Here is a 114,535-nt window from a genome sequence, read left to right on the forward strand (position 1 = left end):
ACGACCAGGCTCTGCTGCGGGCCACCTTCCGCATCCTCATCGACTCGACCGACGACCTGACGGTGATCGCCGAGGCCGCCGACGGGCGGGAGGCCGTCGAGCTCACCGAGGCGCACCGGCCCGACGTGGTCGTCATGGACCTCCGGATGCCGGACACCGACGGCGTCGCGGCCACCGCCGAGATCTGCTCACGGACCGAGCTGACGGACACCCACATCCTCGTCCTGACCACCTTCGAGAACGACGAGAACGTCGCCAAGGCCCTGCGCGCCGGCGCGAGCGGTTTCCTCGGCAAGGGCGTCAGCCCCGATGTCCTGCTGTCGGCCATCCGTACCGTCGCCGCCGGCGAGGCCCTCCTCTCGCCCCACGCCACCCGAGCCCTCATCACCCGCTTCCTCGCCACCCCGGCCACCGACGACCTGCTCGTCCTCCCCGACGCCGTCAAGGCCCTGACCGACCGCGAACGCGAGGTCGTCACCCTGGCCGCGCACGGCCGGTCCAACACCCAGATCGCCGACCACCTCGTCCTGAGCCCGCTGACCGTACGCAGCCACATCCAGCGCGCCATGACCAAGCTGCACGCCCGCGACCGCGCCCAGCTCGTGGTGATCGCGTACCAGAGCGGACTGGTGAAACCGCAGCCCCCGGCGGCGGGCGCGACGGACACCCACTGACCGGCGGCAGTCCGGCGGGAACCCGGGGCCCGCCCACCGGCCCGGCGCGGCGCGGGTACGTCCTGCGCCCCGTGCACGGGAGGACCTTGTCGGCCCGCCCTCGGGTCCGGTCGGCCCCTTGGACGCCCGGGTGCCCCGGAGAAGGCTGAACGCGAGAGGGGTTGAAGGGGGGACAGGCATGCTTCGGTCCCGTACCAGGCCGCTACGGCACACCCGTCCGGCCCGTGGCAGAACAGCCACCGACACCGTGCCGCTGGTCCCGCCCACGGCGGCGCGTTCGGCCATGGGGGAGGAGGGCTCCGATCCCGTCTTCGTCGACTCCAGCGGACGCCGGGGCCGCCGCATCCGGCGCGTCGCCTACGCCGCGGGCACGCTGTGCGCCGGGTACACCACGGTGCTGGTGCTCAGCTTCATGGGGGCGACGCCGTTCGCCCCGAGCGCCGTGCTGCCCGTGCCCGGTGTGCCCACCCAGGAGCCGGGCAGCGTCCGGGAGACCACGCCCGAGGAGCTGCCGGGTGCGTCCGTGGCCCCCTCGACCGGACCCCCGTCCGCTTCTCCGTCGCAGATCCCGGGCGGCTCCGCCACGCCGACCGGTTCGTCGCCGGCCGGCGGGAGGCATTCCGTCCCGGCGACGAACCCGGGAACGACGTCCTCGCCCACGGGCGGCTCCACGCCCACGGGCAGCACGACGCCCACGGGCAGCCCGTCACCGACGAGCAGCCCCTCACCCACCGGCAGTCCCACACCCACTCCGTCGTACTCCGGCACCAGCCCCTCCGGTGACGCGTCGAGCACGGCCGTGGACGGCTCCGACGGCACGCCGGTCACCGCGACCGGCACCTCCTTGGGGTCCTGACGATGTCCGCGCAGCCGGCGAGGACCCGCGCCGCGTCCCGCCCCAGAATCCTCTCCCTGCTCCTCGTCCTCGCCGTCGTGGCCGGAGTCCTGCTCCTGCACGGCTATGTGCACGGGGAGTTCGCCGCCGACCACCGCGTCCACCCGCCCGTCGGCAACGACCGCGTACCCCGGGAGGTGCTGCACGGCGGCCCGGTCGTCGACACCACCGCGTCCCGCACCCGCAGCCACACCCTGCCGGCCCGCACCGTCGCCCTGACCTTCGACGACGGCCCGGACCCCACCTGGACGCCGAAGATCCTCGACGTACTGGACCGCTACCACGCCAAGGCCACGTTCTTCGTGACCGGCGCGGCCACCGCGCGCGAACCCCGCCTGGTACGGCGGGCGGTGGCGGCCGGGCACGAGATCGGCGTGCACACCTTCACCCATCCCGACCTGGGGTACCAGTCCGCGGCGCGGACCGACCGCGAACTGGCGCAGACCCAGCTCGCCCTGGCCGGGGCGGCGGGCATCCACAGCCCGCTCGTGCGCCCGCCCTACTCCTCGCACGCCGCGGACCTGGACGACGTCTCCTGGCCGACGGTCCAACGGCTGGGCGAGAAGGGCTACATCACCGTGCTCGTCGACCTCGACACGGAGGACTGGCGGCGGCCGGGCGCCGACGCCATCGCCGACCGGGTCACGGGGCGGCTGACCGGCCAGGGGGCCGTGGTGCTGCTGCACGACTCCGGCGGCGACCGCGCCCAGACCGTGCGCGCGCTGGAGACCTTCATCCCCCGACTCCGCGACCGCGGCTACCGGTTCACCACGGTCAGCGAAGCGCTGGGTGCCGACAGCGCCCACCAGTCCGTCTCCGGCGCCGAGTTGTGGAGCGGACGGGTCTTCGTGGCGGCCGTGGTGGTGGGGGACCGGCTGGTGCCCGCGCTGGCCGTGCTCCTGGTGCTGGTGGGCGCGCTGATGCTGGCGCGGTTCGCGGCCATGCTGGTGCTCGCCCGCCGCCACGTGCGGCGGCGCCGTGATCCGGGCTTCTCCTGGGGGCCGGAGGTCACCGAGCCCGTCAGTGTGGTGATCCCCGCCTACAACGAGCGGGCCTGCATCGCCCAGACCGTGCAGTCCGTCGTCAAGAGCGAACACCCGGTCGAGGTCGTGGTGGTGGACGACGGCTCCACCGACGGCACCGCCGAGGTCGTCCACGCGCTGGCCCTGCCCGGCGTCACCGTCGTACGCCGGCCCAACCAGGGCAAGGCCGCCGCGCTCAACACCGGGGTGGCGTACGCCTCGCACCGGCTGGTCGTGATGATGGACGGCGACACCGTCTTCGAACCGGAGACCGTCCACCACCTCGTGCAGCCGTTCGCCGACCGGCGGGTCGGAGCGGTCGCCGGCAACACCAAGGTGGGCAACCGCGGTCGTCTGCTGGGCCGTTGGCAGCACCTCGAATACGTCATGGGGCTCAACCTGGACCGTCGGATGTACGACGTGATCGGCTGCATCCCCACCGTGCCCGGTGCCGTCGGCGCGTTCCGGCGCACCGCCCTGCGGCACGTCGGCGGACTGAGCGACGACACCCTCGCCGAGGACACCGATCTGACCATGGCCCTGCACCGGGCGGGCTGGCGCGTGGTCTACGAGGAGCGGGCCCGCGGCTGGACCGAGGCGCCGGCGACCGTCGGCCAGCTCTGGCGGCAGCGCTACCGGTGGAGCTACGGCACCTTGCAGTCGATGTGGAAACACCGCCACGCGGTCGTCGAACGCGGCCACGCCGGACACTTCGGCCGCTACGGACTGGCCCTGGTGGTGCTGTTCACCGTCCTCACCCCGCTGCTGGCCCCGCTCATCGACCTGTTCCTGGTGTACGGGCTGCTCTTCCAGGACCCGGCCCGCACGGCTGCCGCCTGGGGCGCGCTCCTCGGCGTCCAACTCCTCTGCGCCGCCTACGCGTTGCGCATCGACGGCGAGAAGCCGGGCGCCCTGTGGACGCTGCCGCTCCAGCAGCTCTTCTACCGTCAGTTGCTCTACGCGGTGCTCCTCCAGTCGTGCACCACCGCGCTCACCGGCGCCCGCCTGCACTGGCACAAGCTGCGGCGGACGGGCCAGGTGACGGCGCCGCCCGCCCTGGAACCGCGACCGGCGCCCCGACCCGTACCGCAGCCATCGCCCCGACCCGTACCGCAGCCGGTGGTGCCGGCCATCGATCAGGCAGCCACCGTCACGCAGCCTGCCCCTGCCCCTGCCCCTGCCCCTGCCCTTGCCGCGCAGCCCGCGCTGCCCGCTCCGCCCGCGCCCCGCCGGAAGGGCGGCCGGAACCTGTATCTGGACTTCCTGCGGGCCGTCGCGCTGGTCCGGGTGGTCACGTACCACACCTTCAACTGGGCCTGGCTGACGCTCGCCTTCCCCGCCATGGGCGTGATGTTCGCGTTGGCCGGTTCGCTGATGGCCCGTTCCCTCGACCGCGGCGACCGTTCCGCGGTGGCGGTCGTACGGGCCCGGATGCGCCGGCTCCTGCCGCCCGTGTGGCTCTTCGGCCTCGTCATCGTCGTCACGATGCTGCTGAAGGGCTGGCGTCCGGACCAGGCTGGCGGCGGAGAGGCGGCCGCGTGGGCCCGGATGGTGTTCTGGATCGTGCCGGTGAGCGAGCCGCCGTTCGCCGACACCGACTGGGCGACACAGGTCGTCGCACCCCTGTGGTACATCCGCGCGTACCTGCTGTTCGTCCTGCTCTCACCACTGCTGCTGCGAGGCTTCCGCCGGGCACCACGAACGGCGGTGGCGGCCTTCCTGGGGCTGGTGGTGGTCGCGCAGGCAGAGCTGTTGCCGCTGCCCGGCCGGCTCGCCGAGCCGTTCACCGACCTGGTCACGTTCGGGGCCTGCTGGTTGCTGGGCTTCGCCCACCACGACGGCCTCGTGCGCCGGCTGCCGGGGGCCCGGGTGGTGGCGATGGCGGCGGCCGTGATGGCGGCGGGTGGCTGGTACGCGCTGACGCACCGGACCGAGGAGGGCTACGACCTCGGCTCGATCCCCCTCGGCCAGGCCTTCTGGTCCGTCGGCTTCGTCCTGCTCCTGCTGCGGTTCGGACCGACCGGGGACCGCTGGGTGACCCGGCACCGGCCCCTGCACGCAACGGTCGTGCTGCTCAACGCCCGCGCCGTGACCGTCTATCTCTGGCACGAGGTGGCGCTGGTCCTGGGGGTCCTCCTCATCGACCAGATGTGGCGGGTGCCCGCGCTGGAGAACCGGCTGCCGCTCGACGCCGGATGGTTCCTCTATCTCCTCGCCTGGCCGCTCATCGCCCTGGCGGTCCTGCTGGTCGGCTGGTGCGAGGACCGCGCGGCGAAACGTCCGCTGCGGCTGTGGCCGCGACCGGCCGGCGGACCCGACCGGGCCGCGGCAGGTACGGGCCCAACCGGCCGACAAAGGTCCGTACGGCCGGGTGGCAGCGGCTGATCGGCCCTCTTCCGGCCGGGCGGGACGTGAGACGGTGCAAGGGGAGGGAACGGGACCGCCGGCCAAGTGCGCAAGGGGGTGCCGAACGATGGCGACGACACATCCCACCCGGGTGACGAAGGTGTGGTTCTGGCGGTGGCGGCGCAATCCCCTCCGCCGTCGCAGCGACCGCCTGGAGGCCTGGATCGTGGTGGCCACCTGGGTCATCGCCCTCGCGGGCGCCTTGTTCGCGGGCCGGGCGACGGAGGCGGGGATGCAGCACAGCTTCGCCGAGCGGCGTGCGCAGGTGCACCCGGTGGCGGCCGTGCTCACGCAGAACGCCCCCAAGACCCCGACCGTGACGACCTCGGGCGGTGACACCAGGGTGTGGGCGAAGGCGCGCTGGACGGACTCCGACGGCGTCACCCGCACGAGCCTGGTCAAGGTCGAGCCGGGCAGTGCGGCGGGCACCTCGGTCGAGGTGTGGACGGACCGCGCCGGCAACCCGGTGACCACACCCGTCACCGCGGCGGACGCCCGCGTGCAGTCCGTGCTGGTGGGCGTGTCGGTCGCGCTGGTGGCCGGGACCACGGTCATCGGGTGCGGACGGCTCGCACGCTTCCGTCTGGACCGCGCCCGGATGCGGGAGTGGGAGACGGAGTGGGCACGGGTGGGTCCCCAGTGGCGCAAACACATGAGCGGCTGAGCGGCTGGGCTGGGCCCGACCGAACCCCACCGAACCCCACCGAACCCCACCGGACCCCACCGGGCCAAGGCGCGGGCACGAGGACGAAGACGTCCGCGAGACGGCTCTGACCGGGGCCGCCGCTGACAGGGCCGGGCGGGGCAGCACGACGGGACCGTTCGGCCCAGTGCCCGTGCCGCGTCCCGGGCGGATGGTGGGAACAGGCCCGATGGGAAGGGGGCTGAGATGCCCTGGGAGACGATCCGGAAGGGTACCGCGCCTCTGGTGCCGCCCAATCTCGACGACTACGAGAAGGTGTGTGAGGGCTTCTCCTGGGCGAGCGCCCGTGACCAGCTCCGCGGGCTGCCCGGCGGCCGGGGACTGAACATCGCCTACGAGGCGGTGGACCGGCACGTCGAGGACGGCCACGGCACGGCAGTCGCCTTGCGCTGCGTGGGCCGCGACGACTCCGTGACCTCCGTGACGTACGAGGAACTGGCCCGCTCCACCGACCGCTTCGCCAACGTGCTGCGCTCGCTCGGCATCGGCCCCGGAGAGCGGGTGGTGACGCTGCTGGGGCGGTGCCCCGCGCTGTACACCGTGGTCCTGGGCACGCTGAAGAACACCAGCGTGCTGTGCCCGCTGTTCTCCGCCTTCGGGCCGGACCCCGTGGCACAGCGGCTGCGCCTGAGCGACGCCCGGGTGCTCGTCACCACGGCCGAGCTGTACCGCAGGAAGGTCGCCGGGCAGCGCGCCCGGCTGCCCGGACTGGACCACGTGCTGATCGTCGGCGGGGGCGCCGCAGATCTGCCCGACACGGTCTCCTACGAGGCGCTGATGGCCGACGCGCCCGACACCTTCACCATCCCGGCGACCTCACCCGACGACATGGCGCTGCTGCACTTCACCAGCGGCACCACAGGTACCCCCAAGGGCGCCGTGCACGTCCACGAGGCGGCCGTCGCGCACTACACGACCGCGCGGTACGCCCTCGACCTGCACCCGGACGACGTGTACTGGTGCACCGCCGACCCGGGCTGGGTCACCGGCATGTCGTACGGGATCGCCGCACCGCTCATGCACGGCGTGACGGTCGTCGTCGACGAGGGCGACTACGACGCCCGCCGCTGGTACCGGATCCTCGCCGAACAGCGGGTCACCGTCTGGTACACCGCGCCGACGGCGCTGCGCATGCTGATGCGGACGACACCGCGGACCGGACCGTACGACCTGCCCGCCTCCTTCGACCTGAGCGCGCTGCGCTTCATCGCCTCGGTCGGCGAGCCGCTCAACCCGGAGGCCGTGGTCTGGGGGCGCGACGTCCTGGGGTTGCCGGTGCACGACAACTGGTGGCAGACCGAGACCGGCGCCATCATGATCGCCAACTTCGCGGCCTGCGACATCCGCCCCGGCTCCATGGGCCGCCCGCTGCCCGGCGTGGAGGCGGCGGTGCTGCGCCGCGGGGAGGACGGCCGCGCGGCGGTCGTCGACGGCCGGGTCGGCGTGCTCCAGGAACCCGACGTGGAGGGCGAGCTGGCGCTGCGGCCGGGCTGGCCGTCCATGTTCCGCGGCTATCTCCACGACGAGGAACGCTCCGCGGCGGCGTTCGCCGGCGGCTGGTACCTCACCGGCGACCTGGTGCGGCGCGACGCGGACGGCTGGTACTGGTTCGTCGGCCGCGCGGACGACGTCATCAAGTCGGCCGGACACCTCGTCGGACCGTTCGAGGTGGAGAGCGCGCTGATGGAGCACCGGGCGGTCGCCGAGGCCGGAGTGATCGGTCGGCCCGACCCGGTCGCCGGGAACATCGTCAAGGCGTTCGTGTCCCTGCGGCCCGGCTACGAGGCGACCACCGCGATGCGGCAGGAACTGCTGGCGTTCGCCCGCCGCCGGCTCGGCCCCGCTGTCGCGCCCCGCGAGATCGCCTTCGACCAGCACCTGCCGCACACCCGCAGCGGCAAGGTCATGCGGCGCCTACTGCGGGCCCGCGAACTCGGCCTGCCCGAAGGCGACATCTCCACCCTGGAGGGAACGGAGGGGCCCGCATGAGCACCACCCGCACCCCGCGCAAGCCCAAGACCAAGGCCACGGGTAAGGGCAAGGCGCAGCCGAAACAGCTGACGGCACATCAACTGGCGCTGCTCGCCTCCATGCTGCGCGTCCGGCGCTTCGAGGAACGCTGCGTCGAGCTGTACAGCGCCGCGCGCATCCGCGGCTTCATGCACCTCTGCATCGGCGAGGAGGCCGTCGCCGTCGGCGTCAACGAGGCGCTCACCGAGGACGACGCGGTCGTGTCCACATATCGCGAGCACGGCCACGCGCTCGCCCGCGGCGTCCCCGCCGACGCGGTCATGGCGGAGATGTTCGGCAAGGTCACCGGCTGCAGCCGGGGCCGCGGCGGCTCCATGCACCTCTTCGACGCCGAACGCCGCTTCTACGGCGGCAACGCCATCGTCGGCGGCGGACTGCCGCTCGCCGCCGGACTGGCCCTGGCCGACCGCATGACCGGCCGCTCCCGCGTCACCTGCTGCTTCTTCGGCGACGGAGCCTTCGCCGAGGGCGAGTTCCACGAGACGGCCAACCTCGCCGCCCTGTGGGGACTGCCGCTGCTGTTCGTCTGCGAGAACAACCTCTACGCGATGGGCACCGCCCTGGACCGGGCACAGGCCCAGACGGATCTGGCGATGCGGGCCGCCTCTTACGGCATGGTCTCCTGGGCCGTCGACGGCATGGACGTGCTCGCCGTCGAGGACGCCGCCCGGCGGGCCGCCGAAGGCATCCGCGCGGGCACCGGGCCGCACTTCCTGGAGATGCGCACCTACCGCTTCCGCGCCCACTCCATGTACGACCCCGACCGCTACCGCGACAAGGCCGAGATCGAGCAGTGGAAGGAACGCGACCCGATCGACCGCCTCGTCCGGCGGCTGCGGGAGCAGGCCGGACTGACCGACCGGACGCTCACCGACCTGGAGAGCCGGACGGGCGCCGAGATCGACGCCGCCGTGGAGCGCGCCGACCGGGCCGCCGAGGAACCCGTCGCGGACCTGCTGCGGTACGTCACCAGCCCCGCGGAGGAGGCGAGTTGACCATGGTGGCCACCAGTGACCCCGCCGAACGCAAGACGACCTATCGCGAGGCGATGCGCGAGGCCCTGCGGGACGCGTTGCGCGCCGACGACCGGGTGTTCCTGATGGGCGAGGACGTGGGCCGCTACGGCGGCTGCTTCGGCGTCAGCCTCGGCCTGCTGGAGGAGTTCGGCCCGGACCGCGTCCGCGACGCCCCGCTGTCGGAGTCCGCGTTCGTCGGCGCCGGCATCGGCGCCGCCCTGGCCGGGATGCGCCCGATCGTCGAGATCATGACGGTCAACTTCAGCCTGCTCGCGCTCGACCAGATCCTCAACAACGCCGCGACCCTGCTGCACATGTCCGGCGGCCAGCTGGCGGTCCCGATCGTCATCCGTATGACCACCGGCGCCGGACGGCAGCTCGCGGCCCAGCACTCGCACAGCCTGGAGGGCTGGTACGCGCACATCCCCGGCCTCCGGGTCCTGGCCCCGGCGACCATCGCCGACGCCCGCCACATGCTGGCCCCGGCGCTCGCCGACCCCGACCCCGTGCTGATCTTCGAGCACGGCGGGCTGTACAACACCTCCGGCGACCTCCCGGCCGACGCGGGTCCCGTCGACCTCGACCACGCGAGCATCCGCAGGCCCGGGACCGACATCTCCGTGATCACGTACGGCGGTTCGCTGCCGAAGGCACTGGCCGCGGCCGACGAACTGGCGAGCGGTGGCATCAGCGCGGAGGTCATCGACCTGCGTACTCTGCGCCCCCTCGACGATGCCACGATCACCGGCTCCGTCGCCCGCACCCACCGCGCCGTCGTCGTCGACGAGGGCTGGCGCACCGGGAGCCTGGCCGCCGAGATCTCCGCCCGCATCACCGAGCAGAACTTCTACGACCTCGACGCCCCTGTCGAGCGCGTGTGCAGCGCCGAAGTGCCCATGCCGTACGCGCGCCGGCTGGAGGAGGCCGCGCTGCCGCAGGTCGCCGGGATCGTCGCGGCCGCTCGTCGTGCGGTCGGGCCCGCCCCGTTCACCGTCGACGAGGAGCGGGCGCCGAACGGCAGGAGGGCCGGCTGATGGCCGAGTTCACGATGCCCTCGCTCGGCGCCGACATGGACGAAGGGCTGCTGCTGGAATGGCTCGTCGGCCCCGGCGACCACGTCGGCAAGGGGGACGTGGTCGCGGTCGTGGAGACCGACAAGGCGGCCATCGAGGTGGAGTGCTTCGAGTCGGGGACGGTGGGGCGGCTCCTCGTCGAGCCCGGGACGCGGGTGCCGGTGGGGACGGCGTTGGCGGTGATCGAGGAGGGGGCGGAGAGCGTTTCCGGGGCTGGAGAGGCGGAGCAGGAGGTCGCCGCTGTGGAGACGCCGCCGCTGGAGCCTGCCATCCGGGCGGAGGAGGCACCCCGGGGGGAGGCGGTGACCCGCACGACCGTGGCGCCGGAGCCCGAGCCTGCTGCCGCTGAGCCCGCTGCCGTCCCCGCGGCGGCCGCCGCTCCCGCTGTGACGTCGCGTCCCGAGCGGCCCGGCGTGGACAGGCCGGTCGCCGGGGTGGGGCCGCTGGTGCGGCACCTCGCGGTGGAGCGGGGCGTCGATCTGACGTCCGTGCACGGCACCGGACGCGGCGGCCGGATCACCCGTGCGGACGTCGAGCACGCGGTGCCGGGGCAGGGGCCGGTGCCGAGGCCGGGGCAGGGGCCACGGGTGCGGGCCACCCCGTACGCCCGGCGGCTCGCCCGCGAACTGGGCGTGGACCTGACGGCGTTGCACGGCACCGCGGACGGTGGAGCGGTGCGCGCCGCGGACGTGCACGCGGCCGTGCGCGCACGCGGCGGCCCGAAGACACCCGAGCCGCAGCGGACCGAGGACCGTCGGCAGCGACCGGAAACCGCGCCCACGGCCGGGCCCGTGCCCGCAGCTGCACCGGTGTCGCCGGAGGGGCGCAAGGACCAGCGCGCGGCCGCCATGCGCCGCGCCATCGGCGAGCTCATGAGCCGCTCGAAGAAAGAGATCCCGCACTACTACCTCTCCTCCACCATCGACCTCACCCCGGCCGTGGAGTGGCTGCACCGCCACAACCGCGGCCGTCCACCCACCGAACGGCTCGTCCCCGCGGCCCTGTTGCTGAAGGCCGCGGCGGTGGCGGCGCGGGAGGTACCGCAGCTCAACGGCTTCTGGCAGAACGGCGAGTTCACACCCGGCACCGGCGTCCACCTGGGCATCGCCGTGTCCCTGCGGGACGGAGGCCTGCTCGCACCGGTGATCCACGACGCCGACACGCTCGCCCCGGACGCCCTCATGGCCGCGCTCAAGGACCTCGTCCGGCGTGCCCGCCTGGGCCGGCTGCGCGGCAGCGAGCTGTCCGGAGCCACGCTCACCGTCACGAACCTCGGGGACCAGGGCGTGGAGTCCGTGTTCGGTGTCATCTACCCGCCGCAGGTGGCCCTGGTCGGCTTCGGCGCGGTCGTCGAACGGCCCTGGGCCACCGGCGGGATGCTCGGCGTGCGCCCCGTGGTGACCGCCACCCTGTCCGCCGACCACCGGGCCAGTGACGGAGCGGTCGGGGCGCGCTACCTCACGGCGGTCGACCGACTGCTGCGCAAACCGGAGGAGTTGTGAACCAGATGAAGGCCCTGAACAGCACGGAGGCACTGACCGTCGTCAAGGAGTCCATCACGCAGATCATCCCGGACGCCGACTTCACCGACGTCCGGCCCGACGACAAGATGCGGGACGTGCTGGAACTCGACTCGCTCGATTTCCTGAGCCTGGTGGAGATCCTGTCGGAGCGCACCGGCGTGCGCATCGACGAGGACGACTACCCCGAACTCACCACCCTGGCCGACACGGCACGGTTCCTGGTCGCCCGCACCGCCTCGCCACCACTCGACACCTGAGACCGAGCGGCCCACGGCAACAGGGCCTTCCTGACGGCCAGAAGAATCTGCGGGAAGCTGCCCATTTCGACTGGCCCGGAGGCGATCCATGACCATGGAAGCAGAGCAGCCGACCCGCAGGATCTCGCCGGACACGCTTGCAGAATGCGAAGACAGCGCACGATTCTGGGGTGACGAACTCGGCCCTTACGGAGCGCAATTGCAACGGAGGGCCGACTATTTCGCCGTGGCCTCCACCATGCTGAGTACCCTCGTCGGACTCAGCGTCTGGCCTCTTCTGACGGCCTCCACGGCTTGGTGGGCGCAGGCCATCGTCTCGCTCGTCGCGCTGAGCGCCGCGTTTGCTTCGGCAGTGCCGAAGTACAGGAACTACGCCGAGTGCGCATCCGAGATCCGCATCCTCGTCAGGGAGTTCCAGCACGAGAAGGGCCTGTTCCGAGACGCGCTGCGTGCGATTGAGGAAGAGCGCACGGAGAAAGGTCAGGCTCTTGCCGTCACGGCGCACGACCTGTTCGAGATCACGCACGCCAGGAAAGGTGAATTGCACCCGTTCCCCGAGGAGTTGCAGGAGCGCCGCGGCCTGGAGAGGAAGGCGAAAGCCGAAGTGCGCGCGGGATTGCACCCGGCGGCCGAGCACCACCCGATCTCTCCTTGAGGAGCTGTCAGCGGCCGGCGCACGGCGGAGGGGCGCGAAGATCCGTGCCCCTCCGGTTCCGCTCGCCGTGAGGGCGGCGGCAGGCCGCATCAGCCTCAGGCGACCCTGCGCAGGTGCTGCTCCTCCTCCAGCACCTTGGCCTCGTCGGTGAACTTACGGGCCACACCGGCGAGGAAGTGGAGCACCTCGTGCCAGAAGTACGCCGTGCCCGCGACGAGGAATCCGGTGAGTGTGGTGGCGATGGTGTCGTTGCGCACGGCGAGGTTCCAGGCTCCGAAGAGGTCGAAGTCGGCGAGCCACGCGGTGCCCATGCCGAGAGCCACCAGGGTGAACGCCCAGAGCTCCGGCAGCCGTTGCACATAGCGGTGCCCGACCCTTGCGACGATCAGCACAGCCAGTCCGAGCAGCGCCAGCATCCCGAACGCATACATGAGATCCGCCGCCTTCCTGAGAGGAACGTATGCCGACGGGAGGGGACGACGTGGAAGCCGCCTGTCGTTCCCTTCTGGTGTCAGCGTCGCGCGTCGCTCAGGCCGGTGCCAGGGCCGGTGGGCCTCGGGCGGGGCCGCAAAGGGCCCGCTGCGGGGAAAGGACCGGGGACGGTCGGGGCATTGCGCGACCCTGCGCCGTTCACCTCGGGCGGGCCGGGGACCACTCGGGGCGGCCTTTCCCCCGCCCTGCGGACGGGGCCGTTCGGCCCGGGTGCGGACCTTTCGGACTCTGGCCCGGCGGCTGCCGCCGGCGGATGGTGGGAGACGGACCGGCAATTGCGCCGTAAACGCTCTCATGAGGGCGCGTTGCCGCCGTACGCATCCGGAACGCGCCGTGACCGGGCGCCCGGCACTGTGAGAAGCAAGGAGGACCAGCGATGACTCTTCCCGAGCGACGCGACAGGGGCGCGGCATGGGGCCCCTTCCACTTCCATGAGCTGCAGGAACTCCGGAATCGGATGGACCAGCTCATGCACGCCACCTTCCCCTTCCCCGGGGTCGACTTCCCCGAGTCCGCGATCGAGGCATGGGCGCCCCTGGCCGATGTCGAGGACACCGAGGACGCCTACCTGGTGGAGCTGGAACTGCCCGGTGTGGACAAGGACCAGATCACCGTGGAAGTCACGGACGGGGAGCTCGATGTCCGCGGTGAGATCAAGGAGAAGGCACGCACCGGCGTGGTCCGGCGCCACACCCGCCGCATCGGCCAGTTCGACTACCGCACCAGCCTGCCGCCGAACGCCGACACCGAGCACGTCAGCGCGGACCTGACCAACGGAGTCCTTACCGTGCGCGTCCCGAAGACCGAGCAGGCCAGGCCGCACCGCATCGAGATCACCGGCTGAACCGCGAGGACGGCGTACGGCGTCGGTCGCCGAGGTGTCTCACGTACCGGCGGGGGAGGGCCGGGTGTCGTCGGTCCGGTACGTGAGGTGCTCGGCGACCGACACCACGCCGTCGACGCTCCGGCACAGCCGCTCGATGACGGGGATCAGGCTCTTGTACTCGACGCAACCGCCGAGGGTGACCTGCCCCTCGCGTACCTCGGCCGTCACTTCCGAGGAGGTGAGACCCATGGTCCGGCGCAGCACGTCGCCGGTGATCTCGTCGCGGATGGCGTCGTCCCGGCGCAGGAAGACCCGCAGCAGGTCGCCGCGGCTGACGATGCCCCGGAGCGTGTCCGTGTCGTCGACCACGGGCAGCCGCTTGACGTGGTGGACCTCCATCAGCCGGGCCGCCTCCACCACGTTCCAGTCCGGGCGCGCGCACACGGCGGGCGCCGACATCAGCTCCTCGGCCCTGGTCCCCTCGGCCTTGGCCCGCTCCCACGCCTCCAGGCGCGGAATCGGCGTCCGGTCCGACGGATCGCTCCGGTCCGCGGCCTTGCGCAGCAGGTCGGCCTCGGAGACCACCCCGAGCGGGCGGTCCAGGTCGTCCACCACGGGTACGGCGGTGACTCCGTGCTCCGCCAGCAGTCTGACGATCTCCTTGAACGGAGTGTCGCGGCGGGCCCGGACGACGTCTCGGGACATGAGCTCTGCGACCGTTCGATGGTGCATGGCACCGTTCCCTTCGGATCGTGACACCGGCTCGTCGTGGCCCCCGACCAGGGTCTTCTCGCCCGTGCGGCGGCACGTCGCGCGTGGCACGTTGGGTACAACAGCATTCTGCGGAAACGGCGGCGATCATGCGAGCTCACGTCGGCGACCATCTGGTCGTGGAAAGCCCCGTCACCGGCGCTACCAGGCGCGACGGCGAGATCATCGGACTCCACCACGAGGACGGCACCCCTCCCTACGACGTCCGCTGGTCGGACACGGACGAGGTGACGCTCGTGTTCCCGGGGCCCGACGCGCGGGTCCGGCACGTCGCGCAGGAGGCCGGGAGCCCTGAGGCCCCCCGCCCGGGCGGCACGGACGGCGAGACGGGTGCCGGTACGGAAGCCCCCGCCGGGGCCGGGGCGTCCGGCTCCGGTGACATCGGGCGGCGCGTGGCCACCGAACGGCGTCGGCAGGGCCTGACCCGGGGCGAGACGGCCCGGCGCGCCCGCATGGCGCCGGACTACCTGGCGTATCTCGAGGAACACCCTGCCGACCCGAGTCTGGCGAGCCTGGTCCGGCTGGCGGCGGCATTGGGCACGAGCGTCGCGGCCCTGCGCGGGGGCGGCATCGATCTGCCCCCGGGCCAGGGCCATGCGCTCCTCCACCCCGAGCTGCGGGACCTCGGCCCGCAGGAGTGCCGCGCCCGGCTCTCCACGCACGGCGTGGGGCGCGTCGCGGTGTCCACTCCCGACGGCCCGGCGGTCGTCCCGGTCAACTACGCGGTCGTCGACGACGCGATCGTCTTCCGTACCGCGCCCGGCTCGGTGCCCGCACGGGCCGTGGGAGCGGACGTGGCCTTCGAGGTCGACCATCTCGACGAGGCCATGAGCCAGGGCTGGAGCGTGCTCGCCGTCGGCCCGGCGCGGGCCGTCACGGAACCGGAGGCGGTGCGGCGGCTGGTCGAGCACGCCCATACCGAGCCGTGGGCCGGGGGTGCGCGGGAGATGTGGGTGGCGATCCGGCCCACGCGCCTCACCGGCCGCCGGATCGGTCCGGCCGAACGCTGAGCGGCGCCGGAGCGTCGCTCTCGATCGTCACCTCGGGCGGGACGCACAGGGTGTTGTGGACGGCGCAGCGGCCGACCACGGCGTGCAGGCCCTCGCGGAGCACCCGGCTCAGCGGCGCGGGCAGCAGGATGCGCAGACGGACGGCCGAGACGCGGGGCGCTCCGTCGTCCGTCATCCGGAAGTCCGTCTTGACCCGCAGGTGGTCGTACGGCTGGTCGAGGAGTTGCAGGAAGCGGACGGCGTCCGCGGCGACGCAGGCGGCGAGGGCCGCGACGAACAGCTCCACCGGGGTGGGGCCGTCGTTGTCGCCGCCGGCCTCGACGGGCTGGTCGACGCTGAGCTCGTGCTCGCGGATGAAGAGGGCGAACGCCCGGTCCGCCACGTGTGTGACCTCGATCCGGCCGGGCGGCTCCGCGAGAGCGCGGGCGGATCGAGCCGTGCGCGGGGCACGGGGCGGTGATGCGGTGCTCATGTGCGCCTCCCTCGGGGTGCGCGCGAAGTCCTCGGCGCGCGGTGTCGGGTGGGTCAGGGGCGGGGCCTGGTGGCCGTGTCGAGCCAGGACAGGGCGCGGCTGATGTCGGCCAGGGTGACGATGCCGACCAGCCGGCCGTCGTCGAGGACCAGCGCTCGGCGGTCGCGGCTCGCCTGCAGCCGCGGAAGCAGGTCCACGACGAGGTCGTACGGGGCGGTGGTGAGCACGTCGGGCAGGGGACGCATGACATCCCCGACCGTGGCGGTCGCCCGGGCCGGGAGCGGGGTGTGGTTGACGAGGGCCACCGTCACCAGCCCGGTCGCGGTGCCGTCGGCGGCGAGGACGGGGAAGGCGGAGTGCCGGTAGCGGCCGAACGGGCCCTCGGCCAGGAACGCGGACAGGGGTGTGGTGGCCCTGACGGTGACCGGGTCGCGGGTCATCACCCGGCTGACCGGCAGGTCGTCCAGGACGCCGCGCACGCGTGCGTCCCGCTCCTCGGCGGTCGCGGTGCTGATCAGGAACCAGCCGATCAGCGCGGGCCACAGCCCGGACAGGTCGCCCGCGAAGAGCATCGCCGCGAACCCGGTCACGATCATGAACCAGCCCAGCATGCGGCCTGCCGCGGAGGCCGCCCGGGTGGCCCGCATCCGGTCGCCGGTGCGGTGCCACAGGAAGGCGCGCAGCAGTCGGCCGCCGTCCAGGGGCGCGGCGGGCAGGGCGTTGAAGACCGCCAGCATGACGTTGATCGCGGCGAGCCAGGCGATCGCCTCGACCATGAGCCCGGAGGCGTCGATGGCCTCCAGCCCGAGGGCGAGTCCGGTGAACAGCGCGCCGGCCACCGCGCTGGTCAGCGGCCCCACGCCCGCGATCCGCAGCTCCGCCCGGGGGTTCGGTGCCTCGCTGCGCAGGCGGGCGACGCCGCCCAGCATCCACAGCGTGATGTCGTCCACCTGGACGCCGTTGCGGCGGGCGACGACCGCGTGGGCGAGTTCGTGGGCCAGCAGCGAGGCCAGGAACACCACCGCCGTCAGCAGCGCCGCCGCCCAGTAGGCCCAGCCGGGGTGGCCGGGATGGGCGTCGGGGAGGCGGCCCGCCGCGAGCGTGACGGTCACCAGGGTGACGATGACCAGCACGCTCCAGTGCAGGCCGACGCGCACACCGGCGATCCGCCCCAGGGGCAGCGTCTCCTTCATCGGTTGCCTCGCCTCACGGCGCCCCGACCCGGGAGCCGGGGGTCCCGTCCCTCCCGCTCCATGGCCGAGCGCCCTTCTCCGTATGGCCCGTTCATCGCGCCGATCGCCGATCCGGCCCGCCGTACGACGTCGTACTCGGCCGTGGCGGCAGCGGATCACGGGCGAGGCCGCGGCCCTGACAGCGCGCCGCGAGCCCGTCCGGCCCCGTCTCCTCCATGGTCGGTCGCGGGCGGGTGACGCGGGCTGGGCCGTTCGGTCCCTGCCGGGGGACGACCGGCGGGGTTTGCGGCGCGAACGGACGACGGTGGTCAGTCAGGTGTGTCCAGGCACTGGACGGCCAGCTCCCGCAGCCGGGTCTCCTTGTCCCGTAGCCGCCGTCCCTCGCTGTGCCAGCGGCGGCGGGCCCGCGGGCGCCAGCGGGGCGGCTCGTGGGCCCGCCAGTCCTCCCGGGCGAAGGCGGTGCACGCGTCCTCGACCACGAGCATCATCACGGTCGGCAGCCGGACAGCGGCTTCCACCCCGACCGTGCGGTGGGTGCACGGCAGATCCAGAAGGGTCATCGGCTCCTTGCGCGACCGACGCCACGGAACGGTACTCATCGCGGCCTCCTCCCGTGCCCGATGGAGATGCTCCTTGCCGGGCCCGGGGCCAGAGCCGTACGCGCCGTGCGACCGGGCATGCCGACAGCATGCGCGCCCGCCGGGGGCGGCGACAGAGGCCGACCGGTCCTGTACCGGGCCGACCGGCCCGCGGTGACGCACACCGGCCTGTCCACCGGGCTTTTGACGACCAATCAGCCCACGTCCCGGCCGCGGAACCCGGCCAGACCGGCCGCGGTGAGGACGGCGGCGGCCGCCGTGAGCAGCGTGGGTGCGGTGAGGCTCAGGTCGGTCGCGGGCAGGTGGGGGATGTGTGCGAACGGGGAGGCGTCGCGGGCCCAGTGCGGAAGGTCGAGGGCCTGGCCCAGCAGGCCGATGACGAAGCAGGCGGCGAGGGCGGCCCAGGCGACGGCCGTGCTGCGCGGCACGAGCCCGAACAGCGCGACGGCGAGCCCGGCGAGCAGCCACAGCGCGGGCGCGTAGGCGAGCGCGGCGCCGACCAGGCGGGGCACCTGACCGAGATCGCCGCTGGTGACGCCGTACGCGAGCCCCGTGCCCAGGCCGGCCGCCGTCAGCACGACGACGCTGCCGACCAGGGCGATCGTCAGATGGCTCGCCGCCCACCGGCCGCGGGAGACCGGCGTGGCGAGCATGGGTTCGGCCCGCAGCCCGGTCTCCTCGCCGCGCAGCCGCAGTACGGACTGGACGGCGTATCCGGCGCCGAGCAGGGCCACGACGAGCAGGGACTGCGACAGATAGGCCTCGGTGAGGTCGGCTCCGCCGTACCCGGCGATCAGGTCCTGCATGGTGTCGTTGTCGGCGACGAAGTCCTCGACGTCGTCGGCGACCCAGCCGTAGGCGACGCCGGCCAGGAACACCCCGCAGCTCCAGCCGATGAGACTGCCGCGCTGCAGCCGCAGGGCCAGCCCCAGGGGCCGGCCGAGACCCGGCGCCGCCCGCGGCGGGCCCGGCCGTGGCGGCACCAGGCCCGCACCGAGGTCGCGCCGGTCGGACAGCGCGTGCCCGGCGGCGATCGCGGCGACCGCGAAGGCGGCCGGGACGAGCAGCGGCCACCAGCGTTCGTCCGCGAAGGGCCGGGCCTTCTGCACCCAGCCGATGGGCGACCACCAGGACGCCGTGCCGTTGCCGATGTCCCCGACGGCCCGCACCACGAAGGCCGCGCCCAGGACGGCCCCGGTGCTGCCGTGCACCACGCGCGTGTTCTCCGAGATCTGGGCGACGAGGAGGGTGATCGCGGCGAACACCAGGCCGACGGCGCAGAAGGAGACGCCGAAGAGGACCGATCCCTCGACGGGCAGGTCGAGGCCGAGCAGGCCGAGCGTCACCAGGGTGCCGACGGCGGCGTTCATCGCGGTCACGACCAGCAGGGTCGCGGTGGCGTTGGCGTGCCGGCCGACCGGCAGGGCGCGGATCAGCTCGGCGCGGCCCGCCTCCTCCTCGGCGCGGGTCTGCCGCCCGGTCATGAAGATGCTCATCAGGGCGACCACCACCAGCCCGAGCGTGCCCACCTGGAAGGCCACCTCGCCGCCGAGGGTGTCGAGCCCCTGGGCCGGTCCGTTGAAGGCGATGGCGGCGGCGTTGTCCCGACTGGCCTCGGCCGCCACGTCGAGATCGTGCTGCGTGGGATAGAGCCCCTTGACGCTGGCCGCGGTCAGCAGCACCAGGAGGGGGACGGCCACTGTCCACAGCAGGATGCGCAGCCGTTCGCGGCGCAGGATGTGCCGGGTGAGGACGGCGGTGCCGGTGAGTTCGGCCGACCGGCTCATGACCGTTCCCCGTCGTCCCGGTCGTCGGCGTCGTCACCGTAGTGCCGCAGGAACAGCTCCTCCAGTGTCGGCGGCCGGCTGGTGAGGGTGCGGATCCCGAAGCCGGTCAGGTGGTGCACGGCCGCGTCGAGGCGATCGGTGTCCACGTCGAAGCGCAGCCGGTGGTTCTCCGCGCGCAGATCGTGCACGCCGGACAGCGCACCGAGGCCGGTGGGCGTCCGTACCGTCTCCACGTCGATCGAGGTGCGCGTCAGGTGCCGCAGCTCGGCCAGCGTGCCGCTCTCCACGGTGCGGCCCGCCCGGATGATGCTGACCCGGTCGCACAGGGCTTCCACCTCGGCCAGGATGTGGCTGGACAGCAGCACCGTGCGGCCCTCCGCCTTGACCTCGCGGATGCAGTCCTGGAAGGCGCTCTCCATCAGCGGGTCGAGCCCCGACGTCGGCTCGTCCAGGAGCAGCAGTTCGGCGCGGGAGGCCAGCGCGGCCACCAGACCGACCTTCTGCCGGTTGCCCTTGGAGTAGGTGCGCGCCTTCTTGGTCGGGTCCAGCTCGAACCGTTGCAGCAACTGGTCCCGGCGGGCCGGATCGAGGTCGCCGCGCAGCCGCCCGAAGACGTCGATGATCTCGCCGCCGGTCAGCTTGGGCCACAGGCTGACGTCGCCGGGCACGTAGGCCAGCCGCCGGTGCAGTGCGACGGCGTCGCGCCAGGGGTCGCCGCCCAGCAGCCGGGCCACGCCCGCGTCCGCCCGCAGCAGCCCGAGCAGGACGCGGATCGTGGTGGTCTTGCCCGCGCCGTTGGGGCCGAGGAACCCGTGCACCTCACCAGTGGCGACCGTCAGGTCCAGCCTGTCCAGAGCACGGGTCCGCCCGAAGTTCTTCACCAGCCCCGACACGGACACCGCGGCGCCGCGCCCAGGTTCCGGCACGGTGTGGCGCTGCGGCGCAGAGACAGCGGACATGATGCCTCCCGGGTCGTCCTGCCTCCGACGTTCGCGCACGGCGGGGCGCCCGAGGCAGGGGCCGAAGGTCCCCGACGGGGGTGGCGAACAGCATGTTCCGGATTCCTGGGCCCTTCGGCCCCGGTCGGAACCGTCAAGTCCGCGACAGAATAGGTTAATTGGGGAAGATCAGGACGAGCCGGCAAGGGGCGTCCCGGCCGTGGGTGCTCCGGATCGGGGGCAGTCGTGGAGACGGCGTTCTATTCCGATCTCGATCTGAGGATTCACCGGGACCGGAACAACGACACCTGGGTGCAGGCGGTGGTCAGGCCGGGTAGCCAGGGCGATCTGGTGCAGCTCGAACTGCGGCACCCCGCTCTCGCGGCCCGGGTCGGGCGGTTCGCCCACGGCACCGCCACGGAGGCCGAGGCCGGGGAACTGGGGCAGGAACTCTTCGACGCGCTCTTCCCCGCCGGGCTGCGGGTCGTGTGGGACTGGGCCGTCAACTCCCTCGGCCGGGAGAAGCCGCTGCGGCTGCGGCTGGACATCCGTGATCCCCAGCTCGCCGCCCTGCCGTGGGAGCTGATCCGCCCCCCGGGCCTGGCGACGAATCCCCTGGTGCTGTCGCCGCTGCGGCCGATCGTCCGCTACAGCGACCTGACGCCGGAGCCCGCCAAGAAGGAGTTCCCGCACCCGCTGCGGATCCTGGTCGTGGTCGCGGAACCCCAGGACCAGCCGCGCTACGACGCCCCCAGGACGGTCCGCCGGGTCCAGGAGGTCCTCGGACACCTCAGTCCGCACGTCGAGCTGCACGTCCTTGAGCACGCGACCATCGCCCGGCTGGACGAGGAGATGGGCGGCGGCTGGGACGTCGTCCAGTTCATCGGCCATGGGGGACAGCAGGACGGCGCGGACTGTCTGCTGCTCGAGGACGAGCACGGCGGGACCGACCGCCTGGACGGCCGCGGCCTGGGCACGATCCTGGTGCGGAACCCGAATCTGCGGCTCTTCCTGTCGTGCGCGTGCGGCGGCGACCACGAGGGCGCCTGCTCCCCGAACCGGCTGCTCGGCGTGGCCGAAGCCGCGTTCCGGGCCGACGTCCCGGCGGCCGTCGCCATGCAGAGCGTCGTCACCGACCGCGAAGTGGCGGACTTCTCGTACGCGTTCTACGACGCCCTGGTCGACGGGGAGCGGCTCGAAACGGCGATGACGAGCGCCCGGCACAAGCTCAGCGCGGGTGCCCTGCACGGGACGTCCTGGGCGGCGCCCGTTCTCTACAGCGCCGCCAAGGACGGCCTGCTGTACGCCAACACGCCGGTGCGCAAGCCCGACGAACGCCTGACCGAGGAACCGTCCCGCGGCCCCGTCTCCGCGCGGCGGCGGCCCCTGGACGACAGGCTGCCGTGGCGGGCGTACAAACGGCCGCTGCGCCACAACGGCGCACTCCGGGCCGTGGAGGAGGCCCTGGAGCGGGGCGAGCGGCTCATCGTCGTCCGCGGCCCGGCCGGCTATGGCAGTTCGAACCTGATCCGCGAAGCCGCCCGCCGCTACCTGACCAGCGCCGACGGGGCCGCCCGGACGACGGGCGTGGCCTGGGCGTACCGGCGGTCCTCGCCGCTGTCCGCGCCCTTCCCGAACCGGCAGCACATGGGGTGGACGACCGACGCCCTGTTCCAGCAGATCGCCTCCGGACTGCGCGTACGCGGCCTGCTTCAGGCCTCGCCCGGCGAGCGCTGGAACCTGCTGCGCGGCGCGCTGGCCCAGCAGCGCTGTCTGCTGCTCATCGACGACATCGACGAACTGCGGGGACTCGCGCCCGCCGACCTCCTCGACCTGTTCCCCGCGCCCACCACGGTGCTGGCCACGAGCCATCTGCCGGACGACTACTGCCAGAACGGCATCTGCGACGTCCCGCTCGGCCCCCTTCCGCCCGGCGACGCGTACGCCTTCGTGCGGGACACCGCGGCGGACCTCGGCCTGCCCAGGGAACGCGTGCCCGACCCGGAGCGGATCCAGGAGACCCTGGGCAGCGCGACCGGCGACCCCTTCGCCCTGCGGCTCTTCGTAGGCGCCCTGGCCGACGGCGCACCCCTGGCGGAGTTCGCGCTTCCGCAGAGCCGGGGCAGCGGCGGACTGATCCGCCATGTGATCAGGCACTCGATGAGCAGGCTGACCGAGGTGGAACGGGCGGCGCTGGAGTTCGCCGCGGTCTTCCCCGAACCTCTCGAACTCGCTCACATGGCCGAGCTGTTGCACCAGGGCAGCGCGGAGACCCAGCGGTGTCTGCGCCGCCTGGAGGTGCTCGGACTCCTCGCCGTGGAACCCGGCCCGCAGCGGGTGCACGTGTCGCAGCGGGTACGGCTGGAGTCCCTGTACGGGTGCGGCCAGGACAAGGCGCAGCGACTGATCCAGCAGGCGGTCGCCTACGGCCTGGTCCTGGCCGAGCGGCACGCCTCGCTGGGCGGCGCCCAGCACGGCGTCACGGGGGACACCCTGCTCAACGAGTTCTGGGCGGCCGGACAGGCCCACGGCCTGCGTGACTGGCAGGCCGTGCTCCGCTTCCGTGACGCGCTCCACGCCGTGCTGTACCACCGGCACCTGTACAACCAGGCCTTCGAGCTCGGCTTCAAGGCCTACGACGCCGCCGACCGGATCGACCACGAGGAGGCGCAGGCCTGGTGCGCGCTCTTCCCGCTCGGCCGGGTGCGGCTCATGCAGGGCAGTCTCGAGGAGGCCCGCGAATGGTGCGAGCGCGCGTACGACAAGTTCGAGCGGCTGGACCACCGGCACGGCCGGGCCATCGCCGAGAAGTACCTGGGCCGTGTCTTCGAGCAGATGGGGTTCGTCAACGAGGCTGAACAGCACCGGCGCAACGGCCTGGACCTCGCCTCCCGTGACACTCCGCTGGAGGTCCGCGGCCACCTCGTCTCGGGGCAGGCCGCCGCCGCGGAGGCGCGGGGCGACTACGCGGCGGCCGGGCCCCTGTACCAGGAGGCGCTGGAGATCTACCGGGCGGCGGGGGAGCAGTGGGGCGTGGCCAACATGGAGCACCACCTCGGACGCCTGGCCCTCGCCGGTCCCGACCGGGCCGCCGCCGAGGCACGGCTGCGCACCAGCCTCGCCCTGTACGAGCGGATGGAGCTGCCGGAGCAGCAGGCCGGCGTCCTGCGTACGCTGGCCGAGTCGGCGGAGGCCGATGGCGATCTGGCATGGGCGCACACGTATCTGCTCATGGCCGTCGAGCGGTTGGAGCCGCTGGCCGCCACGGACGGACTGGGCGAGGTCGAGGCCGCGCTGGCACGGGTCACGGCCCGGCAGGAGGCCGGTGTGCCGATGTGGCAGCTGCCCGGCATCCCGGCGCCGCGATGCGAGGTGTGGGTGCGCTGTCCCGAATGCGACCCCGACCAAACCCCGACGCGGTTACTGCACCACCACGAGGTGTACTTCCCAACGTGTGAGCGGCACGGCAGGCGGTACGTGGAGACGGCCCCGCCCGGGGGGACGCGATGATGTGGCAGGGGCTGGCCGGGGTTCTGACCGGCGGACTCAGCAGGTTCCGGGTGGTGGGACTGCTGCCGGCCACCTTCCTCGTCTCCGCCGTCCTGGCCGTGTTCGCGCTGGGGGATCCGCCGCGCTGGGGCAACCTCAAGGACGCGGCCGACGATCTCAGCGGCACCCACCTGCTGCTGCTGGCCCTGGGCGTCGCCTGCCTCGCGCTGCTCACCCACTCCCTCCAACTGCCCCTGGTCCGGCTGCTGGAGGGGTACTGGGCGTGGTGGCCGCACTGTCCCGCCCGGCTGGCGACCCTGCTGGTCTTCCGGCACCGGCGGCGACTGGAGAAGCTGGTGGAGCGCTCGTCCGGAGGCGTCCCGGACGAGTCGCGGCTGCTGGCGGCCCGCAGCCGCCGCGGCATCTGGCGGGAGACCCGGGCGCTCGTCCCGGCATGGCGGCAGCAGCTCGCGACCGCGCGGCTGATGCAGGAGTTCCCCGACCGGGAGAACCTCCTGCCGACCCGCCTCGGCAACGCGCTGCGCGCGGCCGAGCTGGCCCCGTACCGCAGATACCGCCTCGACGCCGTCACGGTGTGGCCCGCCCTGTACGGCGTGCTGGGCCCGCGTGTCCGGGAAGCCGTGGACGACCAGCGGGACCAGCTGGACTTCGCGGTGCGCATCAGCGTGGCCCTGGGACTCCTGGTCCCGCTGACCGCCGTGCGGTTCGCGCTGGCCGGCCGTGAGGGGCTGCCGTGGCTCGCCGTCCCGGCGGTGCTGTGGGCGGGCTCCTTCGTCGCGTACCGCACCGCCGTGTCGGCGGCCGTCGCGTACGGCGTCCTCATCCGGACCGCGTTCGACCTGCACCGCTTCGACCTGTTCCAGGCGTTCCACCTGCGGTTGCCGGACGACTCCGACAGCGAGCTGTGCGCCAACCAGGAGCTCACCGCGTTCCTGAGCGCGGAGCAGAAACCGGTCCGCCTGAACTATGTCCACCCCGACCCGGGCCCGCCCCGGCCGCCCTCCTGACCCGTCCGGCGTGGTGCGTCACCGGCCGTCGCCGAGCAGTGAGCCGCACAACTCGTCGAGCCCGCCGACCACTTGGTCCGGGCGGCAGGTCGCGGTGGCGGCGTCGAACCGGCCCCGGCGGTCCACCAGCACGGCCCTGATGCCCGCCGCCCGCGCGCCACGGATGTCGCGTCCGATGTTGTCGCCCACGTACACCGCCTCCTCGGGGCCGACGCCCAGCCGGTCGAGGGCGAGGACGAAGAGGCGTGGGTCGGGCTTCTGGATGCCGTGTTCCGCGGAGACGATCACGACGTCGAGGAACGGGGCGAGACCGGCGGTCTCGATCTCGGGGTGGATGAAGGGGATCTGGGCGTCGCTCACGACCCCGAGGCGGAACCGGGTGCGCAGCCTGGACAGGCCCGGCAGGACGTCGGGGTAGGTGCCGAAGTGCCGCATGCTCAGCACCCGCAGCAGCGGCGGACACATCGCCGCCAGGCCGTCGGCCCGCCGGAAGCCGAACGCGCGCAGGACGTCGAGGAACACCCGGGTGATGTCGATCTCGGGATGCGGCTCGGAGCTCTGCGTCAACTGGCGTGCGGCCTGGGCGAAGTACTGCCGCGAGAACTCATCGGGGTCGACGCGGACCGTGTCCCAGTAGTCCAGGAACCGCGCCAGCTGCCGCCACACCTCGGGACTCCGCTCGTCCGTGGTGATGTCGATCAGGGTCCGGTAGAGGTCGAAGAGCACCACGCGCGGGGTCACGGGGCCAGGCATGCCGCGGCCTCCCTCACCAGAAAACGCCGGTTGTCCCAGTCCACCCAGGAGTTGCGGGCGATGCGCAGCTCCGAGCAGGCCATGTGGAAGCGGGCCCGGTCCAGGAGCGCGTCGGCCTCGACCGCCGGGGCGGCCGCGGCGAGGTAGGCGGCGTAGAAGTGCCGGATGTGCGGTTCGCCGGCCCACGGGTCGCCGGTGTACAGGCGGAAGAGGTGCTTGAGTTCCCCCGCCATGCGGCCGATGTCCGCCGCCCGGTCGCCGTACTGGAGGCGCTCGAAGTCGACGGCCACCAGCTCCCCGGTCGGCGGGAAGAGGAACTGGGTGGGGGTGGCGTCCCCGTGGATGAGCACCTCGTCCGGCGGGCCCAGCCGTCCCGGCACCTCCCAGGCCCGGCCGACGCTCCGCAGCGCGGCGGCCTCGGCCGACGTGAGGATCCGGAAGTCGGTGAGCTGGGCGACGACCTTCTCCAGATAGGCGAGCGCGCCACGCCCGTCTCCGGGCCGGCCGGTCGCCGACAGGGTGTGCAGGTCCGCGAAGAACTCGGCGGCCTGCCTCAACCGGGCGTCGAGTTCGCCGTTCCCGGACCAGCGGGCCGCCGCCTCGATGTAGTGGAGGAGGTCGGGGCCCAGGACGAGCTCCTCCGCCAGCGTGGCGCCCAGTTCCGCGGCGGCGGCGAACGGCCGCACCACCCTGTGCCGGCCGCGGCCGGCGCCGAGCGGCTGGACGCGCCGCAGGTTGTCGTACTCGCGGCGCATGAGATCGGCCCGCAGCGCGGGGCGGTCCCAGCGGCGGCCGTCGATCCACTTCAGCCCGTACACCTTGAGCATGACCGGAGTCGACGTCGTCACCTCGTCGCACCGCACCATGGCCCCGTTGTCGGACGGCCCCAGCACGAACCGCAGGTCCGCACCCGACATCCCGAGCACCTCGCCGTACACCCGGTCGCGCAGGAACCGGTCCAGCGGGCCGTGCCGCGGCACCGGGCCGGCTCCGAACAACCGCGCCTGCTCCGTGGCCGCGGGCATCTCCACGTCCGAGGGCATCTCCACGACCCGACCGCCTCTCCCGCACCCGATTCCGGGCCTTCGACCGCAGTGTGACGGTGTCCGGCCCGCGCGCGACAGCCGATACCGGGTCAGAAGCCGTCCCGTGCCGCCCGTTCAGCGGGCGGTGAGGTGGTCGTCCACCTCGAACACGTCCGGGATCCGGGCCACTTCGTCGCTCAGCCGCGGGATGAGTTCCTTGTCCAGGGAACCGCTGAGCGTGACGGTGCCGTTGCGCACCCGTATCTCCACCTGCGCGGGATCGATGCCCAGGTGGTCCCGGACCACGTGCTCCACGATCTCGGTGTGGATCGCCGCGTCGTCCCGGACGAGAGCGTGCAGCAGCTCGCTGCGGCTGACGACGCCCACGAGCGTGCCCTTGAGGTCGGTCACGAAGATCTGCCGGATGCGGGAGTGCGCGGCCGTGCGGGCCGCCTCGACCACGGGGGTCCAGGGGTGCACCGTGAGTGCCGGCGCCGACATCAGGGTGGCCGCGGTCCCGCCCCCGTCCGCGGGGTGGCGGCGGCCGAGCAGTTTGGCGAACGTGCCAGGAGCCCCGGCCCCGGAGGCCAGCGAGGCCGCCCGGGCGAGCAGATCGGACTCCGCGATCACACCGACGACGCGCTGGGCGTCGTCCACCACGGGCGCGGCCCCGAGCTGCTGCCGGGCCAGCATCCGGGCGATGTCCAGGAACGGTGTGTCCACGGACACCGTGGCGACGGCCCGCCTCATGATCTGCCGCACCTGAAGGTCCTTGTTCGCGCCGGGCCGGGCAGCCCTGTGCACATGCGGCGCGGCGACTGCGGGTTCCTCGGCGGCGGTCCGCGCCGAGTGCGAGGCCATGGCCTGCAAGTAGCGCACCATCAGATCCTGGCGGAACTCGTCGGCCGGTTTCCCGGCATAGCCAGGAACGGCACGACGTGCCTCCCTCGACGCTGCGCCGGCTTCCCGCGCCTCTCGGTCGTCCATGGCAACCTCCCGCGGTGCGCGCGGACATGACTCCTACGCTCACCATCGCGCCGTCCTGCCGCCAGGTACAGGGCCGCCCGGCCCCTTCCGCAGGTCAAACGGCCCCTGTGGGGTGGGCGGCGGCCTTTTTAGCGTGAAGGAGAGCTCACAAGACCACAGGAAGTCCGCACAAGACCACAGGAAGACCGCAGAAGACCACAGGTGGCGCCAGACAGCCGCCGGGAGGTGTTCATGCCAGGGTTCCGCGAGTTCCTCGCGCGCTTCCGGCCGGCCGGCTCGCCCGGTCCGGCGGTCGGCGGTGCCGTCCCGGCCGACCGGTCCGCCGAGCTCGCGGCCGAGCTGGAGCCCCCGCTGAGCCTGCTGGACGCCACCGAGGCCGAGGCCGCCGCCCTCCGTGAGGCCGCCGACCGGGAGGCCGCCGAGCGCCGCCGGGCCGCGGCCGAACAGGCCGACCGCATCGTGCGGACGGCCCGGCGGCGGGCCGCGGAGGTCAGGAGCGAGACCGCGGCCGGCCTGCGCGCGCAGGCCGTCACCGAAGCCGCGCACGCCGACGCCGCGGCCAGGGACGCCGTACGGGACCTCCAGGACCGCGCCCGGGCGCGCACCCCGCGGCTGGCGGCACGCATCGTGGCCCGCGTGACCCGTGAACTCACCGCGCCTGACGGCACGGAACCGACCGGAGCCCGCCAGGAGGCACCATGAGCGCCGGGTGGGTCGCGGGAGTGACCCGGGCCAGGGCCATGGCCGCCGGGCGCGTCGGCCCCGACACGGCGCGCCGCCTGGCCACCGCACCGAGCCTGCCCGACTCCCTGCGCATGCTGGCCGGCACCCCCTACCGGCGCGGACTCGACGTGACGGCCGGGGCCGCCGAGGCCCAGCGCGCCGTCTCCGACACCCTGGTGTGGCAGCTGCGGGTGCTGGCCGGATGGCAGCCCCGGCCCGGAGCGGGGGCCGTACGCCTGCTCGCCTCCGGGTTCGAGATCGCCAACACCCGGGACCGGCTGCGGACCCTGGCGGGTACGCCGTCGCCGCCGCCGTACCGCCTGGGTGCGCTGTCGACCGCGTGGCCCCGGCTGTCCCGGGCCGCGTCACCTGCCGAGATACGGGCCGCGCTGGCCGCCTCCGTGTGGGGCGACCCCGGCGGCGACACCCCGGCGGCGGTGGTCACCGGGATGCGGCTGTCGGCTGCCGCCCGCACCGCGGCTAACCTGCCCCCGGCCGCGCGCTGGGCGGCGGGCGAGGCCGCCCTGCTGGTCGCCCGCGAGGTCTTCCTGACCGGCCGCCGGCCCACCGGACCGGCCGCGCGGGACGCCGCCCGCCTGCTCGGTACGGCCGCCGTGCGGGCCGGTTCCTTCGCCGGCTTCCGCACCCGGCTGGTGAAGACGGCCCGCTGGGTGCTGGAGGACGTGGAGCGGCCCGCCGACCTGTGGCGCGCCGAGGCCCGCTGGTGGCGCACCGTCGAGCGGGAGGCGCTGTCGCTGCTGAGCGCGGCCCGGTTCGACCTGGCGCCCGTCGTGGGAGCGGTCGGGCTGTTGCGTGCCGACGCGTGGCGGGTCCGCGCGGGGCTGGAATGCGCCGCGCACGGCGGCCGGGCACGGGAGGCCTTCGATGAACTCCTGGGCTGACTCCCTGGCACCGGCCCGCATGCGACGCGTGGCCGTCGTCGCCCCCCGCGCCGCCCTGCGGGACACCCTCGTACGGGTCGCCGACGCGGGCTGCGTCGAACTCGACCGCCCCGACGGCTCCGGCCACGACACGCTCGGCCCGGCCGCCCGGCACCTGCGGACACTGACCGCCGGGCCCGCCCGCCCCCGGCTGTCCGCCACCCGGCCCGACCTCGACGCACTCCACCGCGAGGGCCGCGCCGACCTGCTGGCGGGCGAGGCCCAACTGGAGACGTACCAGCAGGCCGCGGTGGCCCACGGCACCGCCGCCGCCCTGGCCGGATGGTGCCCCGCGACCGAGGTGGACCGCCTGGCAGCACGACTGGCGGACGTCGGCGGCGCCGTCGTACCCCTGCGCGCCCCGCGCGGCATCGACCCGCCGACCCGACTCCATGACACCGGCACCGTGCGGCGCTCCCTGGTGCCGCTGGTGCGCACCTACGGCACCGTCCCGTACGCCGACGTCGACCCCACCCTGCCCGCGGGCATCGCCTACGTCGTCATGTTCGGGATGATGTTCGGCGACGCCGGCCACGGCACCCTGCTCCTGCTTGCCGCGCTGCTGCTGCGCTCCGGCCGCCCGCGCCGGTGGGCCTCCCTGCGCCCCCTGTGGCCGTTCCTGGCCGGAGCGGGCGTGACGAGCACCCTGGCGGGATTCGCCTACGGCGAGTTCTTCGGCCCCACCGGCGTGCTGCCGGTGCTGTGGCTGAACCCCCTCGACCAGCCGATGCGCCTGCTGGGCAGCGCGATCGCGTTCGGCGCGGGCCTGCTGGCCCTGGCCTACGCGGCGGGCATCGTCAACCGGTGGCGCGAGGGCGGCCCGAGCCGGGCCCTGTACGCGGCGTCCGGCATCGCCGGTGCCACGGTCTTCCTGGGCCTCGCGGCGCTCGCGGCCGGCTTCGCCCTGCACACCCCGGCGCTCACGGCGGGCGGCGCCACGCTCGCGCTCGCGGGGCTGGCGCTGGCCGGCACCGGGCTCTTCGCGACATCCGGCGGCGGCGCCTCGGGCGCCCTGCAGACCGGCGTCCAGCTCTTCGACGTGGTCGTCCGCATCGGGTCCAACACCGTCTCCTTCGCCCGGCTGGCCGCCTTCGGGCTCACCCACGCGGCACTCGGTGACATCGTCTGGCAGGGCACCACCGCCCTGGCCGCGGCCGGCCCCCTCGCGGTCCTCGCCGCCCTCCTCCTCTTCGCCCTCGGCAACGCGCTGGCCTTCGCCCTGGAGGCACTGGTGGCCGGCGTACAGGCCCTGCGGCTGGAGTTCTACGAGCTGTTCTCCCGGGTCTTCGACGCCGAGGGGCGGCCCTTCCGCCCCTGGCACGTGCCCACGCAGACGGAGCACGAACAGGTGCCCCCACTCATCGGCACGGAGGTGCCATCATGATCGTCTGGCTGATCGCACTGCCGGTACTCGTCGGCGCCTTCGCCGCCACCCGCCGACTGCTGCGGCGCCGCAGCCGGGCCGCGCTGCGGTCGGTCCTCGCGGCGGACGCGGCACTGTTCGCGGGCGCGCTCGCGCTCCTGCTGGTCGCGCTGAGCGGCGGGCCGGCACAGGCCGACGCGACCACGACCGCTGCCGCACAGAGCTCCGGGTCCGGCTCGGCCGCCCTGATCGGCGCCGCCATCGCGGTCGCCGGGGCGTCCATCGGCGCGGCCATCGCCGTCGCCTACACGGGAGCCGCGGCGCTGGCCGCGCTGAGCGAGCGGCCCGAGCTCTTCGGCCGGGCCATGGTCATCGTCGGCCTCGCCGAGGGCATCGCCATCTACGGCCTGGTCGTCGCCATCATCCTGATCGGGAAGACCTAGCCATGACCCGCCTGGCCGCGATCGGGGAACGGCTGCGCGTCGTCGGACTGCGCACGGTCGGCGTCGCCGTGTTCCCCGCGGACGCCCCGGACACCGTACGAGCCGCCTGGCGCGACCTCCCGGCGGACGTGGGGCTGGTGATCCTCACCCCGGCCGCCGCGGACGCCCTCGGCCCGGAGCAGCTCGACGGACAGGACCCGCTGACCGCGGTGATGCCGCCATGAGGACCTCGCTTCCCGCCGGAGCCACGACGGCACTCGACCCCGTGCGGGCCCGCCTGCTGCGCGACGCCAGGGCCGACGCCGAAGCGGTGCTGGCGGCGGCGGCCGAGGACGCGGCCGCGCAGCTGAGGGACGCCGAGGCGCAGGCCGAGGCGATCCTCGCCGAGGCACGCCGGCAGGGCGCCGCCGACGCCGAGGCCTTCCGTGCCGCCGGCCGCGCCCGCACCCGCGGGGACGCCCGCACGCGTGAGCTCGCCGCCCGCCGGGAGTGCTGGGAGGAACTGCGCCGGCAGGTCGTGCACGGCGTCGAGGAACTGCGCGGCGCCCCCGCCTACCCGGCCCTGCGAGCCCGCCTGGCCGCACACGTGCGCCGGCTGCTCGGCCCGGAGTGCCGGATCACGGAGGCCCCCGGCGGAGGCGTCGTCGGCGCGGCCCCGGGGCGCCGGATCGACTGCGGTCTGGACGCGTTCGCACTGCGGGCGCTGGACCGGACCGGCACGGAGGTGGAGGAACTGTGGGCACCGTGACGCACGCCCCGCACGGCACCGGCCGCATCCTGCGGGTCACCGGCCCGCTCGTCGAGGCCGAGGGCATGGCCGGCACCGCGATGAACGACCTCGTCGCCCTCGGCGAGAAAGGCCTGCCCGGGGAGGTGGTCGCCATCCGCGACACCGTCGTCACCGTGCAGGCCTACGAATACACCGGCGGCCTCGCCCCCGGCATGACCGTCCGTCCGCTGCACCGGCCCCTGTCCGCGACCCTGGGCCCCGGCCTGCTGGGCGGCATCTTCGACGGGCTGCTGCGCCCGCTCGCGGCAGCCGGCGCCTGGCTGGAGCCCGGCACCCTCGACGCCCGGTCCGGGCCGGAGCGACCCGCGTGGGAGTTCGTGCCCCGGGCCGGGCAAGGGGACGCCGTGCTGCCCGGTGACGCCCTCGGCGAGATCCGCGGCGCGGGCCCGGTGCCGCTGCTGGTGCTGGTCCCGCCCGGCTGCGCGGGAACCGTGGAGAACATCGCCCCGGCGGGCCGCCACCCCGAGGACGCCGCCGTCGCGACCGTCGCGGGCACCCCCGTACGGATGACGAGCCACTGGCCGGTGCGCAGCCCCCGCCCGGTCCGCGAACGCCTCGACACCGGCCGGGCCCTGCGCACCGGCCAGCGCGCCATCGACCTGCTCTTCCCGGTGGCGCTGGGCAGCACCGTCGCCGTCCCCGGGGGCTTCGGCACCGGCAAGACGGTCCTGTTGCAGCAGATCGCCAAGTGGTGCGACGCGGACGTCATCGTCTACGTCGGCTGCGGCGAACGCGGCAACGAGATGGCCGATGTCATCGACGAGTTCACCGCGCTGACCGACCCGCGCACCGGAGGCCGCCTCGCCGACCGCACCGTCATCGTCGCCAACACCTCCAACATGCCGATGATGGCCCGGGAGGCCAGCATCTACTCCGGCGTCACGGTCGCCGAGTACTTCCGCGACATGGGCCTGGACGTCGTCGTCATCGCCGACTCCACCTCCCGCTGGGCCGAGGCGCTGCGCGAGTTCGCCTCCCGCACCGGCGCCCTGCCCGCCGAGGAGGGCTACCCGGCGGGCCTGGCCTCGGCGATCGCGGCGTTCTACGAGCGGGCCGGAGCGGTGACCACCCTCGGCGGACGCGCCGGCTCCGTCACGGTGATCGGCGCGGTGTCCCCGCCCGGCGGCGACATGGCCGAACCGGTCACCGCCCACACCCAGCGCTTCGTGCGCTGCCTGTGGACCCTGGACCGCGACCTCGCCTACGCCCGCCACTACCCGGCCGTCTCCTGGGCCGAGTCGTTCTCCCGCGACGCCGCCGCGCTCGGCGCCCACCACGCCGCCACCGACGACCCCGACTGGCCCGCGCGGCGCGCCCGGGTGGCCGGTCTGCTCGCCGAGGCCGACCGGCTCGCCGACCTGGTCGACCTGCTCGGCATCACCGCGCTGCCCGACCAGGAACGCGTCAGCGTCCTCGGCGGGCGGCTCGTCCGCGAAGGCGTGCTCCAGCAGAGCGCCCTGTCCGCCCAGGACGCCTACAGCGGCACCGAGAAGACGGCCGCGCTCGCCGAGGCCGTGCTGGCGGTCGTCGACCGCTGCCGCGAGCTGGCCGACGCGGGGGTGGCGGCGGCCCGCATCGAGGAGGCCGACTTCTCGCCCCTGCTGCGCGCCCGGGAGGAGGCGGGCCCGCACGACGCGGAGACCGTCCAGAACCTGCGCGAGAACATGCTCGCCCGACTCGGGGAGGTGTCGTGAACGCCACGTCCGACTGGGGCCGCATCGAGTACACCTCGGTGCGTGAACTGCGCGGCCCCCTCGCGGTCGTCGACAAGGTCGAGGGCGTCGGCTGGGACGAGTTCGTCCGGTTCACCCTGGACTCGGGGGAGCAGCGGCACGGCCTCGTGCTGGAGGTCGACCGCGGCACGGCGGTGGTCCAGGTCCTGGAGGACACCGCCGGGATGGACCCGGCGCGCACGGGCGCGGTGTTCACCGGCTCCCCGCTGCGCGTCCCGGTGGGCCCCGGCTGGCTGGGGCGGGTGTGCAACGGCCGCGGCGAACCCCTCGACGCGGGACCGCCCGTCTTCGGCGCCACCGCCTCCGCGGTCGGCGGCCGCCCCGTCAACCCGGTGCGCCGCGAGCCGCCCGCCGAGGCGGTGCTGACCGGGGTCAGTGCCATCGACGCGCTCACCACCCTCGTGCGCGGCCAGAAACTCCCGGTGTTCTCGGCGGCCGGCCTGCCGCACCTGGAACTCGCCGCGCAGATCGCCGCCCAGTCCACGGCCGGCGGAGAGGCGTTCTGCGTGGTCTTCGCCGCGATGGGAGTCACCCACGCCGACGCCGCCTTCGTACGCCAGGCACTGGAGGAGCGGTCCGCCGCGGGGGAGTTGGTGCTGCTGCTCAACACCGCCGACGACCCCGTGATCGAGCGCATCCTCACCCCGCGCATCGCCCTCACCGTCGCCGAGCAGCTCGCCTTCGGCGAGGGCCGGCACGTCCTCGTGGTGATGACCGACATGACGAGCTACGCCGAGGCGCTGCGCGAGGTCTCCGCGGCCCGCGGCGAGATCCCGGCCCGCCGTGCCTACCCCGGCTACCTCTACAGCGACCTGGCGTCCCTGTACGAGCGGTGCGGGCGCATCCGCGGGCTGCCGGGGTCGGTCACCGTGCTGCCGGTGCTCACCATGCCCGCGGGCGACATCACGCACCCCGTGCCCGACCTCACCGGGTACATCACCGAGGGCCAGGTCGTGCTCTCCCGGCAGTTGCACGCCCGCGGTGTCTACCCGCCCGTCGACCCGCTGTCGTCGCTGTCCCGGCTGATGCGCAAGGGAGCGGGCCCGGGCCGCACCCGCGACGACCACCTCGACGTCGCCGCCCAGCTGCTCTCCGCGCTCGCCCGCGCCCGCCAGGTCAGGGAGCTCGCCGACCTCGTCGGACAGGCGGCGCTCAGCCCCACCGACCGCGGCTACCTCGCCTTCGACGAGGCCTTCGCCCGTGACCTCGTCGACCAGCGGCCCGACGAACTGCGCACCCTGGAGCAGACGTTGGAGCGCGCCTGGCGGGTACTGCTCACCCTGCCGCGCAGCCAGCTGGCCATGCTGCCCACCGCGCTCCTCGACGCCCACGGCGCACCGGCGGGCGGGTGATCCCATGGCAGAGCTGCGGGTACCACCCGGCCGCGCCGGGCGGATGCGACTGCGCCGGAGCCTGGACGTCGCCCGGCGCGGGGCCGACCTGCTCGACCAGAAGCTGCGCATCCTGCGCGCCCGCCACGAGGAACTCCGGCACGCCGAACACCTCGCGCGGGAGGACTGGCACGCGCGGCTCGGGGAGGCGGAGACATGGCTGCGGCGCGGCCTGCTCCTCGCCGGCGAAGAGGCCCTCCCCACAGGGGACTTGACGGACCTCGCCGAACTGGAGATCACCTGGGCGACCACGATGGGCGTACGACACCCCCGTGCCGCCTCCTGCACCCTGCCGGAACCCGATCCGGGCGCACCGGCGCCCGTGAACACCGCGCTGATCCACGCCGAGGCTGCCTACGCCGGCGCCGTGCGGGCCGCTGCCGCGTACGCCGCCGCCCGGGCCGCGGCCCGGGCCGTCGGGGACGAGGTCGCCCGGACCCGCCAACGGGTCCGGGCCCTGCGGCGCCACTGGATACCCCGGCTGGAGACGGCGCTCGCGCGCGCGGACGCGGCACTGGAGCAGGCCGAGCACGAGGACGCGGTGCGCAGGAGGTGGGCGGCGGACGCCCTGGAGGCGTGACCCCGTCTCAGGCCCACACCGCCTTGACCACGGCGTGACCTGCCGCGGCCGCCCGTCCGTAGAACCCCCGAAGGTCCCGGTGATACTCAAGGAACTCCTGCCTGACCTGCTCCTCTTCCCCCATGCGGCCGCCCACCCCGAAACCGGCGGCATTCCACAGCTCGCCGAAGGAGACCGCCGCGAGGAACTCGGCGGCTGCCGACACCTGGGGCGGCTCCAGAATCATCAGCGGCGGGTCGGCGGGGTCCGCGTCGGCGGTGTGGGGCACCGGGCGGCCGCCGTATATCGGCAGTGCCCAGGGCTGCCCCACTTCGGTGCCGGTGGCGAGGGGACCGGCCGCGGCGTAGAGGTCGGCCACGGAGTCGAAGACCTTGTTGATCGAGTCGGCGACACCGGCCGCGTACTCGTCGGCGTGGTTCTCCCACGCCTCGGCCATGAACGCCGCCAACCAGGTGTGGTCGTCCTGCATCTCGGCCGACGCGACGGCGCGCAGGTGCAGGTGGATGCTCACTTCGACAAGTCCCCCCGTGCAGCGGCCCGTCGGTCGGGCCGGTCAGCCAGAACCTACTCGACGGCACCGACAGCGGGACGTCTCGCCTCCGTGGCCCGTCTCACCGGTCCACGACCAGCGCGACGACGTTCAAGAGCAGCAGGACGCCGGCCGCGATGCCCCCGGACACGGCCGGAGCCAGCCCGGCCGGGTTCCCGTGCCGCAGGGCGCGGAGACCGTAGTAGAGCGCGGCGGCAGCGGGCGCGATCAGCACCAGCAGGGCGAGGCCACCGGCGATGAGCGTCGGGGTCAGGGGCACGGTCTTGGCGCTGTCGTCGTACCCCTGAAGGTGCAGCAGCCAGTCGCCCGTGAGCACGGCGAGGACGAAGGCCGGCAGGAGCATCCCGAGCGAAAGCCAGGCCCGGCGCACCTCGCGACGGGCTTCGGCCGGTCCCGGCGCGAAGGGGCCGGAACTGCTTCGGAAGGGAGCGTGCGCCATCGTGTGTCACCGCCTCGGTCTGTGTACGGGTGCAGGACTCGCGTCCACCTGCCTTCGGATCCCCCATCGTGTGCGCCGTGTTGCCCGGGGCGCGGCAGACCGGCCGCACGGCCGGGGAGCGGCCCCGTGCCGTCCGCCTCAGCCACCGCGTAGCACGTGGTCGAACGCCTCGGCCTCGTGGCACGTCCGGCACGTCACCCGGCGCGCGGGCTTCCGTCCGTAGCTCAGGCCCGTGCCCGCCGCGCGCCGCACCTGCTGTCCCAGAACGCAGGCGTGCTGCACACACACCCCGCAACCGCAACGGCCACACACCGCGATCGCGGGTGTCGCCGTGTCCTCAAGTGCGCAGTCGTAGCAATCCACAACACACCTCCCGAGCGGTGTTCCGCACTCTCGTGCACTGTCATCCTGCGCCGCCGGAGACCGCCCCGGACGGGGCCGGTCGGCCTTTTTCAGGCCCGGCGAGGGGCCGTCGTCCGTCAGTTGGGCGATGGGCCGGCCCCAGGTGTCGATGGCCTCGCGGCCCCGCCGGCCGCCGTGCCGGCCCCCCGGCGCGCCGACCGGCGCGGTGGTGGACCGGCGGTGGGACGGGCCAGGCGTGAGGTGAACCAGTCGCGGGCGAGCTGGGCGGCCGTGGCCAGGGTCCCGGGTTCGGTGAACAGGTGGGTGGCGCCGGGGACGACGGCGATCCGGTGCTCGCAGTTCATGCGGTCTGCGGCGAGCCGGTTGAGGCTGAGAACGTGGGTGTCGAGGCTGCCCACGATGAGCAGGGTCGGCGCCGTCACACGTGTCAGCGCGGTGGGCGAGGCCAGGTCGGGGCGACCGCCGCGGGAGACGATCGCGTGGATGTCGGCGCCCGGGGCGGCCGCTGCCTCCAGAGCCGCCGCGGCTCCGGTGCTGGCGCCGAAGCAGGCGACGGGCAGACCGGTCTCGCGGCGCAGCCAGAGGGCGGCGGCGTGCAGGCGCCGGGCGAGCAGAAGGACGTCGAAGACGTTGGCGCGGTCGTGCTCCTCGTCCCCGGTGAGCAGGTCCAGCAGCAGCGTGCCCAGTCCGGCCCGGTTCAGGACGTCGGCGACATACCGGTTGCGGGGGCTGTGCCGGCTGCTGCCGCTGCCGTGCGCGAAGGCCACCACGGCCGGGGCCCGGTCGGGGACGACGAGCCGGCCGCCCAGGCGCACCCCGGCGGCCGGAATCCGCACCTCCCGGTCCGGCAGCGGGTGCGGGGCGACCGGGGGACGGGACACCGGCGCGGGCTGCCCGGCCCGGGCGAGCAGCCCGGTCACCTCGGCGTCGGTGGTCTGGGTGAAGTCGTGGTACCAGGCACCCACCGTGCCGAGGAACTGCGGGGCGTGCAGGCAGATCACCTGGTCGGCGACCTCCCGCAGACGTGCCCCGACGGAGGCCGGTCCGACGGGCACCGCGAGGACGACCTGAGCCGCTCCCTGTTGCCGGACGACCCGGCAGGCCGTCTCCGCGGTGGCACCGGTGGCCAGCCCGTCGTCGACGATCACCGCCGTCCGCCCGGCCACCGGAACAGGGGTGCGTTCATGGCGGTAGAGGCGCAGACGCCGGGCGAGTTCCGTCCGCTCGGCCTGTTCCACGGTGGCCTGCTCGGCGGGGCTGAGCCGGGTCGAGTCCAGTACGTCGGCGTTCAGGACGCGCACGCCGTTCTCCCCGATGGCGCCGAAGCCGAGTTCCGGCTGCCAGGGCACGCCGAGCTTGCGCACCACCAGCACGTCCAGGGGCGCGTCGAGCGCGGTGGCCACCTCGTACGCCACCGGCACGCCGCCGCGCGGCAGCCCCAGCACGACCACGTCCCGGCCGCGCAGGAACGCAAGATGCCGGGCCAGCTGCCGCCCGGCCGACCGGCGGTCGTCGAAGCGCATCTGCCGCCTCCCCACACGTAGTCCGCGGCCCGCGGGCACCCGACCGGTTCACCGAGGTCGTGAAGAGTCCTTCTTCCATTGCAGCGCGAAACGGCGGGCACGGGCAGGGGTGATGGACCCCCGGTTCGGGGCCATTGGTCCCTGCGCACCGCGGACGCGGACGGCCGGCTTCGTTCCTGGGGCGGCCCGAGCCTCCATCCCCGTGTCGAGGGTGGAGGCCCGTGGGCGGGGACGTGCCCGCCGGGGGGAGCGCGATGCTCACGGGCACGTGGCCGACGACCCACGCACGACCACCGCTTTGCCCGAAAACGGTCCCCTGGGCAGGGACTCCCTCTCGCAGAGGATCCCGGCACTCAGGTCGCCGTAACATCCCTGCCCGATTACAGTCTCGGCTGCCGGCGGCAGCGGCGTCAGGACCAAGGGTCCTGTCCTGAGGGCCGGTTGGCCCCTCCCGGCGTGCTCAGCAGCGCGGCACGGGCTTGCTGTAGGTGGTGTTGCCGGGCGTGGCCACGTAATAGTCCGAGACGTAGTGGCCGTTGTCGATCCGGTCCCAGACCTTGGTGGTGCCGACCGCCGAGCCGACGCGTTGGCAAGTGACCCAGGCCAGGGCCCCGTTGGGTGAGGTGCCCACCGCGGCGTACGAGGCGCCGGGCCCGCTGCGTTCGGTCAGACCGCCGCTCGCGGTGACCTGGTAGGGGTAGGTGCAGCGGGGCAGGGGGGAACTGTAGCCAGTGGTGGAGGGTGTGCTGACGTAGTGGTCCGTGACATAGCTGCCGTCGGTGAGCTTGTCCCACACGGAGGTGGAGCCCACCTTGAGTCCGGGAGCCTGGCACACCACCTTGAGGGACGAGCCCGGTGCGTACGTCCTGGCCACCGGATAGCTCGTCGACGGTCCCGTGCGGGCGTTCAGGGCAGTGGTACTGGTCACGGTGTACGTGTGGGCGACCGTGGCGACCGGGGTGTCGAGGCGGTCGGTGTCGATGTTGACGGTGACGCCGCCGTACGTCTCGTCGTGGCCGCCCCGGAACTGCTTGGCGCGCTGGTGGACGGCCCACTTGGTGTCGGGGACGGCGGCCCAGCCCTTCAGGGAGTCGATGCCGTCGTAGCGGGCGATCCACAGGGCGTCCGGGCGGGCGTAGGACGTCGAGGTGTAGACGTCGGAGAGCTGCTTCGCGCCGAGGTTGAGGTTCATGTAGACACCGGAGACGTAGCCGAGCCGGTGCAGCTCCTTGGTCCAGGCGGAGAGATGGTTCAGCACGGCGGCGCGGCACGCGGTGTCGGTCTGCGAGTAGTTCTCGATGTCGTTGTAGAAGGCGCTGCCGGGTTGCATGCCGAGGGCCTTCGCGGCGGCGACGGCGTCGTCCGCCGCGGTGACGCCCTGCGCCCTGGCGGTCGCCGGATCGGTGCTGATCTTGGCGTCGGTGGGCCGGGCTCCGCAGGGCGGTTGCAGGCCCTTGTAGATGGGCAGCAGACGCCATTTGAGCTTCGAGACGGAAGCGACCCAGGAGGCGGTCAACTGCGGCTGACTGCACGTGCGGTTGACACCGCCGATGTACACGCCGAGGGCGCGGTACGGCGAGGCGTTCCACGCCTGGATCGTGGCGAGCGGCGGGGCCGTGCAGGCGTCGAAGGCGAGCCCGGAGTACCGGGTGGCGCTCGCACCGGCCGGGTAGCCGGCCGGCGTGGCGGGTTCGGCGGCGGCCTCGGGTGCGAGGAACAGGGCCGTGCCGGCGCTCAGCAGGCAGGCGGACGACGCGGCGAGGATTCTTCGAAGGACGGAAGGCTGGTGCGACATGAGGGCCCCCTTGAGCGGGTCGACGCAGCTTGCGTCAGGTTCGTCGTACCCCGCCCGGCACGCGCTGGGCCGGTCGACCCGCCGGAGGGGGCCGGTCAGCCCTGATTCCTGGCGTGCGGTGTCCTGTGGTGCCCATGGGATGTCGGATCACGTCGGCGTGCGCGGAGTTGACAGGGTGCAAGGAACGGGCGGGCGGAGTTGGCAGGAGGCCGCGCGGCCCTGTCTGCGGGACCTACGGCACCTGACGGCCGTCGGCGGGCGGGGGCTGGATGGAGGCATGACGAATGTGCGCGATGTTCCGCCGACGGCCGCGGCACCGGAGGGGCGCAGGGCAGGGAACCGCTGGATCGCCCTCGTCGTGCTCTGTGTGTCGCTGCTGATCGTGTCGTTGGACAACACGATCCTGAACGTGGCCCTGCCCACCCTGGTGAAGGAACTGGAGGCCACGACGACCCAGTTGCAGTGGATCGTCGACGCCTACGCGCTGGTCTTCGCCGGCCTGATGCTGGTCTCCGGCAGCAGCGCGGACCGCTTCGGCCGCCGACGGGTGTTCACCACCGGGCTGGCCCTGTTCGGAGCGGCGTCGGCCTGGGCCGCCTACTCCGGGTCGGTGGAGATGCTCATCGCGGCGCGGGCCGGCATGGGAGTGGGCGCGGCGATGATGATGCCCGCCACCCTGTCGATCATCACCGACGTGTTCCGCGACCCCGGCGAGCGACGGCGTGCGATCGGCATCTGGGCCGGCACCAGCGGTCTGGGGATCGCCATCGGCCCGGTCGCGGGCGGGCTGCTCCTGGAACGGTTCTGGTGGGGCTCGGTCTTCTGGGTCAACATCCCCGTCGCGCTCATCGGCCTGGTGTGCGCGCAACTGCTGGTGCCGGACTCCAGCAACGCCCGCGCCCTGCGTCCCGACCCGGTCGGGGCCGCACTCTCGATCGCGGGTCTGGGACTGGTGCTGTGGGCGATCATCGAGGCGCCGGTACGCGGCTGGACCTCTGGCGTCGTGCTCGGGGCCGGCGGCGCCGGACTGGTGGTGCTGGTGTGCTTCGCGCTCTGGGAGCGGGCCAGCAGCCACCCCATGCTCGACCTGGGCTTCTTCCGCGCGCGCCGCTTCTCGATCGCGACCTCCTCGGTGTCCCTGGCGATGTTCGGGCTCTTCGGTGCCCTGTTCGTCCTGACCCAGTACCTGCAGTTCGGCCTCGGCTACACCGCCCTGGAGACCGGGGTGCGCATCCTGCCGGTGGCCGGTCTGCTGGCCGTGGTCGCACCGCTGTCGCCGGTGCTGGTGCGCTGGGCGGGCACCAAGACCGTGGTGGGCACCGGGCTCCTGGTCGTGGCCGGCGGCCTGTGGCAGCTGTCCGGCGCCGATACGGCCTCGGCATACGGCGACGTCCTCGGCGGCATGATGCTGCTGGGGCTCGGCGCGGGCCTGGTCGTCCCGGCCGCGCTGGACTCCCTCATGGGCACGCTGCCGCCGGGGGACACGGGCGTGGGTTCGGCGACCAACGGCGTGGCCGTCCAGCTCGGTGGCGCACTCGGCGTGGCGATCGTGGGCAGTTTGCTGACCACCCGTTACCAGGACCGTATGGGCCCGCCCCTGAGGCCGTACAGGCTGCCGCAGGACGTGTCGGACAGCGTCCTCGGATCGCTCGGCGGAGCGCTCGCGCTGGCCGACCGGGTCGGCGGTACGGCGGGGCGCATGCTCGCGACGCTGGCACGTTCGGCGTTCGTCAGCGGTATGGGTCTCGGGCTGCTGGTCGGGGCCGCCGTCGCCGCGGGCGGAGCGCTGCTGGCCTTCCTCGCCCTGCCTTCCCGCCCGTCCCGGCAGCACCCTGCCGCCGCGGTGCACCCGGGGCCCGAGGAGCCCGAGTGAGGGGAGCGGCGCGAGGAACGTGGCTGACTTCTCACGGTTCGAACTCCTCGTGCCGCGACAGGAATTGCGGTGTGCGGTGCGGGAGGAGCAGACTTGTTAACGCAAGGACACATGCGTTAACGGGAGGCGAGGTTCATGCTTCTCCCCGAAGGCTTCTGGGTGTTGTTCGGCGTGATCGTCGTGGCCGGGTTGGTCGCCACGACCGCGGTGGCCGCACTGCTCTCCACTCTGACGACCGGGCGTACCGGCGTGCGCCGGGAGGGGACGCCCCAACTGTCCCGGTCGCCCCGGCCGTCCCGGCCGAGGCGCGGGGAACCGGCCGCTGTGCAGCGGCTTCCGCGTCCGGCGCAGGGGGGTTACCCGAAGGCGGGCTGATCCGCGGCATCCGGTGGGGGCGAAGTCGGCACGTGCTGCGTTACGTTGGCACGGTGCCCGTCCGCAGCCGTCCACCAGCACGTCGGCCGGGCGGCCGCAGTGCCCGTGTGCGCGCCGCCGTCCTGGCCGCGACGGTGGACGTGCTGCTCGACGCAGGGCTGGAGGCCCTCTCGATAGGGGAGGTCGCCCGTCGGGCCGGCGTGCACGAGTCCTCCGTCTACCGGCGCTGGGGGACCAAGGGCAACCTGGCCCTCGACGCGGTACTGGACCGCACGCGCACGGAGATCCCGGTTCCGGACACGGGCGCCCTGCGCACGGATCTGAGCGCGTTGCTGCACGGGACGGCGGCGTTCGTCCGGACCCCCCTCGGCGCGCTGCTGGTACGGATGGCGCTGCGGGAGGACATGGCCGAGTTCGAGGGCGCCCGCGAGCGGTTCTGGAACCACCGCTTCGCCGCCGGTTCCGCGGTGCTCGCCCGCGCCGGGGAACGCGGTGAACTGCGCCCGGGAGTCGACCACCGCCTCGTCTTCGAGGCGCTCATGGGCCCCCTGCACATGCGGCTGCTGCTGACCCGGGAGCCGTTGGACGACGCCTTCCTGGACGGGGTGGTGGACCTGGTGCTGGACGGCATCGCACCACCGCACCGCTGGTGAGCCCAGGGCCGGGAACCGCTGTGCTCGGCCTCGTGCCGTCAGCAGGTGACGACCGCAAGCTCACGCCCACGGCGAGGAGACGGCGAAGGCCGTGGTGACGTGCTTGATCTCCTCCGGGGTCAGGCCCTCGGCCCTGCGTCCGGCGACCAGGTCCATGTACTCGTAGCGGGCACCGGTCTCGACGTACTCCACGCGGTCGACGGCGTGCATCACCGACACGTCGGAGCGGGCCATCACCCCGTGCTTGCTCCACAACACCACGTGCGCGTGGCGCAGTTGCTCGACGTTGGCCGACATCAGCTGCGCCGAGCCGGGGACCATGAAGTCCAGCACCCCGACCCCCTGCGGCAGGCTGATCATCGTCTCCGGCTCCCAGCGCAGGATGCGGGAGTTGAGGGCCTGCGTACTGCGGTAGGCGGGGATGTGGCTCAGGTAGGTCAGGTGCGGGGGCTGCGCGTGGATCACGGCCTGGAAGGTGATGCCGCGCCGGGCCACCTGGTCCTGATGCACCGCCAGATGAGAGTTGAACTCGCTGGTCAGGCCGGAGAACCGGCGACGAGGTGAGGTGCGCAGGGTGGCTGAGCCCCCGTCGGGGTGGATGTGCACCGCGCCGATGCCGGCCAGCGGGTCCTGCGCGAGGTCGCGCAGCCGGCGTCCGGAGCCGGTCACGAGGACGGTGCGCCCGGCCAACGCCGGGGCGCAGACGGGCAAGGCGATCTCCTCGGTGCAGGGGAAGCGGTCGGCGAGGTCGAGTTCCCGGCCCACGAACACCGAGAGGTTGCCGGCGGCCGCTTCGCTGGCGTCGATGTCGCTGATGCGGCTGCCGGCCGCCCCCATGTCGGCGAGCAGGTCGTCGAGGTCGGGGCGGGGCGTGGAGTTCGGCATGGCTTGCTCTCCTCATGGGGTGAGGGGGAGTGCGAGGGGCGGGTCGGGTTCGGTGGACCGGCAAAGGGCATGAAACGTTTCAGCGCCGTGTTCACCGTAGGCCGGGAGCCGCGGGCAGGCACAGGGGTCCAACGGGCTGACAGCGAGGGCCCGTCGACCCATGACTCGTGGCCCGACGGACCCGGCGGGCGACGCATGCCGGCTTCCGTCTGCCCCCGCGACACCCCGCAGACCACCTCGAAGCAGGGCGAACCGATGCCGCGACCACTGTCGAAAATGCTGAATGGGTCTGGCAGGTACATGACCTAACGGCCTGAAGCGGCATACCATCGCAAGGCCCCGGAGGGGCGGTCGACCGGGTGTCCGGCCCCACCGGACCACCAGCGCCGCTCCTTCGCGTACCCGGCCCCGCCGGGGCCGGAATCCCCCCACGGATGAAGGAGCAGCCATGCCCCTCGGCACATGGCTCAAGGCAGGCACGTCCGCCACGGCGCTCGTCCTCGCCCTGGCGGGCGCCGCGACCGCCGCCCCCGCGCGTGAACCGTCCACCGCCCGGGCGGCAGTGGTGACCCTTCGCTACGACGACAGCCGCGCCGGAGGCTGGGAGTCCGCGATAGCGGCCGGGGTCGCCTCGTGGAACGCGAACGTGAGCAACGTCCGGCTGGTGGAAGCGGCACCCGGCGCCGGAGCCGAGATCGTGATCGTCGCCACCACGGGCTGGCCGCAGGCCACGCTCGGACCCGTTCGTCCGGGCCGTCAGGTCCGTGTCGAGCTCGGCAGCCAGGCCGTGAGCCAGGGTTACGACAGGACCCGGATCGCCGCCCACGAGCTGGGGCACAGCCTCGGGCTGCCGGACACCAAACCCGGCCCCTGCTCCCAGCTGATGTCGGGGTCGAGCGCGGGCACGTCCTGCACCAGCGCCGTACCCGACGCGACCGAGCGGTCCCGCGTCCAGTCCGCGTACGCGAGCGGCGCCGCCGCGCTCGTACGCACGGACGCCAGGAACCTCATCGACGCGCCCTGAGCGCCCCGGCGGTCGTCTCCCGGACGGCCGCCTGGACGTCGGCCTGTCGCCGACGTCGTAGCCCGCACCTCGCAACCCCCGTGTGCCCGCGCCCCAGGCGGGTGCACGGGGATGCGCGGTGCCGTGAACGGCCGCGCGGTGCCGGGTCGTTCGTGCCGCACGCGGACGGATCTCTGCCGAGCGCCACTGTTCGTGGTGCGCGTGTTGACCCTGCTGGGGGAGCCGGTCGTAGAGTCGTGTGTCAGCCGGAACCGATCACGATTCGAACGGGCCGCGGCGCCCGGAGCGGGGTGGCACGGTGAGCGCGGAGACCAACCGGGAGCCGGTACGAGCGGGCATGGACGGCGATCTGGCGGAGGCGCTGGTGCGCAGCCGCCGGTTCTTCTCCCGGGCGGAGGTCTCCGAGGACCTGCGCACCCTGCACCGCAAGGGCGGGCGGCAGGCGGACGAGTTCTACCGGGACCGCTGGTCGCACGACAAGGTGGTGCGCTCCACCCACGGGGTCAACTGCACCGGTTCCTGCTCGTGGAAGGTGTACGTCAAGGACGGCATCATCACGTGGGAGGCACAGCAGACCGACTACCCGTCGGTGGGCCCCGACCGGCCGGAGTACGAGCCGCGCGGCTGCCCGCGCGGGGCGGCCTTCTCCTGGTACACCTACTCGCCCACCAGGGTGCGCTACCCGTATGTGCGCGGGGTGCTGCTGCAGATGTACCGGGAGGCCAAGGCCCGCCTGGGGGACCCGGTGGCCGCGTGGGCGGACATCGTCTCCGACCCCGAACGCGCCCGCCGCTACAAGTCCGTCCGCGGCAAGGGCGGCCTGGTCCGGGCGAGTTGGGACGAGGCGGTGGAGCTGATCGCCGCCGCCCACGTGCACACCATCAAGGAGTACGGCCCCGACCGGCTGGCCGGGTTCTCGCCGATCCCGGCGATGTCGATGGTCTCGCACGCCGCCGGCGCCCGCTTCTACTCGCTGCTCGGCGGGGCGATGCTCTCGTTCTACGACTGGTACGCCGACCTGCCGGTCGCCTCCCCGCAGGTGTTCGGCGACCAGACCGACGTACCCGAGTCGGGGGACTGGTGGGACGCCGGATACCTGATCATGTGGGGCTCCAACCTGCCGGTCACCCGCACTCCCGACGCGCACTGGATGGCCGAGGCCCGCTACCGCGGCCAGAAGGTGGTGGCGGTCGCCCCGGACTACGCGGACAACGTCAAGTTCGCAGACGAGTGGCTCGCCGCCCAGCCCGGCACCGACGGGGCCCTGGCGATGGCGATGGGGCACGTGATCCTCAAGGAGTTCTTCGCCGACCGGGCGACGCCGTACTTCACGGACTACGTCAAGCGGTACACGGACCTGCCCTTCCTGGTCGCCGTCGAGGAACAGGAGGACGGCTCGTACGCGCCGGGCAAGTTCCTCACCGCCGACGACCTGGGCGCAGAGCACGCCGCGGCCGAGCACGCGGCGTTCCGCACCGTGCTGCTGGACGGCGCGACCGGCCGGCCCGTCGTGCCGAACGGCACCCTCGGCGACCGCTACGGCGAGAGCGGCGCCGGCCGCTGGAACCTGGACCTCGGCGGCGTCGACCCGCTGCTGTCCGCCGACGGCGGCGGCGCGGAGGCCGTGGTCGTGGAACTGCCCAGGTTCGACGCGCCGGACGGCGGCCCGCGGCGGCTGCGGCGCGGGGTGCCGGTGCGGCGGGTGGCCGGACGCCTGGTGACGACGGTGTTCGATCTGCTGCTGGCGCAGTACGGGGTGGCCCGCGCGGGGCTGCCCGGGCAGTGGCCCTCGGGCTACGACGACGCCGAGGAGCCGTACACGCCGGCCTGGCAGGAGCCGATCACCGGCGTGGACGCCGGGAAGGCGGCGCGGATCGCCCGGGAGTTCGCGGCCAACGCGGAGGAGTCCGGCGGCCGTTCGATGATCGTCATGGGAGCGGGGACCAACCACTGGTTCCACTCCGACACCATCTACCGGGCCTTCCTCACCCTGACGACACTGACCGGCTGCCAGGGCGTCAACGGCGGCGGCTGGGCCCACTACGTCGGACAGGAGAAGGTCCGCCCGATCACCGGCTACTCGGCGATCGCCACCGCCGCGGACTGGAACCGGCCCGCCCGGCTCATGATCCAGACCGCGTACTGGTATCTGCACGGTGACCAGTTCCGCTACGACCCCTTCGCCGCCGACACACTCGCCGCGGCCGGGGCGGGCGGGCTCTTCGCCGGGAAGAGCACGGCGGATGTCATCGCGCAGTCGGCGCGGATGGGCTGGATGCCCTCGTACCCGACCTTCGACCGCAACCCGCTGGATCTCGCCGACGAGGCCGGGGCGGCGGGCCGCCCGGTCGCCGAGCACATCGTGGACGAACTCACGGCGGGGCGACTGGGGTTCGCGGGCGAGGACCCGGACGCGCCGGAGAACTTCCCGCGGGTGCTGACCGTGTGGCGGGCCAACCTGCTGGGTTCGTCGGCGAAGGGCAACGAGTACTTCCTCAAGCACCTCCTGGGCACGGAGTCCGCCGTCCGGGCCACCGAGGCGCCGCCCGACGCCAGGCCACGGGAGGTGACGTGGCGGGAGGAGGCCCCCACCGGCAAGCTCGATCTGCTGCTCACCCTCGACTTCCGCATGACCAGCACGACCGTCTTCTCCGACGTCGTCCTGCCCGCCGCCACCTGGTACGAGAAACACGACCTGTCCAGCACGGACATGCACCCCTTCGTGCACGCCTTCAACCCGGCCATCGCCCCGCCCTGGCAGACCCGCACCGACTGGGACGCCTTCCACACCATCGCGCGGGAGTTCAGCCGCCAGGCCGCCGAGCACCTGGGGGTGCGCACCGACGTCGTCGCCGCCCCGCTGCTGCACGACACCCCGGACGAACTGGCCACCCCGCACGGCCGCGTCCGCGACTGGAAGGCGGGGGAGTGCGAGCCGGTCCCCGGGCGCACCATGCCCAAGCTGATCACGGTGGAGCGCGACTACGCGGCCGTCGCGGACAAGATGAGCGCCCTCGGACCGCTGCTGGACAGTCTGGGGGCCACCACCAAGGGCATCACGTTCCACCTGGACAAGGAGCTGCAGTACCTGCGGCACAAGAACGGTGTCGTCCGCGGCGGCGCGGCCGACGGGCGCCCGTCGATCGCCCGCGACGTGCACGCCTGCGAGGCGATCCTCGCCCTGTCCGGCACCACGAACGGCCATCTCGCCACGCAGGGATTCCATTCCCTGGAGGCCCGTACCGGACGGCAGTTGGCGGACCTGGCCGCCGAACACGAGGGCAAGCGGATCACCTTCGCCGACACCCAGGCCGCCCCCGTCCCCGTCATCACCTCACCGGAGTGGTCGGGTTCGGAGACCGGCGGGCGCCGCTACGCGCCCTTCACCGTCAACGTCGAACGCCTCAAACCCTGGCACACCCTCACCGGCCGCCAGCACTTCTACCTCGACCACGACTGGATGACCGCACTGGGCGAACAACTACCGGTCTACCGGCCGCCGTTGACCATGGACGCGCTGTTCGGCGAGCCCCCGCTCGGGGACATCGGGGAACTGGGTGTGACCGTGCGCTACCTGACCCCGCACAACAAATGGTCGATCCACTCCGAGTACCAGGACAACCTGTTCATGCTGTCCCTGTCGCGGGGCGGGCCGACGATCTGGATGAGCGTGCGGGACGCGGCCAAAGTCGGGGTCCAGGACAACGACTGGGTCGAGGCGGTCAACCGCAACGGGGTGGTCGCCGCCCGCGCGGTCGTCTCGCACCGCATGCCCGAGGGCACCGTCTACATGCATCACGCGCAGGACCGGCTCATCGACGTGCCCCGCACCGAGACCACCGGCCGCCGGGGCGGCATCCACAACTCCCTGACCCGCCTGCTGATCAAGCCCAGCCATCTGATCGGCGGCTACGCCCAGTTGTCGTACGCCTTCAACTACCTGGGCCCGACCGGCAACCAGCGCGACGAGGTCACCGTCATCCGCCGCCGCACGAACCAGGACGTGGAGTACTGACATGCGCCTGATGGCCCAGATGGCGATGGTGATGAACCTCGACAAGTGCATCGGCTGCCACACCTGCTCGGTCACCTGCAAGCAGGCGTGGACCAACCGCACCGGCGTCGAGTACGTGTGGTTCAACAACGTCGAGACCCGCCCCGGGCAGGGCTACCCGCGCCGCTACGAGGACCAGGACACCTGGCGCGGCGGCTGGGAACTGAACAGGCGCGGCCGGCTCGGGCTCAAGGCGGGCGGCCGGTTCAGGAAGCTGATCCAGATCTTCTCCAACCCGGTGCTGCCCTCGCTCGACGACTACTACGAGCCGTGGACGTACGACTACGAGACGCTCACCAACGCCCCGCTCCAGGAGCACACCCCGGTCGCCCGCCCCAAGTCCCTGATCTCCGGCAAGGATCTGAAGATCTCCTGGTCGGCCAACTGGGACGACGACCTCGGCGGGTCGGCGGCGACCAGCGAGCAGGACGTCGTGCTGAACGAGGTCTCGCGGAAGATCAAGCTCGAGTTCGAGCAGACCTTCATGTTCTACCTGCCACGCATCTGCGAGCACTGCCTCAACCCGTCCTGCGCGGCCTCCTGCCCGTCCGGGGCGATCTACAAGCGCACCGAGGACGGCATCGTGCTGGTCGACCAGGACCGCTGCCGGGGCTGGCGGATGTGCGTGACGGGATGCCCGTACAAGAAGGTGTACTTCAACCACCGCACCGGCAAGGCCGAGAAGTGCACCTTCTGCTTCCCGCGCGTCGAGGTCGGCCTGCCCACCGTCTGCTCCGAGACCTGCGTGGGCCGACTGCGCTACATCGGGCTCGTCCTCTACGACGCCGACAAGGTCCTGGAAGCCGCCTCCGCACCCGACGACAAGGACCTCTACGAAGCCCAGCGCCAGGTCTTCCTCGACCCCGCCGACCCCGAGGTCGTCCGCGCGGCCGAGCAGGCCGGCATCCCCCGGGACTGGATCGAGGCCGCACAACGCTCACCGGTCCACACCCTGATCAACACCTACCAGGTGGCGCTGCCGCTGCACCCGGAGTACCGCACCCTGCCCATGGTCTGGTACATCCCGCCGCTCTCCCCGGTCGTCGACGCCGTCCGCGACACCGGCCACGACGCCGAGGACCACACCAACCTCTTCGCCGCCGTCGACACCCTGCGCATCCCGGTGGACTACCTCGCGCAGCTCTTCACCGCCGGCGACCCCGGCCCGGTGGACGCGGTGCTGCGCCGCCTCGCCGCCATGCGCTCCTACATGCGCGACATCAACCTCGGCCGCGAACCGGACGCCGCCATCCCCGAGGCCGTCGGCATGAGCGAGGAGCAGATGTACGACATGTACCGGCTGCTGGCGCTGGCCAAGTACGACGAGCGGTATGTGATCCCGTCCGCCCACGCCGAACAGGCCCACCAGCTGGAGGAGACGGCCACCGAGTGCAGCCTGGACTACGAGGGCGGCCCCGGCATGGGAGGCTCCGGCCCCTTCGGGGAGACCTCCGGCGGCGCCGCACCGATCGCGGTGGAGAACTACCGGGCACTGCGCGACCGCCAGAGCTCCGACACCCCCGCCGCCCCCACCGACCGTGCCACCCGCGTCAACCTCCTGAACTGGGACGGCAAGGGCAGCCCGCCCGGCCTCTTCCCCGACAGGCCGCCCGACACCGGCGGCGGCGCCGAGACCGACACGGCAGGGGAGGCCGGCCCGACATCATGAAGGCGCTCACGAAGAAGCCCAGGGGCACGGCTCGCCCGGAGCCCTGGCACCCGTACGCCTGGCAGGCCCAGTCCCTGCTGCTCGCCTACCCCGACGAGGACTTCGCGCGGCACCTGGCCCTGGCGGGCCGGTTCGCCGCCGCCCTGCCCGAGCCGGTCGCGGGCCCTCTGCTGCGGTTCACCGCCCACGCCGGCCGAGGCGCCCCCGCGGACCTGGCCGCCGCTTACGTCTCCACCTTCGACCACCGCAGACGCTGCTGCCCCTACCTCACCTACTACGCCCACGGCGACACCCGAAAACGCGGTCTCGCCCTGCTGCGGCTGAAGCAGACGTACGCCGCCGCCGGCTGGCGGCTGGGCGAGGACGAACTGGCCGACCACCTCGCCGTCGTCCTGGAATTCGCCGCCGCGGATCCGTCCGCCGGAGCACGCCTGCTCACCGAACACCGCGCCGGCCTGGAACTGCTGCGCCTGGCCCTGACCGACGACACCTCGCCCTGGGCGCATGTGCTGGACTCCGTCGCGGCCACCCTGCCCGCCCTCAGCGGCGACGAACGCGACGCCGTGGGCCGCCTGGCCGCGCAGGGCCCGCCCGAGGAACAGGTCGGCCTGGACCCGTACACATCGTCCCCGGTGTTCCTGCCCGACCCGGTCGCAGGAGGCCCCCGATGACCGCACCCGCCCCGCCCGTCACCCTCGCGGCGCAGGCCGGCACCGGCGGCATCCTGCTCTGGGTCGTTCTGCCCTACGTCGCGCTCGCCGTCTTCGTCCTGGGCCACGTCTGGCGTTACCGCTACGACAAGTTCGGCTGGACCACCCGCTCCTCCCAGCTCTACGAACGCCGCCTGCTGCGGATCGGCAGCCCGCTGTTCCACTTCGGCATCCTCGTCGTGCTGCTGGGACACGTCGGCGGCCTGGTCATCCCCAAGAGCTGGACCGAGGCCGCCGGGATCGGCGAGGACGCCTACCATGCGGGCGCGGTCGTCCTCGGCACCGTCGCGGGCATCGCCACCCTCGGCGGCCTGGCCATCCTGGTCTACCGCCGCCGCACCGTGGGCCCGGTCTTCTCCGCCACCACCCGCAACGACAAGGCCATGTACCTCTCCCTCACCCTGACCGTCGTCCTCGGCCTGTCCGCCACCGTGGCCGCGAACGCCGTCGGCGGCGGATACGACTACCGCGAGACCATCTCCCCGTGGTTCCGCGCCGTCCTCCTCCTCCAGCCGGACCCCGACCGGATGACCGGCGCACCGGTGCTGTTCCAGCTCCACGCGATCAGCGCGATGCTGCTCTTCGCGGCCTGGCCCTTCACCCGGCTCGTCCACATGCTCACCGCGCCCCTCGGCTACCTGACCCGCCCCTACATCGTCTACCGCAGCCGCGACGCCCGGCTGGGGGCCCGCGCGCCACGCCGAGGCTGGGAACGCGTCGGATGACCGGCGCTCGCGGTCCAGGTCCCGGACGCGCGCGAACGCACCGACAACGGGCAGGAAGATCGGCGGAGAGGACCATCCGCTTCTCGCGGATCCTGATTGCGCGGTGAGCGGCCGACGGCTGCTGCTCCGCGTCTGTTCGGCGTGTCCTCCCCGCCGACTCCATCGAACCGTTTCCACGGCGACACCACGAGGGCCATGCGGTCCCCACGTCGGTCGGTACGGCCCCTTTCCCGGCGACACGGATGCGCTCGCGGACGTGTGATGTGCACCGTTTCTGTCTACCCGGGCGACATGGCCAAACTCATGAAACCAGGACACCGGCATGAGGACACTCGCCCTGACCGAGGCGCCGCACACGGCTCGGCGACCGGCGAGCAAGGAACGGATCTCCACCGAGGCGAGGACGAGCCGGAGCGGTTCGGTCCCGGCCCCGAAGTGGAGAACAGGGCACCGGACGGCCCCACCGAGATGCCGAAGAAGACGTGGTGGGCCACGCTGCGCGGCACGATCAAGGAGTTCAAGAAGGACGAGCTGACCGACCGCGCGGCAGCCCTGACCTATTACGGCATCCTGTCGCTCTTCCCCGCCCTGCTGGTCCTGCTCTCCCTGCTGGGGGTCGCCGGGCAGTCGGCCACCAGCGCGGTGCTGGACAACGTCGAGAAGCTCACCCCGGGCGCGGCGCGCGACGTGATCCGTAACGCGGTGCAGCAACTGCAGGGCACCGCCGGCACCGGCTCGGTCATGGCGATCATCGGCCTGGTCCTCGCGGTGTGGTCGGCGTCCGGTTACGTGGCGGCGTTCATCCGCACGTCCAACGCCGTCTACGACATCCCGGAAGGCCGCCCGGTCTGGAAGGTGCTGGCGCTGCGGCTGGCCCTGACCGTCGTACTGATGGTGCTGGCCGTGGCCAGCGCGCTGATCGTGGTCTTCACCGGCCCCTTGGCTCAGCGAGCCGGCGACGTGCTCGGCGTGGGTGACACGGCCGTGACCGTGTGGTCGATCGCGAAGTGGCCAGTTCTGGTCATCCTGGTCACCCTCATGATCGCGCTCCTGTACTGGGCCAGCCCCAACGCCAAGGTCCGCGGCTTCAAATGGATCACCCCGGGCAGCTTCCTCGCCCTGGCCATCTGGATGGCCGCCTCCGCGGGGTTCGCGCTCTACGTGGCGAACTTCGCCTCGTACAACAAGACCTACGGAACCTTCGCCGGAGTGATCGTCTTCCTGGTGTGGCTGTGGATCACCAACCTCGCGATCCTGCTCGGCCTGGAGTTCGACGCCGAGACCGCCCGCCAGCGCGCCGCCGTCGGCGGTCACCCGCCCGCGGAGGAGCCGTACGTCGAGCCGCGGGACACCCGCAGCTGGGACGAGGAGGACCGCCGCCGCCTCGAGCGGACTGAGGGGCCTCAGTGACCCGGCCGCGCTGCCCGGTCTCGACGACGAGGAAGGAGAAGGTGTCACGGATGGGCACGATCACGGGGTGGGAACGGACTCTGGAGCGGGTCGAGGAGGCGCTGCTGGCGCAGATCTTCCCCAGGGAACCGGTCGAAGTGGTCGCCGCACTGCGGCGCGAATGCGACAGGCGAGCCGTCGTCTGCAGCCGGCGCCGGGTCGTGGTCCCGAACGCCTACGACGTGGAACTCGCCGAACACGTCCACGACGCCCTCCTGCGCAACGGCAGCGACGTGGGGCAGGCGCTCGCCGACAGGCTGGCGCGCCACGGCGAACAGAAGGGTTACGAGTGGGCCGGGCCGCTGGCCGTGCACGTCACCAGGTCCAGCCGCGTACCCAACCACCGTTACCGCGTCACCAGCTCGGTGATGTCCAACGTCAGGGCCGACGGCTTCCGGGCCCCGGGCCGATGAGGCGTCCTGCACGCCGCGGCCACCGTCGCCAGAGATGGCCGGAGAAGCTGCGCGAGCTCGACGGAACCATGACGCGGCAGACGGGGACGCGTGTCCCGGCGCGTATCGGCCGGGTGCTCTCGGCGGTGGAGGAGACCGCGGAGAGCACGAAGCTGTGGTGGGGTGCGGCGGTGGCGATGGGCACGCTCGGCGGCCGGCGGGGCCGCAGGGCGGCGGCAGCGGGCATGGTGGGGCTCACGGTGGCGCAGCTGGGGTCCAACGGCGTGGGCAAGCAGCTCGCGGACCGGCCGAGGCCGCCCGCGGAGTGGTTCCCGCACGACGAGGTCGATGACCGCCCCGACTCCTCGTCCTTCCCCTCCGGACACACCGCCGCCGCGGTCGCGTTCACCGCCGCCGTCACCCCCGCCTGGCCGGCCGCCGGCATCGCGTGTGCGGTACCGGCGGTGATGGTGGCCGTCGAACGTGTGCAGTCGGGCGCCCACTACCTCAGCGATGTCGTCGCCGGCGGCGCCATCGGGCTGTGCGGCGCGTGGCTGACCCGGAAAGCACCGCACCTGCTGCTGCGCGGCAGCGCAGCGACGGTACGACGCCTTCCGTGACGGCACCCATGACACTAAAATTGGCGTCATGACTGCCATCACCCTGCGCATCCCGGACGCCATGGACAAGCAGCTCCGCGACGCGGCGGCCGACGCCCCCTCCCTGAACGACTACATCGTGCGTGCCGTGCGCCGGCAGATGACCCTCGACGCCGCGCGCAAGCTGGCCGCTCTCGCTCCCCTCGACCTCGCGGGCGAGGGCGACGCCCTGTGACCATCCGCAAGGGCGACGTCTGGGACGTCGACACCGGCAAGGGCACCCGCACGGTGCTTGTCGTCAGCCTCGACGGCCTCGCCGAGGCCTACAGCGCCGCCGTCGTCCTCGTGCTCCACGCCCCCGCACAGCACCCCGACACGGCGATGAGCGTGCATCTGACCACTCCCGTCGACGCCTCCCTCGTCGCCGTCAACCTCCTCCAGCTCTCCGCCCTCCGCTTCGAGACCGGCACGCTGCACGGCAACATCGGCCCCGAACAGCAAGAGCTCGTCGACAACGCGCTGCGCGCGGTCCTCGACCTGTGAACCTCTCGCCCGGGCCGCAGGAGGCGCCGCGCCGGCGCGTCCGGCATCGTCACCAGCGCATCGGCAGACCGGAGAGGAACGAGACGAGCCGGTCGGAGATGACCCTGTCGTCGTGGGCCGAGTAGTGCCAGTCACAGCCGAGGAAGTCCAGGCCCGAGGAGTCGAGGAACCAGTACCGCACCCCGTTGTCACCGGCGTCGTTACGAGCCTTGACGACCTGCCGGACATGGTCGGCGTACTGACCGGCGCCGACGGCCACGACGGTGGTGGCGGAGCCGTAGCGCGTGCGCAACCTCTGGAGAAAGTCGGTGTAGGCGCTGCGGTAGGCCGCCGCGAGGCTCTCCGGCGTCCACGGCTCACCGGGGTTGACGGCGGTGGAGAAGTCGTTGGTGCCGAGGTTGACCACCACGAGCTGGGGCCGCCAGGTGCCCGGGTTCTGCCAGACGTCGCCGGGGACGCTCTGCAGGGCACGGTCGTAGAAGGTCCGGTAGGTGACGTCCGGTGAGCCTCCGTTGTAGTTGCGCACCATGCCGAGGCCCGAATAGCCGTTGATCTGGTAGTCGGCGTTCAGCCGCCGGCCGGTGAGGGCGCCATAGCTCACGTCCGCGTTGGTGGTCCGCTTTATCTGGTCCCCGGTGCACGCGCGGGAGGACGAGAGGTTGCCGTAGCCGACGGTCAGGGAGTCGCCGATGAACTCGATCTGGCGGCTGCGGGCGGTCGGCCTGCCGAGTACCGCACCGCCGGGCGCTGCCACGAAGCCGCCGAACGTGCTGATGTCCGCCGGGCTGTCGTTGCGCTTGACGAGCCGGACGGTGTGCTCGCGGTTCTGCAAGCCGTGGATCCAGTGCGTGGTGCTGCCGGGCGTGACGAGGGTGGCGACGGTGGTTCCGTCGACCTGGACGTCGTAGTCGGCAGCCGAGTCGTTGAGCACGACGCCCACGCCGGTGCCGCTGACGCGGCCCTCGAAGTACACGCCGGGCCAGCTGTACTGCACGGTGTTCCCGGCCTCCTTGACCCGCCCCGCGGTGTGCACCTGCGACAGCACGCCCGCCGTGGTCGCACGCGCCGTCCCGGCCGCACCCCACCCCGTCGGCAGGGCCGCCAGTAACCCGGTCACCGCGACGAGCACCCCCGCACGTTTTCCACGCCCCCACCACGCCCTGCGCATGCCCGTCATCCGCATCTCCTTCGACTGGTCACGGCCACGGATCTGTCGCAGGACAGTAAAGATCGGTCATGTCCTCGTCAATGAGTGCTGTGCAATATTCATCCAATGTCAGACGCTTTTGAGGCGAAGTGATTCCTCAAGTCCCCGTAACTGCAGTGGAGTTTCCAGCCCGGCTGCGGACAGTGGCTCCTCCGTCCGCGGCCCATACATCCCATGTTCCATGGGGTTTCATGGGTTCATGACGCCTGGCGTGCTCGATCCCAGGTGTTCCTTCACCCACTGCTCGGTGGTGTTCACGTGCAGCAGCGCGGCGGCTTGGCTGAGAAGGGCGTCACGGGTGGACAGGGCGTTGAAGATCGCCTCGTGCTCGGCGAGGGTGCGGCCTGCGGCCTTGTCGTCGACCAGTCCGCGCCAGATGCGGGCACGCAGGGTACGGCCGGAGATCCCTTCCAGGAGCGTGAGGAGGGTCTCGTTGCCCGTGGCCGCGACGACGGCGTGGTGGAAGGCGGCGTCGTGGGCGTTGAGCAGTTCGACGTCGTCGCGCGCCTCGCGCATGGCGTCCAAGTGCCGCTTCACCTCGGCGAGTTGCTCGTCGCTGATCCGTGTGGCGGCCAGAGCCGTGGCGACCGGTTCGAGGAGCCGGCGCACCTCCATGAGGTCCTGGAGCGCGGCCGAGTCGCTCTGTAGCAGTTCCACCGCACCGCCGACCCCCGCCAGCAGCAGGCTCGGCTGGAGACTCGTCACATAGGTGCCGTCGCCGCGCCGGACCTCCAGGACACCCCCGACGGCCAGGGCCTTGACCGCCTCCCGGGCGAGGTTGCGGGACAGGCCCAGCTGGGCGGCCAGGTCCTGCTCCGGCGGAAGCTTCGAACCCGGGGGCAGGGCACCGGTCCGGATCAGCTCGCGGATCCGCTCGATGGCCTTGTCCGTCAGCGACAACGCGACTCCTTCCACGTTCCGTAGGACCTGCTGCTGGTTCCGCATGCCGAAAGTGACGTTGATGATACTGGGACGCCTGTGCGGGCAGGTGACTCGTGGGCGTCGGCCCCGAGCCGTTCGTGTACGAACGGCATGGTCGCCGACGGCTGGGGTGCCACCGGCGACGGCGCCTCGGGCTCCGTCACCAAGCAGTGGACGTACGGGACCAGCACCAACCTGCTGTAGGCCTTCACCGCCCTGTGATCAGCGGACGACCGCACTCTACGAAGGGACACGAACGGAAAGAGGTGCCAAGCAACTGCTTCGGAGAAGGTGGCCTGGCCTGGCCTGGAGCGAGCGTGTCGCTACCCGACCTCGATCCCGGCCGCGTCCTGGGTACCGCGTACGGCACGGGGTGAAGACCCGAGTTCCCGGCGGCAGGCTTTGTTGAAGGCCTGGAGGTCCGGAATGCCGACCATGGCGGCGATCGCGGAGATGGAGAGGGTGGACTCGCGCAGCAGGTGGCGCGCGCGTTCGAGGCGGCGTTGCCGGATGTAGGCGACAACCGTGTCCCCGGTGGCCGCGCGGAAGAGCCGGGTGAGGTGGTTGTGGGAGACCCCGGCGGCGCGGGCCACGCCCGGAACGGTGAGGGGATCGGCCAGCCGGGACTCGATGTAGGAGGCCGCCGCGGTGACGGCCGGGTGCGGGGCGTCCGGAGGCCCCTGCGGGGCGGGCGGGGTGAGGTGCCCGACGCGCCACAGGGCGGCCCAGACCTCGGCCGAGGCCCGGGCCGGGGTGCTCGGCCAGGCGGTGACGGCCTGGAGCATCAGGGCGGAGAGCGTGGGCAGTTCCGGGCCCGCGTCCTGCATGACGGGCACGGTGCGGGGGTGGCTGGTGGAGGGCAGCCGCAGGTGGGCGTACAGGTGCTCGGAGCGGCCCCGATAGCGGTACTGCACGGTCGTGGCCGGGGGCACCAGACTCACCCGGCCGGGGCGGATGGTGTGGGGCGTGCCGTCGACGGTGAGGTCGGCCTCGTACCGGTACAGGTGCAGTTGCCACAGGTCGGGCAGGCGGAAGACGTCGGTGTGCCCGGCCGGGCCGTGCACACCGACGCCGACGTTCGCCACGACGGGCGGCTCGTCCAGGCACACCACGACCTCACGCATGGTGAAAACCTACCAGCGGTGGTGAATCGGGCCTGCGCGCCCGAGACCGGCAGCGCCGCCCGGCGGGCGTGACGGTGCTGGACGCCAGGTGCCCGGCCGGCGCCGAGCAGCGGGCCCGAGCTCCGCCCATCCCGTGAGACCACACGGCGTGGTGCAGAATCGTGCCGGTCGGGTCACCCCGCCAGGGAGGCCTCAAGGGCGGTGATCACGGCGGCCAGTGCCGACTCGTCGGTCTCGGCGAGGCCGACGGCGATGTAGTCGCGCCGCGCGCTCCCGTCCTGATCTTCGGTACTGATCGCGGCGCACTCCGACACGTCGTGCCAGATACCGATTTTCGACAGCAGCCGCCGCACGACACGACCGCTGTGGACCAGGGCCTCGCGAAAGGAGCTGTCCACGCCGTGGGCAGGGGAGATCTTGTCGAGGATCGCTCGTATCTCACCGCATGCCTGGCGCGCTTGCTCGGGGTCCGCGTCGATCAGCCGGTCGGCCAGGAGCAGGATGAAGAAGCGGGCCAGTGATTCGGCGGACGCATTGTGGTGCGCCCCCGGCAGCCGCGGATCGTCGGCGACCCCGGGGTCGGGACCGAATCCGCCGCCGATGTCGCCGTACCCGGCGCCGAGCCAGAGCCCACCTCCGTCGCCGACGTCGTAGAGCCCGCAATCCTGTACGACCGCCGCGACATAGGGCAGACCGAGCACGCGGATCACGGCGGTCGCCGCGTCGTTGTTCGACCAGGCCGCCATGAGCCGCAGCCGGTCGGCGAAGCCGAGCAGACGCAGCCGCTCGAGTCCCTCCTGCCGCGTGGTGGGGTCCGCGAGTTTGCTGTCGAGCTCGTTCAGCGCCTCATCGTCTTGATGGGCGTCGACGAAATCCACCGCGACGGGGCTGACGGCGAAATCGACCCAGAAGATGTCGTCCAGCTGTGGCCCGTGCTCCGCCGTACAGTTCCACTGTTGCCGCGCGGTCTCGAACAGTTCCGCAGAGCTCTGCGGCGGGTTCGCCGCCGCGATCCTGCGCAGATCCGCGCGCAGCTGACAGGCAGCCAGCAGGGGGGCCAGCTTGGCGATGCTCGCCACGTACGTCTGCCGGGAGCCGTGGATCGCGGCGAAGGCCGGGCTGTCCGGCCCGGCGAGGTTCACCACGGCGACCGGGCCGTCATGGAGGTGCTCGGAGACAGCGTTGAGGTTCAGTCGCAGCCGGGCTTCGAGCTTGCCGTCGTTCCGCCATCGCGGAGAAGGACGTGGATGCGCGGGGAAGCGGGGAGCCGCGTCGGCGCGCAGCAGAGCGGAGTTGCTGCTGTGGGCGACCCACCAGCCGCCGCTGACCACGTCGAACGCGCCGTCCAGCCGATCGCCACACGCCACCGGAAAAGCCAGGACCGTGTCAGGCGTCCGGCCCGCCTTGACCTCGACGTCGAGCTGCCCTGCCACCCGAAGCGCTGAGGAACAGACGACTCGGCCGCACCAGTTGGTCACGCCGGGATCGATCGTGACTGCGGTACGACCGCTCAGCGTGACCGACGCGTTCGTGCCGGTCACCCGGCCCGTGCCCAGTTCCACCGCGCCGTCGGAGTGCAGGTCGACGCCGGACAGCGTCAGCCGCGCCATCTCGCCGAGCCGCAGCGTGCCGTGGTTGTGCAGCGGGGCGCTGCCGTCCAGCACCATCGACCGGGAAACCAGCAGGACCCCTTCGTTGATGAGGCCGTCGTCGAACAGGCTCACCCTGCCCGGGCCGTTGAAGGTCGCCGTGCCCACCACGGTCAGCCGGCGCACCGATTTGGTGCCGGTATCGGCCACCCACAGAGTGCCGGCCTTCGGGACGGTGAGTTCCTGCATGATCTCGCCGCCGGTCCACACCACCTTGCCGGCGCCGAAATCCGCCCGGCCGTACAGGTAGCTGTTCCTGGCCAGATGGATCTCGGACTCCGCGGTGACGTCGAGCGGTCCGTCGGCCGTCAGCCGCGCCGTGACGTTCTCCCCGCCCAGCCGCAGGGCACCGGCACCGGAGATCCCTGCGCCGGCCTCCGTACGGCTGTCACCGCACTGCAGCCAGACCGCGCTGCCGTTGAGGTCGAGGGCACTGCCTCGCTGACAGGTCAGTCCGCTGTCGCCTTTCACAGTCAGGGTGAGACCCGGGCACGCGAAGCGCAGCAGCGCCTGGTTCTCGAAGGGCACGTCGGCCGTGACGGTGCTGTCGGCCGCGACAAGGACGGTGCCCTGGTTGGTCAGTCCTCGCCCGCAGAGCCGGATGGGAGCACCGCCCCCCAAGGTCGCCTCTCCCTGGATGAGCAGCCCGTGGGCCACTTTGTCGTCCCAGCCGTCGATGCGCAGGCTGCCCGACGACGGCACGGTGAGGCGGTTTATGATCTGGCCTCCCGTCCAGTGGACCCGGCAGGCCGCGAGGTCTGTCTCGCCATAGAGGATGCCTCCGCGAGCCAGCTCGAAGGTGGACTCGGCGGCGAAATCGACCCGGCCGTTGATCGTCAACCGGGCCCTGCCGGTCAGCACCATGGTGCCGTTCCCTGTCACCACGGCGCCGCGCTCGAACTCGCTGTCGCCGTAGCGCAGCGTCATCGTGCCGGAACCTAGGTCCAGAAGGCTGCCCGCGTGCAGACGCAGCGACGGCCCGGCCACGCCTCCCGGATAGTCCAACGTCAGGGGCGCCTCGCCCACCAGCCGGATGATTCCCTGGTTCTCGACGGGCGCGGCTCCGGCCAGAATGCTCGGCGCGGTCACCCGCACTTCACCGGAGTTGAACAGGCCGTCGGAGAACAGGGTGAGGCCTTCCCCGGCCAACTCGAGCACGCCGTCGACCACGAGACGGGAGACGGACTTGCACCCGGTGCCCGTCACGGAGACCGTGGCCCCGGCCGGAACATGCAGCCGCTGGATGGTGCCGGCCAGCCAGGTGCCCTGCGCGTCGGGACCCAGTTCGACATCGGCCAACAGGCCGCCGTTGCGGTCGCAGTCCACGGTGAGCCGCTGACGAATCAAGGCGGTGGAGGACAGGACCGATGCGCCGATGAGGGTGAGGGACCTGACGTCAACGGCCGATGCCCTCACCGCGTCGGCTCTGATGACGGCTTCGTCGTCCGGGCCTGGAACCTTCGACTCACTCCAGTTGTCCGGGTCGCCCCAACTCCAGCCGTCCCCCGCGCCGGTCCAGTCCATCGCCGCCCCCCTGCGCGGACGCCGGTAGGCGCTTGGTCACCAGTGACCGAGTCTCCGGCATCCCCAAAGCCGATCCTCTCGCCACGACAGCGGGCAGGCCAGGGCCGAAGGGCCCGAACACGGTCCTCGCCACGACAATTCGGCCGGTGGCCGATCGGCTCCCATGACACCGCGGCCGGTGTGCGACCGGCTCCCCGAGCGGACGGAAGGAGTGAGCGCGGCCAGAACGCCGAACCCCCCATCGGTCGTGCCCGACGGACACCGGCGCACCCGAACGGCACGGCCGGCCGTGTCACACCTCCGAGCCACCGCGAGGGCCCGCCTACATGTGAGTGCGGACGTCTCCTGTTCCCACGCATGGCTGACGCGCACTGACGCGCGCGGGTTGCCCGGCGGGCGACGGTCTACCACCAGGGGGTGCAGACAGCGCCCTTGGTTTCTGAGGGGCTGTACAGGACCGCGCAGACCTGGAAGGCGCGGCTCGACGAGCTGCTGGTCGGGTAGGCCGGGGTCGTGATCCTCGCGCCGGGCGACGTCACCGCGAACGGGCCGCACGTGATCACCGACTGCTTGTTGTCGTTGGTGACGTACATCCAGACGATGGCCCTGGCGCCAGGCCCCCGATCGCTGGGCCTTCCGGTGGTCAGGACGCCCCACCCCATCTGCCTGCCGCCGACGTTGCCGGCCTGCATCGCGCACGAGGCGACGTCGTGCGGATTGCTGAGCACCAGCGCTCCCGCCCCCGCCACACCCTGGCCGCAGAGACTGTCGGGGATGTCGGTGAAACCGTTGGCACCTCCCGTGCAGTCGGACGGCGCCGCCTGAGCCGCACCGGCAGAACCTGCCAAGAGCCCGGCCCCGAGTACGAACGCGGCCGTTCCCGCACTGAAGATCCGACGGAACCTGCGCATGTCTTCTCCCTGGTCGAAGGGGTGACGGTCCCCGCCGACCGGCCCTCTGCCGCCGAGCCCACCTGCCGGAACCTTCGTCACGCCCTCACGACGACGCAGGACGGCCTCTTGTATGAGCCCACCGCGGCATTCGTTCGCGCGATGCTGCTGCCGGGAGAGGACGCGGCGCGAGCAACGGCCGAACGTGGGGCGGACATCGGCAGGACTGACGACCGTCGCAGCGCTGTCCCGTCCCCTGGATGGCCGTCTCGGCCGCTGTGGCGGCATCAAGCCTGAGGGCATGGGAGACCCGGGGAACTCGCGGCCGGCACTTCGGTCGTGGCAAGCAGTGCCGCGAGGACGACACTCTCGACCTGGGCGAGAAAGGTGTCCTGATCGACGCCCAAGTGCGCAGGCGCTCACTGTTCAGTGGCCGGCCGGCTGATTGGCGCGGGCAGGTCTCCGGCATTCTGCCCGCACCAACAGTGCTTCGGGCAGAGGCACTTCACGTCAACGGCCGGGCCGGCCAGCATCACGACGAGCGTCGTCGGCGGTTTCTGGCCGGCGGTGGCCACTCGGGCCCCTGGCCGCGCTCGGTGTCAGTGCGTTCTGCGATCGTGTGCGCCGTGGATGAGCTCGTGGAACGTGTGGACGCTCAGGACCGTGTGCTGGGGGTGGTCGGTCGGGGGGAGGCCGTTCGGGAGGGCTGGCTGCACCGGATCGGAGTGGTGGTGTGCCGTGATGGGCAGGGCCGCTTTCTCGTCCATCGGCGTGCCGAGCAGTTGTCCCGTTTTCCGGGGCTCTACGAACTCGGGGTCGGGGGTGCTGCGGGAGTCGGCGAGTCCTATGAGCAGGCGGCGGCACGCGAGGTCCGTGAAGAGCTGGGGACAATGGTGGCCGTGTGTCTTCGGTTCACGTTCCTCAACCGGGCTGGGCTCAGCCCTCATTGGCTCGGAGTGTGCGATGCCGTGCTTCCGGAGATCGTCGCCCCCGATCCGGGTGAGGTGGCCTGGCACGGGTGGCTGACGGAGTCCGAGCTGCGGCGGAGTCTGCGGCACTGGACCTTCACTCCTGACAGCCAGGAGATCTTCGTCCGGTATCTCGCCCGCCCGTCGTGCTGAACCGCCGCCTTCGCGTCGCGCCCACCGTCCGTGCACACGCGACGGACAGTGGTCCGGCTCGCCGAGCACCCCGCCGCTCTGGCAGCATGACCTGCTTCAGCCAAGCGCCCTGGGGAGGCATCTGCCGTGTCCGACCTCGACGGTCAGGTTCCCTACTGGGATGCCGCCGCGGCCACCAAGACCTTCACCCACCCGCTCCATCTGCCCTGGCTCGACGGGGTCGGCAAGCAAGGCGGGATCCTCGATTACGGATGCGGCTATGGCCGGGTCATGAAGCAACTCGAAGAACACGGTTTCGGCGACCTCACGGGCGTGGACGCCTCACCGGCAATGATCAGTCGGGCCCGGCGCCTGCACCCCACCCTGCGCTTCGCCGCCCTGGACGCGCCGCCGACGTCGCCCTACCCGGACGCAGAGTTCGACGCCGTTCTGCTGTTCGCCGTACTGACCTGCATTCCCGGCGATGAAGCCCAGCACCGACTGCTCGCCGAGGTGAACCGTGTCCTCAAGCCCGGCGGAATCCTCTACATCAGCGATCTTCTGCTGCAGGACGACGAACGCAACCGCAGCCGTTACGGCCGCCACGCTGATCACTACGGCAGCTATGGCGTGTTCGAAACCGGCGACGGTGCGGTCTGCCGCCACCACACCCGCGAGTGGTTCTCCACCCTGCTCGCCGGGTTCCGGACCATCGACACCCGGACCGTCACGGTGCCCACCATGAACGGCCACGAGTCGACCGGGATCCAGATCCTCGCCCGGAGTGAGCAGATCGGACCAGATGGGACCAGAGCTCCATCGCACTGCCCGGGGCCCCAGCGGTCGAAGTCGTCATGGCCCGGTGTGTGACGGTGTCGTACCGCTCGGCGCTGGGGGATAGGGAGTGAGGCGGGCTCGGTCCGGTGTGCAAGGCGGCGGTGGGCGGGTGCTTATATGGGGCAGGCAGGCGCGGATGAGGAAGTTCGAGGGATGAGCACGTCACCTTTACCACCCTTGGTGATCGATGTCGTGGACGCACTGGGCACGGTCCTCATCACCGTGACCGGCGAGCTGGACCTTCAGACAGTGCCGCAGCTCGCCGCGGTCATGACGCCGTTACGGGCCCGTCAGTGCGAACTCGACCTCGTCCAGGTCCCGTTCGCGGACTCGGCCGCGCTCAACTTCCTCGTGCGGCACAGGCGGGACGCGCTTGCCGAGGCCGGCAGCCTACGAGTCGTCGCCGTCTCCTCCCAAGTCCGGCGGTTGCTGAAGGTGGCCGGTGTGGAAGGACTGCTGCTCGCAGACCCGGACGCCGGCCAGTCGGGCTCGACACCGTTTTGACGGTGTTGACGGCGCCGACGTATGTCGGTCACGGGGCCGTGGCCTCCGACAGGGCCACCACGATCAAGGCTGAGGCCCCCCGTCACCCTCGATGTGCGCAACGGCCCGGCGTCGGCTGCTAGTAGCTGCCGTAGCTGGGCTTGCCGCTGGGCCGGTAGATGCCGACGACGGTGCCGCTCTTCGTCGTGGAGACGTCGACCGGCTGAAGGGCGGTGGGGATCGCCCCGTCGGCGAACAGCCGCTTGCCGGTGCCGATGATGACCGGATGGATGGTCAGGCGGTATTCGTCGACGAGGTCGTGCCGCATGAGGGTCTGGGCGAGGTCGCCGCTGCCGACGACATTGATGTTGCCTCCGTCGGACGCTTTGAGCTCGCGTACGGCATCGGCAACGTCGCCTTCCAGCAGCGTTGAGTTCTGCCACTTCAGGGACGTCAGTGTGCGGGAGGCCACGTACTTGCGCATGGCGTTCATCCGGTGGGTGAACGGGTTTGCGGGGTCCGCGTTCGGCCAGTACGACGCGAAGATGTCGTACGTCTTGCGGCCGAGCAGCATGGCGTCGGCGGGGTCGTACCAGTTGGAGACGGCCATGCCGACCTCGTCGTCGGTCACCGGCTTCTGCCAGCCGCCGTGCTCGAAGCCGCTGGCAGCGTCCTCGTCCGGACCGCCCGGTGCCTGCATGACGCCGTCCAGCGTCAGGAAGGTGCAAATGATGATCTTGCGCATGGTGCGCTCCCTTCGTCGACGGGTAGACGGCACGACCGCCGGAAACTCATCGGTGGGACGTGTGCACCGGCAGGGCGCAGGAGTGTGTCGATGGGGAGCGGGGGTGCAGGCAAGCGTCTGTCATTCGGCTCGTCTCTGTACGACGGTGAGCACGATCTTGCCCCGGATGTGCCCTCGGGCGGCGCGTTCGTGTGCCGTTCGGGCATCCGCGAGTGGGAAGGTGCTGTCGATCGCGACGCGGACCGTGCCCGCGTCGAGCAGGCGTCCCAGTTCGGCGAGCTGTGCGCCGTTCGAGCGGATCTGGGTGCCCGAGACGGTGATCGTGCCGATCCCCGGAGCCCGCCCGGCTGGGCGCCGGCGATCGACGTGCTCTGGGAGGCGGCGACAGCCGTGCCCTGCCCGGAACGCCGCACCAGTGCAGATCAATGGACACCTCACCCTGTCCCACCCCGCGTCAAGCTGGTGGAACCTTGGCGAGGGGATCCGCTCGGCATCAGAATTCCGGGCCGATGGCCAATGGGAGTCCCGCATCACTGGGCCCGCCACCGACCAGGGAACTGCGGTCTTCCTTGCCTCGTCGGTCCACGGGTTCTCCAACGGCGTGGTGGTACAAGGATCAGATCAGCCCAGCCCACGAGACAACGCCTTAGCGGTCCGGGACGGATGCGGTCGACGGCCGCCACTCCCGCCTGAGCAAGCCGAACACCCAGGAGTCGGAGACCTCGCCGTTCACGACGCAGTCCTCCCGCAGCGTGCCTTCACGCAGGAATCCGACCTTCTCCAGCACCCGGGCGGATGCCGCGTTGCGCGTATCGGTCTCGGCCTGGACCCGATTCAGGTCGAGTGTGTCGAAGGCCCACTGCAGTACGGCCTGTGCGGCCTCCGTCGCGTAACCCTGGCCCCACACGGCATCGTCGAGGACGTAGCCCAAGGTCGCGCTGCGATAGTCCGGGTTCCATCCGGTCAGCCCGATCCAGCCGACGAACGCTCCGTCAGAAGCGCGATCGATGGCCATCCGAGCCCCGGAACCCTCGTCGGCCATCTTCTGGCACACAGCGATGAAGCGCTCGGCACGCGACCGTTCGGTCCATGGCGGGGAGTCCCAGTAGCGCAGCACGTAGACGCTGCTGTGGAGCGCGAAGAGGGGGTCCGTATCGGCGCCGGTGAAGGGCCGCAGTCGTAGGCGGGCGGTGTGCAGTACGGGGGTGGCCAGCGTCATGCGCACCATCCTTCATCCTTCGGCGAAGTGGATCGTGGGGGCCGGGCGAGGACAGAGGCTCTCGCCCAAGGCGTCTGTCTCGTGCTGACAGCCGCGCCCGCAGCGTCACCGTTCGCGGTCGAACCAGGCCGTCGATTCCGGCAGGAACAACAGCACGATCACGGGCACTCCGATCAGAATCCGCACCGCCGCGTCCAGGAACATGCCGAACGACTCCGCCTCGCCCAGGTGTGTGACGGTCGGCAGCACCATGAGCGTCATCAGCACGACGGTCGTCAGCCGCACACCGCCGCGCGCGCTCTTGTCGTACGTCAGGCAAAGCGCCGCACTGACCCAGACGAACAGCCAGGGCGCCATCATCTCGCCCTGCCCGTAGGCGGTGAGGCCTTCGGAGAGCGCGAGCATCGAGATGATGCCGGCGAGGGTGAGCGTCAGCAGTGAGATCTGGGCAGCTCGCAATGATGCGGGCATCACGTGTTCACGCACGTCGGACATCGAGACCATCCCCCCTGTGTGGAGATCGCATCGTAGCCACCCGAACATCAATACGGTGCACCGATCGCCCGGAAGCCGTCCTGCGCGCCGTTCCCCGAGCCGGGTGGGGTGCGGGGCGGGGCGGGCAGGGCGAGCTACGCGGCGGCCTCCCAGGTGAAGCCGTCCGGGTCGGTGAAGGTGTCGGCGGTGCTGCCGAGGACGATGTGGTGTGAGCCGCTTCCGTCGGCGGGGACGCCGAGATCCTTGGCCAGGGAGCGGCGCTTGTACAGCGCCAGCTTGATGGGGCTGGACGCACCGGGGGCGAACTCGGCGTACTTGCCGCCGAAGCTCTTGGCCACGGTGAGGCCCCGGCCCACGTAGAACTGCCGGGTGGCCTTGACGTCCTCGACGCCGAGCAGGAGCACGACCTCGTCGATCTCGCGGGTGGCGGGGCCGGTGTCCTTCTTGGCCGAGGTCGCGATCTTCCAGATCGTTCCGTCCGGGGCCTGGACGACGCCGCCGTAGCCCCACAGCGACTTCGCGGCGGGCTTCAGCACGGTGGCGCCGGCGTTCACGGCGTCGGCGACGAAGCCGTCGGCGGTGGCCGGTCCGGACACCGTCAGCGCCAGCGTGAAGCCACGGAATCCGGTGGCGTGGGTCTGGGACGCCCGGAGGCGGATGTAGCTGTCCACGCCGAAGGCGGTGTAGAAGAGGCGGGCAGCCTCGGGGTCGGCCACCTCAAGGGTGACGGACGCGAGGGACGTGTGGGGCGCGGTGGAAGCGGTGGTTGCCATGACCATCACGCTAGAGGCCGCACGGCGGCTGAGGCTTCTCCGATCCTGACCGGTTGGCCACTTGCTTCGCCATGCACGTCGGGATTCCCCCGCACCGTGTGTGCCGGCCCGTGCCACGGGCCGGGTAGGTGTGTCTCCCGTCCGCACGGCGTTCTCGACGAAGGCGGCGGTCGCTGATACACCGGTCGGGCGAGCGGATCGTCTCTTCAGCTCTCCTTCTCGTCCGCGACGAGAGAGGCGAGGGCGGCCTCGAGGCGTCGGGTGGCCTCCTCGGCGACCGGGCGCAGGGCTTCGATCTCGGTGAGGGCGACCATCGTGCCGGGGTCGAGGGCCTGTACGGCGGTGCGGTCGCCGTCGCGGCGGACGACCACGTTGCAGGGCAGCAGCAGTCCGATGGAACGGTCGGTCTCCAGAGCACGGTGGGCCAGCGGTGGGTTGCAGGCGCCGAGGATGACGTAGTCCTCCATGTCGTGGTCGAGCTTGGCCTTGAGGGTGGCGGTGACGTCGATCTCGGTGAGGATGCCGAATCCCTGCGCGGCGAGGGCGTTACGGGTGCGGTCGACGGCGGTGGCGAAGTCGCTGTCGAGGCGAACGGTGCGGTCGTAGCGCATGAGCCTGGTCCTTCTCGGTGGCGGTGGCGGTAAGTGGGCGGATATTCGGGGTACTCGGGGGAGTCGTCCTGGGATATCCCTACGTATGGAAATACCCCCGGGGGTAATTGTGTTACCTTCGCAAGCATACCCCCCGGGGTAATTTTTCACTGGAAGGGAGCACGGCGTGTTCTTCGTCGACACGATCGAGGTGCCGGGTCTCGGCAACCGCAGCTATCTCGCGGGCGGTGAGCGAACGGCGGTGGCGGTGGATCCGCCCCGGGACATCGATCGGGTGATCGCGGCGGCCGTCCGGCGCGGGGTGCGGATCTCGCACGTCGTCGAGACGCATGTGCACAACGACTACGTCACCGGCGGTCTGGAGCTGGCCCGGGTCACGGGTGCGGCCTACCTCGTGCCCGCCGGAGCGCGGGTCTCCTTCGCGCGGGTGCCGGTGCGCGACGGCGACCGTACGGAGATCGACCCCGAGGCGGGCCTGACTCTGCGCGCGCTGGCCACGCCCGGCCACACCCCGCACCACACCTCCTATGTGCTGGAGGAGAGCGGCGCGGCGATCGCGGTGTTCACCGGCGGCTCGCTGCTGATCGGCACCGTCGGCCGCCCCGACCTGGTCGAACCCCGGTTGACCGCGAACCTGGCGCGCGCCCAGCACGCATCCGCCCACCGCCTGGCCGCCGAGCTGCCCGACGACACCGCCGTACTCCCCACCCACGGGTTCGGAAGCTTCTGCTCCTCCTCCCAGGCCGCGGGCGACGACTCCACGATCGGCAATGAGAAGGTGTCCAACGAGGCCCTCACGCGGGACGTGGACACCTTCGTCGCCGACCTGCTGAGCGGTCTGGACGACATTCCCGCCTACTACACCCACATGGGGCCCGCCAACGCCGCCGGACCCGTGCCTGTCGATCTCACTCCTCCGCAGGTCGCGGACGCCGACGAGATCGCCGCGCGGCTGGCGGCGGGGGAGTGGGTGGTGGACCTGCGCCACCGGGTCGCCTTCGCCGAAGGGCATGTCGCGGGCTCGTTCAACTTCGAGGCGGAGGGACAGCTCGCCACGTACCTGGCGTGGCTGATCCCGTGGGGCAAGCCGGTCACGCTGCTGGCCGAGACTGCCGAGCAGGTCGCCGCCGCCCAGCGCGAGCTGGTGCGGGTGGGCATCGACCGGCCGGCCGCCGCGGCCACGGGCGGTCCGGCCGACTGGGTGCGCGAGGGCGAGGCGCCGGCCTCCTTCGCGCGGGGCACCTTCGCCGACCTTGCCGGGCGGTCCCGGGACGACGTCGTCGTCCTGGACGTGCGCCGGGCGTCGGAGCGGGACAGCGGGTACGTCGAGGGCTCGGTGCACATCCCGGTCCACACCCTGCACCGCCGTCTCGACGAGGTTCCCGACGGCGAGGTGTGGGTGCACTGCGCGGGTGGCATGCGCGCCGCGATCGCCGCATCCCTGCTGGACGCCGCCGGCCGCCATGTCGTCGCCGTCGACGATTCCTTCGACGCCGCGGAGAAGGCGGGACTCGCCCTTCGGACCCCCTGACGACACCGGAGGCCGCAGAGGCCCGCCGCTCTTCCCTCTTCCCTGACGACGTGACGACAAGGAGCCGACAACCGAGATGAGCACTTTCCGAGGAGACCGGGGCCGCCCGGGCCGGGTGAGCGTCCAGGAGGCAGCCGTCCGCACCGGGCACGGCAGTGCCGACGGCGACGACGGCGCCGTACTGCTGGACGTGCGCGAACCTTACGAGTGGCAGGCGGGTCATGCCCCGCGAGCCGTGCACCTGTCCCTGTCCGCGCTGGCTGCCGGGGTGGGGCTGCCCGCGCAGGCGCAGGCGCGGCCCTTGGTGGTGATCTGCCGTTCGGGAAACCGGTCCCGGCAGGCCGCCGAACTGCTTGTCGCGCGCGGTTCGGACGCCGTGGACGTCATCGGCGGTATGCGGGACTGGGCCGAGGCGGGGCTGCCGGTCGTCGACTCGCGTGGGCAGAACGGCACGGTCGCGTGAGCGCTCTCGTCCTGGCCCTGGCCGCCGGAGCGGTCATAGGCCTGGCGCTGGGCGCGCTCGGGGGCGGCGGGAGTGTCCTGGCCGTCCCCGCACTGATCTATCTGCTCGGCTTCAGCCCGGTCGGCGCGACGACCGCGAGTCTGGTCATCGTCACCACCACCTCCGCCACGGCACTCGTCGCGCACGCTCGCGACGGCAACGTGCGGTGGCGCACGGGGCTGCTGTTCGCAGCGGCCGGGATCGGTCCGGCGATGCTGGGCAGCGCGCTCGCCGCCCGCATCCCGGCGGCAGTGCTGACGGCGGCCTTCGCCGTGGTCGCGGGGCTGGCCGCGCTGCGCATGCTCCGGGCCCGGCCGGCCGCGGAGGGCCCGGTGACGGTGCGGCCTGGACGGGCCGCGGCGGTAGGTGCCGGGCTGGGCGCGGTCACCGGTGTTCTCGGCGTCGGCGGCGGCTTCCTCGCCGTACCTGCGCTGGTCGGGGTGCTCGGCCTGCAAATGCGCAACGCCGTGGGCACCAGTCTGCTGGTGATCACCGTCAACTCGCTGGCCGCGCTGGCGACCCGGGCGGGCACGGTCGAGGGCCTGGACTGGGCGGTCGTCGGGCCGTTCATCGGCGCTGCGATCCTCGGTGCCTGGGACGGGAAACGCCTGTCCGTGAAGGTCTCCGGGCACACGCTCCAGCGGATCTTCGCGCTGGTGCTGCTGGCCGTGGCGGCGTTCATGCTGCTCGACGCAGTGCTGTGAGGCCCGTTGCGGCGAGCGTTCTCAGGCCATCGCTGCGAGCCTGCTGAGGCCGGAGAGCAGAGTGTCCTGAGGCCGGCGAGGCGATCGACCTCAGGCCCACGAGGCGAGTGGCCTCAGGCCAGCGACAGGAAGAGCTTCTCCAAGCGGGCGCGCATCGCCTCCGGGTCCTCGCCGTTCTTGCGCCCGGACTCCATGTCGGTCACACACTGCTGCAGTCCCGTCGCGATGATCGCGAAACCGGCGCGGTCCAGCGCGCGTGAGGCGGCGGCGAGCTGCGTGACGACGTCCTCGCAGTCGCGTCCCTCCTCGATCATCCGGATCACGCCGGAGATCTGCCCCTGCGCCCGGCGCAAGCGGTTCAGCACGGCCTTCAGGTCCGCGCCCTCGAGCTCCAGTTCCACGATCACTCCTCGAAAAATACCCCTAGGGGTACTGTACGTCCCCGGCCCGGACGGCGTCGACCCTGCCGAAGACGAGGTCCGGTCGGCGCCGAGGTGCTGATCAACGCCCTGCCTCCTGCTGCCAGGGCTCGTCCTCCGCCTCCGGCCTCGGTCGTGGCGACCCGCCGCGTGGCGCGTTCCCCGCGGTGAGGTGTTCGAGCACCTCGACCAGCTCCTGGCAGGCCAGCTCCACCGAGCGCCGGGTGTTGCGCTGCTCGGTGATCACGGCGGAGAGCAGCAGGGCCGTCAGGGCCATGGTGCCGTTGAACGCCTGCAGTTTGATCATCACTTCGATCCGGTCCAGGCTCGCGAAGGGGCCGACCCGGTCGGTGGCGGCGACGGTGGCCACGACGGAGGCGAAGAGCGCGCAGAGCATGCTGCCGACCAGTTGGAAGCGCAGGGCCGTCCAGATCAGCAAGGGGTAGATGAGGAACAGCACGCTGAGGCCGCTGTGCGTGACCAGGAGCACGGCGCCGCAGGTGACAAGGGCGAGTGCGGTGGCCTCCTGCCAACGGGACAGGCGTGGGGGCCAGCGGGCCGCGTGGAGCGACAGCAGAAGCGGCGTGACGATCAAGACCCCCATGGCGTCGCCCACCCACCAAGCCAGCCACACCGCCCAGAAGCCGTGTCCGTGGAGCCGGTCCGTGATCACGAGCATGCCGACGCCCACTGTGGCGCTGATGAGCATGCCGCCCAGGGCCCCGAGGAACACCAGCGCCAGGCCGTCCCGCAAGCGGCTGAGGCTGGTACGGAAGCCGACCGCACGCAGCATGAGGTACGCGCAGACGGGCGCGACCGTGTTGCCCACCAGATTGCCGAGCACGTCGGGCCGCAGCGAGGTGAGGTGCATGATGACCAGCAAGGAACCGAGCGCGATACCCGGCCACACGCGCAGCCCGAGGATCAGCAGAGCGGCCACCGCGATGCCGGTCGGCGGCCAGATGGGGGTGAACACCGCCCCCTCGACGGTCAGGTTCCGCAGGAGTCCGAGCCGTCCCGCGACGTAGTAGCAGCCGGCGACGGCCAGCACCTGGAGGGCGAAGACGCCGGTCCGGCGCAGATTGTCGGTACCCACCACACAAGCCATCAGACACCGAGGGAGCCGTTCCGGCGAGGCGGGAGGGCCGGTGTGCCGCCCTACAGCTGAGGATCGGCGCCTTCGTGGCCGACGACCAGTACGGCGGCGTCGTCCTCGTGTCCCACCTGGTCCGCGCCCCGGATCACGGCGGTGGCGAGCGAGCCCGCGTCCATGCCCGCCACGGCGGCGATGCCGGCGAGTCGTACGACCTGATCCAGGCCCTGGTCCATCTCCATGGACGGCCCCTCGACTACGCCATCCGTGAGCAGAACGAACACACCGCCCATGGTGAGCCGGTAACGGGTCACCGGATAAGTCGCCCCGGCCTGGATGCCCAGTGGCGGGCCGCCCTCGTCGCTGCCGACGCCGGACTTTCCGTCCGCCGTCGCCCAGACGCAGGGGATGTGCCCGGCCCGGGCGCTCTCCAGCACGCCGGTGGACGGGTCGAGGCGTACGAAGGTGCAGGTGGCGAACAGGTCGGCGCCCAGGGACAGGAGGAGGTCGTTCGTCTGTGCGAGGAGTTCACCGGGATCGCTCGTCACGGAGGCCAGGGCGCGCAGGCCGACGCGTACCTGCCCCATGAAGGCGGCGGCCTCGATGTTGTGGCCCTGCACGTCTCCGATGGACAGCCCGATCCGGCCGTCCGGCAGGTAAAACGCGTCGTACCAGTCTCCGCCCACGTTGAGGCCGTGGTGCGCCGGTACGTAGCGCACGGCCAGGTGGTAGCGGGGCGCCGTGGGCATCTCCGCGGGCAGCATGCCGCGCTGCAGGGCGATGGCCAGCTCGACCTGGGAACGCTGCAGCTCCGCTTGCTCACGCGCCCGGGACGTCAACGAGCTCAGTCTGGCCAGCAGCTCGTCGCCGTCGTACGCGGGGCCCTTGCGGGACATGGGCCACTCCGAAGGATCTTCATCCTTTTCAGGTCATCAGCACCAAATGATTCATATTGGATGATAGCGGCCCTGGCTGTCGGGTCCGGAGAGCGACCGTGCCTGCGCCGGGGTGGAGCCGCCCAGAACTGGTCGTCGTGCGTGTCGGCGCGTTCCAGGGACGCACCGTCGACCGGAGCCGCTTCCGCCCGGTCGCGATCGCAGCGTCGAGCACCGCGGACGCCGCCTCCGTGGCATAGCCCTGCCCGTGCACACGCTGGAACAGCTCGTAGGCGATCTCCGGCTCATCGAAGCCGGCCGCCCGAGAGCGAGCCCGCAATACCCGATGAAGTCACCCCTGTCACGGCGGATGACGGGCAGCAGAGCAATCCCTGCACGCGCCCACACAGAGCGCGAGCGCCCGCCGCTTCCGCAGGAGTCACGCCGCCTTGCTGCCTCTGTGCTGGGACCGCAGATCACGCGCATCCTCGAACTGACAACCCACGACGCCGCTGTGCGGGCCGTAATGCCGCCCGCCTCACGCTGGCCGCTGACATTCCTGCCGCGATCCCCGCCGCTCTCACCGGGTACGTGAAGAGGCGACGAGGGCAGGATTCGAACCTGCGTCCACCCGGGATCAGAGCCGGGCGCTCCTCCGCAGAGCTTCCTCGTCGCCGCCGTGATCATCGCCCGGGCCGCGGCGGGGAGCAACCGATTTACGGGCCCGGTTCGCCGCAGTCCTTGTCATCGGTCACAACCACTCCTGCGCAGCGGCACGCTTGTCCTTGCCGGAAAAGACTCCTGCCGACCGAAGCGCGCCGGCCATGAGCGGGTCTGCCACGGCAACTCCGTGAACCAGCTCGGGAGTACGCCGGAAAGAGACGGCCTCAGCTGTCGGCCTGGGGGCGGTCCAGGCTCCGGCTACCGGGTCCACCCGATGCCGGGCGCAGGCTGCTTCGACGAGTGAGCGCGGACATTCCTTCTCACCCCGGAGGACCTCCCAGGGCAGCGGGAGATCCGCCCACACATAGGTGTCGGGATGCAGTCCGCCACCGCTCATGCGGTGCCAGTACGCGACGTCGGCAGCCATGAGACGGGGTACCTTGCCAGGGCAGAAGTGATCCAGAATCTCGTACTGACCGAGCTCCTCCAGCAGCGCGAACCAATGTGCCCGGGCTGTGTTCCATGCTTGCGCGGCCTGGTTCCAGGTCGACGAGTCGTCGCCGCGGCGCACGATCATCGTGTCGCGTTCCAACGGGTGCCGGTTCCAGGCGTCTTCCAGCAGGTCGGCGACCTGGCGCAGGACCAGGTTCCACCGCACCAGCAGCTGTGAGAGGTCCTGGTCAGACACATGGGCCAGTACTTCGGCGGTCGGGTACACATGCGCGACCGCGTGCCAGCAGGTCCGCTCGGGAGCGGCCCGCAGACGCTCGAACAGTGCCTTTGCGACCTCGTCGTAGACCTGACGCTGCCGGCCGTTGGTGAAGACGCTGCGCATGTAGCCGCGTGCCGTGATGTATGCGATGAAGGCCGCCGAGTCCGTATCGGCGGCGAACAGCTCGTACGGCAGGGCGTGAGCGAGGGCGCCTTTGCCGGTCATCGTCATTTCGCGGCGGTGCTGCTCGTGGATGAGTCGGGCCAGCTTGGCTTCCATCCTGCGGAGCAGCCGGAAGCGCTTGTTGTACTGACGCTTCGAGATCTCGCTGAGACCCGCCGCCGTGCGCTCGGCCCGGTTCAGGCGGTCCATGCCGAAGTCGTTCTGCCCGTACGACCGGCCGATCTCCTCGCCGGCACGCCGGATCACCGCCTCTATCTGGGCGGGATCGTCGCCGGCGCCGCCGGGAAGTTCCGGCAGGCTCGTGAACAGGCTCGTCGCTCGGGCGAGCTGGCGTTGCGCGCCGACGGGACGCGCGAACTCTTCCAGCATGGAGGTGTAGCCGTGCCAGAGGTTGCGCAGCGAGTGCTCGGCGGCCTTGGCGAGGGCCGCCTCGGTCGCTGCGTCGAGGTCGGTGCTCTGTGCGGCGTGAAGCTCCTGGACGAGTCGGGCCACGTCCTCAGGACGCTTGCGCAGTGTGAGTGATGCGTGCAGTTCACGGAGCAGGTGTTCGACCACAGGCGACGGCATGAGCGTCACCTTGTCATCAGCCTGACCAGTGCTCCACTGGTTATCGGTCTGCTGTAGGCGCGCATTGGCGGCGGGTGCCGGGAACGGCGAGCCGAGCGGTCCGGTCGGGGTGACGCGGCGTCAGGGCTGGGCGGTCAGGCGGAAGCTCTGCGCGGCCGAGTTGTCGCAGGTGCGCTGGACGAGTTGCACGCTGTTGGTGGCGGTGCCGTTCGTGCTCAGGCACTTGCCGCTGTGCCGGGCGACGAAGCGGTAGCAGCCGTCGGTCTGCCGCACCGGCAGCCACTGCTGGTTGCTGCCCCCGCCGTACGCCCACAATTGCAGGGGCGCGTTGTCCGCGGTGGACACGTCGGTGACGTCGATGACCTGCTGGGGATTGCCGCGGTTCGCGATCCGCGTGTAACCGCTGTCGGTGGAGCGGAACTGGAACTGCTGGGCGAGGGTTCTGTTGCAGGTGTACTGCTGGATCGCCGTGCCGTTGGCCGTGGCCGCGCCGCGTGCGTCGACGCAGACCCCGGCCGCGTTGCCCGTCAGCGAGTACCACGTGGTCTCGGAGATCGGATCGCTGGGCGTGGGGCCGCCGCCCGCGCCGCCGAGCCACTTGAGCCCGTCGAGGAGGAAGCGGTTCTGGCTGGGGCTGGCGAACGTGGACGACAACCGGGTGTTGGTGTCGTAGTTCATGGCGTTGTGCCCGAAGTTCGCGTAGAGCATCTTGTACTTCGTGTTGGTCCACAGGATCGGGTAATAGCCGCTGTACCAGGACTGGTTGGGGTCGGTGCCGACCGGGAAACTGCTCGGGTCGATCGATGCCAGGATCTTGATGTCCGGGTTCTGCCGCAGGTCCCGGGACCAGCTGTACCACTCGCTGACCGACGAGGTGAACGTGGCCGGCAGGTTCACGGTGGCCGGGCTCGTGCGGTCCTCCACCTTCAGGGTCACCGCGGTTGGGCCCCAGGTGTTGGACACGAAGTTGCCCGAGCCGAGGAACGTGTTGTGGTACCAGGACCAGCTTGCCGCGTCGGTCGTGAACGCCGAGACGTGGAAACCGATGAAACCGCCGCCACCCCTCATGTATGCCTCGAAGCCGGAGCGTTGGGCGGATGTCTGCGGCAGATCGTCCAGGAACAGGACGACCTGGTAGGCGTTGACGCCGCCGTTGGCGAGCAGATCCCAGTCGGTGCTGGCCGTGTAGGTGAAGCCGTTGGCGGCGGCCTGCTGGGGGAACCAGGCGTTGGCTTCCTTGTCGAAGTCGATGTGCGCTGCGTCGTAGGTGCCGCTGTAGAGGGCGAGGACCTTGAACGGGTCGGCCTGGGGCGCGGCGGAGACCTGCGGGGCCGGAGCGGTGAGCGCCAGAGCGAGCGCCAGCAGGATCAGTAGCCGCGCTGCGAGTCGTCTGACGGGTGCCGTATCGGGGTGGACGTGCCGAAGGGGCCGGGGGCGAGCGGATCGGGGCATGACTGCTTCTCCTGAGGGTGGGGGTCAGCCGCCGTACTGCGCGAAGACACGTGTGAAGTCCCAGGGCTGCTGGGATACGCCCGAGCAGGTGTCGGCTCCGCCGCCGGTGCAGGGGCGGTCGCGATTCACGGACCAGAAGGTCAGCCGTGCCAGGTGGCGCTGCTGGGCGTAGGCGAGGATGGTGCGGAAGTCGGCCACGGTGACCGTCTCGTTGTTGTCGGTGATGCCGTTCATGGAGGAGATGCCGGTGTGCCGGTAGGCCTGGTCGTCGGTGTAGCCGTACGCGTTCTTCACCGCGGTCTTGAGGCCCTGGGCCGCCTGGACGCTGAGCTGTCCCATGTTCAGGCCTGCGCCGCCGAAGTTGAACGGCATGATCGTCCAGCTGTCGACGGTGAGTCCGGACGCGGCGGCCTTGCCGATCAGGCTGCTGTCCGGACCGTTCTGACCGGTGCCGAAGGTGACGTAGACCTTGATGCCGGGGTTGTCGGCCTTGACGGTCTTGAGGGCGTCGACCGTGCGCTGCTGCACGGTCGGGCTGTCGTAGGCCGCCGCCTCGATGTCGATGTCGATCGCCTTCAGCCCGTAGGCGTTGATGACCTTTTGGTAGGCGGCAGCCAGTTCGCCGGCGCTGCCGCAGGAGCTCTCCAGCTTGTTGCCGCTCCAGCCGCCGAAGGACGGGATGACGTCGCCACCGGCGCCGCGCACGGTGTTGATCGTCTGCTGGTCGACGCCACCGGTCAGCGGACGGCTGCCGTCCCACTGGGGGTTGCAGTAACCGTTGCTGAGCACGAAGGCGAGCGTGAACCACTTGACGCCGGTCGCGTTCATCACGGTCGTGGGGTTCGGCGGGCTGCCCCAGCCGTTGTAGAGGTACGGTGCGACCGCCATCGTGCCCGGACCCGGTGCGGGGGTGTCGTCGCCGGGAGCCGTCCACTTCTGGTTGGCGGCGCCGGTGCAGGTCCAGATCTGCAACGGCGTTCCGTTCGCCGAGCTGTTGCCGGTCGCGTCGAGGCATTTGTCGGCCAGGGGGTTGACGATGTCGCCGGCCGAGGTGACGGTCCACTGCTGGGCTGCGGTGCCGTTGCAGTCCCACAGCTGGACACGGGTGCCGTCCGCGGTGCCGGCGGAAGTGACGTCCAGGCATTTGCCGAGCGCGCGGATCGTGCCGTCGGAGCCGACGTCCCACTGCTGGGCGGCGGTGCCGTTGCAGTCGTAGAGCTGTACGGCGGTGCCGTTGGCCGTGGCCGCGCCCGCCACGTCCACGCACTTGCCGCCGAGTCCGGTGATTCGGCCGACGGCTGCTGCCGCGGCGCTCGCCGGGGCGGTGTTCGTCGCGGCGAGGAGGGCGGCGGCAACGGCCGCGCCGAGTGCGCCGCGTATCGGGGTTCTGGGGAGAAACGTGGTCATGGCCGACGTCCTGTTCTGTCGTCAGCAACCGGCGCGTGTTTCGCGGCTCGTCGGGCCCGGAACCATGTGTGGCATGCGCATGACAGGGCTGGGGAGGGAGCTGCGAAGGGGCGCGGCTGTGCGGCGGTGGGGGAAACAGGGGGTGCGCGTGGTGCGTGAGGTGCACGGAACGTGGTGAATGCAGGGGTTACTTCACACCATGATTTAAGGGCCGCTGCAAAACTCCTGTCAATGGCCTGGTCCAGTCCAATTCACACTTCACACTTCGCGGCTCGCGGCTCGCGGCTCGCGGCTCGCGGCGGCGGGCGCCGGGCGTCACACCTGGTCGCCCACCGCGCGGCCCGCTGGGGCCGGAACCGGCACCGCGCATGGTCGCCCTCGCTCTGGGGTCCTGCCCTCGGCAGGGGAGTGCTGTCAGTGCTGCAGGACCGGTGAGTCGGTGGACGCGGGGCGTGTGACGCTCCGGTAGGCGGAGATGCCCAGGGCGAGAAGCCAGTAGCTGAAGATCGCGCCCATCAGGGCGGTGGTGCCCCAGCCGTTCGCCGCGTAGAAGTGTGCGGGGGTGTTGCCGAAGAACAGCGACGGCACGAAGGCCAGGTTGATTCCTGCCAGGACGAACGCGGAGCGGGCGGTCCAGCGCGGCAGCAGGCGCGTACGGGAGATCCCGTAGCCCACGGTCGTCAGGAACAGCGCGAGCAGGAGACGGCTGATCGACCCGTAGAGGATGTAGGTGCCGCTGACCGTGATGGTCGGGTCGATCGGGTGGTCGGCGGCGATGACCGCTCCGGCTTCCAGCCCGTTGGAGACGAGGATGATCGTCGAGTAGACCAGTCCGGTGGCGAAGGCGATCGTGCCGACCCATTCGTAGGCGGGGTTCACCGCTTTGACCAGTTCGCGGAAGGCCGTCACGAAGACGATCTGGAATGCCAGCGCGGTGATGCCGATCAGCAGCCTGGCGAGGACGTTGGAGTCCGGTGGCGGACCGGAGTAGAGGAAGTACAGGGGTACTTCGACGATGAAGGCGGCCGCAGCGGCGATGCCGGACAGGCCCGTCAGGCGCCTGGCGAGGGTTTCGTTCATGGCTGTCCCCCTGGGGTTGGACGGTCGGGTTCCTCGTGGGGTCGGGTGATGTGAATACCGCGGCTGTGCGCGGCCGTTCCCCTGGTCACCCGAGACCGTCCCAGAACGCGCAGTGGTGGCGGAGCCACGGCCCGCCCGCGGGGACGATGTGGTCCGGTGCCAGGGACAGCACCCGGTGCCGGGGCCAGTGCGGCGACGACGGGCCGTTCGGGTCGCCGGTGCGGGCGAACCGGGTCCAGTAGTCGATCATGGTGTCGGCCAGTCGGCGCTGGGCCGCGGTCAGGTCGCGGGGGCGGCCGCCCAGGTCGAACAGGTAGGGCAGTTCGCTCGCGTGCGGCGCTCCCAGCGGGAACGGCGGTGTGCCCGACGCGGGCTGTGGAGCGTTCTCGTCGGCGAACTCATAGCGCCAGACGGGTACTTGGGCGCCGAGCAGAGTGCCGGTGTGTGCCGTCGGGCAGGCGAAGTTCGCGTCGCCGATGACCGCGCCGAAGACCGGGCCGCCATCGGTGCGGTGCACCCGGTACTCGCGGACGATCGCGTCGGCCTGACCCGGGTCGGGGAAGAAGGCGGCCACGACGTCGGGCCAGGTGTCGGACGTGACCGGGTGGCCGGCCTGGATGATGCCGGCGGCCCAGCCGTTGCCCTCGTCGTGGTTGCTGCCGATGAGCACGGGAACGCGGTGGAAACGGCCGGCGGCGATCGCCGCCGCGGGGTCGCTGGGCAGCAACGGAGTGGTGTGGGCGGGCTGTTGATCGGTGGCCTGGGCCGCGAGCAGCCGGGAGACGTGGACGCGGCGCAGGCAGGCCGGCACGTCGTGGGCGGCGCCGCAGCCGACCTTCGCCGCCAGGTCCGCACCCGCGGCGCGCGCCGTGGGCAGAGCGACGGAGGACGGGGCGAAGGGCCGCTCGGGGCGGCCGGTGCACGGGCCGCTCTGGATGATCGCCCGGTCGAAGAGCCCGGTGGCGGCGGGGGAGGTGAGCTGGGCGCAGACGCTGTAGCCACCCGCCGACTCGCCGGCCAGCGTCACGTCGTGCGGGTCGCCGCCGAAGGCGCCGATCTCGGCGCGGACCCAGCGCAGCGCCGCCTGCTGGTCGGCCAGGCCGAAGGTGCCGGAGCCGGGCAGCCCGCTGTGCGCGAGGAATCCGAGGGCCCCGAGACGGTAGTCGACGGTGACGACCACGACGTCGCCGCGGGTGGCCATGCGACGTGCGTCGTACGACCCGCCCGCTCCGGTGGTGAAGCCGCCACCGTGCAGCCACACGATCACCGGCCGGGGATGCGCGGGCTGCGCGCCGTCGGGTGTCGTGACGTTCAGGTGAAGACAGTCCTCGTCGGTGCCGCCGCCGGGCACCTCACCACCCGGCTGCGGGCAGGGGCTCGCGGGCCGGATCGCATCGCGTACGCCTTGCCAGGGGACCGGCGGGACGGGCGGCGCCCACCGCAGCCTGCCGACCGGGGGCGCCGCATAGGGAATGCCCGCAAACGTGCGGTAGCCGTCGTGGACGGCGCCCCGCACCAGGCCGTCGTGGGTACGTACCGTCGTGGCAGCGCCCTGTACCAGGCCGTCGTGGGTACGTGCCGTCGTGGCAGCGCCCTGTACCAGGCCGTCGTGGGTGCGTACCGTCGTGGCGTCGTGCCGCACCGGGCCGTCGTGGGTGCGTACCGTCGCGACGGCGGGCCGGGCGGGTTCCGTCGGTGGTGGAGCGGACCATGCCGTCGCGAGCGCGGCGGTCAGGGCGCAGCCCAGCGCGGTCAAGGTGCGGTGCATGCTCATCATCCCCATCCGGTCAGCTGCCGCCCATGCCGCCCTGTGCGGCGATCATGGTCGTCGGCAGGGCGCGTACGGCCTTTTCCAGACCGGGTGCGAGCGCGCCGAGGCATGCCGTGCAGGCGTCGATACGCGCCCGGAAGGTCTTCTGGTCCCGCCGCGTGACGACCGTGCGGATGCGCCCCGCAGCGGCCAGCGCCAGTAGTGCGGAGTCGGCGGCGGGGAGGGCGTGCACGGGACCGTCCCCGTGCAGCGCCGCGGACACGCGGGCGCGAAGCGCGGCAGGTACGGCACGGTCCGTCACGGTGACCCGCCGGCTGCCGAAGCGCGTGCGTGGCGCCTTCACGGTGAGGCACCCGGCCGCGGCGAGCCGGTCCTCCACCTCCGCCAGGGTCCGCCTGCGGTGCCGGCGCACGAGGTGCTTCCAGCCGTGCCCGGCGGCGGCATCACGCAGAACGCCGTCCAGCACGGGGGCGCCGGTCGGTGCCGTATCGCACACGGTGACCATGCCGCCGTCCTCCCGCAGCCGGCCGCGCGACGCGAGGTCGACCAGGGCGGCGGCACGGACCAGCAGCTCCGTCCGGGAACGGTCGTACGGGGCTTCGGCGGCTTCGTCGTAGGCGAGCAGGTACACGAGGCAGGGCAGGTCGTCGATCACCCCTCGACGCTACGGCCGCGTACTCCGGTCGCGGATCGGCCGCGGGAACGGACCGGCACTGGGAACGCAGGAGGATCGCGGCTCGGCCTCCTCCTTGAGGAGGAGGCGTCACCGTCACGGGCGGCGCGGTCGCACGAGGCCGTGGTCGTAGGCGGCGACGACGGCCTGGACGCGGTCGCGCAGGCCCAGTTTGCGCAGCACCGCGGTGACGTGGTTCTTGACGGTGGCCTCCGACAGGCGCAGCCGCTCGGCGATCTCCGCGTTCGACAGCGCCTGCCCGATCAGGGTGAGCACCTCCCGCTCGCGTCCGGAGAGATCCTGCAGGGAAGGCGGCGGCGCCGGGTCCGGTGTGGTGCGCAGGAACCGGTCGAGGACGCGGCTGAGCACGGCCGGTGCCAGCAGCGCGTCGCCGCGGGCGGTGAGGCGGATCGCCTCCACGAGTTCACCGGGGCGGATGTCCTTCAGCAGGAAGCCGCTCGCCCCGGCCCGCAGCGCGGCGACCACGTGCGCGTCCACATCCCAGGTGGTCAGCACCAGAACCCGGGCACGACTGCCGGACAGCACGATCCGCCGGGTCGCCTCGATGCCGTCCACGACGGGCATCCGTACGTCCATCAGCACCACGTCGGGCGCCAGTTCCCGCGTCAGCCGCAGTGCCTCCTGGCCGTCGGAGGCCTCCCCGACCACCTCGAGGTCGTCCCGGGCGTCGATGATCATGCGGAAACCGGTACGGACCAGAGCCTGGTCGTCGGCGACCACCACGCGCAGCGTCACGACACACGCTCCACCGGCAGCCGCGCCACCACCTCGAACCCGCCTCCGGGCAGCGCACCGGCGTGCAGGCTGCCGCCCACGAGCCGTACGCGCTCCTTCATCCCCACCAGACCGCGCCCCGCCCCCACACTCGAACCGCCGCGCGACGCAGACCCGTTGTCGACCACTCTGACCTGCACACAGTCACCTCGGGCCGTCACGCGCACGCTCACCTCGTCGGCGCCGGCCGCGTGGCGCAGCGTGTTGGTCAGGGCTTCCTGGACGATCCGGTACGCCGCCAGGTCCACCGCGGCCGGCAGCCCGTCGGTCGTGCCCTCGCGGTGCAGGTTGACCGTGATCCCGGTCGCGCGCACGCTGTCGGCCAGTTCGTCCAAGCGGGCGAGCGAGGGCTCAGGCTCCCGCTGCTGCCCGCCAACCGCGTCATCGTCCTCTTCCCACCGGAAAGCTCGCAGCAACAGGCGCAGTTCGCCCAGCGCCGAGCGGGCGCCCGTTTCAATGGCGCGCAGCGCCTGGCGGGCCTGCTCGGGCCGCTGGGTGAACACGTCGTCTGCGGCGCCCGCCTGAATGACCATCACTGACAACGTGTGCGCCACGACGTCATGCACCTCCCGCGCGATCCGCGCACGCTCCTCCACCACGGCCCGGCGCAGTTCCGCCCTGTTCCGTGCGCGTTGCGCCCTGCGCCACTGCCCGGCGGTCCACGCCAGGACCACCGCCAGCACATAGACCGTCAGCCCCGGGCCGCCGCCCGCCCCGAACGCCAGCGGTGCCGGCAGGCACATCGCCGCGAGCGCCCACGCCGAGTCCCGCCGCGGTCTGGTGGCCGACACGGCACACAACCCGATCTGCGCCGCGAGCAGCGCCCCGGTCAGACTCACCGCGGGCAGCAGCGCCCACACCGCGAGCCCCGTCGCCGCGTTCACGGCCAGTACGGCGACCGGCGCGCGGGCCTGCCATCTCAGGGCGCAGGTCTGCGTGACGACCAGGACGACGGCCAGGGGCAGCCGTCGGAGATGTTCCGCACCGGCGACGAGCACCGAGGTACCGAGGACGGCGAGCACCACACCGCCCGACCCCCACCACAGCGCCCGGGCCGCCCGGGGCGACGCCACGTCCCACCCGTCCCCGCCGAACGCGTCGTCCAGCTGCCTGCTGCGGTCCACGCCCACGACCCTATCGGCACGGGCTCCGCCCCTCACGGAGCCTGCGTTCGTGATCTGCGCGAAGTCAGCAGGACACCGCATCGCTGGCTCGCGACAGTCCGGTTACCGGCCCGGGGGAGCGGTGGACACCGCTGACTCATCGGACGGGGTGGACGGTCAGGCGTGGCACCCGACGCCCCACGCCCCGACGCCCCGACGCCCCGACGAGAAGCATTCGCTGAGGCGGTTCATCCATATGGCACAGCAGATCGGAGTGCTGGGCATTCAGCGGGTGTCCACTTGGCAGGGAGACCGCCCCTTACCGATCGGAAGGAAGGGCCACACATGGCCGCCAACCTTGCCATCGACTTCACCCAGGGCCTCAATGACGCCTGGTCGAAGATTGCCACGTTCGTACCGAAGCTGGTCGGATTCCTGGTCGTCCTGGCCATCGGCTGGTTCATCTCGAAGATGATCACCAAGGTCCTGGATCGAGTGCTGCGCAAGGTCGGATCCGAGCGTCTTTCCGAGCGGGCAGGAACCGCGCGGATGCTCCAGAACTCGGCCTTCGATCTGACGGGCATCCTCTGCAAGATCGTGTACTACACGCTGATGCTGATCACCCTGCAGCTGGCCCTGGGCGTGTTCGGTCCGAACCCCGTCAGCGCGACGATCAACGGCATTGTCGCGTGGCTGCCGCGCGGCATCGTCGCCGTCGTCCTGGTCGTGGTCGCGATGGCCATCGCCAACGCGGTACGCAAGATCGTCCAGGGTGCCCTGTCGTCGGCGTCCTACGGCAACACGGTCGCGACGATCCTGTGGGGCGCCATCGTCGCCCTCGGCGTGATCGCCGCGCTCGACCAGGCCGGCATCGCCGAGAACGTCGTGCAGTCCCTGCTCATCGCCGCGCTCGCCACCCTCGCGGGCATCCTGATCGTCGGTGTCGGCGGCGGCATGATCACGCCGATGCGGCAGCGTATGGAGCGCATGCTCACCGCGGCCGAGGCGGAGACCACGCGCCGTCGGGCCGGCGCGAGCGCCTACCAGGCGGGCCGGGAGGACGCGATGCGCCACCAGACCTCGGGCGAGCGCACTCAGATGGGGTACGGCAGCACCGAGATGCGTGGCGGCACGGACGGGCCCGCGGACCTCTGAGGTGTGACGGACGACGACGGCCGGCCGGTGCCGCGGGAGCGGCCGGCCGGCAGCCGCCGTCTCTCCCGCGGGTACGGGTCAGGCCACGCCGTCGGGGTCGGGCTCGGCTTCCAGGAAGTACTGGCGGGCAAGCCAGCTGATCGCGGTGAGGCGACAGACGGCGTAGTCGTGGCCTACAGGCTCCCGCCAGTCCATCTCGTCGAGCGCATCGAGGAAGCCGAGGGCGTAGTCGGTGAGGTCTTCACGACGCGGTGGGGAGGGAACGAGGCCGGAGGGCATCGCCGACAGACGATCTCGTATCTCGGCGACATGCTGGTCCACGGCGGCCGTGAAGGCAGGCTCGAACGCGAACTCCGCGAAGCGGGGTTCGAACGCGCTGCTTATCCGGGCCAGAGGGGACATGCGTCCACCGTAAGTGCGCCCGTGAGGACGTTGACGTCGAATTCACCATGATTTGCGTCACCGCCTGACCGGACGGCGGCACGAGGGGCTCGCCGGAGACGAACGCCTTGCGGGGGCAGGGCGGGAGCGGGCCAGGGCACACGGGCCCAGGTAGGCCTCACAACTGACCTGACTGGTACGGCCGTTCTCATGGCGCGGGCCAGTGGCACAGCACTCTTGATCGTCTTCTGGGCGGCGCCCAGGCTCCCATGGCCATGGGGAGGGGGGAGCCAGACCACGGGCGACGGGCATGGCCCGAGGGGCGGGTCAGGCGTCGCGTAGCCGCAGGTCTGCTGGCTGGGGCGGGGCTGGTCATTCTGGGCGCGGTGTTCGTCGTACTGCCGGGGGTGGTGGTCGACCACGATCTCGCCGGGGCGAGCGTCGCAGCGCAGGACCGGCTGAAGGCGGTGAACGATGTCCGAACGACGCTTCTCCAGGTGGTCGGCGGCCTGGTCGTGCTCTTCGGCGCGTATGCCACCTGGCGGCAACTGCGGGTGAGCCAGGACGGTTTGCGTGCCACCCAGGAGGGCTACGTCACCGACCGATTCAGCCGGGCCGTCGACCAGCTCGGCAGCGACAAGCTGGATGTGCGCATCGGCGGGTTGCACGCGCTGTGGCGGATCGCGGAGCAGTCCGCCCGCGACCGGGAGGCCATCATCTCCATCCAGGCCGCGTATCTGCGTACACACCTGCCCTGGCCACCCGCCGGACCGGAAACACCGGCGGCAGACGTGCCCATCAACGACATCGCCCCCCTGGAGACCCGCGCCGCCGACGCGCAGGTGGCGCTGACCGCGCTCGGCGTGCTGTGCCGGCACAGGGAGCAGTCCTGGGTCAATCTCAGCGTCACCGACCTGCGCCGGGCCGACTGCGACGGACTGTGGTTCCCCGAGGTCAATCTCGACCGCGCCTGTATGGAGGCGGCGGGCCTGTACCACGCCAATCTGACCCAGGCGTCCCTGGTCTCCGTCAACCTGCGGCACGCCGACCTCACGACTGCGATTCTCCGCCGGGCTCGCTGCGTTCTGAGCGACCTACGGGCCGCGAAGCTGGTCGCAGCCGACTTGCGTGACGCCGACTTCACCGAGACCGACCTGCGCGAGGCGAACCTGCGCAAGGCCGACGCCCACGGTGCCGTCTTCCGTCGCGCCGACCTCCGCATGGCCGACCTGCGCGGCACGGACTTGAGCACCGCCGACCTTCTCGGAGCCCGCCTGACCGGCGCCCTGGCGAGTGAGCGGACCCGCTGGCCCGCCGACTTCGACCGCACGGCCGCCGGGGTCGTCGACGCCGACGACCCCGGCTCCGAGCCCTCGCCCATACTCCAGCCGCCCGGGATGACATGGCAGGCACCGCCGCTGAGGTCCACTCCTTGACCAAGACGCGCAGGTCAGGACTGCTGCGACCACGATCCGCCAGACCGGCGTCACCCTTCCTCGGTGGCGTCCTGAGCGCGCCGAGTCCCAGGCCGTCACACAGACTCGGGAGCTGATATCGCGCCCAAGGCCGTTGGCTTCGGTGAGGTGATCGGGGGCGTGATGGGAGAGGGGAGACGGGCGAACGGAGAGCGGCGCCGTAGGCGACCGCGTGCCACGTTCTCGACTGCCGGAAGCGGGCATCACGTAGGTGCTTGCTGCGCGGGCCGCGACGCGGCACACAGCCCGCGAGGGGGCGGGTGCAGTTGTGAACGGGCGCAGGCCATGGTGCCCTTCGCCCTCCCGACAGCCAGGCCGCGGACCAGCTGTCGTACCGCGAACCAGGCCGTCGGGCCCCGCCTCGTGTCAGTCCGCGTCGAGCATCTGCGCGCGCAGGCCGGTCAGGATGCGTGAGATCAGGCGGGAGACGTGCATCTGGGAGATGTTCAGGCGCTCACCGATCTGCGCCTGGGTGAGTTCCTCGACGAAGCGCAGGTGGAGGATGAGGCGGTCCCGTTCGCTGAGGTCGGCGATGAGGGGCGCGAGGGCGTGGTAGTCCTCGACGAGGGCGAAGTCGGGTTCCTCCTGGCCGACGAAGTGGGCGAGCGTCGCGTTCTCCTCGTCGGGGTCGTTGCCCACGGCGGCGTCGAGGGACGCGGACGTGTAGCCGTTGGCCGCGATCTGCGCCTCGATGACCTCGTCCTCCGTCAGGCACATCAGCTCGGCGAGTTCGGAGACCTTGGGGGCGCGGCCGAGACGCGACCCGAGTTCGTCGACGGCCTTGGCGAGTTCCGAGCGGGCCTCCTGGAGGCGGCGGGGCACATGCACCGACCAGGAGGTGTCCCGGAAGAACCGCTTGATCTCCCCGACGATGTAGGGGACCGAGAAACTGGTGAACTGCACGTCACGGGAGACCTCGAAGCGGTCGATGGCCTTGATCAACCCGATGGTGCCGACCTGGATGACGTCTTCCATGTCCTGACCGCTGCTGCGGAAGCGTTTGGCCGCGAAGCGCACCAGCGACATGTTCATCTCGATGAGGGTGTTGCGGGCGTACTGGTGCTCCGGGGTCCCCTCTTCCAGTACGGCCAACTGGTCGAGGAAAAGCCTGGTCAGCTCTCGGGCGTCCTGCGGGGCGACCTTTCGCGGCTCGGTGATCTGCGGCAGCTCTGCGGCAGCTTCCGTCGTCACGTGCACGCGTGTCGTCACAGTTGTCAGCCTTCCCTGGTCGCACAGCCTGCCCCTGCTGGGGCAGGACGTCTTGTCGGGGCGCGCTTACCCGGCTTCGGTCACTTCATGTCCCTCGTCGTCGTCCGGCGGCGAATTCGGCCGGGTGCCAACTGCCGTGAGGGGGCCGCATTCCGGCGGGTGAGGCGCATGCCGGGCGGTGTGCGACGGGTGAACGCGGTCTTCACGAGACCTTCGCCACAGCCCTAGGTCGCGGCAGTCGGGGTACTCGATCCACATGTCAAGAAAGAACACCGACCAACACTTGCCATTTGACAACTATAGTCGGCAGGCAACAAAGTAGCGGTGTCGGACGCGCATGGGGAAGGATCTTGAATGTTCCGGTGGGCGGGGGACTCTCCGTGCACTGATCCTCGGGACCCGTTCACGACGCGAGGTCCGGTGCCACGGCGGATCGCTCAGGCGGTCCTGCTGTCGGACGACTCGGCGTCGTCGTGCATCTGCAGGGCGGCTGCTTCGCAGAAGGCGTCCAGCCCCTCCATCAGTGCCGTCCGCTTGGCGGCGGGCATCTGGTCGAGGACCGCCCGCAGCACCTGCTCCCGGCGAGCGCGCAGGTCGACGAGGAAGGCGCGCCCCCGGCTGCTGAGGTGCAGCCGCACTTCCCGCCGGTTGGCCGGACTCACCACGCGCTCCACGAAGCCCGCGGCCTGCAACCGGTCGCACAGGCGACTGGTCGAGGGCGGTGTGGAGGCAAGGTGGTCGGTGAGGGTGCGCAGGTTGATGCCGTCGTTGTGTTCCAGGACGAACAGCACGCGCAGTTGGGACGCGGAAGCGGGGGCGGTCGAGGCGCGGCCCCACAGCACTTCCAGCAGTTCGCCGGCCGTGGAGGTCATACGGGCGACCTCGTCGGGCTCCGGGCGGGGGCGGAAGGCAGTCACAGTCACACTTTCGCAGGCACTGGGATGTCCGTCAGCGTACTAGGTGCGCGGGCGGGCCATTGAGGCATTGGGCGACGGTCGCGGCCGGGACGAGCGGATTCGCCGTCCGGTGGAGCCCGCGGCCTCCGGCAACAGATAGGTGTGTTTTCCATCGTGAACAGATTTGTGGCCGCTGAGCGCGCACTGCGCACGGCGGCACCCCATGCGTTGCTCGACGCTCTCCGCGCCGCACTGCTCGAGCAGTACGGCGCGGAGGATGTCGAGCTGTTCATGGCCGACTACGGACTGACCGTGCTCCAGCCGGTGTCCGTCCTGCCGCACGTGCTGGAACCGGTGTCGATGTACAACAGCCCGGCCGGCCGGGCCTTCGGTTCGCAGAAGCCGTACCGCGAGGACCTGCGGGAGGGGCGGGCGCGTCTGCATCTGCCGGTCAGCGTGCGGGGCGACCGGGTCGGTGTGCTGTCGGTGACGCTCGACGGCGGCGAGGACTCGCGGCAGTGCGAGGCCGAACTGCTGGAGATCGCCGATGTGCTCGGGCGCGAGGTCCTCGTGGCCGAACGGGACACCGATCTGTATCTGCAGGCGCGGCGCAAGGACCGGCTCACCCTGGCCGCCGAGATGCAGTGGCAGCTGCTGCCGGGCTGTGCCTGCACCCGCCCCGAATTCGCCCTGGGCGCTCAACTGGAGCCCGCCTACGCCATATTCGGCGACAACTTCGACTGGGCCGCCACGGCCGACCGGCTGACGCTGTACGTCACCAACGGCATGGGCGAGGGTATAGAGGCGGCCCTGCTGACCAACCTGGCCATCAACGCCCTGCGCAACGCCCGGCGGGCCGGCATCCCCATCGCCGACCAGGCGGCCCTGGCGGACCAGGCCGTGTACGCCCACTACCGGGGGCGCTGCTATCTGTCCGTCCTCATGTTCGACTTCGACCTGTCCACCGGACGGGCCGTCGTCGTGGACGCGGGCTCCCCGCAACTGCTGCGGCTGCGCGGCGGCACCGTGGAGCGCATCGACTTCGACGCCCAGCTGCCCCTGGGCATGTTCGAGGAGACCGACTACGTGGCCCAGGACTTCCACGTCGAGCCGGGCGACCGGCTGGTCTTCGTCAGCGACGGTGTCCACGCGGTGGCCTCGCCCAAGGGGGAGGCGTACGGCGAGGCGGCCCTGGCGCGGGCCATCCACTCCACCCGGCTGCTGCCCGCCGCCGAGGTGCCGCGCGCGATCCTGCGCGAGCTGACCGGCCACCGCGGCGAGGCGGCGGCGGACGACGACGCCCTCGTCGTCTGCCTGGACTGGCGCGGCCGGCCGGCCGGGCAAGGAGGCGCCGACCCTTCCTTGTGACGATCGCGTGTTGTTTGCCCCGCGCCCCCGCGATAACGTTTGCCATACGGCAATAATTCTCTGATGGCTTGCCGTACGGTCGGCCGCAGGGGCGCTCGACAGGAAGAAGATCTACGTGGTGGAGCACGAAACGGCCCCCGAAGTGGCAGAGCAGCTCAGTGAGTTCCTGAAGCGACGCCGTGAGCAGATCGCCCATCGATGGGCGGACGCCGCCCTGTTCAGCAATGTCTTCACCGTCTCCCGGGACGAGGCCGTCGAGGCGGGCCGGGCGGTGGTGGAGGCCTTGGCCGATGTGGCCCGCTCCGGCCGGCTGGAGGACATCGAGGCCCCCGGCTTCGACACCGTCAGGGACCAGCTGGGCCGTATGACCATCGCCCGCACCCAGGCCGGGTACAACCCCTCACAGATCGCCCGCGAGGTGGCGGGACTGCGCGCCCCCGTGGTCGCGCTGCTGCGGGCCGAGTTCGAGGACCCCGCCGACGAGCGCATGCACGCCTGCCTGCTGGAACTGACGGTCCTGATGGGCACGCTCCGGCTGGTGGTCCTGGAGACGACGATCAACGCCGGCGAGGAACTGATCGCCCGACAGCGCCAGCAGCTGCTGGAGGTGGCCACCCCGGTCATCGAACTGTGGGAAGGCGTCGTCGCCGTCCCCCTGATCGGGACCCTGGACAGCTCCCGCAGCCAGGTCGTCATGGAGAGCCTGCTGGAGGCGATCGTCGAACGGCGGGCCCGGTACGCCATCCTCGACATCACCGGCGTGCCGACCGTCGACTCGCTCGTCGCCCAGCACCTGATGAAGACCGTGGCCGCCGCCCGGCTGATGGGCGCGGAGTGCATCGTCTCCGGCATCCGTCCCGCCATCGCGCAGACCATCGTCCACCTCGGCATCGATCTCGGCTCGATCCTCACCCGGGCCGGGCTCGCCGACGCCCTGGCCTACGCGCTCACCCAGCAGGGCATCGCCGTCTCCGCCCGCCCGACGGCCGGAGTGGACTCACGGTGACCGACTTCCCCGCCATCCACCCGGAGCCGGTGCCGGTCCTGGCGTTGGGAGACATCCTCCTGGTCACCCTGCGGGGAGACCTGCACGACGGGGCGGCCGAACAACTCCAGTACGACATCACCCAGCGCATCGCGAACAGCCCGGTGCCGGTGGGCGGCGTCGTGATCGACCTGTCGGGCGTGGAGATCGTCGACTCCTTCCTCGGTCGCATCCTGGCCGAGATCGCCGCGAGCGCCCGCCTGCTGGCCACCCGGACGGTCCTGGCCGGCATGCGCCCGGCCGTGGCCATCACCCTGGTGGAGCTGGGCCTCACCCTGCCCGGCCTGGTCACGGCACTGGACGTCGACAGGGCCCTGGCCCTGTTGGGCCGCGCTCCCTCGGCGGCCCGGCCCGCTCTTCCGGAAGGGGGTGCGTGATGCATGCTCCGCTCACCCCGACCCCACGCCTGCCCATCGGCTCGGACGCCGACCTCGCCTGGCTGCGCCAGCATGTGCGGCAGTGCGCCGCAGACCTCGGCTTCGGGCTGGTCCAGCAGACGAAGCTGGTGACGGCGGCCAGCGAGCTGGCCCGCAACACCCTCGTCCACGGCGGCGGAGGGCATGTGGAGATCACGACGCTGGGGAACGGGGCGCGCCGCGGACTGCGGCTGTCCTTCGTCGACAACGGCCCGGGCATCCGGGACGTCGACCTGGCCCTGACCGACGGCTACACCACCGGCGGCGGGCTGGGCATGGGCCTGAGCGGTGCCAAGCGGCTCGTCCAGGACTTCGTCCTGGACACCCGTCCGGGCCTGGGCACCACCGTCACCATCACCGAATGGGTCACCGGCTTTCCGGCGCCCCGCCCGGGGGCGCGGTGAGCAGGGTCTGGGACGTCCCCGTCCCCGAAACCACCCGCGTCCGCGACGTCCGCGTCGCGGCCGAGAGCGCCTGCGGCGCCGCCGGACTGGACGCCCGCTCCACGGCCGCCGCGGCGCTGGTGGCCACCGAGCTGGCGACCAACCTCGTCAAGCACGCCAGCGGCGGCCGCATCGTGATCAACCTGACCGGGCCCGCCGCCACCCTCGCCGATCCCGCGTACCGTGTGCAGATCACCTCACTCGACCACGGACCCGGCATCGCCGACGTCCAGGCGGCCCTGCGCGACGGCTACACCACCGTCACCTCCTCCCTGGGGGCGGGCCTGGGCACCTGCCGCCGCCTGGCCGACGACTTCGACCTGCACAGCCGCCCGGGACAGGGCACCGTCGCCGTGGCGCGGATGGGCCCGGCCGCGGCGCGTCTGCCCTCCCGCCGACGACCGGCCGCCACGGGCACGGGCACCCGGGCCGGCGGCATCAACGCCTCCCTCGCCCACGACGAGTACTCCGGGGACGCCTTCGCCTGGGTGCGCTCCGGCCCCCGGATCACCCTGATGCTCGCGGACGGGCTCGGCCACGGCGCGAAGGCCGCCGAGGCGTCCACCGCCGCCGTGACCGAACTGCACCGGCGGGCCGACCTGCCGCCGGCCGACATCCTGCGGCACCTGCACACCGCCCTGCGCCCCACCCGCGGCGCGGCCGTCGGCATCGCCCAGCTCGACGAGGACACCCAGCGGCTGTCGTTCGCCGGAGTGGGCAACATCGGCGCCCGGCTCCGGGCCGACGGCGAGTGGCGGCCCCTCGTCTCGCACCCCGGCATCGTCGGCGCCCACTTTCCCGCGACGGTCCCGCGCCACGCATCGGCCTGGCGGCCCGACAGCCTGCTCATCCTGCACAGCGACGGTCTCCCCAGCCGCTGGATCCCTCCGCACGACGCCCGCCTGCTCGGCCACGACCCGGCCGTGACGGCCGCCGTCGTCCTGCGTGACGGCAGCAGTGCCGCGCGACCGCTGCGTGACGACACCACCGTGGCCGTACTGGCCCCCGACCTGGACGGACGTCCATGACCGCGACCCCAGACGTCTGGAAGATCACCTCGGTCGCCGACGCGGCCGAGGCCCGGGCCGCCCTCGACCGCGTCGTCACCGCCGCCGAGGTCCCGCCGGTGGAACGGGCCCGCTTCCTCACCTCGCTGACGGCGCTGCTGCGCCGCTGCCTCGAACGGCACGGCGACTGGGAACTCCTGCCCCGCATCCGGCAGGCTGCCGGGGGAGAGGCCGGTCGGCTCGACGTCACCGTGCGACCGGTCGCCTCGATGGCAGCGGACCCCGCGGACGAGCCCGTCCTCACCTGTCCGCTGCCCCGGCCGGCCGAGCCCACCCTCGACGCGGGCACACCGCTCACGGCGGCCCTGCTGCACTCCGACGAGCACACCGCGGCCGTCCTGAACCTCCTCGACGAACAAGAACGCCTGCTGCACCTGCACCGCGAGGAGCTGCACCAGACCAACCAGGGTGTCCTGGCCCTGCACACCGACCTGGAAGCCGCTTCCCGGGCCCAGCGCGAGCTCCTCGAAGCCGAGCGGGCCGCCCGCGCCGAAGCCGAGCGGGCCCGGCGCCTGCTGACCTTCCTCACGGACGCCAGTGCCGCCATCACGGCATCTCTCAATCCGGCCGCCATCCTGCGCAGCCTCGCCGATCTGCTCGTACCGGACTACGCGGACCACCTCGACGTCTGGCTCTTCGACGACGGGCAGGAGCGCAACGACGGGCAGGAACACAACGACGACGACCGTCCACAGCGGGTACGGCAGCACGCCGCCGCCGCGGTGACCGCGGCCCGCACCGGCCGGCCGCAGCACGCCGCCGCCCACCCCGGCGCGCTGCCCGGTGTCGACGACCTCCCGGCGTCCGCGCTGTCCCCGGACCGGCCGCTGCTGGCCATCCCGCTCGCGGCCCGGCGTCTGCTGGGCGTCCTCACCCTCACCGCCCCCGGCCCCCGGTTCGACCCGGACACCAGCGTCATGCTGGTCGAACTCGCCCGCCGCGTCGGTGTGGCCCTGGACAACGCCCGCCGCTACGAGCAGTACCGCGACACCGCAGAGGCCCTCCAGCGCGCCCAGCTCACCCAACTGCCGACCCTGCCCGGTCTGCTGCTGGCCGCGCGCTACCTGCCCGCCACCCGGGGCCTGAACATCGGCGGGGACTGGTACGACGCCTTCCTCCAGCCCGACGGCAGCCTGCTCGCCGTCATAGGCGACGTCACCGGCCACGGACTGCACGCCGCCGTCGTCATGGGCCAGCTGCGCACCGCGCTGCGCGCCTACGCGGTGGAGAACGACAGCCCCGGAGAGATCCTCACGCGCCTGCACCGCATGCTGGGCCACCTGCAACCGGAGCTGTACGCCACCGCGATGATCGCCCGGTTCCGGCCGGGCGATCCGGAAGTCGTCTGGGCCTCGGCCGGACACCCCCCGGCCGTGGTGCGTGGCGCGGACGGGTCGGTGCGGGTGCTGGAGACCCGGCCCGGCGTGATGCTGGGCATCCCGATGCCCTTCGTGTACACCGACCACCGCGTCGACCTGCCCGTCGGGTCCTCTCTCGTGCTGTACACCGACGGCCTGGTCGAGCGGCGGGCGCGCGGCATCGACGCGGGCATAGAGCGCCTCGGCCAGGCCCTGGGCGGCCTGAGCGGCCCGGAACTGGAGCAGGACCCGCAGGCCGCGGCGGACGCCCTGCTCAAGCCCCTCCTGCACGACTCCGAACGCGACGACGACATCTGCCTGCTGCTGTGCCACACCGTTTCACCGGCCGGGCAGTGAGGCGCACGTTCGCGCGCAGCCGGCCCCTTCCGGCGTGAACCTGCTGCGGCCGGACCCCCTCGGGTAGCGTGAAGGCCACCAGGCGAGAGGGCGGCTGCCGTGAATGCCTCTGAACCCCTTCCCTCCGTGGAGGCCCGGCTGCGTGCGGCTGCCCCGCACCGGCTGGTCGCCACTGCCCGCCGGGTCCTCGCCGAGCGGGTGGGAGCCCGGGACGTGACCCTCCTGCTCGCCGACTACGGCCTCTCCGCCCTCCAGCCGGTGTCCGACCTGCCGGACACCGGCGCCCCGGTCTCCGCCCACGACGGCCCGCAGGGCAGGGCCTTCCTCGAACAGAGCCCGGTCATCGAAGTCGTCGACCCGCCCGCCGGCCACCAGGTGCATCTGCCGGTCACCGTGCGCGGCGACCGCGTCGGCGTCCTGACCGTCCGACTGCCGGCACAAGCCGCCACCCCCGACATCGTGCTCCAGCTCGCCGACTTCGCGACGGCACTCGGCCACGAGGTCGTCACCGCCGGGCGGGACACCGACCTCTTCGTGCTGGCCCGCCGCACCCGCCGTCTCACCCTGGCGGCCGAGATGCAGTGGCAGTTGCTGCCGGGACGCGGCTGCGCCCGCGAGGAGTTCACCCTGAGCGCCCACCTGGAACCCGCGTACGCCATCGGCGGCGACAACTTCGACTGGTCCGCGGGCGCCGACCACCTGGTCCTCACCGTGACCGACGGCATGGGGCACGGCATCGAGGCGTCCCTGCTCACCAATCTCACGGTCGCCGCCCTGCGCAACGCCCGCCGCGCCGGCGTGTCGCTCGCCGACCAGGCGAGCCTGGCCGACCAAGCCGTGTACGCCCAGTACGGCGGGAAGAAGTACGCCTCCACCCTCCTGCTGGAGTTCGACCTGGCCACCGGCACGGTCCACGCGGTGGACGCGGGATCGCCCCAGCTGTTCCGCCAGCGCGCCCGGCACACCGAGAGGATCGAACTGGAGGCGCAGCTTCCGCTGGGGATGTTCGAGGAGAGCCTCTACGACGAGCAGACGTTCCAGGTCGAGCCCGGCGACCGTCTCATCGTGGTCAGCACCGGTGTGCACGGCACCCGTTCCGCCGCGGGCGATCTCTTCGGTGAGCGGGTGCTGCGCCAGATCCTCAGCGCGACCCGTGCCGCTCCGACGCACGAGGCCGCCCGCGCGGTCGTCGCCGGGCTGATCGAGCACCACGGCAGCAGCGAGCTGGCGGCCGACGCGGCCGTCGTCTGCCTGGACTGGAACGGCCGACCCCGCTGACCGGGCCGGGGGCCGGTGCCGGGGGCCTCAGGAGCCGGCGGCGGCGCCGCCCTGTTCGCCCTCCTGAGCCGACAGGAAGGCCCGCATGCCCCGGCTCAACGCCTCACGCTCGTCCGGTTCCATCGCCGCCAGGACCACGGCGAGCGCACGCGACCTGCGCACGGCCACCTCCACCAGTACCTGCCGGCCGTGACCGGTGAGGTGGAGCTGGACCTCGCGCCTCTTGCGCGGGTGCAGCACGCGTTCCAGCAGACCGGCCGCCTCCAGGCGGTCGCACAGCCGGCTCGCGGTCGGCAGCCCTATCTCCATGGCCTCTGCCAGGGCGGTGAGGTTGAGTCCCGGTCCCGACTCCAGAATGCGCAGGGCCCGCAACTGGTGCGCCGACAGCCGCATGCTCGCCTCCTGCCCGGCCACCGACCACAGGTGCGACAGCCCGTCCACGGCATCGGACATCTCCAGTGCCAGGGACAGAGCCTTCTCGCCCGGGCTGCCCGCGCCGCCCGGCTGGTCGTGTCCGAAGCCGCCGAGTCGACTCACGACCCGGCAGCTTTCAGCGATCGCCTGCGCATACGAATACCACCCTCATCCAAACGCGGTACCCGGAGCGTCGCCTGGCAAGCACCGCACCCGAGCCATCGTAGGGACACATGCCGGACGGACGAATGGTCCCGCCCGGCAGCGTTTGTCGTGCGGAACCTACGCGCGTCGCCGCCGCGCACCACACGGCGGCGCCGGAAGACGCCCCGTCGTCCCGGTCCGCGGAGCCGTGTCAGCCGCCGAGGCCCGGCACCGCACGGTCGAGCAGGGTGAGCCGCGCGGTGATCCGTTTGCCGACGGGCTCCCGATGCGCCTCGAAGCCGTGGACCACGGCCATGACGATCTCCAGTCCGTGCTGCCCCACTCTCCCGGCATCGGCGGTCCGTGCCGCCGGAAGCGCCGGATCGGTGTCCCACACCGTGATGTCCAGCCATTCCTCGGCGGCGCGCAGCTCCAGCATGACCGGCCCGGGCGCGTACTTCAGGGCGTTGGTGACCAGCTCGCTGACCACCAGCTGCGCCAGGTCCAGAGCGCGTGCCGACACCGGCAGACCGTGCTCGGAGTGAGCGCGTGCCAGGAACTCCGCCGTCCTGGCCCTCGCGTCGGCGATGCAGCCGACCGCCCCGTCCAGGGCCACGGCTGTCTCGACCGGCGCTTCTTCCGACATCCAGGAACACTCCTTGCGCGGGACGGGCTCCAGGACGGCGGTCTGCGGTACCCCGTTCATGAGCGCGCGCCTACCCCTGAATTCCCGTGTTAGTCCTGTGCCGCACCTTCACGAACGAGCCCGTCGACAGGCATCGTGCACCCGGTGACGGGGCAGCGTTGGCAACGAAGGCGTGGCCCGGCCCCACCGAGCATGCAGAGGACGCGAGTGGCAGAGAACCAGAAAGCAGCGGGTCACGGCCGTCTGTCCGTGGCCCGGACCGACGCCGACGGCGTCACGGTGCTCAGTCTCGACGGCGAGGTGGACCACCACAGCGTGGGCGCCCTGGCCCGGGCCCTGCCGCCGGTGGACGTCAGCACCGCGCCCCGGGTCGTCGTCGATCTGACCCAGGTGGCGTTCATGGACTCCAGCGGGGTCAACGCCCTGATCGCCGCCCATCAGGCCACCGTGGCCGCACGGGGCTGGCTCCGGCTCGTGGGCGTACGAGGTGCGGTGCTGCGCACGGTGCAGCTGGTCGGGCTCGATCTCATCGTTCCCTGCCACCCGAACCTTGAGAGGGCTCTCGAGGAGTGACCCGAGGACCGCGGAGGCAAACTTTTCCCAGTGCCCAGGAGATGCTTGGTCATGCCGTTTCGGCGGCACGGGATGCGGGCAGTCGGGAGGCTCCGGTCAGGCTTTGGTTGTCGCGTGACAACTGAGTTAACCTTCACCGGATTTCCTCATCGTGCGCGGCCGTGAAGAGCGGAAACGCGGACGGTGGCGGGGCCGGTCACGGCCCGGCGCGGTTCCGAGTCCTCGGAGTGGGGGCTCTTGGGGAGCGGAACGAGGGTGCGGATGACCGGCAAGACGATCGAGGCCGTGGACCGGTCCCCGGGTGAGCCGGAGCTGCGGCAGCTGCTGGCGGGGCTGACCGCCGTCCGGGACGGTGACTTCGGCACCCGGCTGCCGTGCGACGGCGAGGGCCTGCTCGGTGACATCGCCACGGTCTTCAACGGCATGGTGGACCAGTTGTCGCTGTTCACCTCCGAAGTCACGCGCGTGGCCCGTGAGGTGGGCACCGAGGGCACCCTGGGCGGCCAGGCCGAGGTGCCGGGCGTCTCCGGCACCTGGGCCGACCTGACCGACTCGGTCAACGCCATGGCGGGCAACCTCACCACACAGGTGCGTGACATCGCCCAGGTGGCGACCGCGGTGGCCAAGGGCGACCTGTCGCAGAAGATCGACGTGCCCGCACGCGGCGAGATCCTCCAGCTGAAGGAGACCGTCAACACGATGGTCGACCAGTTGTCCGCGTTCGCCGACGAGGTCACCCGGGTGGCCCGCGAGGTCGGCAGCGAGGGCCGGCTGGGCGGTCAGGCCCAGGTGCCCGGTGTCGGCGGTGTCTGGCGGGACCTGACCGACTCCGTCAACTTCATGGCGGGCAACCTCACCGCGCAGGTCCGCAATGTCGCCCAGGTGACGACCGCGGTCGCGCAGGGCGACCTCTCGCAGAAGATCACGGTCGATGCGCGGGGCGAGATCCTGGAGTTGAAGAACACCATCAACACGATGGTCGACCAGTTGTCCGCGTTCGCCGACGAGGTCACCCGGGTCGCCCGGGAGGTCGGCACCGAGGGCCGGCTGGGCGGCCAGGCCGACGTCAAGGGCGTCAAGGGCACCTGGCGGGATCTCACGGACTCCGTGAACTTCATGGGAGGCAATCTCACCGCGCAGGTCCGCAATGTCGCCCAGGTGGCCACCGCGGTCGCGCAGGGCGACCTCTCGCAGAAGATCACGGTCGATGCGCGGGGCGAGATCCTGGAGTTGAAGAACACCATCAACACGATGGTCGACCAGTTGTCCGCGTTCGCCGACGAGGTCACCCGGGTCGCCCGGGAGGTCGGCACCGAGGGCAATCTCGGCGGCCAGGCGATCGTCCGCGGTGTGTCGGGGACCTGGAAGGACCTGACGGACAACGTCAACGTGATGGCCTCGAACCTGACCGGCCAGGTCCGCTCCATCGCCCAGGTGGCCACCGCGGTCGCCCGCGGTGATCTGTCACAGAAGATCACCGTCGAGGCCAAGGGTGAGGTCGCCGCCCTGGCCGACGTCATCAACACCATGGTCGACACCCTGTCCGCGTTCGCCGACGAGGTCACCCGGGTCGCCCGCGAGGTCGGCACCGAGGGCCGGCTCGGGGGACAGGCACACGTGCCGAACGTGGCCGGCACATGGAAGGACCTGACGGACAACGTCAACTCCATGGCCAACAACCTCACCGGCCAGGTCCGCAACATCGCCCTGGTGACGACGGCCGTGGCCAACGGTGACCTGTCGAAGAAGATCGATGTCGACGCCCGCGGCGAGATCCTGGAGCTGAAGACCACCATCAACACGATGGTCGACCAGCTGTCGTCGTTCGCCGCCGAGGTCACCCGCGTCGCCCGTGAGGTGGGCAGTGAGGGCCGGCTGGGCGGCCAGGCCGAGGTGGAAGGCGTCGAGGGCACCTGGAAGCGCCTCACGGAGAACGTCAACGAGCTGGCCGGGAACCTCACCCGGCAGGTGCGGGCGATCGCGGAGGTCGCCAGCGCCGTCGCTGAGGGCGACCTGACGCGCTCCATCACCGTGGAGGCCTCGGGCGAGGTCGCCGAGCTCAAGGACAACATCAACTCCATGGTGGAGTCCCTGCGCGAGACCACCCGGGCCAACCAGGAGCAGGACTGGCTCAAGACGAACCTCGCCCGCATCTCCGGCCTGATGCAGGGCCACCGGGACCTGCCGGTCGTCGCCGAACTGATCATGGACGAGCTCACGCCGCTCGTCACCGCCCAGTACGGCGCCTTCTACCTCGCGGAGGACACCGAGAGCGGACCCGAGCTGCGGCTGGTGGGCGCCTACGGCTGGCCCGACGACGCCGACCGGCCCGTACGCATCCCCGTGGGACGCTCGCTGGTGGGGCAGGCCGCCCGCAGCCGGCGGGCCATCGCCGTGGACGATCTGCCGCCGGGCTACGTGACCATCTCCTCCGGCCTCGGGCAGGCCGTGCCCAGCGCCCTGATGGTGCTGCCGATCGTGGTGGAGGAGCAGGTCCTCGGCGTCATCGAGCTGGCGTCCGTCATCCCCTTCACCCAGATCCACCAGGACTTCCTGGCCCAGTTGATGCCCACCATCGGCGTCAACCTCAACACCATCGTGGCCAACGCCCGCACCGACGAGCTGCTGGACGAGTCCCAGCGGCTGACCGCCGAACTGCAGTCTCGCTCCGAGGAGTTGCAGACCCAGCAGGACGAACTCCAGCGCTCCAACGCAGAACTGGAGGAGAAGGCATCCCTGCTGGCCTCGCAGAACCGTGACATCGAGGCCAAGAACCTGGAGATCGAGCAGGCGCGCCAGGAACTGGAGACCCGCGCCCAGGAACTGGCACTGGCGTCGAAGTACAAGTCGGAGTTCCTGGCCAACATGAGCCACGAGCTGCGCACCCCGCTCAACAGCCTGCTGATCCTGGCCCAGTTGCTGGCCCAGAACCCCTCGCGCAACCTCACCCAGAAGCAGGTCGAGTACGCGGGCATCATCCACTCGGCGGGCTCCGACCTGCTGCAACTGATCAACGACATCCTCGATCTGTCGAAGGTCGAGGCGGGAAAGATGGACGTCGCCCCCGAGCGCGTCCCGCTGCGCAAACTCCTGGAGTACGTCGAGGCCACGTTCCGCCCGATGACGACCCAGAAGAGCCTCGACTTCACGGTGGCCACCGCCCCGGGCACCCCCGCCGACCTGCTCACCGACGACTCCCGGCTGCGCCAGATCCTGCGCAACCTGCTGTCGAACGCGGTGAAGTTCACCGAGCAGGGGGGCGTGGAACTGCGCATCGAACCCGCCGCCGACCGGGAGGTCCCGCTGGGCGTCCTGCGTGGCGGGCCGATCGTCGCCTTCCGGGTGAAGGACACCGGCATCGGCATTCCGCAGCAGCAACTGGAGACGATCTTCGGCGCGTTCCAGCAGGCCGATGGAACCACCAGCCGCAAGTACGGCGGCACCGGCCTGGGACTGTCGATCACCCGGGAGATCGCGCACCTGCTCGGCGGGGCCGTCACCGTCGACAGCACACCCGGCCAGGGCAGCACCTTCACGCTGTACCTGCCCGTGGCCCGGGCCGACTTCGAGGAGGTGCTCGGCAGCGGCCGGTCGCCGGAACAGCCGGACGAGGCCGCCATCTCCAAGGCGCCGGCCGGTTCCCCCGGGGCGCATGAGCACCGCAGGCGCCGCCTGCTCGTGGTGGAGGAGCGGCTGCGCGGACTGCTCACGCTGGTCGCCGAGCGCGCGGCCACGGACATCGCGCACCCCTCCGACGACGCGCGCGGGACGATCGACATCATCACCGCCGTCGGCGCCCAGGAGGCGGCCGCGGCGCTCGCCGCCGAGCCCTGCCACTGCGTCGTGCTGGAACTCGGCATGCCCGACGACGAGGGCGCACAGCTGCTGGAGGCCATGCAGGGCGACTCGGCGCTGAGCAGCGTGCCCGTGCTCGTCCACACCAGCCAGCGCGTGGACCTGGCGCGGGAGAAGGCCCTGCGAGCCCGCGCGGGCGGCCGCCCCCTGGCGTTCCTGTCCAGCCTGGACGAGCTGCGCGAACAGATCACCCTGCACCTGTCCGCCGAGGAACCCGGCGACGTGCTGCCGCTCGTGCGCGCCGAGGAGCCCCAGCAGGCCCTTTCACCGGTACTGGACGACTCCTTCCTGGGCCGCACGGTCCTCGTCGTCGACGACGACGCGCGCAACCTCTTCGCCCTCAGCGGCGTGCTGGAGCTGCAGGGCTTCCAGGTCCTGCACGCCGACAACGGCCGCAAGGGCATCGAGATGCTGCTCGCCCACCCCGAGATCTCGCTGGTGCTGATGGACGTGATGATGCCGGAGCTGGACGGCTACGCCGCCACCGCCGAGATCCGCCAGATGCCGCGCTACGCCGACCTGCCCATCATCGCCGTCACCGCGAAGGCGATGCCGGGCGATCAGGAGAAGAGCCTCGCCTCGGGCGCCAACGACTACGTCACCAAGCCCGTCGACGCCGACGACCTCTTGGGCCGCGTCCGGCGCTGGCTGCCCGTATGAGAGCGGGCAGCGCCGTCGTCAGCCCCCGCGGGCCCGCAGCCCGCCCCGGACGTCCGAAGCGAGGAACAGCGTCATCGTGAGCCGACCCCAGCAGCCCCCCGACCCCGCGGGCATCGGCACCGGCGAGCAGCCCGCCGACGCCTCCGCGACCGCCGGGGAGCCGGCCTTCGGGCGGGTGGCCGCCGCGCTGCCCGCCGCCCGCAGCGCAGACGACGCGGCGGCACTCCCGGCCGACACCGAGGAGGCGGCCACCCGGATCTCTCCCGTCGGACGGCTCGCGTCGACCGTGGAGCGCCTGCGGCGCGAGGTGCGCGCCGCCCAGGCGGAGGCGGACGGGCGGGCCCTGATCGAACTGGCCAAGGGCATCCTCGTCGAACGCCTGCGCTGCGGTCCGGCGCAGGCCGCCCGCCAGTTGGCGGAGCTCACCGAACAAGCGGGTGTGACACCGCTGGAGTTCGCCGTCGAGGTGATCAACCAGGCATCCCGCGACCGGCTCTCGGAGGTGACGGCCGCCTTCCTCGCGGCCACGACGGGACAGTCCCAGGGAACCGGCGCGGCGGGTCAGGGTTCGTCCGCCGTCGGACTGCGTTCCGCGGAGAGCGCCGCCCTGGCCGCCCAGGACGCGCAGACCGTCGCCGACTCCCTGCTGGCGCACGCGCTGGCCCCGCTCGGGGCGGGGGCCGTGGCGATCTGGGCCCTGGGCGCCGACGGCTCGCTCACCCTCGCGGGCAGCGCCGGGTTCTCCGCCTCGGAAGCCGGGCGCTGGCGGCACGTACCGCCGGGCGTGACCACCGTGGCGCGCCGCGGGCTGGCCGCCCGCACCGGTCAGTGGATCGGCTCCTTGTCCGACACCGGTCTGCCCTCCGTCGGCCAGCACCAGTTCCCGCACGGCGGCCGGGTCGCCATGCCCGCGGGCGCCGCGGGCCGGATCCACGGCGTCCTGGAGATCGTCTGGCCCACCTCGCTGGAACCCCAGCCCCCGCAGATCGTCCGCCAGATCGAGGCCCTGGCGGAGCTGTGCGCGCACACCCTGGAGACGTACGCCCTGCGCCGTCCCGACGGCGGCCCGCGCGTCCTGCCCGACGCCGCCGAGCTGATGGACCTGGCCGACGGACTCCACGACCCCGCCCTGGTCCTCGTCCCGCATGTCGACGCGGGGGGCGAACTCGTCGACTTCCGGATCCACCACGTCAACGCCCGCTTCCTGGACCCCGCGGGCCGGCCGCGGGGTGTCGTCAACGGAGCGCTGCTCCTGGAGGCGTACCCGATGGCCGCCGGCGACGGCGGACTGTTCGAACAGGTCGAGCGGGTGCACGCCACGGGGGAGCCGTTCCGCGCCCAGCGCATGCGGCTCACCGCGCTGGTGGGCGACGTGCCGCTGGCCGCGGTCGCCGACATCAGCGTCAGCCGGCACGGTGGCAGCGTCCTGCTCATCTGGCGCATAGAGGACGAGACGGCACGCCTGGCCAACCTGCTCCAGCACGCCCAGCGTCTGGGCCGGATCGGCGGTTTCGAGGAGAACCTCCTGACCGGCGAGATCACCTGGAACGGTCAGCTCTACCACCTCTACGGCCAGCCGGCCTCCCTGGGCCCGATCCCGCTGGAGGACCTGCCCGCCCACGCCCACCCGGACGACGCGGTCGCCATCGGCCGCTTCCTGCGCACCCTGCTGCACCACCACCGGCCGGCGGCCACGGCCTTCCGGCTGCAACGGCCCGACGGCGTCACCCGGCATCTGCGCGTGGCCGCCGAGCCGGTCCTCGACTCCGACGGCCGGCTGCACCTGGTACGGGGCGCCTACCAGGACATCTCGGCCCACCACTGGACGGAGGTGGCGCTCGCCGCCACCCGCGACCAGCTCGCCCACACCGAGCAGCAAGCCAGCGAACGCCACCGGCTGACGCTCCAGTTGCAGCACGCCATCATGCCGCCGGCGCAGGCCCCGCTGGAGGCGCCCGGACTGCGGGTGGCGGTGCGCTACCGGCCGGCCGAGACCGAGCAGTTGGTCGGCGGCGACTGGTACGACGCCGTCGTCCTGCCCTCCGGGCTGGTCCTGCTGTGCGTGGGGGACGTGGCCGGCCACGGCATCGAGGCCGCCACCAGCATGGTCGTGCTGCGCAACGCGCTCCGCGGCCTCGCCGTCACCGGTGCCGGACCGGGCCAACTGCTGTCCTGGCTCAACATGGTGGCCCACCATCTGACCGGGGCCGTCACCGCCACGGCGGTCTGCGGTCTGTACGATCCCGAGCGCCGCAGCCTGCGGTGGGCCCGGGCCGGGCATCTGCCGCCGGTCCTGGTGCGCGGCACCGAGGCGACCCCGCTGCCGCTGGTCAAGGGGATGCTGCTGGGCGCCGTACCGGAGGCGACGTACGAGGAACAGGAGATGCAACTGGCCGTCGACGACACCCTGCTGATGTACACGGACGGCCTGATCGAACGGCGAGACCGCTCCGTCGAGGAGTCGCTGACGCATCTGCTGACCACCGCGCGCACGCTGCAGCCCGCCCTCGAACAGCAGTTGGACCGTCTGCTCACCCACAGCAGGTCGGACACGGACGACGACACCTGTGTCGTGGGCATCCGGGTGGCCTAGACGGGCGGGTCCGGTCGCCTTTCGTACGAGTAGCCTCGCCGCCTTCGGGAAGACAGAGAACCGCAGGGACAAGCGAGTCGGGTCGGCAGCGGCGCGGCTCCTGGTGGAAAGGCGAGATGACGACCGAGCACCACTGGCAGGGAGGTCCGGCGCCCGGGGACAGCCTGGAGCAGGCCAGGCGCTACCGGGGCGAACTGCACGACGTGACCGACGCCCGCCTCGACACCGAGCGTTACCTCGACGATCTCGCGCGGGTGGCGCCGCCGGCCGCGCCGGAGCACTGGGACGACATCCTTCTGGTCGTCGCCGAGCTGACCGCGAACGCGGTGCAGTACGCGCCGGGGCCCTTCGAGGTGCGGCTGCGCAGGACCTTCGACGGCGTCCACGTCGTCGTCCACGACACCAGCAGCACACCGCCGGCCCCGCGCCCCTTCCACCGCGACGGAGACGGTGGGGTCGGCTGGTATCTGATCCACTCGCTGTGCAGCCAGGTCAGTGTCGTCACGACCCGGGACGGCAAGGACATCCACGTGTTTCTGCCCTGGTGAGGAGGCTAGGGCCGGCTGCGCAGCGGGACCAGCACGCTGATCGTCTTGCCGCCGCCGGGGCGCCGCTGCACCACGATGTCACGCGCCAGGCGGAGGATGATCGGCCAGCCGTAGCCCTGCCCGTGTCCCGCCAGGGGGAGGGCGCCGGAGCCGTGGATGTCGGGGACGAGGTCGCTGTGGTCGTGGACGGCGAGCCGGACGCCGTCCGGGGTGGCGGTGGCCTCGAAGGCGGCCAGGCCGTCACCGTGCCGCAGGGCGTTGCTGACCAGTTCGGAGACGACGAGCAGCAGATCGACGACGTCTTCCTCGCGCGCCGTGCGGGATGGCGTGTCCCACATCTCCCGGACGACCGACCGCGCGTACTCCCGGGCCGCCGCCGCGGTCGTCACCGCGGTCGTACGGTCGGACCGGCTCACCGCTCGACCACGGCTCGGGGCCTCTCCGCAGGCGGCCGACGGTCCTGGCCGAGGGCGAGGATCGTTGCGTCTGGTGTCATTTCAAACGGCCTTTCGATACCTTGGGTGAAGGGTCCCGCCCCTCCCGGGCGGTGTCGAGAGGGCGCGCCGCGCCGGATGCGGCCCGTGCGGCCTGGCGGAGCCGCGGGACGCGCCGGTCACGGGAGCGACGAGCGTGTGCCGGGAGTGCGCACTTCCGGCGATGCGTCCCACAGGCGCCCGCGACGCGGATCGCCCTCGCCCGCCTTCCATGCGCTCGGACGACGGTGAAGTCCCGGGCGCTGTGTCACGCGGTGTGCGGTAGCGAACGGATGGTGAACCGCTGTCGTGCGCCCACAGCAGCGGATACCCGGCCTGCCCCGGGTGCATTCGGGGTGATTTTCCAGGTACCCACCGGTGGCCCGGGACCGCGCCGGCGCGGCGCGCCGGGGGCGGTCAGTTCGGGCTGGGGGAGCGCAGGTACACCTCCCACTGCCCCTCGGGACACAGGTCTGCGGCGAGGGTGAGCAGCCGGCGCGGCTGCGGCCGCAGACCGACGATCCGCAGCAGACCGCCGCGTCGGGTGACGGAACCGTCGACCGAGAGGAGGAGGTGGAGGAGCGCCGAGTCCACGAAGTCCACGCGGGCGAGGTCGAGGGTCAGCCGGCGTACGGAAAGCGGCAGTCCGGTGGCCGCGCTCTCGATGGCGGGCCGGGCGCGGTCGTCGATGTCGTCGTCCACGGTCAGCGTGGCGGCGTAACCGCCGGGACTCAAGGTGAGGCGAGTGCCCATCTTTCGGGCCCCCTTTCCTGGGGGTTGGCGGCCGGGGAACGGCCTCTGGGCTCCCTCCACCGTGTCACGTGTCGCCGCGCACGTCGAACAGCCCGCCGCGGAAGGGACATGACGTGCGCATTCACGGGTAAGCGCGCATCCGCGGCGCACGCCGCGACCCGCAGGCGTCAGCATCACCAGGCCTGGCCGTAGTACATGTCGTTGGAGGTACACGTGTCCGTTGCCCAGAACCCCCTGTCCGTCGAGGTCACCCTGCTGCGGGACGACGTGGCTCTGATCAAGGTGCAGGGCTACTTGGACGTCGACACAGCGACCGAGTTCCAGCACCATCTGGCCAACCAACTGCACCACGGCCGACGCCACTTCCTGCTCGATCTCACGGACGTGCCGTTCATGGACTCGTCCGGCATGAACATCATCCTGCGCGTCTACCAGGAAGTGCGGACCCTGCCCGGCAGCGTGCACATCATCGCGCCCATGCCCGCCGTACGCCGGATTCTGGATCTCACCGGCGTCAGCATCACCGTCCCGGTGTCGGAGAGCGCCGAGCAGGCACTAGCCCTGGTCGACCAGCCGCAGCCGCAGCCGCAGCCGCAGCCGCAGCCGCAGTCGCCGTCGCAGTCGTGACCGAGGGGCGGGTCAGTGGGGAACGCGGGCGCCGGGTGCCTCCCTGAGGCCGCCCGGCGCACGCCGTGCCGGAGTCAGAGCCCGGTGACCTTGCCGCTCGCCGAGAGTTCGTAGACGAGCGTGAGCGTGCGGCGGCCGTCCGGGGGCAGGGCGACGTCCCAGCGGGCGATGCCCTCGGCGTCTACCGCGTCCGGGGCCGGGGAACACGCCTCCTTGCGCAGCCGGACCTCCACAGCCGACACCTCGGAGACCGGGATGCGTTCCCGTACGGTCACCACCTGCTCGCCCGCCGCTCCCGGGGCGGAGAAGCGGGACAGGTGCAGACGCACCGTGCGGGTGACGACGGTGCGCTGGGTCAGGGCGGTGGAGTCCCGGGACTCCTCCACCTGGCGCAGCACCCGGTAGTCGTCGTGGCTGCCGAAGGCGAGCTCCAGGGGTGCGCCGGGGGCGGTGAAGTCCAGCGTGCCGCGGCCGCCGTACCCGGCCGCCCCGACCAGGTCCACCGGGCCTGCCAGCAGCGCGTGCCCCGCCGGGTTGTCGCAGCGCACCACCTGCGTCACGAGCGGGGACAGCTCCGGGGAACAGGCGTACTCGCTGCGCGCCACCGTCGTGGCCACGGACAGCGGGACGCGGTGTGCGCGGCCGTCGGCGGGAACGCGGACGGTGGCGGGGGAGCGCAGGACCTGGGTACGACCGCCGTCGTCCACCCCGGGCAGGCCGAGCACGGGGAGCGGGCCCAGCTCGGCGATCTCCTCCTCGCGCAGTTCGACGGCGACCGTGCGCCGCTCCGCGGGGGAGCGGTCGGTGAGCGTCAGCCGGTCCGGGGTGAGCCGGGGCGGCTCGGTGGCCAGCGCCGAACGGGCCGTGGACAACGTCAGGTGTACGTCCGTCCAGTCCTCGCCGGTGCGCTGCCAGACCATGGCGTCGGTCTCGAGGGTGAGGTGCTGGCCGTCCAGCACCGCCCGATAGGCGGGGCGCCACAGCGCGCACGCGGTGAGGTGACTCAGCCGCAGCCGGGCGGGTCCCGCGACGGCGGCCTCCAGGGTCAGCTCGACATGGCCGATCAGTTCGGCCGGGTGCCGTTCCGACAGTTCGACGGCGTGTTCGGCCTGGTGGAGCTCGGTGGCGAGGGCTTGGAGACGGGCCTCGACGGTCCGCAGGTGCTCGCCGTGCGTGTCACGCTCGTCGTCCACCCGGTCCAGTTCAGCTGTCCAGCGTGCGGTGTCGGTCTCGCCGTGGCCGGCCCCCTCGCCGATCTCCCGCAACAGGTCGGCGGCGAGACGGGAGAGCAGGTCGAGGCGGGCACGCAGCCGGTCGCGCTGCCGTTCGAGAGCCGAGCGTTCCTCCGTGAGGGCGTGCACGCGCAGGCGCAGAGCCGAGTCGTCGGCGCCGGGCAGTGGGCCGCGCGGAGTCCAGGCCCGCACGATCCGGGCGTCGAGGACGGTCGCCCCGCCGTCGGCGGTCACCTCGGCGTGGAGCGTGTGGTCGACCGCCAGGGCGCTGATCGGACCGAGACGCAGCCGCTGGACACCGGCCTGAAGGTCGAGGTGGGCGGACCGCTCGACCTGGGCCCGGTCTTCCAGGCAGGTGACGGCGGTGACGGGCAGCGGGATCGGGTCGAGGTCGGTGGTCATGCTGTGTCAGCTCCTGCGGTTGCCGCCGACCAGGGCCTTCGCGGCCGGGATGCGGATCTCGTAGCCGCCCTGCCGGGCGGCGGTGCCTCCGGCGGGCAGGTCGACACGCCACACGCGCGTGCCGGGGGACAGGTCGTCGGTGGCCGCGGTGTGCCCGGGGACGGTCCAGTCGGCCTGTTCCTCGATGCGGATGTCCGCCTCGCCGGAGACCGGTACTTGTTCGCGGACCTCGACGGTGACGGGGGTGGCGAGGGCATTGGCCAGTTCCACGTGCACACCGTGGGCGAGCACGGTGACGTTGTTGCGTAGCCCGGCCGTCGACTCCTTGAGGCTGGTGCGGCGGGTGACCCGGATGCCCTCGGCCGGCCCGAGGCCCATCCGCCGGGTTCCGCCGGGGGCGAGGGTGGGCAGCGCGGCACTCACCACGAAGTCGTCGTCCACCCGGACCTCGACGGGACCGGCCAGGAGTGCCTGGTCGGTGGCGTTGGACAGCACCAGAGCCGCGTACACCCGCTGTTCCACCGACGGCACACAGACGTACTCGGTGCGCAGACCGACCGGAATGCGGCCGATGGTGACGGTGTGCCAGGTGCCGTCCGAGGGGACGTCGGCGCGGGCGACGGCGTCGTAGCGGTGGTCGAAGGAGCCGGCCGACGCGCGGGGCCGCACGGCATGTGTGGGCAGCGGCAGCGCGGTCACCGCCTCGGCCCGGCGGCGGTGTTCGACGGCGACGGCGTCGAAGGACGGGGTGGGGAACAGCCTGCCCCTGCGCTGTGCGGGCTCCTCGGGGCCGCTGAGGACGAGGGCGGCGTAGTCGAGTTCGGCGCCGCTGGGCTGAGGCGGGCCGACCGGTGGGGCAGGTGGCGTCGGCGGCGGGACCATCGCGCCCGAGGGGGCCGCCGGCGCGGCTGCGGGTGCCGCCTGGGGCGCGGCGGCGAGAGCGGCGCTCCTCGGCGGCGCCGCCTTGGCGAAGGCGGCCGGTGCCGGTGGGCCGCCCGGGGCCGCGGGGGCCGGGGGCGGGGCGCCGCCGTACATCGGGCGGCTGGGCGGCACGGCCGCGCCCGCGGACGGGGGAACGGGCGGGAGGGCGGCAGCGTGCGTGCCGGGGGACCGGGTGACGGCGCCGACGCTGACGGATGCGGAGGCCGGAGCGGGAGAGGGCCCCGCGGAGTCGTACGCGGTGAACAGGTCGCTCAGCCCGGCCGGCGGCTCACGCCAACCGGAGGGCTCGGGCGCGGGCTGGCTGCGGCCGATCCGCAGGGAGCGCAACCGCGGCAGCTCCGCACGGCGCCCGAGGTCGGCGGTGGCGAGGGCGATCCGCACGCCGGTCCAGTCCTCACCGGTGCGCTGGGCCACGCCGGCCCGCAGCACCAGGGCGCCGGTGTCGTCGCCCTGACGGCAGGTCAGGCGGTACGCGGGTACCCATACGGCGCCCGGAACGCCGTACTCGATCTGCAGCCCCACCTCACCGGTGCCGCCGTCGAGGGTCACGTCCGCGCAGACCGTGGTGTCGATCCGTCCGGACGGTGCGTCGGTGGAGGCGTGGCGCCGGCGGTCCTCGGCGACGGCGAGGTCGTGCTCAAGTCGGCGCAGTTCTGCCTCCGCATCGGCGAGGCGCTCGTGCAGGCGCGTCAGACGCTCGCCCGCGAAGTCCGCGAGCGTCAGCCACGCCTCGGCGGGGGTGCGACGGTGGTGATCGGGGTCGTCACGCTTGCGCGGCGGGGGAACCGGACGGAGATCGGTGATCTCCTTGATGCGCTCCACGAGCCGGGCGCGCCGCTCCCGGGCCGCGGCGCAGGCGTCGTCCAGCCGTTCCTTCTCTTGCAGCAGAGCGTCACCGGAGTCGTCGGCGGGCTCGGCCTCCACCTCGATGCGCACCCCGGTGACCCGTGCGCCGGAGCCGTCCACGACCCGGGCCCGCACGGAGCCCGGGTCCACCGTGCGGGGCAGCCCCGTCACCCGCACCCGGCCGTCGGGCGGAACCGTGCCCCGTGCCAGCCGGCTGCACAGCGCGCCCTGCGCGTAGACCACCACCGCGTCGAGAGCCGACTCCCATCGCGGCAACCCCTCGGACTTCATGCGCTCAGCCCCCCGTCATGTCCGTGCGGGCGAAGCCTAACCTCCGCACGGCCACGCGGTGTTGCCCCCAGTGCGACAGACGAGCACCGCGGCAGGCGGCCTCGGCACGGACCACGCCGCAAGCAGTGGCCGCGGGGGCGACGCCGCTTCGTGCGCTTACGCGCCCTGAACAGGCTCTCGCTCGCCCGGCTCCCGTCCCAGGTACCGGTTCAACGGCGGTTCCTCCGCCAGTACGGCGCCGATGGTCACGGCGAAGGTGATCGCGCCGCATACGACGATCAGCCAGGACAACAGGGTGAGGACCAGGCCCAGAGAGCCGTACTCGCCCAAGGCGCGGTTGAGCGCGGCCGGCATGTAGAGCCGCGCGGTCAGTCCGAGGGCGGTGGTGGCGGCCCCGGCCAGGAGCGCTCCGGGCAGCAACGGCAGCCAGGGGACGCGGCCGGCGAGCAGCAGGTGCTGCGTCCACAGCCATACGCCTGTGCTGACGAGGAAGGACAGCGGGACGCCGAGCCAGACGCCCGCACCGAAACCCTCGTGCACCGGCGCCTGCAACAACACGACCAGGACGAGTGCGAGCAGCCACACCACCCAGCGCCAGGCCGCGATCCTGGTGCCCGCTTTCGGCAGTCTCCAGGCTCGTTCGCACACCCGGGTCATGGCGCGGCTGAAGCTGGTGGCGGAGATCAGGGCGACGACCAGTCCGATGAGGCCGCTGGTCTCGCGCAGGCCGCCGTCGGGTGAACTGCCCAGCACCTGATCCAGCTCCCGGCCTGCCTGACCGGTCAGGCCGAACATCGCGCGCAGGGATTCCCGCAGTTGGTCGCGGACGCTGTGCGGCGTGAACGCGGCGACCGCGAACAGCAGCGGCACCGCCGCCAGGAACGCCTGCGCGGCCAGCCTGGTCCCCGCGTCGAGGAGATTGCCGGACAGCAGGCGGCCCGTGAGTTCACTGATGACGGGAAAGCGCGCTTCGGCCTGGGTGCGCAGGCGCTCCACCCGGGTCACCCACGTCATACGGCCTCCTGACACGCCCGCCCCGTCCCGCAGGGCCAGTCAACGTGTCCCTCACCTGCGCTGTCGCGTGGTGGTGATCCGATCGGGTTCCCCCCGTCACCGGGCACGGCGGCACTGTCCGAGGGGGCGGCCAGGCTTCGAAGGAGACGAAGGCGGACGAACCGGGGGCCGGGAAGGAGACACGGCTCTGCGCTGCCGCGTCGAGCAGCCGGAGGGGCCGAGGCGGCGACGAGCCAGGCGGAGGAGCGCGGGTGCGGCCGGTGCGGCGGGTGCGGCGCTGGGGTCGTAGCACGCATTTCACAGAAGCGCATCGTGCGCCGAGGGAGTGTGGCAAATGGCGTATCTCTGCTCGCGTACCGGCTTCAGTGGAGGTGCGCTGGCCTCCAGAGAGGGCGGTTCGACGAGGAGGCGCGGGTGGCGGTCGACAATGCAGAGCAGGTCGAACTCGAGGCACTCCGTGCCCGGGTGGCGGTTCTGGAGGCCGGGCAGTCGCACCCGCCGCGGCACCGCATCCGGTCGTTCCTCGCCGCGCTCCTCGTCGTCATCGGCTGCATCCTCGCCCCGCTGTCCGTCGTCGCCGCCTGGGTGGCCGACGAGGTCGGGGACACCGACCGTTACGTGGACACGGTCGCCCCTCTCGCGTCGAACCCCGACATCCAGAGCGCGGCGGCCAACCGGGTCACCGACGCGTTGATGACCCGGATCGACCTGTCCACCCTGCTGGCCGACGCGGCCCCCGGCGACCGGCCCCGGCTGGAGAAGGCCCTCGGCGGCAGGCTCGGCGACTCGCTGGAAGGGGCCGTGCGCAGCTTCGTGCACGACAAGGCTCAGGCGGTCTTCGCCTCGGACGCGTTCACGACGATCTGGACCGAGGCCAACCGCCGCGCACACAGCACGGTCGACAAGGCCCTCACCGGCAGTGGCGGTGGAGCCGTGGAGGTGAAGGACGACACCGTGACCCTCGACCTCGGCCCCGCGGTCGACCGGGTCAAACAGCGCCTCGTCGACGCCGGCTTGACCGCCGTCGGCCGGATTCCCGAGATCCACACGGACTTCACGCTCCTCAGGTCCGAGCAGGTCGGCAAGGCCAAGACCTACCTGCGGCTGCTCCAACTCGCCGGCAACTGGCTGCCCGTCCTCGCCGTCGTCCTCATCGCCGCGGGCATCCTCCTCGCCGGACGGCGACGCCGGACCCTGGTCGCGGGCTGCCTCGGCGCCGCCTTCGCCGTCGGTCTGCTCGGCATCGGCCTGCGCGTCTTCCGCGTGATCTACCTCGACCGTCTTCCGGCCGACGTCTCCCAGGACGCGGCGGGCGCGATCTACGACACGATGACGCACCAGCTGCAGACCATGGTGCGGATGGTCGTAGCCCTCGGCGTCGTCATCGCCCTGGCTGCCTGGCTGACCGGTCCGGGCCGACGGGCCGCACTGGTGACGCGGCTGTGGGCGTCCGGCATCGGCGCGGTACGCGGCACGGCGGACCAAGCGGGACTGCGTACCGGCCCCGTCGGTCCTTTCGTACGCCGCCACCGCACCTGGATCACCTGGCTGCTGGTGGCCGCGGCCCTGCTGACGTACCTGCTGTGGGACTACCCCACGGGATGGGTCGTGGTCGGTATCGCTCTGTGTCTGCTGTTCGTGCTGGCGGTGGTGCAGTTCCTGGCGGTGGAGCCGTCCGGTGAGGACGGGCAGGCCCTGGCACATGGCTGAGGTCGACGCGGTCGCCGCCCGGCGCATGACGGACACCCTGTTCATC

General features: G+C 72.1%; 104 protein-coding genes, 1 tRNA gene and 2 pseudogenes (2 of these 107 running past the window's edge). 57 read left to right on the forward strand and 50 right to left on the reverse strand.

Features of this window, described 5'->3' with window-relative positions:
- On the forward strand, positions 1–674 hold the 3' portion of the coding sequence (locus DI272_RS30140) for a response regulator transcription factor (protein WP_109498352.1). The gene continues 25 nt to the left of window position 1, outside the view; the window shows 674 of its 699 coding nt (coding positions 26–699); its start codon lies beyond the left edge, outside the window; it ends in the stop codon at positions 672–674.
- 357 nt (positions 675–1,031) lie between these two features.
- Here the strand turns inward: DI272_RS30140 and DI272_RS30145 are convergent, their stop codons facing one another.
- Entirely contained in the window at positions 1,032–1,502 is a 471-nt protein-coding gene (locus tag DI272_RS30145) for a hypothetical protein (RefSeq protein ID WP_146238401.1), read from the reverse strand.
- 30 nt (positions 1,503–1,532) lie between these two features.
- Between DI272_RS30145 and DI272_RS46280 the strand changes: the two genes are divergently transcribed.
- From DI272_RS46280 to DI272_RS30185, 8 genes are all read left to right on the forward strand, one after another.
- Positions 1,533–4,976 (forward strand): glycosyltransferase, encoded by a 3,444-nt coding sequence (locus tag DI272_RS46280; protein ID WP_181387355.1) that lies wholly within the window; start codon positions 1,533–1,535, stop codon positions 4,974–4,976.
- A gap of 88 nt (positions 4,977–5,064) precedes the next feature.
- The gene (locus tag DI272_RS30155; protein ID WP_109498354.1) at positions 5,065–5,661 is read left to right on the forward strand and encodes a hypothetical protein; all 597 of its coding nucleotides are present in this window, start codon (positions 5,065–5,067) and stop codon (positions 5,659–5,661) included.
- A 225-nt stretch (positions 5,662–5,886) separates the two neighbouring features.
- Complete coding sequence (acsA, locus tag DI272_RS30160; protein ID WP_109498355.1) at positions 5,887–7,689, forward strand: acetate--CoA ligase; 1,803 nt, start codon at positions 5,887–5,889, stop codon at positions 7,687–7,689.
- Positions 7,686–8,726 carry a pyruvate dehydrogenase (acetyl-transferring) E1 component subunit alpha gene (pdhA, locus tag DI272_RS30165; RefSeq protein ID WP_181387356.1) on the forward strand — a complete coding sequence of 347 codons (1,041 nt, stop codon included), beginning with the start codon at positions 7,686–7,688 and terminating at the stop codon, positions 8,724–8,726. Before acsA ends, pdhA begins: the two co-directional genes overlap by 4 nt.
- Positions 8,727–8,728: 2 nt before the next feature.
- Positions 8,729–9,781, forward strand: a complete 1,053-nt coding sequence (locus tag DI272_RS30170; RefSeq protein ID WP_109498356.1) for an alpha-ketoacid dehydrogenase subunit beta — start codon at positions 8,729–8,731, stop codon at positions 9,779–9,781.
- Entirely contained in the window at positions 9,781–11,322 is a 1,542-nt protein-coding gene (locus DI272_RS30175; RefSeq protein WP_109498357.1) for a 2-oxo acid dehydrogenase subunit E2, read from the forward strand. The genes DI272_RS30170 and DI272_RS30175 overlap by 1 nt, the downstream gene beginning before the upstream one ends.
- 5 nt (positions 11,323–11,327) lie before the next feature.
- Positions 11,328–11,600, forward strand: a complete 273-nt coding sequence (locus DI272_RS30180) for an acyl carrier protein (protein WP_109501120.1) — start codon at positions 11,328–11,330, stop codon at positions 11,598–11,600.
- 88 nt (positions 11,601–11,688) lie between these two features.
- The gene (locus tag DI272_RS30185; RefSeq protein ID WP_109498358.1) at positions 11,689–12,255 is read left to right on the forward strand and encodes a hypothetical protein; all 567 of its coding nucleotides are present in this window, start codon (positions 11,689–11,691) and stop codon (positions 12,253–12,255) included.
- Positions 12,256–12,350: 95 nt separating this feature from the next.
- On the opposite strand, the gene DI272_RS30190 is transcribed toward DI272_RS30185, so the two are convergent.
- The gene (locus DI272_RS30190; RefSeq protein WP_109498359.1) at positions 12,351–12,686 is read right to left on the reverse strand and encodes a hypothetical protein; all 336 of its coding nucleotides are present in this window, start codon (positions 12,684–12,686) and stop codon (positions 12,351–12,353) included.
- A gap of 437 nt (positions 12,687–13,123) precedes the next feature.
- Between DI272_RS30190 and DI272_RS30195 the strand changes: the two genes are divergently transcribed.
- Complete coding sequence (locus DI272_RS30195) at positions 13,124–13,591, forward strand: Hsp20/alpha crystallin family protein (protein WP_109498360.1); 468 nt, start codon at positions 13,124–13,126, stop codon at positions 13,589–13,591.
- 39 nt (positions 13,592–13,630) lie between these two features.
- On the opposite strand, the gene DI272_RS30200 is transcribed toward DI272_RS30195, so the two are convergent.
- Positions 13,631–14,305, reverse strand: coding sequence for a CBS domain-containing protein (locus DI272_RS30200; RefSeq protein ID WP_109498361.1), 675 nt, complete (start codon positions 14,303–14,305; stop codon positions 13,631–13,633).
- Positions 14,306–14,433: 128 nt separating this feature from the next.
- Here DI272_RS30200 and DI272_RS30205 point away from each other — a divergent pair, with 128 nt between their 5' ends.
- A complete protein-coding gene (locus tag DI272_RS30205; RefSeq protein ID WP_109498362.1) occupies positions 14,434–15,354 on the forward strand; it encodes a pyridoxamine 5'-phosphate oxidase family protein in 921 nt (306 codons plus the stop codon).
- On the opposite strand, the gene DI272_RS30210 is transcribed toward DI272_RS30205, so the two are convergent.
- From DI272_RS30210 to DI272_RS30230, 5 genes are all read right to left on the reverse strand, one after another.
- A complete protein-coding gene (locus tag DI272_RS30210) occupies positions 15,320–15,826 on the reverse strand; it encodes an OsmC family protein (protein ID WP_109498363.1) in 507 nt (168 codons plus the stop codon). The two genes, DI272_RS30205 and DI272_RS30210, sit on opposite strands and share 35 nt — an antisense overlap.
- A 53-nt stretch (positions 15,827–15,879) precedes the next feature.
- Entirely contained in the window at positions 15,880–17,019 is a 1,140-nt protein-coding gene (locus tag DI272_RS30215; RefSeq protein WP_181387357.1) for a site-2 protease family protein, read from the reverse strand.
- A gap of 308 nt (positions 17,020–17,327) precedes the next feature.
- Positions 17,328–17,618, reverse strand: coding sequence for a hypothetical protein (locus tag DI272_RS30220; RefSeq protein ID WP_146238402.1), 291 nt, complete (start codon positions 17,616–17,618; stop codon positions 17,328–17,330).
- 194 nt (positions 17,619–17,812) lie between these two features.
- Positions 17,813–19,405: an ABC transporter permease gene (locus tag DI272_RS30225; protein ID WP_109498365.1), complete on the reverse strand. Its 1,593-nt coding sequence runs from the start codon at positions 19,403–19,405 to the stop codon at positions 17,813–17,815.
- Entirely contained in the window at positions 19,402–20,364 is a 963-nt protein-coding gene (locus DI272_RS30230; protein ID WP_109498366.1) for an ABC transporter ATP-binding protein, read from the reverse strand. Before DI272_RS30230 ends, DI272_RS30225 begins: the two co-directional genes overlap by 4 nt.
- A gap of 225 nt (positions 20,365–20,589) precedes the next feature.
- Between DI272_RS30230 and DI272_RS30235 the strand changes: the two genes are divergently transcribed.
- Both DI272_RS30235 and DI272_RS30240 read left to right on the forward strand, forming a co-directional pair.
- Positions 20,590–23,853, forward strand: coding sequence for a CHAT domain-containing protein (locus tag DI272_RS30235; RefSeq protein ID WP_109498367.1), 3,264 nt, complete (start codon positions 20,590–20,592; stop codon positions 23,851–23,853).
- A complete protein-coding gene (locus DI272_RS30240) occupies positions 23,850–24,860 on the forward strand; it encodes a hypothetical protein (RefSeq protein ID WP_181387358.1) in 1,011 nt (336 codons plus the stop codon). The genes DI272_RS30235 and DI272_RS30240 overlap by 4 nt, the downstream gene beginning before the upstream one ends.
- A gap of 18 nt (positions 24,861–24,878) precedes the next feature.
- Here the strand turns inward: DI272_RS30240 and DI272_RS30245 are convergent, their stop codons facing one another.
- From DI272_RS30245 to DI272_RS30255, 3 genes are all read right to left on the reverse strand, one after another.
- Complete coding sequence (locus DI272_RS30245) at positions 24,879–25,613, reverse strand: HAD family hydrolase (protein WP_109498369.1); 735 nt, start codon at positions 25,611–25,613, stop codon at positions 24,879–24,881.
- Positions 25,598–26,656: an aminoglycoside phosphotransferase family protein gene (locus DI272_RS30250; RefSeq protein ID WP_258314916.1), complete on the reverse strand. Its 1,059-nt coding sequence runs from the start codon at positions 26,654–26,656 to the stop codon at positions 25,598–25,600. The genes DI272_RS30245 and DI272_RS30250 overlap by 16 nt, the downstream gene beginning before the upstream one ends.
- A gap of 117 nt (positions 26,657–26,773) precedes the next feature.
- Positions 26,774–27,625, reverse strand: a complete 852-nt coding sequence (locus DI272_RS30255) for a CBS domain-containing protein (RefSeq protein WP_109498371.1) — start codon at positions 27,623–27,625, stop codon at positions 26,774–26,776.
- Positions 27,626–27,856: 231 nt separating this feature from the next.
- Here DI272_RS30255 and DI272_RS30260 point away from each other — a divergent pair, with 231 nt between their 5' ends.
- From DI272_RS30260 to DI272_RS30300, 9 genes are read left to right on the forward strand one after another with little or no spacing between them, the layout of a single operon-like run.
- A complete protein-coding gene (locus tag DI272_RS30260; protein WP_109498372.1) occupies positions 27,857–28,327 on the forward strand; it encodes a hypothetical protein in 471 nt (156 codons plus the stop codon).
- Positions 28,324–29,250: a V-type ATPase subunit gene (locus tag DI272_RS30265; protein WP_109498373.1), complete on the forward strand. Its 927-nt coding sequence runs from the start codon at positions 28,324–28,326 to the stop codon at positions 29,248–29,250. Before DI272_RS30260 ends, DI272_RS30265 begins: the two co-directional genes overlap by 4 nt.
- Positions 29,234–30,673, forward strand: a complete 1,440-nt coding sequence (locus tag DI272_RS30270) for a V-type ATPase 116kDa subunit family protein (protein WP_109498374.1) — start codon at positions 29,234–29,236, stop codon at positions 30,671–30,673. The genes DI272_RS30265 and DI272_RS30270 overlap by 17 nt, the downstream gene beginning before the upstream one ends.
- Positions 30,670–31,095: an ATP synthase subunit C gene (locus DI272_RS30275; protein ID WP_109498375.1), complete on the forward strand. Its 426-nt coding sequence runs from the start codon at positions 30,670–30,672 to the stop codon at positions 31,093–31,095. The genes DI272_RS30270 and DI272_RS30275 overlap by 4 nt, the downstream gene beginning before the upstream one ends.
- Positions 31,096–31,097: 2 nt before the next feature.
- The gene (locus tag DI272_RS30280; RefSeq protein ID WP_109498376.1) at positions 31,098–31,319 is read left to right on the forward strand and encodes a V-type ATP synthase subunit F; all 222 of its coding nucleotides are present in this window, start codon (positions 31,098–31,100) and stop codon (positions 31,317–31,319) included.
- On the forward strand, positions 31,316–31,843 hold the full coding sequence (locus tag DI272_RS30285) for a hypothetical protein (RefSeq protein WP_109498377.1): 528 nt from the start codon (positions 31,316–31,318) through the stop codon (positions 31,841–31,843). Before DI272_RS30280 ends, DI272_RS30285 begins: the two co-directional genes overlap by 4 nt.
- Positions 31,840–33,579 carry a V-type ATP synthase subunit A gene (locus DI272_RS30290; protein ID WP_258314721.1) on the forward strand — a complete coding sequence of 580 codons (1,740 nt, stop codon included), beginning with the start codon at positions 31,840–31,842 and terminating at the stop codon, positions 33,577–33,579. Before DI272_RS30285 ends, DI272_RS30290 begins: the two co-directional genes overlap by 4 nt.
- Positions 33,576–34,970, forward strand: a complete 1,395-nt coding sequence (locus DI272_RS30295; protein ID WP_181387359.1) for a V-type ATP synthase subunit B — start codon at positions 33,576–33,578, stop codon at positions 34,968–34,970. Before DI272_RS30290 ends, DI272_RS30295 begins: the two co-directional genes overlap by 4 nt.
- 4 nt (positions 34,971–34,974) lie before the next feature.
- On the forward strand, positions 34,975–35,589 hold the full coding sequence (locus tag DI272_RS30300) for a V-type ATP synthase subunit D (protein ID WP_109498379.1): 615 nt from the start codon (positions 34,975–34,977) through the stop codon (positions 35,587–35,589).
- Positions 35,590–35,596: 7 nt separating this feature from the next.
- On the opposite strand, the gene DI272_RS30305 is transcribed toward DI272_RS30300, so the two are convergent.
- The 4 genes from DI272_RS30305 to DI272_RS30325 all read right to left on the reverse strand — a co-directional run bounded on the left by DI272_RS30305 (position 35,597) and on the right by DI272_RS30325 (position 40,259).
- Positions 35,597–36,100 carry a DUF1877 family protein gene (locus tag DI272_RS30305; protein ID WP_109498380.1) on the reverse strand — a complete coding sequence of 168 codons (504 nt, stop codon included), beginning with the start codon at positions 36,098–36,100 and terminating at the stop codon, positions 35,597–35,599.
- Between the two features lie 100 nt (positions 36,101–36,200).
- Positions 36,201–36,578, reverse strand: a complete 378-nt coding sequence (locus tag DI272_RS30310; protein ID WP_146238404.1) for a hypothetical protein — start codon at positions 36,576–36,578, stop codon at positions 36,201–36,203.
- Between the two features lie 479 nt (positions 36,579–37,057).
- A complete protein-coding gene (locus DI272_RS30320; RefSeq protein WP_109498383.1) occupies positions 37,058–38,464 on the reverse strand; it encodes a phosphoribosyltransferase in 1,407 nt (468 codons plus the stop codon).
- A 460-nt stretch (positions 38,465–38,924) separates the two neighbouring features.
- Positions 38,925–40,259 (reverse strand): glycoside hydrolase domain-containing protein, encoded by a 1,335-nt coding sequence (locus DI272_RS30325; RefSeq protein ID WP_109498384.1) that lies wholly within the window; start codon positions 40,257–40,259, stop codon positions 38,925–38,927.
- A 277-nt stretch (positions 40,260–40,536) separates the two neighbouring features.
- Here DI272_RS30325 and DI272_RS30330 point away from each other — a divergent pair, with 277 nt between their 5' ends.
- The 3 genes from DI272_RS30330 to DI272_RS30340 all read left to right on the forward strand — a co-directional run bounded on the left by DI272_RS30330 (position 40,537) and on the right by DI272_RS30340 (position 43,160).
- Entirely contained in the window at positions 40,537–42,132 is a 1,596-nt protein-coding gene (locus DI272_RS30330) for an MFS transporter (protein ID WP_181387361.1), read from the forward strand.
- A gap of 135 nt (positions 42,133–42,267) precedes the next feature.
- Entirely contained in the window at positions 42,268–42,507 is a 240-nt protein-coding gene (locus DI272_RS30335; RefSeq protein ID WP_109498386.1) for a hypothetical protein, read from the forward strand.
- Between the two features lie 107 nt (positions 42,508–42,614).
- Positions 42,615–43,160: a TetR/AcrR family transcriptional regulator gene (locus DI272_RS30340; protein ID WP_258314722.1), complete on the forward strand. Its 546-nt coding sequence runs from the start codon at positions 42,615–42,617 to the stop codon at positions 43,158–43,160.
- 60 nt (positions 43,161–43,220) lie between these two features.
- Here DI272_RS30340 and DI272_RS30345 read toward each other — a convergent pair whose 3' ends face one another.
- Positions 43,221–44,045, reverse strand: a complete 825-nt coding sequence (locus DI272_RS30345; protein WP_109498387.1) for a class II aldolase/adducin family protein — start codon at positions 44,043–44,045, stop codon at positions 43,221–43,223.
- Between the two features lie 448 nt (positions 44,046–44,493).
- Between DI272_RS30345 and DI272_RS30350 the strand changes: the two genes are divergently transcribed.
- The 10 genes from DI272_RS30350 (at position 44,494) to DI272_RS30395 (ending at position 55,210) form a co-directional block, all read left to right on the forward strand.
- Positions 44,494–45,069 carry a snapalysin family zinc-dependent metalloprotease gene (locus DI272_RS30350; protein ID WP_109498388.1) on the forward strand — a complete coding sequence of 192 codons (576 nt, stop codon included), beginning with the start codon at positions 44,494–44,496 and terminating at the stop codon, positions 45,067–45,069.
- 337 nt (positions 45,070–45,406) lie between these two features.
- Entirely contained in the window at positions 45,407–49,084 is a 3,678-nt protein-coding gene (locus tag DI272_RS30355) for a nitrate reductase subunit alpha (RefSeq protein ID WP_109498389.1), read from the forward strand.
- Position 49,085: 1 nt separating this feature from the next.
- A complete protein-coding gene (narH, locus tag DI272_RS30360) occupies positions 49,086–50,792 on the forward strand; it encodes a nitrate reductase subunit beta (protein ID WP_109498390.1) in 1,707 nt (568 codons plus the stop codon).
- Complete coding sequence (gene narJ, locus DI272_RS30365; RefSeq protein ID WP_109498391.1) at positions 50,789–51,463, forward strand: nitrate reductase molybdenum cofactor assembly chaperone; 675 nt, start codon at positions 50,789–50,791, stop codon at positions 51,461–51,463. Before narH ends, narJ begins: the two co-directional genes overlap by 4 nt.
- Entirely contained in the window at positions 51,460–52,227 is a 768-nt protein-coding gene (gene narI / locus DI272_RS30370) for a respiratory nitrate reductase subunit gamma (protein ID WP_109498392.1), read from the forward strand. The genes narJ and narI overlap by 4 nt, the downstream gene beginning before the upstream one ends.
- 291 nt (positions 52,228–52,518) lie before the next feature.
- Positions 52,519–53,637, forward strand: a complete 1,119-nt coding sequence (locus DI272_RS30375) for a YihY/virulence factor BrkB family protein (RefSeq protein WP_109498393.1) — start codon at positions 52,519–52,521, stop codon at positions 53,635–53,637.
- Between the two features lie 50 nt (positions 53,638–53,687).
- Positions 53,688–54,089: a DUF3662 domain-containing protein gene (locus DI272_RS30380; RefSeq protein ID WP_109498394.1), complete on the forward strand. Its 402-nt coding sequence runs from the start codon at positions 53,688–53,690 to the stop codon at positions 54,087–54,089.
- Positions 54,090–54,157: 68 nt separating this feature from the next.
- A complete protein-coding gene (locus tag DI272_RS30385) occupies positions 54,158–54,688 on the forward strand; it encodes a phosphatase PAP2 family protein (RefSeq protein ID WP_258314723.1) in 531 nt (176 codons plus the stop codon).
- A gap of 28 nt (positions 54,689–54,716) precedes the next feature.
- Positions 54,717–54,902 carry a hypothetical protein gene (locus DI272_RS30390; RefSeq protein ID WP_109498396.1) on the forward strand — a complete coding sequence of 62 codons (186 nt, stop codon included), beginning with the start codon at positions 54,717–54,719 and terminating at the stop codon, positions 54,900–54,902.
- Entirely contained in the window at positions 54,899–55,210 is a 312-nt protein-coding gene (locus DI272_RS30395; RefSeq protein WP_109498397.1) for a hypothetical protein, read from the forward strand. Before DI272_RS30390 ends, DI272_RS30395 begins: the two co-directional genes overlap by 4 nt.
- 49 nt (positions 55,211–55,259) lie before the next feature.
- On the opposite strand, the gene DI272_RS30400 is transcribed toward DI272_RS30395, so the two are convergent.
- The 5 genes from DI272_RS30400 to DI272_RS30420 all read right to left on the reverse strand — a co-directional run bounded on the left by DI272_RS30400 (position 55,260) and on the right by DI272_RS30420 (position 62,546).
- Positions 55,260–56,378, reverse strand: a complete 1,119-nt coding sequence (locus tag DI272_RS30400; RefSeq protein WP_109501124.1) for an SGNH/GDSL hydrolase family protein — start codon at positions 56,376–56,378, stop codon at positions 55,260–55,262.
- A gap of 228 nt (positions 56,379–56,606) precedes the next feature.
- Positions 56,607–57,317 (reverse strand): FadR/GntR family transcriptional regulator, encoded by a 711-nt coding sequence (locus DI272_RS30405; RefSeq protein ID WP_109498398.1) that lies wholly within the window; start codon positions 57,315–57,317, stop codon positions 56,607–56,609.
- A 344-nt stretch (positions 57,318–57,661) separates the two neighbouring features.
- The gene (locus DI272_RS30410) at positions 57,662–58,462 is read right to left on the reverse strand and encodes an AraC family transcriptional regulator (RefSeq protein WP_109498399.1); all 801 of its coding nucleotides are present in this window, start codon (positions 58,460–58,462) and stop codon (positions 57,662–57,664) included.
- A gap of 173 nt (positions 58,463–58,635) precedes the next feature.
- Positions 58,636–61,635 carry a hypothetical protein gene (locus DI272_RS30415; RefSeq protein ID WP_109498400.1) on the reverse strand — a complete coding sequence of 1,000 codons (3,000 nt, stop codon included), beginning with the start codon at positions 61,633–61,635 and terminating at the stop codon, positions 58,636–58,638.
- A gap of 404 nt (positions 61,636–62,039) precedes the next feature.
- Entirely contained in the window at positions 62,040–62,546 is a 507-nt protein-coding gene (locus DI272_RS30420; protein ID WP_109498401.1) for a hypothetical protein, read from the reverse strand.
- Between the two features lie 617 nt (positions 62,547–63,163).
- Between DI272_RS30420 and DI272_RS30425 the strand changes: the two genes are divergently transcribed.
- The 3 genes from DI272_RS30425 to DI272_RS30435 all read left to right on the forward strand — a co-directional run bounded on the left by DI272_RS30425 (position 63,164) and on the right by DI272_RS30435 (position 64,966).
- Positions 63,164–63,646 carry an NUDIX domain-containing protein gene (locus DI272_RS30425; protein ID WP_181387560.1) on the forward strand — a complete coding sequence of 161 codons (483 nt, stop codon included), beginning with the start codon at positions 63,164–63,166 and terminating at the stop codon, positions 63,644–63,646.
- A 126-nt stretch (positions 63,647–63,772) separates the two neighbouring features.
- The gene (locus tag DI272_RS30430; RefSeq protein WP_109498403.1) at positions 63,773–64,495 is read left to right on the forward strand and encodes a class I SAM-dependent methyltransferase; all 723 of its coding nucleotides are present in this window, start codon (positions 63,773–63,775) and stop codon (positions 64,493–64,495) included.
- Between the two features lie 120 nt (positions 64,496–64,615).
- Positions 64,616–64,966 (forward strand): STAS domain-containing protein, encoded by a 351-nt coding sequence (locus DI272_RS30435; RefSeq protein WP_181387362.1) that lies wholly within the window; start codon positions 64,616–64,618, stop codon positions 64,964–64,966.
- A gap of 118 nt (positions 64,967–65,084) precedes the next feature.
- Here the strand turns inward: DI272_RS30435 and DI272_RS30440 are convergent, their stop codons facing one another.
- The 6 genes and pseudogenes from DI272_RS30440 to DI272_RS30470 form a co-directional block, all read right to left on the reverse strand.
- On the reverse strand, positions 65,085–65,690 hold the full coding sequence (locus DI272_RS30440) for a dihydrofolate reductase family protein (RefSeq protein WP_109498405.1): 606 nt from the start codon (positions 65,688–65,690) through the stop codon (positions 65,085–65,087).
- Between the two features lie 120 nt (positions 65,691–65,810).
- Positions 65,811–66,011 (reverse strand): annotated as a pseudogene (locus DI272_RS30445) (zinc-binding dehydrogenase); the annotation flags it as partial.
- A 325-nt stretch (positions 66,012–66,336) separates the two neighbouring features.
- Positions 66,337–66,909 carry a GNAT family N-acetyltransferase gene (locus DI272_RS30455; RefSeq protein WP_109501125.1) on the reverse strand — a complete coding sequence of 191 codons (573 nt, stop codon included), beginning with the start codon at positions 66,907–66,909 and terminating at the stop codon, positions 66,337–66,339.
- Positions 66,910–67,014: 105 nt separating this feature from the next.
- On the reverse strand, positions 67,015–67,404 hold the full coding sequence (locus DI272_RS30460) for a hypothetical protein (RefSeq protein WP_109498406.1): 390 nt from the start codon (positions 67,402–67,404) through the stop codon (positions 67,015–67,017).
- A gap of 134 nt (positions 67,405–67,538) precedes the next feature.
- Positions 67,539–68,183: a glyoxalase gene (locus tag DI272_RS30465; protein WP_109501126.1), complete on the reverse strand. Its 645-nt coding sequence runs from the start codon at positions 68,181–68,183 to the stop codon at positions 67,539–67,541.
- Positions 68,184–68,383: 200 nt separating this feature from the next.
- On the reverse strand, positions 68,384–68,788 hold the full coding sequence (locus tag DI272_RS30470; RefSeq protein WP_109498407.1) for a DUF302 domain-containing protein: 405 nt from the start codon (positions 68,786–68,788) through the stop codon (positions 68,384–68,386).
- Positions 68,789–68,954: 166 nt separating this feature from the next.
- On the opposite strand from DI272_RS30470, the gene DI272_RS30475 reads away from it, so the two are divergent.
- From DI272_RS30475 to DI272_RS30485, 3 genes are all read left to right on the forward strand, one after another.
- On the forward strand, positions 68,955–70,319 hold the full coding sequence (locus tag DI272_RS30475; RefSeq protein ID WP_109498408.1) for a rhodanese-like domain-containing protein: 1,365 nt from the start codon (positions 68,955–68,957) through the stop codon (positions 70,317–70,319).
- A 76-nt stretch (positions 70,320–70,395) separates the two neighbouring features.
- Positions 70,396–70,782 carry a rhodanese-like domain-containing protein gene (locus DI272_RS30480; RefSeq protein WP_109498409.1) on the forward strand — a complete coding sequence of 129 codons (387 nt, stop codon included), beginning with the start codon at positions 70,396–70,398 and terminating at the stop codon, positions 70,780–70,782.
- Entirely contained in the window at positions 70,779–71,525 is a 747-nt protein-coding gene (locus tag DI272_RS30485; RefSeq protein ID WP_109498410.1) for a sulfite exporter TauE/SafE family protein, read from the forward strand. Before DI272_RS30480 ends, DI272_RS30485 begins: the two co-directional genes overlap by 4 nt.
- Before the next feature lie 113 nt (positions 71,526–71,638).
- On the opposite strand, the gene DI272_RS30490 is transcribed toward DI272_RS30485, so the two are convergent.
- From DI272_RS30490 to DI272_RS30550, 13 genes and pseudogenes are all read right to left on the reverse strand, one after another.
- Positions 71,639–71,926, reverse strand: a complete 288-nt coding sequence (locus DI272_RS30490) for a metal-sensitive transcriptional regulator (RefSeq protein WP_047017838.1) — start codon at positions 71,924–71,926, stop codon at positions 71,639–71,641.
- 100 nt (positions 71,927–72,026) lie between these two features.
- Positions 72,027–73,052 carry an MASE1 domain-containing protein gene (locus DI272_RS30495; RefSeq protein WP_181387363.1) on the reverse strand — a complete coding sequence of 342 codons (1,026 nt, stop codon included), beginning with the start codon at positions 73,050–73,052 and terminating at the stop codon, positions 72,027–72,029.
- Positions 73,053–73,102: 50 nt separating this feature from the next.
- Positions 73,103–73,933 (reverse strand): PP2C family protein-serine/threonine phosphatase, encoded by an 831-nt coding sequence (locus DI272_RS30500; RefSeq protein ID WP_109498412.1) that lies wholly within the window; start codon positions 73,931–73,933, stop codon positions 73,103–73,105.
- Positions 73,934–74,075: 142 nt separating this feature from the next.
- Positions 74,076–74,305, reverse strand: a pseudogene (locus DI272_RS45610) (GNAT family N-acetyltransferase); the annotation flags it as partial.
- 207 nt (positions 74,306–74,512) lie between these two features.
- Positions 74,513–74,585: transfer RNA gene (locus tag DI272_RS30510), tRNA-Gln, on the reverse strand.
- Between the two features lie 78 nt (positions 74,586–74,663).
- Positions 74,664–76,037: a hypothetical protein gene (locus DI272_RS30515; RefSeq protein WP_109498413.1), complete on the reverse strand. Its 1,374-nt coding sequence runs from the start codon at positions 76,035–76,037 to the stop codon at positions 74,664–74,666.
- 120 nt (positions 76,038–76,157) lie between these two features.
- A complete protein-coding gene (locus tag DI272_RS30520; RefSeq protein WP_109498414.1) occupies positions 76,158–77,489 on the reverse strand; it encodes a ThuA domain-containing protein in 1,332 nt (443 codons plus the stop codon).
- Between the two features lie 24 nt (positions 77,490–77,513).
- Positions 77,514–78,896: a chitinase gene (locus tag DI272_RS30525; RefSeq protein ID WP_109498415.1), complete on the reverse strand. Its 1,383-nt coding sequence runs from the start codon at positions 78,894–78,896 to the stop codon at positions 77,514–77,516.
- A 414-nt stretch (positions 78,897–79,310) separates the two neighbouring features.
- Positions 79,311–79,976 carry a hypothetical protein gene (locus DI272_RS30530; RefSeq protein WP_109498416.1) on the reverse strand — a complete coding sequence of 222 codons (666 nt, stop codon included), beginning with the start codon at positions 79,974–79,976 and terminating at the stop codon, positions 79,311–79,313.
- Positions 79,977–80,061: 85 nt separating this feature from the next.
- On the reverse strand, positions 80,062–81,750 hold the full coding sequence (locus DI272_RS30535) for a carboxylesterase/lipase family protein (protein WP_375138123.1): 1,689 nt from the start codon (positions 81,748–81,750) through the stop codon (positions 80,062–80,064).
- 13 nt (positions 81,751–81,763) lie between these two features.
- Positions 81,764–82,402 (reverse strand): GPP34 family phosphoprotein, encoded by a 639-nt coding sequence (locus DI272_RS30540; RefSeq protein WP_109498417.1) that lies wholly within the window; start codon positions 82,400–82,402, stop codon positions 81,764–81,766.
- A gap of 114 nt (positions 82,403–82,516) precedes the next feature.
- Positions 82,517–83,176, reverse strand: coding sequence for a response regulator transcription factor (locus tag DI272_RS30545; protein WP_109498418.1), 660 nt, complete (start codon positions 83,174–83,176; stop codon positions 82,517–82,519).
- The gene (locus DI272_RS30550) at positions 83,173–84,339 is read right to left on the reverse strand and encodes a sensor histidine kinase (RefSeq protein ID WP_258314726.1); all 1,167 of its coding nucleotides are present in this window, start codon (positions 84,337–84,339) and stop codon (positions 83,173–83,175) included. The genes DI272_RS30545 and DI272_RS30550 overlap by 4 nt, the downstream gene beginning before the upstream one ends.
- Positions 84,340–84,663: 324 nt before the next feature.
- On the opposite strand from DI272_RS30550, the gene DI272_RS30555 reads away from it, so the two are divergent.
- Positions 84,664–85,473, forward strand: coding sequence for a hypothetical protein (locus tag DI272_RS30555; protein WP_109498419.1), 810 nt, complete (start codon positions 84,664–84,666; stop codon positions 85,471–85,473).
- Positions 85,474–85,551: 78 nt separating this feature from the next.
- On the opposite strand, the gene DI272_RS30560 is transcribed toward DI272_RS30555, so the two are convergent.
- Complete coding sequence (locus DI272_RS30560; protein WP_109498420.1) at positions 85,552–85,875, reverse strand: DUF6401 family natural product biosynthesis protein; 324 nt, start codon at positions 85,873–85,875, stop codon at positions 85,552–85,554.
- Positions 85,876–86,222: 347 nt separating this feature from the next.
- On the opposite strand from DI272_RS30560, the gene DI272_RS30570 reads away from it, so the two are divergent.
- Positions 86,223–87,290, forward strand: a complete 1,068-nt coding sequence (locus tag DI272_RS30570) for a pentapeptide repeat-containing protein (RefSeq protein ID WP_109501129.1) — start codon at positions 86,223–86,225, stop codon at positions 87,288–87,290.
- Positions 87,291–87,695: 405 nt separating this feature from the next.
- Here the strand turns inward: DI272_RS30570 and DI272_RS30575 are convergent, their stop codons facing one another.
- Positions 87,696–88,520 carry an RNA polymerase sigma factor SigF gene (locus DI272_RS30575; protein WP_258314727.1) on the reverse strand — a complete coding sequence of 275 codons (825 nt, stop codon included), beginning with the start codon at positions 88,518–88,520 and terminating at the stop codon, positions 87,696–87,698.
- 455 nt (positions 88,521–88,975) lie between these two features.
- Entirely contained in the window at positions 88,976–89,461 is a 486-nt protein-coding gene (locus tag DI272_RS30580) for a MarR family winged helix-turn-helix transcriptional regulator (protein ID WP_245694963.1), read from the reverse strand.
- A 147-nt stretch (positions 89,462–89,608) separates the two neighbouring features.
- On the opposite strand from DI272_RS30580, the gene DI272_RS30585 reads away from it, so the two are divergent.
- From DI272_RS30585 to DI272_RS30615, 7 genes are all read left to right on the forward strand, one after another.
- Entirely contained in the window at positions 89,609–90,802 is a 1,194-nt protein-coding gene (locus tag DI272_RS30585) for a PP2C family protein-serine/threonine phosphatase (protein ID WP_109501130.1), read from the forward strand.
- Positions 90,803–90,911: 109 nt separating this feature from the next.
- Positions 90,912–91,808 (forward strand): STAS domain-containing protein, encoded by an 897-nt coding sequence (locus tag DI272_RS30590; protein ID WP_109498422.1) that lies wholly within the window; start codon positions 90,912–90,914, stop codon positions 91,806–91,808.
- On the forward strand, positions 91,805–92,224 hold the full coding sequence (locus DI272_RS30595) for an STAS domain-containing protein (protein WP_109498423.1): 420 nt from the start codon (positions 91,805–91,807) through the stop codon (positions 92,222–92,224). Before DI272_RS30590 ends, DI272_RS30595 begins: the two co-directional genes overlap by 4 nt.
- Complete coding sequence (locus DI272_RS30600; protein ID WP_109498424.1) at positions 92,224–92,667, forward strand: ATP-binding protein; 444 nt, start codon at positions 92,224–92,226, stop codon at positions 92,665–92,667. Before DI272_RS30595 ends, DI272_RS30600 begins: the two co-directional genes overlap by 1 nt.
- Entirely contained in the window at positions 92,625–93,734 is a 1,110-nt protein-coding gene (locus tag DI272_RS30605; protein ID WP_258314728.1) for an ATP-binding SpoIIE family protein phosphatase, read from the forward strand. Before DI272_RS30600 ends, DI272_RS30605 begins: the two co-directional genes overlap by 43 nt.
- Entirely contained in the window at positions 93,731–95,488 is a 1,758-nt protein-coding gene (locus DI272_RS30610) for a PP2C family protein-serine/threonine phosphatase (protein ID WP_109498425.1), read from the forward strand. Before DI272_RS30605 ends, DI272_RS30610 begins: the two co-directional genes overlap by 4 nt.
- 99 nt (positions 95,489–95,587) lie before the next feature.
- Positions 95,588–96,766, forward strand: coding sequence for a PP2C family protein-serine/threonine phosphatase (locus DI272_RS30615; RefSeq protein WP_109498426.1), 1,179 nt, complete (start codon positions 95,588–95,590; stop codon positions 96,764–96,766).
- Positions 96,767–96,793: 27 nt separating this feature from the next.
- On the opposite strand, the gene DI272_RS30620 is transcribed toward DI272_RS30615, so the two are convergent.
- A complete protein-coding gene (locus tag DI272_RS30620) occupies positions 96,794–97,303 on the reverse strand; it encodes a MarR family winged helix-turn-helix transcriptional regulator (protein ID WP_109498427.1) in 510 nt (169 codons plus the stop codon).
- 232 nt (positions 97,304–97,535) lie between these two features.
- Positions 97,536–97,970, reverse strand: a complete 435-nt coding sequence (locus DI272_RS30625; protein ID WP_109501132.1) for an ATP-binding protein — start codon at positions 97,968–97,970, stop codon at positions 97,536–97,538.
- Positions 97,971–98,177: 207 nt separating this feature from the next.
- Here DI272_RS30625 and DI272_RS30630 point away from each other — a divergent pair, with 207 nt between their 5' ends.
- The 4 genes from DI272_RS30630 to DI272_RS30645 all read left to right on the forward strand — a co-directional run bounded on the left by DI272_RS30630 (position 98,178) and on the right by DI272_RS30645 (position 106,199).
- Positions 98,178–98,543: an STAS domain-containing protein gene (locus DI272_RS30630; RefSeq protein ID WP_258314729.1), complete on the forward strand. Its 366-nt coding sequence runs from the start codon at positions 98,178–98,180 to the stop codon at positions 98,541–98,543.
- 261 nt (positions 98,544–98,804) lie between these two features.
- The gene (locus DI272_RS30635) at positions 98,805–103,058 is read left to right on the forward strand and encodes a HAMP domain-containing protein (RefSeq protein ID WP_109498429.1); all 4,254 of its coding nucleotides are present in this window, start codon (positions 98,805–98,807) and stop codon (positions 103,056–103,058) included.
- Between the two features lie 76 nt (positions 103,059–103,134).
- Positions 103,135–105,651: a SpoIIE family protein phosphatase gene (locus tag DI272_RS30640; RefSeq protein WP_258314730.1), complete on the forward strand. Its 2,517-nt coding sequence runs from the start codon at positions 103,135–103,137 to the stop codon at positions 105,649–105,651.
- A gap of 116 nt (positions 105,652–105,767) precedes the next feature.
- A complete protein-coding gene (locus DI272_RS30645; protein ID WP_109498430.1) occupies positions 105,768–106,199 on the forward strand; it encodes an ATP-binding protein in 432 nt (143 codons plus the stop codon).
- A 5-nt stretch (positions 106,200–106,204) separates the two neighbouring features.
- On the opposite strand, the gene DI272_RS30650 is transcribed toward DI272_RS30645, so the two are convergent.
- Both DI272_RS30650 and DI272_RS30655 read right to left on the reverse strand, forming a co-directional pair.
- Complete coding sequence (locus DI272_RS30650; RefSeq protein ID WP_109498431.1) at positions 106,205–106,615, reverse strand: ATP-binding protein; 411 nt, start codon at positions 106,613–106,615, stop codon at positions 106,205–106,207.
- Between the two features lie 474 nt (positions 106,616–107,089).
- Entirely contained in the window at positions 107,090–107,425 is a 336-nt protein-coding gene (locus tag DI272_RS30655) for an STAS domain-containing protein (RefSeq protein WP_181387365.1), read from the reverse strand.
- A gap of 213 nt (positions 107,426–107,638) precedes the next feature.
- Here DI272_RS30655 and DI272_RS30660 point away from each other — a divergent pair, with 213 nt between their 5' ends.
- A complete protein-coding gene (locus DI272_RS30660; RefSeq protein ID WP_109498433.1) occupies positions 107,639–108,052 on the forward strand; it encodes an STAS domain-containing protein in 414 nt (137 codons plus the stop codon).
- 74 nt (positions 108,053–108,126) lie between these two features.
- On the opposite strand, the gene DI272_RS30665 is transcribed toward DI272_RS30660, so the two are convergent.
- The 3 genes from DI272_RS30665 to DI272_RS30675 all read right to left on the reverse strand — a co-directional run bounded on the left by DI272_RS30665 (position 108,127) and on the right by DI272_RS30675 (position 112,779).
- Positions 108,127–109,686 (reverse strand): mucoidy inhibitor MuiA family protein, encoded by a 1,560-nt coding sequence (locus DI272_RS30665; RefSeq protein ID WP_109498434.1) that lies wholly within the window; start codon positions 109,684–109,686, stop codon positions 108,127–108,129.
- Positions 109,687–109,692: 6 nt separating this feature from the next.
- Entirely contained in the window at positions 109,693–111,765 is a 2,073-nt protein-coding gene (locus DI272_RS30670; protein ID WP_109498435.1) for a DUF4139 domain-containing protein, read from the reverse strand.
- 156 nt (positions 111,766–111,921) lie between these two features.
- The gene (locus DI272_RS30675) at positions 111,922–112,779 is read right to left on the reverse strand and encodes a YhjD/YihY/BrkB family envelope integrity protein (protein ID WP_109498436.1); all 858 of its coding nucleotides are present in this window, start codon (positions 112,777–112,779) and stop codon (positions 111,922–111,924) included.
- 414 nt (positions 112,780–113,193) lie between these two features.
- Here DI272_RS30675 and DI272_RS30680 point away from each other — a divergent pair, with 414 nt between their 5' ends.
- Together DI272_RS30680 and DI272_RS30685 are read left to right on the forward strand one after the other, a co-directional pair.
- Entirely contained in the window at positions 113,194–114,489 is a 1,296-nt protein-coding gene (locus tag DI272_RS30680) for a hypothetical protein (RefSeq protein ID WP_109498437.1), read from the forward strand.
- Positions 114,482–114,535: the beginning of a DUF389 domain-containing protein gene (locus DI272_RS30685; RefSeq protein WP_109498438.1), read on the forward strand. 966 nt of this gene lie beyond the right edge of the window; 54 of the gene's 1,020 nt are visible here — the first part of the coding sequence; it begins with the start codon at positions 114,482–114,484; the stop codon falls past the right edge of the window. The genes DI272_RS30680 and DI272_RS30685 overlap by 8 nt, the downstream gene beginning before the upstream one ends.

It is taken from the genome of Streptomyces sp. Act143 (genome assembly GCF_003143935.1).
GTDB lineage: Bacteria > Actinomycetota > Actinomycetes > Streptomycetales > Streptomycetaceae > Streptomyces.

Bases quoted from the DNA above. Each gene is read 5' to 3' on its own strand.
- DI272_RS46280 (WP_181387355.1), top strand. From the start codon at position 1,533: ATGTCCGCGCAGCCGGCGAGGACCCGCGCCGCGTCCCGCCCCAGAATC.
- DI272_RS30155 (WP_109498354.1), top strand. From the start codon at position 5,065: ATGGCGACGACACATCCCACCCGGGTGACGAAGGTGTGGTTCTGGCGG.
- acsA (WP_109498355.1), top strand. From the start codon at position 5,887: ATGCCCTGGGAGACGATCCGGAAGGGTACCGCGCCTCTGGTGCCGCCC.
- pdhA (WP_181387356.1), top strand. From the start codon at position 7,686: ATGAGCACCACCCGCACCCCGCGCAAGCCCAAGACCAAGGCCACGGGT.
- DI272_RS30170 (WP_109498356.1), top strand. From the start codon at position 8,729: ATGGTGGCCACCAGTGACCCCGCCGAACGCAAGACGACCTATCGCGAG.
- DI272_RS30175 (WP_109498357.1), top strand. From the start codon at position 9,781: ATGGCCGAGTTCACGATGCCCTCGCTCGGCGCCGACATGGACGAAGGG.
- DI272_RS30180 (WP_109501120.1), top strand. From the start codon at position 11,328: ATGAAGGCCCTGAACAGCACGGAGGCACTGACCGTCGTCAAGGAGTCC.
- DI272_RS30185 (WP_109498358.1), top strand. From the start codon at position 11,689: ATGACCATGGAAGCAGAGCAGCCGACCCGCAGGATCTCGCCGGACACG.
- DI272_RS30190 (WP_109498359.1), bottom strand. From the start codon at position 12,686: ATGTATGCGTTCGGGATGCTGGCGCTGCTCGGACTGGCTGTGCTGATC.
- DI272_RS30195 (WP_109498360.1), top strand. From the start codon at position 13,124: ATGACTCTTCCCGAGCGACGCGACAGGGGCGCGGCATGGGGCCCCTTC.
- DI272_RS30200 (WP_109498361.1), bottom strand. From the start codon at position 14,305: ATGCACCATCGAACGGTCGCAGAGCTCATGTCCCGAGACGTCGTCCGG.
- DI272_RS30205 (WP_109498362.1), top strand. From the start codon at position 14,434: ATGCGAGCTCACGTCGGCGACCATCTGGTCGTGGAAAGCCCCGTCACC.
- DI272_RS30210 (WP_109498363.1), bottom strand. From the start codon at position 15,826: ATGAGCACCGCATCACCGCCCCGTGCCCCGCGCACGGCTCGATCCGCC.
- DI272_RS30215 (WP_181387357.1), bottom strand. From the start codon at position 17,019: ATGAAGGAGACGCTGCCCCTGGGGCGGATCGCCGGTGTGCGCGTCGGC.
- DI272_RS30220 (WP_146238402.1), bottom strand. From the start codon at position 17,618: ATGAGTACCGTTCCGTGGCGTCGGTCGCGCAAGGAGCCGATGACCCTT.
- DI272_RS30225 (WP_109498365.1), bottom strand. From the start codon at position 19,405: ATGAGCCGGTCGGCCGAACTCACCGGCACCGCCGTCCTCACCCGGCAC.
- DI272_RS30230 (WP_109498366.1), bottom strand. From the start codon at position 20,364: ATGTCCGCTGTCTCTGCGCCGCAGCGCCACACCGTGCCGGAACCTGGG.
- DI272_RS30240 (WP_181387358.1), top strand. From the start codon at position 23,850: ATGATGTGGCAGGGGCTGGCCGGGGTTCTGACCGGCGGACTCAGCAGG.
- DI272_RS30245 (WP_109498369.1), bottom strand. From the start codon at position 25,613: ATGCCTGGCCCCGTGACCCCGCGCGTGGTGCTCTTCGACCTCTACCGG.
- DI272_RS30250 (WP_258314916.1), bottom strand. From the start codon at position 26,656: ATGCCCTCGGACGTGGAGATGCCCGCGGCCACGGAGCAGGCGCGGTTG.
- DI272_RS30255 (WP_109498371.1), bottom strand. From the start codon at position 27,625: ATGGACGACCGAGAGGCGCGGGAAGCCGGCGCAGCGTCGAGGGAGGCA.
- DI272_RS30260 (WP_109498372.1), top strand. From the start codon at position 27,857: ATGCCAGGGTTCCGCGAGTTCCTCGCGCGCTTCCGGCCGGCCGGCTCG.
- DI272_RS30265 (WP_109498373.1), top strand. From the start codon at position 28,324: ATGAGCGCCGGGTGGGTCGCGGGAGTGACCCGGGCCAGGGCCATGGCC.
- DI272_RS30270 (WP_109498374.1), top strand. From the start codon at position 29,234: ATGAACTCCTGGGCTGACTCCCTGGCACCGGCCCGCATGCGACGCGTG.
- DI272_RS30275 (WP_109498375.1), top strand. From the start codon at position 30,670: ATGATCGTCTGGCTGATCGCACTGCCGGTACTCGTCGGCGCCTTCGCC.
- DI272_RS30280 (WP_109498376.1), top strand. From the start codon at position 31,098: ATGACCCGCCTGGCCGCGATCGGGGAACGGCTGCGCGTCGTCGGACTG.
- DI272_RS30285 (WP_109498377.1), top strand. From the start codon at position 31,316: ATGAGGACCTCGCTTCCCGCCGGAGCCACGACGGCACTCGACCCCGTG.
- DI272_RS30300 (WP_109498379.1), top strand. From the start codon at position 34,975: ATGGCAGAGCTGCGGGTACCACCCGGCCGCGCCGGGCGGATGCGACTG.
- DI272_RS30310 (WP_146238404.1), bottom strand. From the start codon at position 36,578: ATGGCGCACGCTCCCTTCCGAAGCAGTTCCGGCCCCTTCGCGCCGGGA.
- DI272_RS30320 (WP_109498383.1), bottom strand. From the start codon at position 38,464: ATGCGCTTCGACGACCGCCGGTCGGCCGGGCGGCAGCTGGCCCGGCAT.
- DI272_RS30325 (WP_109498384.1), bottom strand. From the start codon at position 40,259: ATGTCGCACCAGCCTTCCGTCCTTCGAAGAATCCTCGCCGCGTCGTCC.
- DI272_RS30330 (WP_181387361.1), top strand. From the start codon at position 40,537: ATGACGAATGTGCGCGATGTTCCGCCGACGGCCGCGGCACCGGAGGGG.
- DI272_RS30335 (WP_109498386.1), top strand. From the start codon at position 42,268: ATGCTTCTCCCCGAAGGCTTCTGGGTGTTGTTCGGCGTGATCGTCGTG.
- DI272_RS30345 (WP_109498387.1), bottom strand. From the start codon at position 44,045: ATGCCGAACTCCACGCCCCGCCCCGACCTCGACGACCTGCTCGCCGAC.
- DI272_RS30350 (WP_109498388.1), top strand. From the start codon at position 44,494: ATGCCCCTCGGCACATGGCTCAAGGCAGGCACGTCCGCCACGGCGCTC.
- DI272_RS30355 (WP_109498389.1), top strand. From the start codon at position 45,407: ATGGACGGCGATCTGGCGGAGGCGCTGGTGCGCAGCCGCCGGTTCTTC.
- narH (WP_109498390.1), top strand. From the start codon at position 49,086: ATGCGCCTGATGGCCCAGATGGCGATGGTGATGAACCTCGACAAGTGC.
- narJ (WP_109498391.1), top strand. From the start codon at position 50,789: ATGAAGGCGCTCACGAAGAAGCCCAGGGGCACGGCTCGCCCGGAGCCC.
- narI (WP_109498392.1), top strand. From the start codon at position 51,460: ATGACCGCACCCGCCCCGCCCGTCACCCTCGCGGCGCAGGCCGGCACC.
- DI272_RS30375 (WP_109498393.1), top strand. From the start codon at position 52,519: ATGGCCAAACTCATGAAACCAGGACACCGGCATGAGGACACTCGCCCT.
- DI272_RS30380 (WP_109498394.1), top strand. From the start codon at position 53,688: ATGGGCACGATCACGGGGTGGGAACGGACTCTGGAGCGGGTCGAGGAG.
- DI272_RS30385 (WP_258314723.1), top strand. From the start codon at position 54,158: ATGACGCGGCAGACGGGGACGCGTGTCCCGGCGCGTATCGGCCGGGTG.
- DI272_RS30390 (WP_109498396.1), top strand. From the start codon at position 54,717: ATGACTGCCATCACCCTGCGCATCCCGGACGCCATGGACAAGCAGCTC.
- DI272_RS30400 (WP_109501124.1), bottom strand. From the start codon at position 56,378: ATGCGCAGGGCGTGGTGGGGGCGTGGAAAACGTGCGGGGGTGCTCGTC.
- DI272_RS30410 (WP_109498399.1), bottom strand. From the start codon at position 58,462: ATGCGTGAGGTCGTGGTGTGCCTGGACGAGCCGCCCGTCGTGGCGAAC.
- DI272_RS30415 (WP_109498400.1), bottom strand. From the start codon at position 61,635: ATGGACTGGACCGGCGCGGGGGACGGCTGGAGTTGGGGCGACCCGGAC.
- DI272_RS30420 (WP_109498401.1), bottom strand. From the start codon at position 62,546: ATGCGCAGGTTCCGTCGGATCTTCAGTGCGGGAACGGCCGCGTTCGTA.
- DI272_RS30435 (WP_181387362.1), top strand. From the start codon at position 64,616: ATGAGCACGTCACCTTTACCACCCTTGGTGATCGATGTCGTGGACGCA.
- DI272_RS30440 (WP_109498405.1), bottom strand. From the start codon at position 65,690: ATGCGCAAGATCATCATTTGCACCTTCCTGACGCTGGACGGCGTCATG.
- DI272_RS30455 (WP_109501125.1), bottom strand. From the start codon at position 66,909: ATGACGCTGGCCACCCCCGTACTGCACACCGCCCGCCTACGACTGCGG.
- DI272_RS30460 (WP_109498406.1), bottom strand. From the start codon at position 67,404: ATGTCCGACGTGCGTGAACACGTGATGCCCGCATCATTGCGAGCTGCC.
- DI272_RS30465 (WP_109501126.1), bottom strand. From the start codon at position 68,183: ATGGTCATGGCAACCACCGCTTCCACCGCGCCCCACACGTCCCTCGCG.
- DI272_RS30470 (WP_109498407.1), bottom strand. From the start codon at position 68,788: ATGCGCTACGACCGCACCGTTCGCCTCGACAGCGACTTCGCCACCGCC.
- DI272_RS30480 (WP_109498409.1), top strand. From the start codon at position 70,396: ATGAGCACTTTCCGAGGAGACCGGGGCCGCCCGGGCCGGGTGAGCGTC.
- DI272_RS30495 (WP_181387363.1), bottom strand. From the start codon at position 73,052: ATGGCTTGTGTGGTGGGTACCGACAATCTGCGCCGGACCGGCGTCTTC.
- DI272_RS30500 (WP_109498412.1), bottom strand. From the start codon at position 73,933: ATGTCCCGCAAGGGCCCCGCGTACGACGGCGACGAGCTGCTGGCCAGA.
- DI272_RS30515 (WP_109498413.1), bottom strand. From the start codon at position 76,037: ATGCCGTCGCCTGTGGTCGAACACCTGCTCCGTGAACTGCACGCATCA.
- DI272_RS30520 (WP_109498414.1), bottom strand. From the start codon at position 77,489: ATGCCCCGATCCGCTCGCCCCCGGCCCCTTCGGCACGTCCACCCCGAT.
- DI272_RS30525 (WP_109498415.1), bottom strand. From the start codon at position 78,896: ATGACCACGTTTCTCCCCAGAACCCCGATACGCGGCGCACTCGGCGCG.
- DI272_RS30530 (WP_109498416.1), bottom strand. From the start codon at position 79,976: ATGAACGAAACCCTCGCCAGGCGCCTGACGGGCCTGTCCGGCATCGCC.
- DI272_RS30535 (WP_375138123.1), bottom strand. From the start codon at position 81,750: ATGAGCATGCACCGCACCTTGACCGCGCTGGGCTGCGCCCTGACCGCC.
- DI272_RS30555 (WP_109498419.1), top strand. From the start codon at position 84,664: ATGGCCGCCAACCTTGCCATCGACTTCACCCAGGGCCTCAATGACGCC.
- DI272_RS30560 (WP_109498420.1), bottom strand. From the start codon at position 85,875: ATGTCCCCTCTGGCCCGGATAAGCAGCGCGTTCGAACCCCGCTTCGCG.
- DI272_RS30600 (WP_109498424.1), top strand. From the start codon at position 92,224: ATGCATGCTCCGCTCACCCCGACCCCACGCCTGCCCATCGGCTCGGAC.
- DI272_RS30605 (WP_258314728.1), top strand. From the start codon at position 92,625: ATGGGTCACCGGCTTTCCGGCGCCCCGCCCGGGGGCGCGGTGAGCAGG.
- DI272_RS30610 (WP_109498425.1), top strand. From the start codon at position 93,731: ATGACCGCGACCCCAGACGTCTGGAAGATCACCTCGGTCGCCGACGCG.
- DI272_RS30625 (WP_109501132.1), bottom strand. From the start codon at position 97,970: ATGTCGGAAGAAGCGCCGGTCGAGACAGCCGTGGCCCTGGACGGGGCG.
- DI272_RS30635 (WP_109498429.1), top strand. From the start codon at position 98,805: ATGACCGGCAAGACGATCGAGGCCGTGGACCGGTCCCCGGGTGAGCCG.
- DI272_RS30645 (WP_109498430.1), top strand. From the start codon at position 105,768: ATGACGACCGAGCACCACTGGCAGGGAGGTCCGGCGCCCGGGGACAGC.
- DI272_RS30655 (WP_181387365.1), bottom strand. From the start codon at position 107,425: ATGGGCACTCGCCTCACCTTGAGTCCCGGCGGTTACGCCGCCACGCTG.
- DI272_RS30665 (WP_109498434.1), bottom strand. From the start codon at position 109,686: ATGACCACCGACCTCGACCCGATCCCGCTGCCCGTCACCGCCGTCACC.
- DI272_RS30670 (WP_109498435.1), bottom strand. From the start codon at position 111,765: ATGAAGTCCGAGGGGTTGCCGCGATGGGAGTCGGCTCTCGACGCGGTG.
- DI272_RS30675 (WP_109498436.1), bottom strand. From the start codon at position 112,779: ATGACGTGGGTGACCCGGGTGGAGCGCCTGCGCACCCAGGCCGAAGCG.